The 113,296-nt window shown below is 71.5% G+C and carries 100 protein-coding genes and 6 tRNA genes (2 of these 106 running past the window's edge); 56 read left to right on the plus strand and 50 right to left on the minus strand.

Annotation, left to right across the window (positions count from 1 at the left end; genetic code table 11):
• From J2S41_RS01770 to J2S41_RS01795, 6 genes are all read left to right on the plus strand, one after another.
• Positions 1-488, plus strand: partial view of a carbohydrate ABC transporter permease gene (locus J2S41_RS01770; protein ID WP_310376242.1) — the 3' portion only. 337 nt of this gene lie to the left of the window's left edge; 488 of the gene's 825 nt are visible here — the last part of the coding sequence; the start codon falls outside the window, past its left edge; it ends in the stop codon at positions 486-488.
• The gene (locus tag J2S41_RS01775; RefSeq protein WP_310362113.1) at positions 485-1,861 is read left to right on the plus strand and encodes a GH1 family beta-glucosidase; all 1,377 of its coding nucleotides are present in this window, start codon (positions 485-487) and stop codon (positions 1,859-1,861) included. The genes J2S41_RS01770 and J2S41_RS01775 overlap by 4 nt, the downstream gene beginning before the upstream one ends.
• Before the next feature lie 62 nt (positions 1,862-1,923).
• The gene (locus J2S41_RS01780) at positions 1,924-2,970 is read left to right on the plus strand and encodes a LacI family DNA-binding transcriptional regulator (RefSeq protein ID WP_310362116.1); all 1,047 of its coding nucleotides are present in this window, start codon (positions 1,924-1,926) and stop codon (positions 2,968-2,970) included.
• Positions 2,971-3,094: 124 nt separating this feature from the next.
• Positions 3,095-3,826: an ACT domain-containing protein gene (locus tag J2S41_RS01785; protein WP_310362119.1), complete on the plus strand. Its 732-nt coding sequence runs from the start codon at positions 3,095-3,097 to the stop codon at positions 3,824-3,826.
• A 418-nt stretch (positions 3,827-4,244) separates the two neighbouring features.
• The gene (locus J2S41_RS01790) at positions 4,245-5,243 is read left to right on the plus strand and encodes a GNAT family N-acetyltransferase (protein ID WP_310362121.1); all 999 of its coding nucleotides are present in this window, start codon (positions 4,245-4,247) and stop codon (positions 5,241-5,243) included.
• Between the two features lie 401 nt (positions 5,244-5,644).
• Positions 5,645-5,845, plus strand: coding sequence for a DUF3072 domain-containing protein (locus J2S41_RS01795; RefSeq protein WP_310362124.1), 201 nt, complete (start codon positions 5,645-5,647; stop codon positions 5,843-5,845).
• On the opposite strand, the gene J2S41_RS01800 is transcribed toward J2S41_RS01795, so the two are convergent.
• The 3 genes from J2S41_RS01800 to bioB all read right to left on the minus strand — a co-directional run bounded on the left by J2S41_RS01800 (position 5,838) and on the right by bioB (position 7,716).
• A complete protein-coding gene (locus J2S41_RS01800) occupies positions 5,838-6,341 on the minus strand; it encodes a GNAT family N-acetyltransferase (RefSeq protein WP_374728238.1) in 504 nt (167 codons plus the stop codon). The genes J2S41_RS01795 and J2S41_RS01800 overlap by 8 nt on opposite strands.
• Before the next feature lie 66 nt (positions 6,342-6,407).
• Entirely contained in the window at positions 6,408-6,596 is a 189-nt protein-coding gene (gene bsaP / locus J2S41_RS01805) for a biotin synthase auxiliary protein BsaP (protein ID WP_310362128.1), read from the minus strand.
• Positions 6,597-6,720: 124 nt separating this feature from the next.
• The gene (gene bioB / locus J2S41_RS01810; protein WP_310362130.1) at positions 6,721-7,716 is read right to left on the minus strand and encodes a biotin synthase BioB; all 996 of its coding nucleotides are present in this window, start codon (positions 7,714-7,716) and stop codon (positions 6,721-6,723) included.
• Between the two features lie 77 nt (positions 7,717-7,793).
• Between bioB and J2S41_RS01815 the strand changes: the two genes are divergently transcribed.
• Positions 7,794-9,182 (plus strand): aminotransferase class I/II-fold pyridoxal phosphate-dependent enzyme, encoded by a 1,389-nt coding sequence (locus J2S41_RS01815; RefSeq protein ID WP_374728239.1) that lies wholly within the window; start codon positions 7,794-7,796, stop codon positions 9,180-9,182.
• A 290-nt stretch (positions 9,183-9,472) separates the two neighbouring features.
• Entirely contained in the window at positions 9,473-10,207 is a 735-nt protein-coding gene (bioD, locus tag J2S41_RS01820; protein ID WP_310376243.1) for a dethiobiotin synthase, read from the plus strand.
• A 52-nt stretch (positions 10,208-10,259) separates the two neighbouring features.
• On the opposite strand, the gene J2S41_RS01825 is transcribed toward bioD, so the two are convergent.
• A complete protein-coding gene (locus tag J2S41_RS01825) occupies positions 10,260-11,405 on the minus strand; it encodes a cytochrome P450 (RefSeq protein ID WP_310362136.1) in 1,146 nt (381 codons plus the stop codon).
• 103 nt (positions 11,406-11,508) lie between these two features.
• Here J2S41_RS01825 and J2S41_RS01830 point away from each other — a divergent pair, with 103 nt between their 5' ends.
• Positions 11,509-14,559 carry a putative bifunctional diguanylate cyclase/phosphodiesterase gene (locus J2S41_RS01830; RefSeq protein ID WP_310362138.1) on the plus strand — a complete coding sequence of 1,017 codons (3,051 nt, stop codon included), beginning with the start codon at positions 11,509-11,511 and terminating at the stop codon, positions 14,557-14,559.
• 295 nt (positions 14,560-14,854) lie between these two features.
• Here J2S41_RS01830 and J2S41_RS01835 read toward each other — a convergent pair whose 3' ends face one another.
• Positions 14,855-15,499 carry a TetR/AcrR family transcriptional regulator gene (locus J2S41_RS01835; protein ID WP_310362142.1) on the minus strand — a complete coding sequence of 215 codons (645 nt, stop codon included), beginning with the start codon at positions 15,497-15,499 and terminating at the stop codon, positions 14,855-14,857.
• A gap of 145 nt (positions 15,500-15,644) precedes the next feature.
• Here J2S41_RS01835 and J2S41_RS01840 point away from each other — a divergent pair, with 145 nt between their 5' ends.
• Together J2S41_RS01840 and J2S41_RS01845 are read left to right on the plus strand one after the other, a co-directional pair.
• Positions 15,645-17,282: an FAD-dependent monooxygenase gene (locus tag J2S41_RS01840; RefSeq protein ID WP_310362145.1), complete on the plus strand. Its 1,638-nt coding sequence runs from the start codon at positions 15,645-15,647 to the stop codon at positions 17,280-17,282.
• A gap of 432 nt (positions 17,283-17,714) precedes the next feature.
• Positions 17,715-19,106 carry an MFS transporter gene (locus J2S41_RS01845; RefSeq protein WP_310362148.1) on the plus strand — a complete coding sequence of 464 codons (1,392 nt, stop codon included), beginning with the start codon at positions 17,715-17,717 and terminating at the stop codon, positions 19,104-19,106.
• A 189-nt stretch (positions 19,107-19,295) separates the two neighbouring features.
• Here the strand turns inward: J2S41_RS01845 and J2S41_RS01850 are convergent, their stop codons facing one another.
• The 3 genes from J2S41_RS01850 to J2S41_RS01860 form a co-directional block, all read right to left on the minus strand.
• Entirely contained in the window at positions 19,296-22,046 is a 2,751-nt protein-coding gene (locus J2S41_RS01850) for a helix-turn-helix transcriptional regulator (RefSeq protein WP_310362151.1), read from the minus strand.
• A 309-nt stretch (positions 22,047-22,355) separates the two neighbouring features.
• On the minus strand, positions 22,356-23,402 hold the full coding sequence (locus J2S41_RS01855) for a LacI family DNA-binding transcriptional regulator (protein WP_310362154.1): 1,047 nt from the start codon (positions 23,400-23,402) through the stop codon (positions 22,356-22,358).
• Between the two features lie 39 nt (positions 23,403-23,441).
• On the minus strand, positions 23,442-24,335 hold the full coding sequence (locus J2S41_RS01860) for an FAD-dependent oxidoreductase (RefSeq protein ID WP_310362157.1): 894 nt from the start codon (positions 24,333-24,335) through the stop codon (positions 23,442-23,444).
• Between the two features lie 69 nt (positions 24,336-24,404).
• Between J2S41_RS01860 and J2S41_RS01865 the strand changes: the two genes are divergently transcribed.
• Positions 24,405-25,316: a LysR family transcriptional regulator gene (locus J2S41_RS01865; protein WP_310362160.1), complete on the plus strand. Its 912-nt coding sequence runs from the start codon at positions 24,405-24,407 to the stop codon at positions 25,314-25,316.
• Positions 25,317-25,320: 4 nt separating this feature from the next.
• On the opposite strand, the gene J2S41_RS01870 is transcribed toward J2S41_RS01865, so the two are convergent.
• From J2S41_RS01870 to J2S41_RS01880, 3 genes are all read right to left on the minus strand, one after another.
• Positions 25,321-25,821 carry a hypothetical protein gene (locus J2S41_RS01870; RefSeq protein WP_310362163.1) on the minus strand — a complete coding sequence of 167 codons (501 nt, stop codon included), beginning with the start codon at positions 25,819-25,821 and terminating at the stop codon, positions 25,321-25,323.
• A gap of 21 nt (positions 25,822-25,842) precedes the next feature.
• Positions 25,843-26,706: a nucleotidyltransferase-like protein gene (locus J2S41_RS01875; RefSeq protein WP_310362166.1), complete on the minus strand. Its 864-nt coding sequence runs from the start codon at positions 26,704-26,706 to the stop codon at positions 25,843-25,845.
• A 1,244-nt stretch (positions 26,707-27,950) separates the two neighbouring features.
• Positions 27,951-29,195: an NsdA family TPR-like regulatory protein gene (locus J2S41_RS01880; RefSeq protein ID WP_310362168.1), complete on the minus strand. Its 1,245-nt coding sequence runs from the start codon at positions 29,193-29,195 to the stop codon at positions 27,951-27,953.
• 221 nt (positions 29,196-29,416) lie between these two features.
• On the opposite strand from J2S41_RS01880, the gene J2S41_RS01885 reads away from it, so the two are divergent.
• From J2S41_RS01885 to J2S41_RS01955, 15 genes are all read left to right on the plus strand, one after another.
• Positions 29,417-30,259, plus strand: coding sequence for a hypothetical protein (locus J2S41_RS01885; protein ID WP_310362170.1), 843 nt, complete (start codon positions 29,417-29,419; stop codon positions 30,257-30,259).
• An 88-nt stretch (positions 30,260-30,347) separates the two neighbouring features.
• Positions 30,348-30,794 carry a single-stranded DNA-binding protein gene (locus tag J2S41_RS01890; protein ID WP_310362173.1) on the plus strand — a complete coding sequence of 149 codons (447 nt, stop codon included), beginning with the start codon at positions 30,348-30,350 and terminating at the stop codon, positions 30,792-30,794.
• An 11-nt stretch (positions 30,795-30,805) separates the two neighbouring features.
• Positions 30,806-31,000 carry a hypothetical protein gene (locus J2S41_RS01895; protein ID WP_310362175.1) on the plus strand — a complete coding sequence of 65 codons (195 nt, stop codon included), beginning with the start codon at positions 30,806-30,808 and terminating at the stop codon, positions 30,998-31,000.
• On the plus strand, positions 31,000-31,374 hold the full coding sequence (locus tag J2S41_RS01900) for a hypothetical protein (RefSeq protein ID WP_310362178.1): 375 nt from the start codon (positions 31,000-31,002) through the stop codon (positions 31,372-31,374). Before J2S41_RS01895 ends, J2S41_RS01900 begins: the two co-directional genes overlap by 1 nt.
• Before the next feature lie 47 nt (positions 31,375-31,421).
• A complete protein-coding gene (locus tag J2S41_RS01905) occupies positions 31,422-32,225 on the plus strand; it encodes an FtsK/SpoIIIE domain-containing protein (protein WP_374728103.1) in 804 nt (267 codons plus the stop codon).
• 23 nt (positions 32,226-32,248) lie between these two features.
• Positions 32,249-32,623 (plus strand): hypothetical protein, encoded by a 375-nt coding sequence (locus J2S41_RS01910; RefSeq protein WP_310362181.1) that lies wholly within the window; start codon positions 32,249-32,251, stop codon positions 32,621-32,623.
• A 123-nt stretch (positions 32,624-32,746) separates the two neighbouring features.
• Positions 32,747-33,361 carry a DUF6197 family protein gene (locus J2S41_RS01915; protein WP_310362184.1) on the plus strand — a complete coding sequence of 205 codons (615 nt, stop codon included), beginning with the start codon at positions 32,747-32,749 and terminating at the stop codon, positions 33,359-33,361.
• Entirely contained in the window at positions 33,358-33,624 is a 267-nt protein-coding gene (locus tag J2S41_RS01920) for a hypothetical protein (protein WP_310362187.1), read from the plus strand. The genes J2S41_RS01915 and J2S41_RS01920 overlap by 4 nt, the downstream gene beginning before the upstream one ends.
• Positions 33,624-34,286 (plus strand): hypothetical protein, encoded by a 663-nt coding sequence (locus J2S41_RS01925; RefSeq protein ID WP_310362191.1) that lies wholly within the window; start codon positions 33,624-33,626, stop codon positions 34,284-34,286. The genes J2S41_RS01920 and J2S41_RS01925 overlap by 1 nt, the downstream gene beginning before the upstream one ends.
• Positions 34,283-34,777, plus strand: a complete 495-nt coding sequence (locus J2S41_RS01930) for a Pycsar system effector family protein (protein WP_310362194.1) — start codon at positions 34,283-34,285, stop codon at positions 34,775-34,777. The genes J2S41_RS01925 and J2S41_RS01930 overlap by 4 nt, the downstream gene beginning before the upstream one ends.
• A gap of 10 nt (positions 34,778-34,787) precedes the next feature.
• On the plus strand, positions 34,788-35,060 hold the full coding sequence (locus J2S41_RS01935; protein ID WP_310362197.1) for a hypothetical protein: 273 nt from the start codon (positions 34,788-34,790) through the stop codon (positions 35,058-35,060).
• Positions 35,054-36,109, plus strand: a complete 1,056-nt coding sequence (locus J2S41_RS01940) for a hypothetical protein (RefSeq protein ID WP_310362200.1) — start codon at positions 35,054-35,056, stop codon at positions 36,107-36,109. Before J2S41_RS01935 ends, J2S41_RS01940 begins: the two co-directional genes overlap by 7 nt.
• A gap of 82 nt (positions 36,110-36,191) precedes the next feature.
• Complete coding sequence (locus tag J2S41_RS01945) at positions 36,192-37,736, plus strand: replication initiator (protein ID WP_310362201.1); 1,545 nt, start codon at positions 36,192-36,194, stop codon at positions 37,734-37,736.
• Positions 37,737-37,787: 51 nt separating this feature from the next.
• Entirely contained in the window at positions 37,788-38,114 is a 327-nt protein-coding gene (locus J2S41_RS01950) for a DNA-binding protein (protein ID WP_310362204.1), read from the plus strand.
• A gap of 14 nt (positions 38,115-38,128) precedes the next feature.
• Positions 38,129-39,652 (plus strand): LacI family DNA-binding transcriptional regulator, encoded by a 1,524-nt coding sequence (locus tag J2S41_RS01955; protein WP_310362207.1) that lies wholly within the window; start codon positions 38,129-38,131, stop codon positions 39,650-39,652.
• 101 nt (positions 39,653-39,753) lie between these two features.
• On the opposite strand, the gene J2S41_RS01960 is transcribed toward J2S41_RS01955, so the two are convergent.
• From J2S41_RS01960 to J2S41_RS01980, 5 genes are all read right to left on the minus strand, one after another.
• Positions 39,754-39,828, minus strand: a tRNA-Val gene (locus J2S41_RS01960).
• Positions 39,829-39,843: 15 nt separating this feature from the next.
• Positions 39,844-39,914 (minus strand) — tRNA-Cys (locus tag J2S41_RS01965).
• 35 nt (positions 39,915-39,949) lie between these two features.
• Positions 39,950-40,022: transfer RNA gene (locus tag J2S41_RS01970), tRNA-Gly, on the minus strand.
• Between the two features lie 146 nt (positions 40,023-40,168).
• Complete coding sequence (locus J2S41_RS01975; protein WP_310362209.1) at positions 40,169-41,167, minus strand: TAXI family TRAP transporter solute-binding subunit; 999 nt, start codon at positions 41,165-41,167, stop codon at positions 40,169-40,171.
• On the minus strand, positions 41,167-43,263 hold the full coding sequence (locus J2S41_RS01980; protein WP_310362212.1) for a TRAP transporter permease: 2,097 nt from the start codon (positions 43,261-43,263) through the stop codon (positions 41,167-41,169). The genes J2S41_RS01975 and J2S41_RS01980 overlap by 1 nt, the downstream gene beginning before the upstream one ends.
• A 182-nt stretch (positions 43,264-43,445) precedes the next feature.
• Between J2S41_RS01980 and J2S41_RS01985 the strand changes: the two genes are divergently transcribed.
• Positions 43,446-44,048 (plus strand): TetR/AcrR family transcriptional regulator, encoded by a 603-nt coding sequence (locus tag J2S41_RS01985; protein ID WP_310362215.1) that lies wholly within the window; start codon positions 43,446-43,448, stop codon positions 44,046-44,048.
• 38 nt (positions 44,049-44,086) lie between these two features.
• Here J2S41_RS01985 and J2S41_RS01990 read toward each other — a convergent pair whose 3' ends face one another.
• Genes J2S41_RS01990 through J2S41_RS02010 form a run of 5 tightly spaced genes read right to left on the minus strand, consistent with a single transcriptional unit; the run spans position 44,087 to position 49,162 of the window.
• On the minus strand, positions 44,087-44,773 hold the full coding sequence (locus tag J2S41_RS01990) for a methyltransferase (protein WP_310362217.1): 687 nt from the start codon (positions 44,771-44,773) through the stop codon (positions 44,087-44,089).
• Entirely contained in the window at positions 44,766-46,082 is a 1,317-nt protein-coding gene (locus J2S41_RS01995) for a preATP grasp domain-containing protein (protein WP_310362219.1), read from the minus strand. Before J2S41_RS01995 ends, J2S41_RS01990 begins: the two co-directional genes overlap by 8 nt.
• The gene (locus tag J2S41_RS02000; protein WP_310362222.1) at positions 46,079-47,332 is read right to left on the minus strand and encodes a hypothetical protein; all 1,254 of its coding nucleotides are present in this window, start codon (positions 47,330-47,332) and stop codon (positions 46,079-46,081) included. The genes J2S41_RS01995 and J2S41_RS02000 overlap by 4 nt, the downstream gene beginning before the upstream one ends.
• A 4-nt stretch (positions 47,333-47,336) precedes the next feature.
• Positions 47,337-48,029, minus strand: a complete 693-nt coding sequence (locus tag J2S41_RS02005) for an isochorismatase family protein (RefSeq protein ID WP_310362224.1) — start codon at positions 48,027-48,029, stop codon at positions 47,337-47,339.
• Complete coding sequence (locus J2S41_RS02010; RefSeq protein WP_310362226.1) at positions 48,026-49,162, minus strand: 3-deoxy-7-phosphoheptulonate synthase; 1,137 nt, start codon at positions 49,160-49,162, stop codon at positions 48,026-48,028. Before J2S41_RS02010 ends, J2S41_RS02005 begins: the two co-directional genes overlap by 4 nt.
• 181 nt (positions 49,163-49,343) lie before the next feature.
• Between J2S41_RS02010 and J2S41_RS02015 the strand changes: the two genes are divergently transcribed.
• Genes J2S41_RS02015 through J2S41_RS02025 form a run of 3 tightly spaced genes read left to right on the plus strand, consistent with a single transcriptional unit; the run spans position 49,344 to position 53,576 of the window.
• Complete coding sequence (locus tag J2S41_RS02015; protein ID WP_310362229.1) at positions 49,344-51,176, plus strand: anthranilate synthase family protein; 1,833 nt, start codon at positions 49,344-49,346, stop codon at positions 51,174-51,176.
• 34 nt (positions 51,177-51,210) lie between these two features.
• Entirely contained in the window at positions 51,211-52,398 is a 1,188-nt protein-coding gene (locus tag J2S41_RS02020) for an MFS transporter (protein ID WP_310362231.1), read from the plus strand.
• Between the two features lie 5 nt (positions 52,399-52,403).
• Positions 52,404-53,576, plus strand: coding sequence for an aminotransferase class I/II-fold pyridoxal phosphate-dependent enzyme (locus tag J2S41_RS02025; protein WP_310362234.1), 1,173 nt, complete (start codon positions 52,404-52,406; stop codon positions 53,574-53,576).
• Positions 53,577-53,585: 9 nt separating this feature from the next.
• Here the strand turns inward: J2S41_RS02025 and J2S41_RS02030 are convergent, their stop codons facing one another.
• Both J2S41_RS02030 and J2S41_RS02035 read right to left on the minus strand, forming a co-directional pair.
• Positions 53,586-54,782 carry a helix-turn-helix domain-containing protein gene (locus tag J2S41_RS02030; protein ID WP_310362237.1) on the minus strand — a complete coding sequence of 399 codons (1,197 nt, stop codon included), beginning with the start codon at positions 54,780-54,782 and terminating at the stop codon, positions 53,586-53,588.
• 224 nt (positions 54,783-55,006) lie between these two features.
• On the minus strand, positions 55,007-56,023 hold the full coding sequence (locus J2S41_RS02035) for an Ldh family oxidoreductase (RefSeq protein ID WP_310362240.1): 1,017 nt from the start codon (positions 56,021-56,023) through the stop codon (positions 55,007-55,009).
• A gap of 193 nt (positions 56,024-56,216) precedes the next feature.
• Here J2S41_RS02035 and J2S41_RS02040 point away from each other — a divergent pair, with 193 nt between their 5' ends.
• Positions 56,217-57,029 carry a hypothetical protein gene (locus tag J2S41_RS02040; protein WP_310362241.1) on the plus strand — a complete coding sequence of 271 codons (813 nt, stop codon included), beginning with the start codon at positions 56,217-56,219 and terminating at the stop codon, positions 57,027-57,029.
• Positions 57,030-57,243: 214 nt separating this feature from the next.
• On the opposite strand, the gene J2S41_RS02045 is transcribed toward J2S41_RS02040, so the two are convergent.
• On the minus strand, positions 57,244-58,395 hold the full coding sequence (locus J2S41_RS02045; RefSeq protein ID WP_310362244.1) for an LCP family protein: 1,152 nt from the start codon (positions 58,393-58,395) through the stop codon (positions 57,244-57,246).
• A 176-nt stretch (positions 58,396-58,571) separates the two neighbouring features.
• Between J2S41_RS02045 and J2S41_RS02050 the strand changes: the two genes are divergently transcribed.
• On the plus strand, positions 58,572-59,543 hold the full coding sequence (locus J2S41_RS02050; RefSeq protein WP_310362249.1) for a DUF2157 domain-containing protein: 972 nt from the start codon (positions 58,572-58,574) through the stop codon (positions 59,541-59,543).
• Between the two features lie 147 nt (positions 59,544-59,690).
• On the opposite strand, the gene J2S41_RS02055 is transcribed toward J2S41_RS02050, so the two are convergent.
• The 3 genes from J2S41_RS02055 to J2S41_RS02065 form a co-directional block, all read right to left on the minus strand.
• On the minus strand, positions 59,691-60,026 hold the full coding sequence (locus J2S41_RS02055; RefSeq protein ID WP_310362251.1) for a hypothetical protein: 336 nt from the start codon (positions 60,024-60,026) through the stop codon (positions 59,691-59,693).
• Positions 60,027-60,064: 38 nt separating this feature from the next.
• A complete protein-coding gene (locus J2S41_RS02060) occupies positions 60,065-60,919 on the minus strand; it encodes a cyclase family protein (protein ID WP_310362253.1) in 855 nt (284 codons plus the stop codon).
• 123 nt (positions 60,920-61,042) lie between these two features.
• On the minus strand, positions 61,043-64,084 hold the full coding sequence (locus tag J2S41_RS02065) for an FG-GAP-like repeat-containing protein (RefSeq protein WP_310362256.1): 3,042 nt from the start codon (positions 64,082-64,084) through the stop codon (positions 61,043-61,045).
• A 417-nt stretch (positions 64,085-64,501) separates the two neighbouring features.
• Between J2S41_RS02065 and J2S41_RS02070 the strand changes: the two genes are divergently transcribed.
• Both J2S41_RS02070 and J2S41_RS02075 read left to right on the plus strand, forming a co-directional pair.
• Positions 64,502-72,250 carry a ricin-type beta-trefoil lectin domain protein gene (locus J2S41_RS02070; protein WP_374728240.1) on the plus strand — a complete coding sequence of 2,583 codons (7,749 nt, stop codon included), beginning with the start codon at positions 64,502-64,504 and terminating at the stop codon, positions 72,248-72,250.
• A gap of 3 nt (positions 72,251-72,253) precedes the next feature.
• On the plus strand, positions 72,254-72,721 hold the full coding sequence (locus tag J2S41_RS02075) for a hypothetical protein (RefSeq protein WP_310362263.1): 468 nt from the start codon (positions 72,254-72,256) through the stop codon (positions 72,719-72,721).
• Positions 72,722-72,739: 18 nt separating this feature from the next.
• Here J2S41_RS02075 and J2S41_RS02080 read toward each other — a convergent pair whose 3' ends face one another.
• From J2S41_RS02080 to J2S41_RS02100, 5 genes are all read right to left on the minus strand, one after another.
• Positions 72,740-73,246 (minus strand): GNAT family N-acetyltransferase, encoded by a 507-nt coding sequence (locus tag J2S41_RS02080; protein WP_310362266.1) that lies wholly within the window; start codon positions 73,244-73,246, stop codon positions 72,740-72,742.
• An 18-nt stretch (positions 73,247-73,264) separates the two neighbouring features.
• The gene (locus tag J2S41_RS02085) at positions 73,265-73,711 is read right to left on the minus strand and encodes a universal stress protein (protein WP_310362270.1); all 447 of its coding nucleotides are present in this window, start codon (positions 73,709-73,711) and stop codon (positions 73,265-73,267) included.
• A gap of 93 nt (positions 73,712-73,804) precedes the next feature.
• Positions 73,805-75,295, minus strand: coding sequence for an L-arabinose isomerase (gene araA, locus J2S41_RS02090; protein WP_310362274.1), 1,491 nt, complete (start codon positions 75,293-75,295; stop codon positions 73,805-73,807).
• Positions 75,296-75,472: 177 nt separating this feature from the next.
• Positions 75,473-76,108, minus strand: coding sequence for a response regulator transcription factor (locus J2S41_RS02095; RefSeq protein ID WP_310362277.1), 636 nt, complete (start codon positions 76,106-76,108; stop codon positions 75,473-75,475).
• Positions 76,105-77,316: a sensor histidine kinase gene (locus J2S41_RS02100; RefSeq protein ID WP_310362279.1), complete on the minus strand. Its 1,212-nt coding sequence runs from the start codon at positions 77,314-77,316 to the stop codon at positions 76,105-76,107. Before J2S41_RS02100 ends, J2S41_RS02095 begins: the two co-directional genes overlap by 4 nt.
• Positions 77,317-77,406: 90 nt before the next feature.
• Between J2S41_RS02100 and J2S41_RS02105 the strand changes: the two genes are divergently transcribed.
• From J2S41_RS02105 to J2S41_RS02115, 3 genes are all read left to right on the plus strand, one after another.
• Positions 77,407-77,826 (plus strand): hypothetical protein, encoded by a 420-nt coding sequence (locus J2S41_RS02105; RefSeq protein WP_310362282.1) that lies wholly within the window; start codon positions 77,407-77,409, stop codon positions 77,824-77,826.
• An 88-nt stretch (positions 77,827-77,914) separates the two neighbouring features.
• Positions 77,915-78,079 carry a hypothetical protein gene (locus J2S41_RS02110; RefSeq protein WP_310362285.1) on the plus strand — a complete coding sequence of 55 codons (165 nt, stop codon included), beginning with the start codon at positions 77,915-77,917 and terminating at the stop codon, positions 78,077-78,079.
• 2 nt (positions 78,080-78,081) lie between these two features.
• Entirely contained in the window at positions 78,082-78,816 is a 735-nt protein-coding gene (locus J2S41_RS02115; RefSeq protein WP_310362287.1) for a hypothetical protein, read from the plus strand.
• Between the two features lie 27 nt (positions 78,817-78,843).
• On the opposite strand, the gene J2S41_RS02120 is transcribed toward J2S41_RS02115, so the two are convergent.
• Positions 78,844-79,614, minus strand: coding sequence for an SDR family NAD(P)-dependent oxidoreductase (locus J2S41_RS02120; protein WP_310362289.1), 771 nt, complete (start codon positions 79,612-79,614; stop codon positions 78,844-78,846).
• Between the two features lie 49 nt (positions 79,615-79,663).
• Between J2S41_RS02120 and J2S41_RS02125 the strand changes: the two genes are divergently transcribed.
• Entirely contained in the window at positions 79,664-80,032 is a 369-nt protein-coding gene (locus J2S41_RS02125; RefSeq protein WP_310362291.1) for a winged helix-turn-helix transcriptional regulator, read from the plus strand.
• 190 nt (positions 80,033-80,222) lie between these two features.
• On the plus strand, positions 80,223-80,717 hold the full coding sequence (locus J2S41_RS02130) for a hypothetical protein (protein WP_310362293.1): 495 nt from the start codon (positions 80,223-80,225) through the stop codon (positions 80,715-80,717).
• 142 nt (positions 80,718-80,859) lie between these two features.
• On the opposite strand, the gene J2S41_RS02135 is transcribed toward J2S41_RS02130, so the two are convergent.
• Positions 80,860-81,681 carry a DUF6807 domain-containing protein gene (locus J2S41_RS02135; protein WP_310362295.1) on the minus strand — a complete coding sequence of 274 codons (822 nt, stop codon included), beginning with the start codon at positions 81,679-81,681 and terminating at the stop codon, positions 80,860-80,862.
• Between the two features lie 201 nt (positions 81,682-81,882).
• Between J2S41_RS02135 and J2S41_RS02140 the strand changes: the two genes are divergently transcribed.
• The gene (locus J2S41_RS02140) at positions 81,883-82,677 is read left to right on the plus strand and encodes a UbiA prenyltransferase family protein (RefSeq protein WP_310362298.1); all 795 of its coding nucleotides are present in this window, start codon (positions 81,883-81,885) and stop codon (positions 82,675-82,677) included.
• A gap of 141 nt (positions 82,678-82,818) precedes the next feature.
• Here the strand turns inward: J2S41_RS02140 and J2S41_RS02145 are convergent, their stop codons facing one another.
• A complete protein-coding gene (locus tag J2S41_RS02145) occupies positions 82,819-83,850 on the minus strand; it encodes an EamA family transporter (RefSeq protein WP_310362301.1) in 1,032 nt (343 codons plus the stop codon).
• A 68-nt stretch (positions 83,851-83,918) separates the two neighbouring features.
• Here J2S41_RS02145 and J2S41_RS02150 point away from each other — a divergent pair, with 68 nt between their 5' ends.
• Together J2S41_RS02150 and smpB are read left to right on the plus strand one after the other, a co-directional pair.
• Positions 83,919-84,479 (plus strand): CGNR zinc finger domain-containing protein, encoded by a 561-nt coding sequence (locus J2S41_RS02150; protein WP_310362304.1) that lies wholly within the window; start codon positions 83,919-83,921, stop codon positions 84,477-84,479.
• Between the two features lie 95 nt (positions 84,480-84,574).
• Complete coding sequence (gene smpB / locus J2S41_RS02155; RefSeq protein ID WP_310362308.1) at positions 84,575-85,081, plus strand: SsrA-binding protein SmpB; 507 nt, start codon at positions 84,575-84,577, stop codon at positions 85,079-85,081.
• Here smpB and J2S41_RS02160 read toward each other — a convergent pair.
• Together J2S41_RS02160 and J2S41_RS02165 are read right to left on the minus strand one after the other, a co-directional pair.
• The gene (locus tag J2S41_RS02160; RefSeq protein ID WP_310362310.1) at positions 85,047-86,069 is read right to left on the minus strand and encodes a Gfo/Idh/MocA family protein; all 1,023 of its coding nucleotides are present in this window, start codon (positions 86,067-86,069) and stop codon (positions 85,047-85,049) included. The two genes, smpB and J2S41_RS02160, sit on opposite strands and share 35 nt — an antisense overlap.
• Before the next feature lie 39 nt (positions 86,070-86,108).
• Positions 86,109-86,603 carry a hypothetical protein gene (locus J2S41_RS02165; RefSeq protein ID WP_310362313.1) on the minus strand — a complete coding sequence of 165 codons (495 nt, stop codon included), beginning with the start codon at positions 86,601-86,603 and terminating at the stop codon, positions 86,109-86,111.
• Positions 86,604-86,661: 58 nt separating this feature from the next.
• Between J2S41_RS02165 and J2S41_RS02170 the strand changes: the two genes are divergently transcribed.
• A complete protein-coding gene (locus J2S41_RS02170; protein ID WP_310362315.1) occupies positions 86,662-86,985 on the plus strand; it encodes a hypothetical protein in 324 nt (107 codons plus the stop codon).
• On the opposite strand, the gene J2S41_RS02175 is transcribed toward J2S41_RS02170, so the two are convergent.
• Both J2S41_RS02175 and J2S41_RS02180 read right to left on the minus strand, forming a co-directional pair.
• Complete coding sequence (locus tag J2S41_RS02175; protein ID WP_310362318.1) at positions 86,978-88,192, minus strand: RNA polymerase sigma factor; 1,215 nt, start codon at positions 88,190-88,192, stop codon at positions 86,978-86,980. The genes J2S41_RS02170 and J2S41_RS02175 overlap by 8 nt on opposite strands.
• Before the next feature lie 2 nt (positions 88,193-88,194).
• Positions 88,195-88,626: a YciI family protein gene (locus J2S41_RS02180; RefSeq protein ID WP_310362321.1), complete on the minus strand. Its 432-nt coding sequence runs from the start codon at positions 88,624-88,626 to the stop codon at positions 88,195-88,197.
• Between the two features lie 189 nt (positions 88,627-88,815).
• Here J2S41_RS02180 and J2S41_RS02185 point away from each other — a divergent pair, with 189 nt between their 5' ends.
• The 4 genes from J2S41_RS02185 to J2S41_RS02200 are packed head-to-tail and all read left to right on the plus strand — an operon-like array spanning position 88,816 to position 90,948.
• Positions 88,816-89,232: a hypothetical protein gene (locus tag J2S41_RS02185; protein ID WP_310362327.1), complete on the plus strand. Its 417-nt coding sequence runs from the start codon at positions 88,816-88,818 to the stop codon at positions 89,230-89,232.
• An 11-nt stretch (positions 89,233-89,243) separates the two neighbouring features.
• Positions 89,244-89,798, plus strand: coding sequence for a hypothetical protein (locus tag J2S41_RS02190; RefSeq protein WP_310362330.1), 555 nt, complete (start codon positions 89,244-89,246; stop codon positions 89,796-89,798).
• A gap of 24 nt (positions 89,799-89,822) precedes the next feature.
• A complete protein-coding gene (locus tag J2S41_RS02195; protein ID WP_310362333.1) occupies positions 89,823-90,410 on the plus strand; it encodes a hypothetical protein in 588 nt (195 codons plus the stop codon).
• A gap of 4 nt (positions 90,411-90,414) precedes the next feature.
• Positions 90,415-90,948, plus strand: coding sequence for a GNAT family N-acetyltransferase (locus tag J2S41_RS02200; protein ID WP_310362335.1), 534 nt, complete (start codon positions 90,415-90,417; stop codon positions 90,946-90,948).
• Here the strand turns inward: J2S41_RS02200 and rhaI are convergent.
• Genes rhaI through J2S41_RS02230 form a run of 6 tightly spaced genes read right to left on the minus strand, consistent with a single transcriptional unit; the run spans position 90,921 to position 97,177 of the window.
• Positions 90,921-92,120: an L-rhamnose isomerase gene (gene rhaI / locus J2S41_RS02205; protein WP_310362338.1), complete on the minus strand. Its 1,200-nt coding sequence runs from the start codon at positions 92,118-92,120 to the stop codon at positions 90,921-90,923. The two genes, J2S41_RS02200 and rhaI, sit on opposite strands and share 28 nt — an antisense overlap.
• A gap of 5 nt (positions 92,121-92,125) precedes the next feature.
• Positions 92,126-92,473 (minus strand): L-rhamnose mutarotase, encoded by a 348-nt coding sequence (locus J2S41_RS02210; RefSeq protein WP_310362341.1) that lies wholly within the window; start codon positions 92,471-92,473, stop codon positions 92,126-92,128.
• A gap of 18 nt (positions 92,474-92,491) precedes the next feature.
• On the minus strand, positions 92,492-93,562 hold the full coding sequence (gene rhaS, locus J2S41_RS02215; protein ID WP_310362344.1) for a rhamnose ABC transporter substrate-binding protein: 1,071 nt from the start codon (positions 93,560-93,562) through the stop codon (positions 92,492-92,494).
• Positions 93,563-93,599: 37 nt separating this feature from the next.
• Positions 93,600-94,595 carry an ABC transporter permease gene (locus J2S41_RS02220; protein ID WP_310362345.1) on the minus strand — a complete coding sequence of 332 codons (996 nt, stop codon included), beginning with the start codon at positions 94,593-94,595 and terminating at the stop codon, positions 93,600-93,602.
• On the minus strand, positions 94,588-95,616 hold the full coding sequence (locus J2S41_RS02225) for an ABC transporter permease (RefSeq protein WP_310362348.1): 1,029 nt from the start codon (positions 95,614-95,616) through the stop codon (positions 94,588-94,590). The genes J2S41_RS02220 and J2S41_RS02225 overlap by 8 nt, the downstream gene beginning before the upstream one ends.
• Before the next feature lie 37 nt (positions 95,617-95,653).
• Positions 95,654-97,177, minus strand: coding sequence for a sugar ABC transporter ATP-binding protein (locus J2S41_RS02230; protein WP_310362351.1), 1,524 nt, complete (start codon positions 97,175-97,177; stop codon positions 95,654-95,656).
• A 182-nt stretch (positions 97,178-97,359) separates the two neighbouring features.
• Between J2S41_RS02230 and J2S41_RS02235 the strand changes: the two genes are divergently transcribed.
• From J2S41_RS02235 to J2S41_RS02250, 4 genes are all read left to right on the plus strand, one after another.
• Positions 97,360-98,403, plus strand: a complete 1,044-nt coding sequence (locus J2S41_RS02235; protein ID WP_310362354.1) for a LacI family DNA-binding transcriptional regulator — start codon at positions 97,360-97,362, stop codon at positions 98,401-98,403.
• A gap of 206 nt (positions 98,404-98,609) precedes the next feature.
• Positions 98,610-100,667, plus strand: coding sequence for a bifunctional aldolase/short-chain dehydrogenase (locus tag J2S41_RS02240; RefSeq protein ID WP_310362357.1), 2,058 nt, complete (start codon positions 98,610-98,612; stop codon positions 100,665-100,667).
• Entirely contained in the window at positions 100,664-102,094 is a 1,431-nt protein-coding gene (locus J2S41_RS02245) for a rhamnulokinase (protein WP_310362360.1), read from the plus strand. Before J2S41_RS02240 ends, J2S41_RS02245 begins: the two co-directional genes overlap by 4 nt.
• 153 nt (positions 102,095-102,247) lie before the next feature.
• Positions 102,248-104,977, plus strand: a complete 2,730-nt coding sequence (locus J2S41_RS02250; RefSeq protein WP_310362363.1) for an AbfB domain-containing protein — start codon at positions 102,248-102,250, stop codon at positions 104,975-104,977.
• Positions 104,978-105,017: 40 nt separating this feature from the next.
• Here J2S41_RS02250 and J2S41_RS02255 read toward each other — a convergent pair whose 3' ends face one another.
• Both J2S41_RS02255 and J2S41_RS02260 read right to left on the minus strand, forming a co-directional pair.
• On the minus strand, positions 105,018-106,766 hold the full coding sequence (locus tag J2S41_RS02255) for a substrate-binding domain-containing protein (RefSeq protein WP_310362366.1): 1,749 nt from the start codon (positions 106,764-106,766) through the stop codon (positions 105,018-105,020).
• A complete protein-coding gene (locus J2S41_RS02260; protein WP_310362368.1) occupies positions 106,748-106,888 on the minus strand; it encodes a hypothetical protein in 141 nt (46 codons plus the stop codon). The genes J2S41_RS02255 and J2S41_RS02260 overlap by 19 nt, the downstream gene beginning before the upstream one ends.
• Positions 106,889-107,115: 227 nt before the next feature.
• Between J2S41_RS02260 and J2S41_RS02265 the strand changes: the two genes are divergently transcribed.
• The 3 genes from J2S41_RS02265 to J2S41_RS02275 all read left to right on the plus strand — a co-directional run bounded on the left by J2S41_RS02265 (position 107,116) and on the right by J2S41_RS02275 (position 111,642).
• Positions 107,116-107,634 (plus strand): hypothetical protein, encoded by a 519-nt coding sequence (locus J2S41_RS02265; protein WP_310362371.1) that lies wholly within the window; start codon positions 107,116-107,118, stop codon positions 107,632-107,634.
• A gap of 314 nt (positions 107,635-107,948) precedes the next feature.
• On the plus strand, positions 107,949-110,954 hold the full coding sequence (locus J2S41_RS02270; RefSeq protein WP_310362373.1) for a tetratricopeptide repeat-containing protein: 3,006 nt from the start codon (positions 107,949-107,951) through the stop codon (positions 110,952-110,954).
• Positions 110,955-111,066: 112 nt separating this feature from the next.
• Complete coding sequence (locus J2S41_RS02275; RefSeq protein ID WP_310362376.1) at positions 111,067-111,642, plus strand: hypothetical protein; 576 nt, start codon at positions 111,067-111,069, stop codon at positions 111,640-111,642.
• 154 nt (positions 111,643-111,796) lie between these two features.
• Here the strand turns inward: J2S41_RS02275 and J2S41_RS02280 are convergent.
• From J2S41_RS02280 to J2S41_RS02290, 3 genes are all read right to left on the minus strand, one after another.
• Positions 111,797-111,869, minus strand: a tRNA-Ala gene (locus J2S41_RS02280).
• Between the two features lie 3 nt (positions 111,870-111,872).
• Positions 111,873-111,947: transfer RNA gene (locus J2S41_RS02285), tRNA-Leu, on the minus strand.
• Between the two features lie 14 nt (positions 111,948-111,961).
• Positions 111,962-112,035, minus strand: a tRNA-Leu gene (locus J2S41_RS02290).
• 311 nt (positions 112,036-112,346) lie between these two features.
• On the opposite strand from J2S41_RS02290, the gene J2S41_RS02295 reads away from it, so the two are divergent.
• Positions 112,347-113,296, plus strand: the 5' portion of a protein-coding gene (locus J2S41_RS02295; protein ID WP_310362378.1) for an Hsp70 family protein. It continues 805 nt past the right edge of the window; only the first 950 of its 1,755 coding nucleotides appear in the window; it begins with the start codon at positions 112,347-112,349; its stop codon lies off the right edge, out of view.

The raw sequence follows: 113,296 nt of genomic DNA on the forward strand, positions 1-113,296 counted from the left end.
TGATGATCCCGACCCAGCTCGGCTACATCCCGCTCTACATCCTGATGATCCAGCTGGGCTGGCTCGGCTCGCTCCAGGCGGTGATCGTGCCGTTCCTGGTCAAGGGCTTCGGCGTGTTCATGATGCGGCAGTACGCGATGTCCGCGGTCCCGGACGAGCTGATCGAGGCGGCCCGGATGGACGGCTGCTCCACCTGGCGGATCTACTGGAACGTCGTGCTGCCCACGCTGCGACCGGCCGCGGCCGTGCTGGGCCTGCTGACGTTCATGGAGACGTGGAACGAGTTCCTCTGGCCCTACCTGGTTCTCGACGGCGACACTCCGACGATCCAGTACTCGCTTAAGATCCTTGCGACGGGCAACTACACGACCGACTACGTCCAGGTCTTCACCGGCACCGCGCTGGCCATCGTGCCGCTGCTCCTCGTGTTCATCGCGTTCGGCCGTCAGATCATCGGCGGCATCATGGAAGGTTCCGTCAAGGCGTGACCACTCATCAGTTTCCGCCGGGTTTCCTGTGGGGCGCCGCGACCGCGGCGTACCAGATCGAGGGCGCGGCCACCGAGGGCGGCCGCGGCCCGTCGATCTGGGACACGTTCAGCCACACGCCCGGGCGCACGGTCAACGGCGACCACGGCGACGTGGCCTGCGACCACTACCACCGGATCAAGGACGATGTGCGCCTGATGGCCGACCTGGGCCTCACGTCGTACCGCTTCTCGATCGCCTGGCCGCGCATCCAGCCGACCGGCTCCGGCCCGGCGAACCAGGCCGGTCTGGACTTCTACCGCCGGCTCGCGGACGAGCTGCTCGAGGCGGGCATCCTGCCGTGGGCCACGCTCTACCACTGGGACCTGCCGCAGGCGCTGGAGGACGCGGGCGGCTGGCCGGCCCGGGACACCGCGTCCCGGTTCGCCGACTACGCCCAGCTCACCGTGGACGCGCTCGGTGACCGGATCACGCACTGGTCGACGTTCAACGAGCCGTGGTGCAGTTCCTTCCTCGGGTACGGGTCGGGCGTGCACGCGCCCGGCGTGCAGGACGGCGCCGCGTCCGTCCGGGCCGCGCACCACCTGCTGCTCGGTCACGGGCTCGCGCTCCAGGCGGTCCGGGCCACCACGCCGAGCGCGCGCCTCGGCATCACGCTGAACCTCTACTCGATGGGCGCGGCGTCGGACTCGGCGGCGGACGCGGACGCCATGCGGCGCATCGACGGCCTCGCCAACCGGTTCTTCCTGGACCCGGTGCTGCGCGGGGAGTACCCGGCGGACGTGGTGGAGGACCTGGCCCCGGTCACCGACTTCACCCACCTGCACGACGGCGACCTGGCCACGATCGCGCAGCCGCTGGACTTCCTGGGCATCAACTACTACAGCCGGCACGTGGTCGCCGCGCCCGAGCCGGACGCGGTGGCGAAGCCGTCCTGCTGGCCGGGGAGCGAGACCGTGCGGTTCGTGCACCGCCCCGGCGTGCCGGTGACGGACATGGACTGGGAGATCGACGCGCCGGGGCTCGTCGAAACGCTTCGCAAAGTTGCGGAGACGTACCCGGCGGTGCCGCTCTACGTCACGGAGAACGGCTCCGCGTTCGTGGACAAGGTGGTGGACGGCGCGGTGGACGACCCCGAGCGGGTGGACTTCCTCGACCAGCACCTGCGCGCCTGCCACGCCGCGATCGAGGCGGGCGTGCCGCTCAAGGGATACTTTGCCTGGTCGCTCATGGATAATTTTGAGTGGGCCTGGGGATACACCAAGCGCTTCGGCATGGTCTACGTGGACTACGAGACGCAGACGCGCATTCCCAAGACCAGTGCCAGGTGGTACGCCGACGTGATCCGACGTAACGGTCTGGCCGCACAGTAACGCGTGGTCGTACCGTAGCGGGGCGTGCCCTCGGCGGCACGCCCCCGGCCCTTGGAGCAGACATGACAACCCAGCGCACGCGGTCGCTCGGACGGCCCACCCTCGACGCCGTGGCCGCGCGGGCCGGGGTCGGCCGCGGCACGGTGTCCCGCGTGGTGAACGGGTCTCCGCAGGTCAGCCCGGAGGCGCGGGCCGCGGTGCAGGCCGCGATCGACGAGCTGGGTTACGTGCCGAACCGGGCGGCCCGCGCGCTGGTCACCCAGCGGACCGACTCGGTGGCGCTGGTCGTCTCCGAGTCCGAGGAGCGGGTGTTCGGCGAACCGTTCTTCGCCGGCATCGTGCGCGGCATCAGTTCCGGGCTGCTCGACACGCAGATGCAGCTCTGGCTGGCCATGGCGCAGTCCCCGGCCGAGCGCGAGCGCGTCGAGCACCACCTCACCAACCAGCACGTGGACGGCGTGCTGCTGCTCTCGCTGCACGACTCCGACCCGCTGCCGACGCTGCTGGAGCAGCGCAACCTGCCCGCGGTCCTGGGCGGGCGGCCGGCCCGCATGCTCCAGCCGGGCGCGCAGGCCGCCTACTTCGTGGACGTGGACAACGCGGGCGGCGCGCGACTGGCCACGGAATACCTGATCGCGGGCGGCCGGCAGCGGGTGGCCACCATCGCCGGGCCGCAGGACATGGGCGTGGGCGTGGCCCGGCTCGCCGGCTATCGCGAGGCGGTGCGGCTCAGCGGCCGGCCGGCGGCGGAGGACCTGATCGCGTACGGCGACTTCTCCGAGGGCAGCGGCACCGCGGCCATGCACCGGCTGCTGGAGCTGAGCCCGGACCTGGACGCGGTCTTCGTCGCGTCCGACCTGATGGCCTGCGGTGCGCTGCGCGCGCTGCGCGACGCCGGTCGCCGGGTGCCGGACGACGTGGCGGTGGTCGGCTTCGAGGACGCGCCGATCGCGCGGCAGGCCGACCCGCCGCTCACCACGGTGTACCAGCCGGTCGAGGAGATGGGCCGGCAGATGGCCCGGCTGCTGGTGGCGCGCATCCGCCGGGAGCCGATGGAGCGGCCGTACGTGCTGCTCGACACGCACATGGTCACGCGCGCCTCCGCGTAACCGGTCCCATCTGCATTTTTATGCACAGACACGGGTAGGCAACGACGGCGAAACGGACACCCCTCACACTGGGTCCGGAAAGCTTTTGTTCCGCTGTTGTTCGCCAGGCTCGAGGGGGACGTCCATGTTGCTGCGGGTGCGGGTCACGCTTCCGGACCGTCCTGGGGCGCTGGGCCAGGTGGCGCGCACGCTCGGCGTCGCCGGTGCCGACATCGTCCAGGTCGTGGTGCTGGAGCGGCTCGGCGGCCGCGCGGTCGACGACTTCACCGTGGTCTGGCCCGGCGCCGCGCGCGTCGAGCGCCTGATGGCCGGCCTGGCCGCGATTCCCGGCGTGCAGGTCGACGGCGTCTGGCGGGCGATCGGCGCCCCGGTCGCCGGTGGGCACGACGCCGAACTGCTCGCCCAGGTCGCGGCGAACCCGGTGGACGGCCTGGCCACGCTGGTCGACGCGGTCCCCGGTCTGCTGGCCGCGGACTGGGCCGCCGCCGCGATGGTGCCCGCCGACTGGGCGTCCCGCGCCGCCGTGCCGCGGCCGGCCGGCGCGGAGGACGACGGTGGCCGGGAGCCGGACGTCGCCTACGCCAGCTGGCGGGCGCCCGAGCCGCCGCGGCTGCCCGAGGTCACGCCGCTGCGCGCCCGTTCGATGACCGGCCCGGACGGCACCCGGTACGCGGTCGCGCCGTTCGGCCGCGCCGGACTGGTCCTGGTGCTGGCCCGGATGGACGGCGACGGCCTGTCCGCCGCGTCGTTCCACGTCACCGAGGTGGACCGGATCTCCCAGTTGGTCCGCGCGGCCGCCGTGATCCTCGGCGACCGCCTGGACCTGGTCACCCCGCGCGAAGAGGCGACGCTCTAGAAGGTGAAGCACCGGGGGAGCGGCAGGGCGGGACAGCCGTGCCGCTTCGCGCACATGTTGAGCCACCGCTCGACCGGCGGTGCCGCGGGGCCGTGTCCGGGACGCGACCACCGCGGCCAACGACCGCTCCACCGGCACGTTCGCGCCCCCGGCGCGCTGATCCACGGCTCCGCCGCGGCGCGACGGACCTTGGAGCGCGTGCGGGCGCTGCTCACCGGCCCGAACGCCACCTGTCGCGGTCGTGCCCGGCCAGACCCGGTACGACCGGTGGCCGGCCGGACGCGGACGCGCTCGGCCTGACCGTCCACCCCCGGAAGCCGGGCGTGACGAGCGGCACGCGGCGAAGTTCGCGCTGAGCAATAGGTCAGTAACAGCAGCGTGCGACGCTGAGGTCTCGGCGGGAGGGAGCTGGGGCGTCGTGGGACTGTGGCGAATCAGGGCGACGGTGGACGACCGTCCGGGCTACCTGTCCGTGCTCACCGCGAGCCTGGCGCTGAAGTCGGTGAACATCCTGGCGGTCCAGGTGCACACCACCGAGGGCGGTGCCGTGGACGACTTCCTGGTCGACGCGCCCGACGCGATGTCCGAGCGCGACCTGCTCGCCGCCGTGGAGAAGGGGCGCGGCCGGGACCCGTGGGTGGCGCCGGCCGAGCCCCAGGCGCTGGCGGACGCGCCGACCAGCGCGCTCGGCCTCGCCGCCCGCCTGGTGCGCGACCCGGACTCGCTGGGTGACGCGCTCGGCGGCATGCTCGGCGCCACCGAGGTCACCTGGCGGGCCGAGCTGCCGCGCACCACGCCGCCGACCCGGTTCGGCCCGGCCCGGTCCGCGATGCGGCTGGCCGACCCGGCCGGCGGCGTCTACGAGATCGTGCGGCACGCGCCCGCGTTCACGCCCGCGGAGTACGCGCGGGCACAGGCGCTGGTCGAGGTGGCGGCCGCCGCGCTGCGCGCCGCCGAGGAGCCGGTCACGCTGCTGCTCCCGGACGGCGACGAGATCACGGTCCGCCGGGCCCAGCCCGAGGACCTTCCGGCGGTACGCCGCATGCGCGCGTGCCACCTGACCGTCGGCTCGGCCCGGGTGCACCGGCTGATCCCGCACGGCGTGGTGGCGCTCGCCGGCGAGCGGGTGGTCGGGCTGGCCGGGCTGCTGCCGGAGGGCGACCTCGCCGAGGTGGGGCTGACCATCGACGACGCCTGGCGCGGGCGCGGCATCGGCGCCACGCTGGTGCGGCGGCTGATCGCGATGGCCGGGCGCGCCGGGCTGGCCGCGCTGGTGGTGCACGTGCGGGCGGGCGAGGAGGCGATGCTGTCCACACTGGAGCGGCTCGGCCCGGCCTCCGCGCTGGAGCGTGACGCGGGCCTGGTCACGGTCACGCTGCCGATCGCGCCGACCCGGGCGACCTCGCCGGCCTCATAGGCCCTATACAAAGCGGTTACCGCACGGTTAAATCATGAGCGTCTATGGAAGCGCTCCCGTGGGCCGGAATAGGTGAGGGGACGGATGCGCCCACATCCGCCCCCTCGGTGTCCTCCACTACGCGTAGTCGCGCGCGGCTCCACGGACAGGAGCGAGTCTAGTGCGTCCGCGCAAGAAATCGTGCCCGCCGATCGGCCGAACGGCGTGGCGGGCCTCACGACTTCCGTCCGGCCGCCGTCGTTCTCGCGGACGACCCGGCCCCGCGCGACCGGCCGACACCGTCCATCGGCCGTCGCGCACCGGTCGCCGGGGAGGTGCACCCTCCCCGGCGACCGGTTTGACCAGCGGCGGACCGGGTAGGGGTACAGGCGTTCGACAAGCCGTACGGAAGGGGCCCGGCCATGACCGACCAGAACACCACGGCGCGGAAGGACCCGGACGACTGGACCACCGGCGACGAGCCCGCCACCGGAGCCCAGGAGTCCTACCTGAACACGCTCGCCACCGAGGCCGGCGAGGAGGCGCCCGAGGGCCTGACCAAGGCCGAGGCGTCGCGCCGGATCGACGAACTGCAGCAGAAGACCGGCCGCGGGGTCAGCTGAGCTCCTCCGCCAGCAGGTCCATCAGCAGGCCGTCGTGCCAGGTGCCGTCGGGGGACCGCTCGTACCGGCGCATCACGCCGACCGGGCGGAACCCGGCCTTGGTGTAACAGCGGATCGCGGCCTCGTTCTCGGCGGCCGGATCGATCACCAGCCGGTGGTGGCCGTGCGCGTCGATGACGTGCCGGGCCAGCGTGCGGACCGCGTCCGGGCCCAGCCCGCGCCCGCGTACCGCCGGGTTCAGGAAGATGTCGATGCCGGCGTGCCGGTACATCGGATCCGGCTCCTCGTGCCACTGGATCATCCCGGTCACCGCGCCGGCCAGCACGATCGCGAAGGTGGGCGTCTCCGCGTCCAGATGGTCGTCGGTGACCTCGGCGGCCAGGTCGTCGCCCCCGCCCCACCAGCGCCGCACCTCCGGATGCCGGCGGATCGCGGCCAACGCCGGGATGTCCGCGGCCTCGGTCGGCCGCAGCGTGACGGACGCGCCCGTCAGCACGGCCGCGCACGGCCGGCCGCATGCGGCGTCCCGCACCACGATGACGTTCACGACGCCATCATGCCCTCAGCGGGTCGAGAGCGTCCCGTGCTCCACGCAGGTCGCGCTCCAGCCGGCCGGCAGCACCTGCACCTTCATCCGGCGGCGGCACTCCGGGCAGAAGCGCGGCGGCTCCAGCTCGCGAGCCGCCGCGCAGCCGGTGTGGTCGCCGTCGGCCAGCGCCCGGCCGCACCGGTCGCACCAGGTCGCGGTCATCTCGGGCACCTCACTGCGGTCGTGGGCGGGGAGCGGGACGGGTCTTCGGCGGATGGGCACCCGGCGGGCGCGTCCGGTCCGGGCGGGGATTCGGCGGGCGAGGTCTCAGCGTCGTGTTCTCGGGTCAGAGCGTCGCGGAGAGCGCCTTGACCGGCATGCTCAACTCGTTCAGCAGCTCCAGGTCCGCGGTCGCGGGGCGGCCCAGCGTGGTCAGGTAGTTGCCGACGATCACCGCGTTGATGCCGCCCAGCAGACCGTCACGCGTGCCGAGGTCGCCGAGCGTGATCTCGCGGCCCCCGGCGTACCGCAGGATGGTCTTGGGCATCGCCAGCCGGAACGCGGCGATCGCCCGCAGCGCGTCGCGCGGCGCCAGCACCGGCTGGTCGGCAAGCGGCGTGCCGGGCCGCGGGTTCAGGAAGTTGAGCGGCACCTCGTGCGGGTCGAGCGCGGCCAGCTGCGCCGCGAACTCGGCCCGCTGCTCCACGCTCTCGCCGAGCCCGATGATGCCGCCGCAGCAGACCTCCATGCCGGACTCGCGCACCATCCGCAGCGTCTCCCAGCGCTCCTCCCAGGAGTGCGTGGTCACCACGTTCGGGAAGTACGACCGGCACGTCTCCAGGTTGTGGTTGTAGCGGTGCACGCCCATCTCGACCAGCTCGTCCACCTGCTCCTGGGTCAGCATGCCGAGCGACGCCGCCACCTGGATGTCCACCGCCGCCCTGATCGCGGCCACACCCTCGCGCAGCTGCTTCATCAACCGCGCGTCCGGCCCGCGCACCGCCGCCACGATGCAGAACTCGGTCGCGCCGGTCGCGGCCGTCTGCTTCGCGGCCTCCACCAGCTGCGGAATGTCCAGCCAGACCGCGCGCACCGGCGACGTGAACAGCCCCGACTGCGAGCAGAAGTGGCAGTCCTCCGGGCAGCCGCCGGTCTTCAGCGAGACGATGCCCTCGACCTCGACCTCCGGCCCGCACCAGCGCATCCGCACCTCGTGGGCCAGTTGCAACGCCGCGGGAAGGTCCTCGTCCGGAAGGGTCAGAATGCCGAGGATGTCGCTCTCGTCCAGCCCGATGCCGCGCTCGAGCACCTGGGTCCGGGCACGATCGAGGATGTCAGCCATGGTCCGTACCCTACAAGGCGGTTTGGTGGCCACCGACAAGACGCAGGGGGTGCGCGGTGACACGCTGGCTGGACGCCATGGACCGCAAGGCGGGCCTGCGCGCCCGCGCCGGGCTCACCCGGCGGCTGCGGCCGCGCGGCGCGTCCGACGGGATCATCGACCTCGCCGGCAACGACTACCTCGGCCTGTCCCGCCATCCGCGGGTGGTCGCCGCCGCGACCGAGGCCCTCCGCCGGTACGGTGCCGGAGCCACGGGATCGCGCCTGGTCCGGGGCTCGACGGAGCTGCACGCGGCACTGGAGGCGGCGCTGGCGGACTGGCTCGGCGCGGAGTCCGCGCTGGTGTACTCGTCGGGATATCTCGCCAACCTGGGGGCGGTGCGGGCGCTGGTGCAGCCGTCCACGCTGCTGCTCGCGGACGCGCACAACCACGCCTCGCTGGTCGACGGGGTCCGGCTGAGCGGGGCCGCGGCGGTGATCACGGGCCACAACGATCCAGCGGGGGTACGGTCGGCGCTGCTCGCGGAGCCGGGGCGTGCCGCGCTGGTCATCACGGAGTCGGTGTTCTCCGTGGACGGTGATCTGGCGCCGCTGGCCGACCTGCATGCCGCGGTGGGCTCCGGCTCCGGCGGTGGGATGGCCGGATCGCGGGCGGCGTCGGCCGGGTCCTCGGCTGCGCGGGTGCGCCGGCCGGAGCCGCCGGCCGGGTCGCCGGGTGCGTCATCCACCGCGCCGGACCTCGTGTCTCAGGCGGATCTCGCGCGTGAGGTGCCGGGCGCGCGAGATCGTGACCCCGCGGCGTCCGCCGGTGTGCCGGGCGCGCGCGATCGTGAGTCGGCGGCGTCCGCCGGTGGGCCGGGCGCGCGGGATCGTGCGGGTGAGGCGGTGCTGCTGGTCGACGACGCCCATGCGCTCGGTGTGCTCGGCCCGTCCGGTGCCGGCGGCGTCGCGGCCGCGGGCCTGGCCGGCGCGCCGGACGTCGTGGTCACCGCCACGCTCTCCAAGGCACTCGGCGCCGCCGGGGGCGTGATCGCCGGCCCGGCCGCCCTGATCCGCCACCTGATCGACACCGGCCGCACGTTCATCTACGACACCGCACTCCCACCCGCGACCGCCGCCGCCGCCCTGGCCGCCCTCGACCTGGCCCGCACCGACGACGCCGCCCGCACCGAGCTCGGGTACCGCGCCGCACTCGCCCACACCCGCCTCACCGCCGCCGGCCTGGACGCCCCACCCCCCGCCGCCGGCGTCCTCTCGGTCACCGCCCCCGGCCCGTCCGAGGCCGTGGCCTGGGCCGCCGAATGTCTGGAGGCCGGGGTGGCCGTAGGCTGTTTCCGCCCACCGACCACACCGGACCCCCGCTCCCGGCTCCGGCTGACCATCAACGTGGGCGTCCCCCGCCACGACTTCGAGCGAGCCCTAGACGTGATCGTGAAGACCGCCCCCCACCCGGACCCCACCCGATGACCACCGCCCTCCCCACCCCCGGCACCGGCGCCCCGGCCGGGTCCGACGCCACCCCGCGCGACCTGCCCGCCACGGACGACCACATGCCCGCGGCGGCCTCCACCGGCCACGACGCAGGCCCCCGGCATCCTGCGATGCCCTCCAGCGACGGCGACACGGTGCCGAATCCCGGCGACGGTGCCGCTGACGCGGCGGTGGAGTCCGGCGCCGGGGAGGCTTCCGTCGAGCGCGACCGGCCGGTTGCGGCGACGGCCGTGAGTGAGCCCGAGCCGCCCGCCGCCCCACAGTCGCTGCCGGGCGAGCCGGGGGAGTGGCGTGGTGCGGTGCTGGTGACCGGCACCGACACCGGGGTCGGGAAGACCATCGCGACCGCCGCGATCGCCGCCGCCGCGCAGGGCGCCGGGCTGCGGGTGGCGGTGATCAAGCCGGGCCAGACCGGCACCGCGACCGGCGATCCGGCCGACGCGGAGGTGATCGCGCGGCTCGCCGGCCCGGACACGGTGCGGACGCTCGCGTCGTTCCCCGATCCGCTGGCACCGCTGGCCGCCGCGCGCGTCGCCGGGCTGGAGCCGATCGAGCTGTACTCGGTCGTCGACGAGATCCGCGCCGAGGCGGACAAGCACGACCTCGTCCTCATCGAGGGCGCCGGTGGCCTGCTGGTCCCGATGGGCCTGCGCCCGTCCGGCGAGCCGTGGACCGTCGCCGACCTCGCGGTCACGCTCGACGCCAAGGCCGTGGTCGTCGCCCGCGCCGGCCTCGGCACGCTCAACCACACCGCCCTCACGCTGGAGGCCCTGGACCGCCGCGGCGTACCCGCCCGGATCGTCATCGGCTCCTGGCCCGCCGCCCCGGAACTGGTCCACTGGACCAACCTCACCGACCTCGTCCCCCACCTGGCCGGAGCCATCCCCGACGGCGCCGGCGCCATCGACCCAGGTGTCTTCCGCCGCTCCGCCTCCGGCTGGTTGACCCCCACCCTCTACGGCGTCCTCGACGACTGGCGCACCTGGGCCGAAGAACTCTGAGCCGATTCCCCACCGGCATCACCGCGGCGGTCGCGACTACGTCAAAGTGCTGCTAAGCGGATATATCCGCCACCACGAACGCGTCCGGCATCCGGAACGTGAGGTTGTCCGGGGTCCACGGCGCCCGTAGCACCGTCACCGATCGCAGCAGCGGCAGCGTCTCCGACGCGACCACCTCCGCCTCCATCCGCGCCAGGCTCGCCCCCACGCAGCGATGCGCCCCCGCGCCGAACGCGAGATGCCGGCGCGAGCCCCGCTGCCCCGGAGCGAAGACCTCCGGTTCGGCGACGACCGAGGGATCCCGGCCGGCCGCCGCCAGCCAGAGCAGCAGACTCGTGCCGGCCGGTACGGCGACGCCCCCCAGCGTGGTGTCGCGGGCCGCGACGCGGCGCCAGGTGACGATCGGGGTGTCCAGCCGCAGGGACTCCTCGACCAGGTCGGCCGTACGGACCCCCGGCGGTACGGTCGTGGTCGCGAGCCGGTGCATGAGCAGCGTCAGGAACTGCGACGTGGTCTCCTGACCGGCCACCAGAAGGAAGAACAGCGCGCCGACCACGATGTCGGGGGAGTGCCCGGCGGCGCGGAGGCGGGCGGCGAGGCCGTCGCCGTGGGTGGCGAAGTCGCGCAGGACCGCGTGGAACTCGCCGACCACCCGCGCGAGGTGTCCCTGCCGGTCGGCGGAGAGCGGCGCCCAGAACAGCTCGAGCGCGGCCCGGGCGAACGTCGTGACGGCACCGGCTTCCGCGGCGGGCAGGTCCACCAGCCGGGCCAGGACCAGCAGCGGCAGGTCGGCGGCGATGGCGGCGTGGAGGTCGACCGGCTCGCCGGAGCGGAGCGCGGCAGCGGCGGACGCGACCCGGGAGCGGACCACGGAGGTGAGCCACGGGCGGTGGCGCTCGACCGAGTGCGGATGCAGCAGCTCGGCGACCTCGGCGCGGATGGCGGGGTGGCTGGCGCCGCCGTTGTTGGCCAGCGTGGGCGGCAGCCGGAAGCCGTGCCGGACGAGGATGCGCAGCGCGCTGACCGGCATCGGCGTGACCGCGTCGAGCGCGTTGTCCGGGCGGTACGTGTCCGGGTCGGCCAGCACGGCCCGCACCTCGGCGTGCCGGGTGACCAGCAGGTGCTCGCCGCCGACGCCGTCGGCCACCAGGCGGGCCGGCGCGGGCGCGGGCACGGAGTCCCAGAGTCGAAACAGCACGGGATCACGCTACTCAGGCGCCGCTGGTGCGGTTTCCCTCATCCGAGTCGGAAGCGCGCCGATTGTCCGATAGGCGGGAGAGGCAGTGCTGGGGGGATCGCGGATGTCGGCACGACGGGTGAGCGTCGGGTTCACCGTCTGGTTGGCCGTGCTCACCGTGCTGTTCTACGCGTTTCCGCAGCAGAAGCTGGTGATCTGGACGCTGATCGGGCTGTCCGGCGCGGCCGCGGTCGTGGCCGGCACGCGCCTGCACCGCCCCCGCCGCCGCCTGCCCTGGTACCTGCTGGCCGCCTCGCTGGTGGCGTTGAACACGGGTGACGCGTACTACAACTGGCTCGTCGAGGTGGCGCACGACCCCGACCCGTTCCCGTCGTACGCCGATCTGATCTACATGTCGGTGCCGGTGCTGCTGGCCGCCGCGCTGCTCGGCTTCATGGCCGCGCGCACCGTGGGCCGCGACCGGAACGCTCTGCTCGAAGCGCTGATGGTGACGGCCGCGCTGGCGCTGCTGGCCTGGGTGTACCTGGTCGCGCCGTTCGTCCGGGACTCGGGCATGACGATCAACGAGCGGGTCGCCTCGATCAGCGGCCCGATCGGCGACCTGGTGTGCGTGGCCGCGCTCGCCCGGCTGCTGTCCACCGGCGGGCGCCGTCCCGTCGCCGCGAACCTGCTGGTCCTGGGCGTCCTGTCGCTGCTGATCACGGACTGCGTGTACGCGATCGACCTGGTCGCCGGCGGCTGGCAGGTGGGCGGCCCGGTGGACGTCGGCTGGGTGGTCTTCTACGGCGCACCGGGCCTGGCCGCGCTCCAGCCGTCGATGCGGTGGCTGACCGAGCCGATGCCGCGGCTGCCCGGGTACGCGTCCCGCGCGAACACGTTGCAGGGCGCGATGCTGCTGGCCGTGAGCCTGGTCGGCCCGCTGGTGCTGCTGGAGGAGGCGATCCGCGGCGACCTGCGGGACGTGCCGCTGATCGCCTGCGTGACGCTGCTGATCTCGATGCTCGGCGTGCTCTGGTCGACCGGCTCGCGCACGCAGTTCGTGGCGACGCTGGACCGGGAGTTCGCGCTGCGCGAAGCGGGCGCCCGGCTGGTCTCCGCGACCACGGCGGCGGAGGTCGGCGAGGTGGTCCGCTCCACGGTCGCCCGGCTGCTGCCCGCGGAGGCGCCGCACGCGGTGGTGCTCACCGAGCAGGCGGTGGCCGCACACGACGAGGCCGGCGAGGTCGGTGACCTGGACCGGGAGGTGTCGCCGCCGGGCCGGCGCCCCTGGCTGACGGCCGGGCGGGAGGTACCGGAGCTGTCCCGGTTCGAGCACGTGCTGTGCTGCCCGCTCGGCGCGGAGTCGCGGATGCTCTACCTCGGCGCGGCGGAGGACCGGCTGCGGCTGCTGGCCGGGTCGATGGAGGTGCTGGCCTCGCAGACCGGGCTGGCGCTGGCCCGGATCACGCTGACCGAGGAGGTGCACCGCGCGCAGAGCGAGGCGTACTTCCGCACCCTGGTCCTGCACGCCTCGGACGTCATCATGATCGTGAACTCGGACGACACCATCCGGTACGCCAGCCCGTCCGCGCACACCGTGCTGGACGCGCCGGACCTGGTCGGAGCGTCCCTGGAGACCGTGATCGACCTGGCCGACCGCACCCGGTTCCGGCACATGCTGGCCCAGGCTCGCGCCGGAGTGGGCCGCCACGACGGCATGGACTTCACCGCGGTACGCGGTGACGGCGACCGCCTGCAGATCGAGGTCGACTGCCGGGACATGCGGGACGAGCCCACGGTCGGCGGCGTGGTGCTGACGCTGCGGGACGTCACCGAGCGGCGCAAGCTGGAGCGCGAGCTGACCCACCAGGCGCTGCACGACTCGCTCACCGGCCTGGCGAACCGCGTGCTCTTCACCGACCGGGCGCAGCACGCGGCCGCGCGCGCCGGGCGGGACGGCACGCTGGTCGGCGTGCTGCTGATCGACCTGAACGGCTTCCGCATGATCAATGAGGCGCTCGGCCACACGGTCGGCGACCGGCTGCTGGTCGGCGTGGCGGAGCGGCTGACCGACGTGCTGCGCCCCGGCGACACCGTGGCCCGGCTGGGCGCGGACGAGTTCGCCGCGCTGATCGAGGACGTCAGCCACCTCTCCGAGCTGGAGGAGATCGCCGGGCGGGTTACCACCGCGCTGACCGCGCCGTTCACCATCGAGGGCGAGCAGGTCGGCGGCGTGGCCAGCGTGGGGGTGGCCACCACCGCGGAGGCCCGGGACGCGAACGAACTGCTCCGCCAGGCCGACCTCGCGCTCAACGTGGCGAAGGCGGCCGGGCGCGGGCAGTGGCGGCGGTACCAGGCCGAGGTGCACTCCGCGCTGGTCGCCCGGCTGGAGCTGCGTGCCGCGCTGGAGCAGGCGGTCAGCGGCGGTCACTTCGTGCTCCAGTACCAGCCGATCGTGGATCTGCTCACCGACGAGGCGGCCGGGTTCGAGGCGCTGGTCCGGTGGCGGCATCCGACGCGCGGCGTCATCCCGCCGGACCAGTTCATCAACCTGGCCGAGGAGACCGGGCTGATCGTGCAGATCGGGCACTGGGTGCTGGAGGAGGCGCTGCGTTCGGCCGAACGCTGGAACCGGCTGGTGCCCTCGGACCGCCCGCGATACGTCAGCGTGAACGTGTCGGCCCGCCAGTTCCGCAACCCCGGTTTCATGGACTCGGTGCGGCAGGTCCTGGCGGAGTCCGGCGTACCGCCGCGGGCCCTGCTGCTGGAGATCACGGAGAGCCTGCTGCTGCGCGACGACGAGCAGGTGTGGGCGGACCTCGCGGCGCTGCGCCAGACCGGCGTACGCATCGCGATCGACGACTTCGGCACCGGCTACTCGTCGCTGAGCTACCTGCGGCACATGCCGATCGACGTGCTCAAAATCGACAAGTCGTTCATCGACGACATGGTGCACAGCCGCAAACAACGCGCGCTCGTCTCCGCGATCGTGCAGTTGGCCGACACGCTCGACCTGCGCGTGATCGCCGAGGGCATCGAGGAGCCGGTGCACCGCGAGATGCTGGCGAGCATGGGCTGCCCGTACGGCCAGGGCTATCTCTTCTCACGCCCGGTCAACGCGGCCGACATCTACGGCTGGCTGGCATCCCGCACCAAGGCGGCGCGACCGGCGTAAACCAGCACACGCCCGGCTGCCCGCGGGGGGTGCGGTCGGAGCCGGGCGGTGCGGAATATGGGGGTGCCGAGGATCTGGGGCCAGGTCCCCTCGCGGGGCAATCCTCCCGGTCCGTACTCGGGGTGTCGGTCGGACACGCGGGCGGATCCGACCGCTGGTCGCGGACGGTTCCGGTGACCGCGGGGCGGCACCTCATGTCGTGCTGCCCACCACGTTATGTACGGCAGCCTCTGTGCCGAAACGGGGGAAACCCTTGCGCCAGGCGCGGCGGCGCGTGGTCCGCAGTACAAGAGGATCAAGTTTTCGGCGACGCGCGCTGCGCCGAGTTCCCCGCCGCGGTGTTGTACCGCATGACGAGCGGCCGGAAGATGTCGTCGACGATCGACTGGATCCGTTCGGAGGAAGCCGGCTGCAAGGTCATGAGAATGTCGTGACGCAGAAGCTGGAACGGCAGCGCGAGCACGTCCTCCGGGATCTGCGTGAGGTCTATCTCGCCGCGCTCGTGCGCCCGGTGGAACACCGCGTCGGTCCGTCGTGGGCCGTCGCCGAGCACGCTGAGCACGATGTCCTCCGGGGTGAGTCCGGCGCTGTCATGGAGGCCGGCGAATGTCGCGCCGACGAGCGTCGCGATGTCTTCGCGTCTGGTGTTGATGTCTCCGAGCAGCGCGAGCATGTCCTCGCGCAGATCGCCGGTGTCCGGGATCACCACCGGGTTGAGGTCGCGGTAATGGCGGATGGCGGCGAGCACGAGGTCGCTCTTGTCCGTCCAGCGGCGGTATAGCACCGCGACCCCGGTCTTCGCGCGGTCCGCGACGGACTCCATCGTCAGCTTCGCGAAGCCGGCTTCAGTCAGCTCGTCCCAAGCTGCGGTGAGCAGAGCGCGCTCCAGGTCGGCGCCTCGGCGACGACGTTTGACCGTTCCAGGTTCGACGGAAGTCATGGTTAGCAGTGTAAGAGACGTTTGCCTCTCTTGGCAGAGTGTCGTACCGTGGGGTCAAGGAATGAATCCAACTCTTATTGCGGGTGCGGGTCTGCGGCCATCGGCCCGGCCGTGCTCCGATGCACGACCGAGCGTGAGAGGACTCATGATGTTCGACGTCGTCATCGTCGGTGGGGGGCCCGTCGGGCTCTTTCTCGCCTGCGAACTCAAACTGGCCGGGGTCGACCCGGTGGTGCTGGAACGGCTGCCGAGAGCCAGCCAAGCCGACAAGGCGCACGGGCTCGCCGGGCAGGTGGTGCGCCTGCTCGACCATCGCGGCCTGTTCGAGCGGAGTGGCGGCGGGAGAGCGCCGACGCCTATACCCACTTTCTACTTCGGAGCGATGCCGTTGCCGTTGCACGTACTCGGGCCGGACAACCCGATGTACTTCCTTCGGATCAACCAGCGTGATCTCGAGCGTGTTCTCGGGGAACGGGCCGCCGAGCTCGGCGTCGAGGTGCGTCGGGGATATGAGGTCAGCTCACTCGCGCAGTCGGAGGACCATGTCGATCTCGTCGCCGTCGGCCCCGACGGCGGGCCGGCCGAGCTGAGTGCCCGTTTCGTCGTCGGCTGCGACGGTGGACACAGTCTGGTCCGGAAGCAGGCCGGGATCGCGTTTCCGGGGATCGTCAACGGAGAGGTCGTGTCCCGTACGGCCTTGATCGCGCCGACCGCGCAGTTCACGAGGCCGGCGGCCGGAGGGTCCGGGTACACGCTCGGTCAGCGGGTACGGATTGAGGGGTTCGGCGAGATCGACAGCACCTTCCATCGCACGGAACGAGGAGTCATATCGATCGGGCTGTTCGATCCGGAACACCCGATCATCAACACGATCGAGTGGGAGGAGCGCCCCGCCGGTGACTCCCCCGGCGCCGGCACTCCCATGACGTTGGCCGAGATGGAGGCCAGCATCGAGCGAATCCTCGGCGCGCGGGTTTCCCTTGCTCCGCCGCCGGACGGCTCGCCGACCCTGCTGCGCCGTCTCTGCGGACGGAACACCCGCCTGGCGCAGCGGTATCGCGATCACCGGGTGTTCCTCGCCGGTGACGCCGCCCACGTGCACGCAGCCTCGGGTGGTCCCGGCCTCAACCTCGGGCTACAGGACGCCGCGAACCTCGCGTGGAAGCTCGCGGCCGAGCTGCGCGGTTGGGCTCCAGACCGGCTGCTCGACAGCTACGAGAGCGAACGCAGGGCTCTCGGGCAGCGAGTGTTCATGCAGTCACAGGCTCAGACGGCGCTCATGGCGCCGGGCAGCGCCGTGACCGCCCTGCGGGAGCTGCTCGCCGAGATGTTGTCCGAGCGGGGGAACCTGCGGCTGATCGCCGATCTGCTGGCCGGCAGCGATATCCGATATGACATGGGTGAATCGGATCCGGCCGCGACGACCGGGCGGTTCGCGCCGAGCCTGGACCTGGTGACCGAAGACGGAAGGCCGCGCCGTCTCGCCGAACTCTGCCGGGAAGCGCGCCCGCTGCTCCTGGACCTCTCCGGCGGCACGGAACTCGTAGCGGCGGTGTCGCCCTGGTCCGATCGCGTCGTCCGGGTGGCCGCCCGTACCTCGGCCTCTCCACTCCCCGCGCTGCTCATCCGCCCCGACGGCTATGTCGCCTGGACCGGAACCGATCCCGACGGCCTCCAGGCGGCGCTGGGGCGCTGGTTCGGCGTGCCTTCCGGTGCACCCGAAGCGCCCGAACGAGTCGCGGATGGACGTGCGCCGCACCTGCGCCTCGGCGTACCACGGTGAAGGAACCCCGTGCGGGCGTTGTCGAGTAGCTGGGCAGAACTGAGCACGGTGTAGTGCGGCCGCATCCGGTCTCCGCCGCCGTCCCAGTGTCTCTTCCCCGACGGATACGGAACGCGGCCCATTAAGAGGTGGATGAGCGTCGGGGCGTCACTTCGACGCACCTGTGCGGGGCGCCCCGCGCTCGGCTGAACAATACAGCGTTCGTCAGCGAAACAAGCCAGCCCCGGCTCGAGGGAAGAACTCGGGCGTCGATGAGGGGCCGGGGATCGATCGCATCCCACCGTCTTCGCTCCAGTCCCATTCGATAGCGCGCCGGGCCGTGCCAGGCCGTTCTCGAGCCTTCACAGTAAGGAGTCCTCAATGCCGCGGAACAGAATCGGAAGCACAGACACCGAGCTGCGGACGAGATGGAACGGTCGGCTCATCGGCCTGGTGGTCGTGGTGACCCTGGTGAATTTCGTGGTGGATTCGGCCGTCACCGCTCCTCTGCTCGTCCTCCCGGAGATGCTCGACCATTTCGACACCGACCAGCCTGCGTGGCTCAATGCCACCGCGATGCTGGCGGGAGTGATGTGGGCACCTCTGCTCGGAAAGGGTGCCGACAGCTACGGCACGCGCAGGGTATTGATGCTGACATTGTTGCTCAGCGGCGTGGGCTCGCTCATCTGTGCGGTAGCCCCCGACATCTGGTTCTTCGTGACAGGGCGTGTTCTTCAGGGGGCGTCTCTTGCCGCCGTGTTCCTCTCGGTCGCGGTCGTTCGAGGTGTCTGTGCACCGCATATCGCGATGATCGTCGTGGGGGTGGTGACCTCCAGCTCCGCGGTGCTCAGCATCGCGTCCCGCTTCCTCATCGAGCACCTGGCCACGAAGTTCGGTTTCCAGGTCCTGTTCTTCATCTCGGCCTTCGTCGCGGCCGCGATGGTCGTCATCGTCCGCGCCTTCATTCCCGAATCCCTGAGCAGGACGCCACGCAGGATCGACATCGGCGGTGCTCTCCTCCTCGGCGGCGGTCTCGCCGGGGTGCTCGGCTACGTCAGTCTGGGCTCCGGTCTCGGCTGGCTGGCCGCCGGGCCGTTGGCTCTCCTCGTCGGTGGCGTCACGGCATTGGCGAGATGGTTCCTGGTCTCGAGCCGAAAGCCTGAGCCCTTGATCGATATCCGGAACCTCAGCGGACCCCTCAAACTCACGCTCCTCGTCGTCTTCCTCGGAGCGGGCTCATACCAGAGCATGCTTCAGCTCATTCCTCTCATCGGTGACGTTTCGGCGGATCAGGAACTGGGTTATGGACTGGCCGACCAGGGGTCGGTGGCGCTGCTGCTCGCGGCGCCGGCACTCGGAGTCGTCCTCGGAGGACCGGTGGCCGGATGGTTGGCCGTGCGCATCGGGCCGGCGTCAACGCTGGCGGGAGGAGTGGTGCTCGGGTTGGTGGCGACTCTCGGCATGTTCCTCGGGGCCGCCCAGCTTCCCGTGGCGCTGTGCTCCGCGTTCCTGCTGGGTGTCAGCGTGGGAGCGCTCGGGGCGTCTGGCTTCAACATGGCGGGTGCGTTGGCGTCGGCCGGGCGGCAGGGCATCGTGTCCAGCTTGGTGGTGGTCATGGTCTCGATCGGGTCGGTGGTGTTCGACTTCGTGGGCTCTGCCGTGCTCGACTCGACCGTCGTGGTCGTTGACGGCGAGACAACGAATTCGGCCGTGGGTGTGTTCAGCTATATCGCGATCGCTTCCGCGACGTTCGCGATCGCCGCGATGCTGGCCGTCATGCTCGTGCGAAGCGCGGGCGTGAGCCTCGGTCCGCCGTCGACCGGCCTCAAGTCGCTCGCGGAATGACGAGCCCGCGAAAGATGCCAGAACCCGGCGCTCGATGCCGTCGGGCGCGGACCACGCGGCGCCGGCTCACACGGTGTTCCAGCCGCTGACGGACACCGGGTGCGGGACGAAACCCGCCGTGCGGTGGCATCGTGCCGCGGGTGCCCGCCGCGCGCGTGCGGACCGCCACCACGCCGGAGGCGGGAGCAGCTAGCCCTCCGTCAGGCGGGACGCGAGCTGGGTGCGGGAGCGGACCCCGACCTTGCGGTAGATCCGGGTCAGCGTGGCCTCGACCGTCTTGACGCTCAGGTACAGCTGGGTGGCGATCTCGCGGTTGCTGGCGCCCTGCTGGACCAGCGCGGCGATGCGTGCCTCGGTGGAGGTGAGGCCGGCCTCGGACTCGGCCACCGTCTCGGGGGAGCGGCGCTGTGCGCCGACGGTGAGTGTGGCCAGTGCGCGCTGTGCCCGCTGTGTCCACGGGGTGGCGTGGGCGCGGGCGAAGATGTCGCGGGCGGACTCGATGGCGGCGCGGGCGGCGGCGTAGCGGCGGCGGCGGCGTTCGGCGCGGCCGAGGACCAGCAGCGCGTTGCCCTGGGCGATCGGCTGGCCCAGGTCGGCGAAGGTCTTCGCGGCGGCGGTGGCGAGCGTGGCCGCGGCGGCGGCCTCGCCCTGGTGGACCAGGATCAAGGCCTCGGCGCGGTCGAGTTCGGCGAGCACGCCGCGGGAGCGTTTGAGGCGCTGGGCGGCCTCGCGGGCCTCCGTGACCACCTCGAGCGCGGTCGTCGCCTCGCCGGCGTTGAGCAGCGCGGCGACCAGGTCTCCGTGCCAGCGCAGCGTGGACGGGTCGGTGTAGCCGCGGTCGGCCTCCAGGCGCTGGAGCCGGCGCAGCGTGGCCAGCGCGGCGTCGTTGTCGCCGGTGGCCAGCTGGGCCTGGCCGAGCACGTGCAGGTTGCGGGTCAGGTAGATCATGTCGGAGTCGGCCTCGGAGGAGAGCGCGCCTCGCTCCGCGTAGGACAGTGCCCGGGTGGGAGTGCCGCCGGCCAGTTCCGCCATGGCGAGGGTGTACCAGCTCGGGCCGAGGGGCAGGTCGTACTCCTGGAACAGGCGGGCGGCGCGGGCGGCGTAGTCCAGCGCCTCCCGGGTGTGGCCGTCCCGGCTCGCCACCTCGGCCAGGTTGCGCAGGATGTCGAGCAGCTCCTCCAGCCCGCTGCGCTCGGCCTCGGGCAGCATGCGCAGCAGCTCGGCGCGGGCCTCGGTGAGCCGGTCGTCGAAGAGCGCGAACCGGACGGCCAGGAAGCGCGGCGTCAGGTGCAGCATGCCGCGGCCCGGCTCGGTCGGCACGTCCAGCGCCTCAGCCAGCACCTGCAGGTAGTCGGGGCGGCCGGAGGCGCGCGCCACCTGGGCGACGATCGCCCCGGCCATGCTCTCCACCCAGGTGTCGCCGACCAGCCGGGCCAGCCGGACCGCGGTCTTCGCCTCCCGCTCGGCCAGTTCGGTCTTGCCCTGGTGGTGCCGCTGCCAGGCGAGGCGCAGCCGCAGCGGCGCGAGCAGCGCGGGGTCGTCGCCCGCGTCCGCGAGGGCGGCGGACAGCACCTCCTCCATCACGCCGAGCGACTGGCCGGACGCGTCCAGCACCGCGATGCGCGCGCGGACGCGCTGGGCCGGCGACGCGTCGGCCGCGAACACCGAGTCGGCCGCCTGCACGCACAGCTCCCGGCGGCCCGCGGACGCGGCCGCCTCCGCGGCGGCGACCAGCCACTCCACCCGTTCGGGCTGCATGTCCCCGCCGGTACGGTCCGCGGCGAGCAGGTAGAGGTCGGCGACCAGCCCGGTCGCGCCGCGCTGCAACGCGGTCTCCGCGGCGGACACCAGCGACCGGGCGGTCTCCGCGTCCGGATGGTCGTTGGCGAGCGCGCGGTGCCGGACCCGCTCCACCGGGTCGGACGTGGCCGCGGCGAGCTGCCGGTGCATGGCGGCCCGGCGGTCGGCCGGCGCCTCCTCGGCCAGAACGGTCGCCACCGCGGGCGGCGTGAAGTGCACGACGCCGTGCTCGACGGAGACCAGCCCGGCGGACTCCGCGGCGCGCAGCTCGCGGTCCGCGTCCGGCCGGCCGGCCATCCGCAGCTGGGCCGCGGTCGGCCGGGTGGCGAGCGCGGCCGCGAACAGCGTCTCCCGGACCGCGGCCGGCAGCGCGTCGAGCCGGTCGACCAGCGCGGCGCGGACCTGCTCCGGCAGCCGCCAGGGGCGCCACGGCCGCACCTCGCCGGCCGGCGCGTCGTCGAACGCGAACGCGCCGGCCAGCGCCAGTGCGAGGTACGGATTGCCGCCGCTGTCCGCGTGCAGCCGGGCCGCCGCCCAGTAGGAGAGGCCGTGCGCGTCGAGCAGCGCGCTCAGGTCGTCCGCGGCCAGCGGTGGCACGGTCAGCTCCTGCACCGGCGGCGGGCTCAGGTGCATCACCCGGGTACGCACGGCCGGGCTCTCCGGCGAGCGCTGCGCGATCACGGCGCGGATCGGCCGGTCCGCGAGCCGGCGGCTGGCGTACCCGATCACGTCCGCGGACGCGCCGTCCAGCCACTGCGCGTCGTCGATGATCAGCAGGACCGGCTCCTCGCTGAGCGCCTCCAGGCAGCTCTGCCAGGCGAGCCGGCGGGCCAGTTCGGCGCGCCCGCCCCGGCCGCGGGAGTCGCCGCGCCGGACCAGCATGGTGTCGAACGCGGCGCGCTGCGGCCCGGGCAGCCGCTCCACCACGTCCTGGGGGACCTGGGCCAGCAGCTCGGCCATGCCCGCGTACGGCAAGAACCGTTCGGCCGCGGTGGCGGCGAGCCGCAGCACGCGCCGGCCGCCCTGGGCGACCGCGTCCAGGATCGCGGTCTTGCCGATGCCGCTCGGCCCGGTCAGCACCACGCCACCGCCGGAGCGCAGCCGGCTCTCGATCGCGGCGAGCAGCGCCGCACGCCCCACCAGGGGTACGCCATGGGCCGAGACGTCGGTAGTCAGCGTGATCTCCGAACTGTCGGCGCCCGTCCCCACCAGGCGGGCGCCCTCAACCTTGATCGGCGGGGGCCGCCGATGCGTTGCTGTCGGCGGGCCGGCACCGATGCGTCGCTGCCGGCGATGGCAGCGCGGTCAGCAGCCTGCCGCCGATGGCGCTACAGCTCACACGCAGGCGTCCGGCGGAGCCGATGTCACGGCGGTGCCGGCCGACCGTGGCCTTATGGGCGTACCGGCGCCGGCTGCGGGCTGACCACAGCTTACTCGTCGATCGTGACATTACGTCGTCCCGGCACCGCGCGTGAACTGGCTCGACTCGCGCACGACCAGCTCCGGCTCGAAGATCACCTGCCGGTGGACGTGCGTTTCCGGCTCCGCGGCCTCGTCCAGCAGCAGCTCGGCCGCGGTCCGCCCGAGGCGTTGACGCGGCTGGCGCACCGAGGAGATCGGCACGGCCGCCGCGGCCGCGAAGTCAATATCGTCATATCCGACAAGGGCAATTTCCTCCGGTACGCGTACCCGTTGCCGGGTGAGGCCCTGCAGCACGCCCAGCGCCAGGAGGTCGTTGGCGCAGAACACCGCGGTCGCGCGCGTCCCCTTGGGCGTGCCGAGGATGCGCGCCGCCGCGTCCCGGCCCGCCGCCACGGTCGGGCTCGGCGTCTCACACCGCCGCAGCGCGCCCTCCGGCAGCCCCGCCTCGGCCAGCGCCCGCACACCACCGCGGAACCGGTCCTGCACCTGCGGCAGCGCCCACGGCCCGCCGACGAACGCGATCCGCTCGTGCCCCATCTCGATCAGGTGGCGCAGCGCCTGCTCACCGCCGTGCACGTCGTTCACCGAGACCGAGCAGATCTCCGCGCGCGGCGACACCCGGTCCAGCAGCACCACCAGCACGCCGCGCTCGCGCAGCCGCAGCAGCCGCGCGTTCGCGTCGTCGACCGGGGTGATCAGCACGCCCTGCACCCGCTGCTCCTCCAGCAGGTCCAGGTAGGCCGACTCCTTCGCCGCGTCACCGTCGGAGTTGCAGAAGATCACCGGCAGCCCGGCCGGCCCGGTCGCGTCCTCCACGCCCTTCGCCACGTCGGTGAAGAACGGGTTCGCCACGTCCAGCACCACCAGGCCCAGCGAGCGGCCCCGGCCGCGGCGCAGCTGGCGGGCCGACTCGTTCGGCACGAAGCCCAGCTCGGTGATCGCGTCCAGCACCCGGAGGCGGGTGCTCGGTGCGACGATGTCCGGGCGATTGAGCACATTGGAGACCGTGCCCACCGACACGCCCGCATGCGTCGCCACGTCCCGGATGCTGATCGTCGGACCCGCCACCTGCATCGACCACCCTGGCTTCGCTCACCCCTGCTGGGGAAAGCGTCAGGATACTCTGAGAGCCGCCTCGGTGACCTCCTGTGCGCACCCCCAGGACATCGTCATCCCGGCACCCCCGTGGCCGTAGCAGTGCACCACGTTCCCGGCCCGTTCCAGCCGCGGGCCACCGCGCCGGGTGGGCCGCAGCCCGATCCGCTCGCCGAGCACGCGGGCGCCGCGGAGCGCCGGCTCCACCTCGGCGCACCGGGCCAGGATCGCCGCCGCCCCGGCCGGGTCCGGCGTCAGGTCGCCGCGGCCCTGCTCGAACGTGCCGCCGAGCACCACGTCCCGGCTGCGCGGGTGAATGTAGAGCGACCTCGACTCGTCGCGGACCGACACGGTGAGCCCCGGGTTCTCCACCAGCACGACGTGGCCGCGCGCCGGCTCGACCGCGTCGTCGCCGGCCAGGTCGCGGGCGGCCAGCCCGGTGGCGTTGACCACGGTGCCGGCCACCTCGTCCAGCGACGCCACCCGGCGGCGCTCGATCCGCAGCCCCTGCGCCAACCACGCCAGATAGACCGGCATCTCCACCAGCGGGGCGGTGAAGTGCAGCACCTGAAGGCCGTCCTCCTCGGTCAGCCGCGCGTCGCCGGCCGCCTCGGCCCACCACGGCAGCGCGTCGACCGGCGTGCGCAGCAGCATCCTCGTCCGCCGCAGCAGCACGCCCGGCACGTGGTTGCGCGCTTGCCGGGTGAACTCGTCGTAGGCGACCGCGGACCAGCGCAGCACGCGCGCGTCCGGCTCCTGGTGCGTCGGGTACCACACCGCCGCCGCCACCGTCGACACCGTCTCCTCCACCGGGTCCGCCGCGACCACCGTCACCCGCGCGCCCGCCTCCCGCAGCCGCCACGCCGCCGTCAGCCCGATGATCCCGCCACCCACCACCGTCACATCCGTCATGAGGTCATCGTGTGGGCTGCCGGCCGTACCGTCGAATAGCTTCTGGAACAGCGGCGATAAGTTGGGCTTATGGGGGATCGGCTGTCCGGCGCGGACCTGGACCGGCTGCGGTCGTTCGGCGTGCTCGCCGAGGAACTGCACTTCACCCGCGCCGCGCGGCGCCTGCACCTCACGCAGCCCGCGCTCAGCCAGCGGATCGGCGCGCTGGAGCGGCAGCTCGGGGCGCGGCTGGTCCGGCGCGACCCGCACGGCTGCACGCTCACCGAGGTCGGCGCGCAGGTCGCGGAGGAGGCGCGCCGGCTGATCGCGGAGGCGGACGCGACCGCCGCGCGCATCCGGGACGCGGCCCGCGGCCAGGACGGACGGCTGCGGCTGGCCTACACCCGGTCCGCGCGCGGCGGCCGGGTGGATGCGCTGATCCGCGCGTTCCGCCGGGCATATCCGCAGGTCGAGGTGGTGCCGGAGACCGGCTGGACCGCGCCCAACGTGGCCGGGCTGCTGGCCGGGCGCTTCGACGCCGCGTTCGTGCGCCCGCCGCTGGACGAGCCGGCGCTCATCTGCGTACACGTCGACGACGAGGAACTGCTCTGCGCGGTACCCGACGGCCACCGGCTCGCGCGGCGCCGCCGGGTCAGCCGCGCCGACGTGGCCGGCGAGCCCGCCGTGATGTGGCCCCGGGAGAACGGTCCCGGCATGTTCGACCGGACGATCGCGCAGGTCTGGCCGGACGGCGGCCTCCACCTGGTGCGCCACGAACCGGACGACGAGCAACTGCTGCGCGCGGTCGCGGAGGGCAGCGTGATCGCGGCGGTGCCGGCCGGCCGGGCACGGGCCTTGAAGGTCCCCGGGGTACGCCTGCGCCGGTTCACCACCCCGGTCCCGACCGTGGAGATCGGCCTGGCGTTCCCGCGCGACCACGCCACTCCGGCCGCCGACCGGCTGCGCGAACTGCTGGTCCACCACCCGCCGTGGCCGGCCTGAGCCCTCAGCCGGATCGGCGCCGCTGCCCGAGCGCCGCGCGCATGGTCGTCACACACGCCGCCCGCGCCGCGTCCACCCGCTCGCGCGTGTAGTGCAGCCCGAGGTTCATCTCCTCGTCCGTGCTGCGCACCGGCTTCCGCCACGCCGCGCTCATCTGCCGGCCGATCTCCTCCCTGGCCTCCTCCGTGAGATGCCGGTACGCCGCGGCGACCTCGGGCGCCTCGATGTCGAGCAGCGCCTGGTGGAACGCGAGCCGCGAGTAGATCCGGCTCACCTCCTCGGTGAGCTGCTGACGCCCCTCCAGCGTGCCCGGCCGCCGCCGGATCCGGTACGGCATCTCCGCGAAGTCCTCGACCACGCTCAGCGCCTCACCGAACGCCAGCGCACGTCGCTCCCGGCGGGCGGCGCGCTGGTTCAGCCCGTACGTCAGCAGCGCGATCAACGCCGCGCCGAGGATCGCGATGACCGGTGCCAGCACCGCCGTCTGCGCGGCCGTCCACGTCATGCTGCGGTCTACAGTCCGGATTCAGCTCTCGTGCAGGACGTCGATGATTCTTCCAGCCCCGGCGGGATCCCACTGATCCGGCCCCGCGCCGAACAACCGGTTCATCCCGTTCTGACACCGCAACTCGGCGAAGGTCTCCCGGTCGCATCGCCGCAGCCAGCCCAGCGCGCCACGATAGGCGTCCGGGAACGAGGCCGCCGCGCGGTAGACGTGGTCGGGCACGGCGTACAGCAGGCATTCCAGCAGGTACGACGGAGCGGCGGCGTGGTCGAGCCCGGCCAGCGCCCGCACCCGCTTGATCGTCCGGACGGCCGCCTTGAAACGCCCACCGGTGCGCACGTCCTTGGCATCCCCGTTGCGCCGGTGCTGCTTCGGAAAGTTGACGATCGGCCGGCCGTCGTGGTCGCGGAAGAAAACCCCCTGCTGGTACGCGCCCGCGCCGCGAACCGGATACCGACGGTGCTCCGTGGCCACCAGCACGTCGACCATCTCGCCGAGCAGCGTGCCCGGCTCATCGACGTTGAGGCAGCGGCGCCCCATGTGCACGGGGAAAGACTCACCCAGCGTGGCCAGCACGTGATCGCGGAAACCCGCCCAGCTCGCGTCCGGGTTCTTGAGCATGAGGACGAGGTCGATGTCGCTCGCGGCCCCCACGGAGGTGTCGTTCACCCGCGAGCCCTGCCCGAAAACCTCGTAGTCGCACCCGTCCAGCAGCGGGGACCGGCCCAATGCCGCGCGCAACTGGGCCTTCGCCTGCTCGACCAGGAAGGCGTCGTCCTGCGCGCCCCGGACGGCCGCAAGCTCGTCGGCGATCGCGCGATTCGTCCGCCACCGCCCGGCCGGACGCCCACACCCCACCGGCGCCCGCACCACCACGGCCGTCATCGGCCGGCGCACCCGCGCGAAGTCCTGCTCATGACGTCGATTATGCCCCCGCCGACCCAGGCACCCGGACCGACGCACACCGATGAACGCGCCCGAGCCCGCCGTACCGTACCGCCGGCTTCAGCACATCGACCGGCCGGCACCGCCGGCAATCCTGGATGGTGCCACGGCAGGCCCGGCGCCGGTGACTCGGTATCGATAGTCACCCACGTGGTGACCCAGACGTCAAAAGGCCCCATCTTCATCGATTGAAGATGGGGCCTGAGCTGGTGGGCGATACTGGGTTTGAACCAGTGACCTCTTCCGTGTCAACTAGGTACAGATCTTGGCGGGAACTTGGCGTATTGCTATACGTCCTGGTCACCACGCTGGTCGCCGTAGGTCTGAGGTGGTCCGCCGGGGCGGACTTCGCAAGACCGTCTCCCGGGATTCTCCCAGACGCGGCGCAACCGGCGTCCCCACGCGGGACCCACCCGTCTCTGAGGGCTTCCCGTCGTGCAGGCTCTGCCATACCGGGGCCGTGCCCGCGACCGAACAGTTTTGTGTGCCTCTGCGGGCGGGGGCGCTCTTTGCTCCCGCCCGCAGAGGCACGTTTCACCGTTTGGTTGGGGGTACGGGTCTGGTATCCCATCGGGTGCGCGTCGGGCAGCTCTCCGGGTGGGCATCCCAGAGTGCCGGGGTCCAGGGGCAGCGCCCCGGCCGCCGGAGGCGTGCTCCGGGTCGTAGGGCCGGAGGCCCTGCCCGCCGGAGGCAAGGTTCTTCGGGTGGCCGGCTGCTCGTACTTCCAGGCGGGCCGACCACCGACTATCTCGTGTCTGGCCCGAAGCCCGGTCATGTCCTCCGCGACGGTGGCCGGGCTTCGTTGCGTCCCGCGCGGGTCGCGCGTCCCGGCTGCCGCCCGCCGAAGCCGTAGGCGAGAGGCGGGCGGCGTTGCCAGGAGTCACGCGTGCGGCCCGCTCGCGGGCCGCCTTGAAGACGTACAGAAAGTTCTCACCGTATGCTGACGGCTGTGCCTGCCGACCCGGACGCTGAGTGGTGGACCACGAGTGACGTGGCCGCTTACCTCGGCGTGCGGGTTGCGACGGTGGCTAGCTACCGGAAGCGCGAGCAGATGCCCGCCCCAGATATGACCGTGGGCCGGACGCACGTGTGGCGCCCAGCCCGGGTGATTGCCTGGCATGAGAACCGGCCTCGACCGGGGGTCGGTGGTCGGCCGGCCAACGTTGCGTCCGACGTGTCCAGCTCTACGCAGCCAGCGCCTTAAGCTCGTCCAGGTACTCTGCGGTGGCCTTCTCGTCGGGGTATCGCTCCCTCAGCGTGGCGGCCAGGTCCTGGGAGACCATGAGAAGTGACGGGATCGACCGCCGCTCTCCCTGTAGGGCTTGACGGCCCAGAAGGACGGCTCCCTCCAGGTCCCCCGATCGGGCGGTGGTTACTCCGAGCGTGATGCGGGCTTCGGCGATCCGCATGGGCTTGTGCTCAGTGCCGTTAGGGGCAGTTGACGACCGGATTACCTCATGGGCGTAGAGGGAAGCCAAGTCGTCTTCTCCGAGCGTGCGGTAACAGTCCATGGCGTAGAAGTCGAACTTCGCAGGGTCAACCACGAAGTGGTGGTCCAGGTCTTCGGGGAGCGGCAGGCCTTCTAGCAGCTTTCGCCCGCTTTCGAGCGCAAGCTCCACCTGACGGCGATCCTTCAGTCTTGCCCATGCCTTCGCCCGCTGTCCGGCAAGTTGAACGGCTACGCCTTGGTGCGGTGCAGCGGCAGCGCCTGCCTCAGCAGCGGCCACGACGCCGGGGTAGTTGCCCTGGGTGAGGTTGTACCAGGCCCGCATCTCATGCGCCCAGCCGATGATGCCAGCGTGTTCCGCTTCGCCGCCGAGGGAGAGTGCGGCCTGGCGGGTCGCCTCAGAGTCCCGGCGCTGACCCATGTCGTACTCAACGCACCCGATCAGCAGTGCGACAGTTCCCGCGAGCGAAAGAACCTCGCGGTGCTGCTTGAGGGTCAGCCGCTGGTCGAGAAGTCCAGTGATCCGCTGAAGCCATGCTTTGCCTTCGATGTGAAGCTGTTCCGGCGCCGCGTACGGGTACTCGCAGCAGAGTCGGTCCGCCGTGATCTTCAGCGCGTCGAGAGTTGCCGGTGACACGTCGGATCGCCGAACCCGGGCAAGCAGTTCCACAGTATCGAGGCCGCTGCCGTTGAGCAGTTCCCCCTCGACGTCCCGCTGACTCTGCCGAGGAAACATTGCAGCCGTGACGGTCCCGAAGGTCTGGGCGATGAGCGGCTTGTAGAACTCGTCGGGCTCCGAATCGCCACTTTCCCAGCGCTTCCAGCTTCGGAGGAGGCTGGCGTCGCTGGGCAGCTCCCTCGCTGAGTGCAAGCGCAGGGCCTTCACCGCTTCTGGCTGAGACCAGCGGCGGGCGAGACGCTCGTTGCGGATGCGACGCGCCCACGGCGGTCGCTGCTGCTCGCGTACTGCCTCGTCGGCCATGGGGCCAGTATCGCTCGGATCGGACGCGGGTGGCGATGGGGACAAGGTCCCGTCCCCACGCTGACACCTGTTTTTCATCGACGCACTCCTAGATCGTTGGATTTAGATCAGTCGAGCTAAAGCACACCCGGATGGGTGGGCTCCCTACGTATTGCCGAGTACTAACTGAGTTAGTACTTTGAAGCTATCGAGACAACTGGGATCGAGGAAGGAGTGAGTCGATGAGAGGACTGTTCGGAGGTGCGAAACCCGCGTCGATCGCTGTTGTGGAGCCTCCGGTGTCGCAGTCGTATACGCGGCGTGCGCGGATCACGTTCCTCGTGGCCGTGCCGGTCCTGTTCGTGGCAGCGCTGGCGGTGTCGTCGCCGTCGATGTCGCTGCCGTGGGCGCTGCTCGTGTCTGCGGCGTTCGGTCTGCTACTCGGCGGGGCCGGGGCGGTGTTGGTCGCGGTCTGGCCGGTGCTGCGGGTGCTGTGGTGGTGGTCGTTGGAGATCGCCACCGGCGGTGTTCTGCTCGGGGCCTTTTCGGCTTTGGCGCACGTGAGTCATCTGCTGGTCGCGTGCGGTGTGTTCGGCGCTGCTGCGGTCGGGGTGGTTCTTGTACGGCCGGCGCGGCGGTGGTTGTCGCGGTGGGCGTGGTGCGTGATCGACCGGCATCGGCTGCGGGTGTTCTTCACCGCGTTGGTGAAGGCGACCGGGACGCAGAACGCAGGTCTGCTGCCGCTGGTGTTGTGGGCGTGCCCGACTCCGGCGGGTGAGCGTGTGTGGGTGTGGCTGCGGCCGGGCCTGGACATCGCGGCGCTGGAGGCCAAAGCAGGCCGTCTCGCGGTGACGTGTTGGGCGCGTGAGGCCCGGTTCGTGAAGGCGTCACGGAGGTACGCGGCGCTGATCCGGGTGGACATCACCCAGCGTGATCCGCTGCGGTTCACGGTGCCGTCTCCGCTGACGGGTCTGATCCCGGCGACATTCGAGCGGCCTGAAAGTCCGGTTCTCGGCCCGGTGGTGGGCCTGGACCTGGACGACATTCCCGAGCCGGTCGACGAGGGCTCGTCGCGTCGCCGCTGACACAGATGTGAGGCCCGGCAACGGTGCCGCGCCTATCGGGAGCCCGTCCGGATGACGGCTTCCACCTATCGATCAAGGAGTAAAGGGCATGGCAAACGAAACCACGATCACGGTCGTCGGGAACTTGACCGCCGATCCGGAGCTGCGCTTCAGCGCGCAGGGCACGGCGTACGTGAAGTTCTCGGTGGCGTCGACTCCGCGCATGTTCGACCGTCGGTCGGGCGAGTACAAGGACGGCGAGCCGCTGTTCCTGAACTGCACGGGCTGGCGTGAGATGGCCGAGCACATTGCCGAGTCTTTGACTCGCGGCGCCCGTGTGGTGCTGGTCGGCCGGCTGCGGCTGTCGCGGTGGGACACGCCGGAGGGCGAGAAGCGCTCCGCGTATGGCCTGGAGGTCGACGAGATCGGCCCGTCGCTGCGGTTCGCCACGGCGAAGGTCCAGAAGCTGTCCCGTAGCCGTACCAACGGTGGCGGTGACGGGTTCGCGCCGGAGCGGGTGTCGGAGGAGCTTGCCTCCGCCGAGCCGCCGTTCTGAGGTGGTGTGCCGTGAGGACTTCACCTGCGCAGCCCGTGCCAGGCAGTAGCAACCCGGTATCGCTGATTGAGCGGTTCGCGTTGCTCGGTGGCGAGTCGATCACCTGGGTGATTGATGAGATGGCGGCGTTTTCTACCACCGCCGGTGACAAGGAGACCCAGGAGCTGTTCTCCGAACTGCTGCGGGATCTGCGGACGGTGACGTAATGACGGTAGAGAACAGCGCGCGTCTCGATCCGCGGGTGATGCTCGCGCATATCGCGCTGGCCACGGACCTGCCGACGCCTCGGCAGATCATTTTCTACGGTGACATCGGCCCTGGTGTGCTGGCGCTGACCTGCGACCGGCTCGCTGATGGTCAGGCGTGGGCCTCCTACCTCGGTGCCCCCACGGATTCCCGAATCACGAACGGTGTTCGCTACCTCAAGACCGGCCAACTCACCTGGGGTGGCTGGGACCTGCATCTCCACGCCAGCGAGCCGGTCACCGTCGACCGTCCGCTCGACCAGGCAACCACCGGTCAGTTACACCGGATCGCGCAGTCGGGCGGCGAAGGCATTGCGGTGGGTGATCCGCTGTGACATCTCCGCTGAGGCTTGTCCCGGACGGTGAGCTGGCGTGGCCGGGCTTGTCGGTGTTCGACCCGGTGTACATCGGGGTGGACGAGTTCGGCCTGCCGACGTCGGTGTCGCTGATCGAACGGAACATGCTGATCGGCGGTGAGCCGGGCGCGGGCAAGTCGAGCCTGGTCAACACGATCGTCGCGCACCTGGTGCTGTCGCATGACTGCGATCTGGTCCTGATGGACCCGAAGCAGGTCGAGATGTGGCAGTGGCAGAAGTCGGCGAAAGTGTTCGTCGGCCCGGACATCGTCAAGGCGATCTCGGTGTTGCGGCGGCTGCAAATCCTGATGGACAAGCTGTACGAGCAGCTTCGCCGCTGGGACCGTCGCAAGATCGAGCGCGGTGACGCGTTCCGGCCGATCGCCCTGGTGATCGATGAGCTGGCGTACTTCTCCGCCACGGTGGGTGACAAGAAGCTGCGGGAGCTGTTTTCCGAGCTGCTGCGGGATCTCGTCGCCCGGGGCCGCGCGGTGGGCATCATCGTCATCGCCGCGACCCAGCGCCCGTCGTCGGACATCATCCCGACGTCGCTGCGCGACCTGTTCGCCTGGCGGTTCGCGGGACGGTGCACGACCGACGCGTCGTCGGACATCGTGCTCGGCCGTGGCTGGGCGGACAAGGGCTACACCACCACAAGCGTCGACCCGAACAACCGTGGCCTCGGGCTGCTGCTGGCCGAGGACGGTGTTCCGGCTCTGGTCAAGCCCGCCTATCTCGATGACTTCGAATGCGCCCGTATCGCTGCGTACGCCGCGATGCTGCGCGCCTCGGATATCCCGGTCTCCGTCCGGATGCCGGTAGCCGCTTAATCCTGAGAGGGAGGGATTCCTCCATGTCCAAGCCCCGACCGATTCCCACCACTGGTGTCCCGGCGCCTCGGGTCATCCACTACGTCACCCCGGCCGTTCCGGCGGACGTGGCGCACCTGACCCCGGCGCAGATCGAGGACTACCAGGCCCGGTACGTCCAGTGGCGTTTCCGGCAGGCCGCGATCGCCGAGCGGGACCGCAGGGCGCGCATGGCCTACCTCGGGTTCGGCGTCACGGCCGGCCTCGGTGTGCTCGGCGCGCTCAGCTTCGCCGTCTGGCAGATCGTTCACGCCGTGAGCTTCCTCGGCGTGCTGGCGATTCCGGCCGTGCTGCTGCTCGCTGGTGGCGCGCTGTGGGGCGGTCACCGCTGCATCACGGTGATTCAGCACTGGCACTGACTGCTTCGGCGAGAGCACCCAACTCCATCTGGATCGACGGCACCGGCTGAAGGCCTAGGAAACCGGACCGGCACCGCCGACCACTAGCAACCGATTCCCGTCTCAAGGAAAGGAGCCGGCACGATGCAGGCTACCCCGAAACAGACCCACGTCCCTGCGCGCTGGCCCGTCGATCAGCTCCGGAAGCTCTGGGGACAGAGCCCGGCGGACGCGGCCAACCACTACGGCGAGCTTCTGCTGGCCCGAGGCCGCGCGGAGAACGAGCGGCTCGCCGCCACGGCGACCACGGTCGAGGATGACGGTCCGTGTGGGGACCCGATCGACGCGTACCTGTCGTGGCATCAGGAGCGGGAGGAGAAGAAGCTCTCCGCTGAGGTCATGCGCAGCGCGGCGCTGTACCTGGTCCGGCATGGCTGGATTCAGGGCGCCTACTACGATGCCACGTCCGGGGTGTTCACTCCTGCGGCGTGCATGGTCGGCGCGATCGCGATGGTCTGCTACGGCGGCCCGTGTGAGCAGCCGACGGAGATGTTCGACGAGCCCGGCTTCGCCGCGTTCGAGACGTCTCTTCTCTACCTCGACCGGTACCTGATGGACCGGTTCGAGCTGGATTCGTTCACCTTCAACGACACCAAGGGCCGTACCGCCTCGGAGGCGATCGGCGCTCTCCTCGTGGCTGCGGAGCACTACGCCCCGCAGACGACGCACCCTACCGGGACTACCGGCGGTGCGGCATGAGGACGAACAGTGTCAAGCGCCGTTTGACGCCCCGGCGCCGTACCGCCCGGCTAGTCCTGCGGTTCGTGGCAGGGCTTTCCCTGGATGGTCGCCGTCACAGCAACGCGACGTTCTGGCGTCGTGGCACCCGCCGTGTCGGCGTCCCCGCCTACCTCGTCACCTGGCGCTGGTGGGCTCTGGCCGCCGGTTGGCAGCGGGCATTGATCCGTCTGTCCGCCGTGGCCGTAACGGTGCTGCTGCTCGCGCTGGTGGTGGTCTTCTGATGGCTGCCAACGCGACACCGCGCAAGCGGAGCAAGCGCAACCGTGAGAACAGCGAGTTCGACGCGTTCACCCGCCGCATCATCCGGGCGTTCGCCCGTCGTGTGGCCGGCGGCGACATCGAGGCCCTTCCGGCCTTGCTGCGCTTGCAAAACGCCGTCGACTCCGCCGTCGAGGAGGCCGTCAAGGGACTTCGGTCCGGCGACCGGCCGTACTCGTGGCAGGACATCGCGTCCCGGCTGGGTGTGTCCCGGCAGGCGGCGCAGATGCGTTTCGGCAAGCGCTCGGAGCGCATCGCCCTGGACGAGCGGCTCGTCCGCGAAGGCCTGGGCGTGTCCGTGGCGACGCTCGTTGCGGTGTTCGCCGATCACTTCCCTGGTAGCCCGATGCCGTCTCGGTGTCCGGGCTGCGGCTACCGCTACCCCGACGGGGTGACGGACTGCCCAACCATGATCACTATCCGTCCGGTCTTGTACCGCCGACGTGGGGAGGACCCGACAGCAGTCAAGACCCTGACCGCAGATCAGCACGCAAGCCTGCACGACCCGAAAGCGGCCCGGAAGTCCAGGGCAGCAGCGGCTCGGCAGGCCAAGGCGCCGTGTCCGAACCGCGAACCAGAACTAACCCTGTTCGACAACCTCGGCGGAGAGGACACCACGCCATGACCACGCACGAGTTCGACTACCGCAATTTCCAGTTCGAGGACGCCGTCAACTACGGGCTCGCGTGCGTAGACGTGCAGCTTGCCCGGGTGGACACGAAAGCGTCGATCCTGTTCGGTCTCGCGCTTGCCGCGCTGACCGGTGGCGCAGCCATCGTGGTACAGGCCCGCTTGTCGGGTCCGGCCCTCGCCGTGGCCGTCCTGGTCGCGTTCGAGATCTGCGTCGCGTTGCTACTTCTGGGAGCGGCCATCCGGCCCGACCTGCGCGGTAACTTCGGGTTCGTTCGCTGGGCGTCCGCACGGTCGGTCGATGACCTCCGTCAGGACATGTTCGACACGGCCCCGAACCGGGACTGCACCGAACAGCTCTGGCTGCGGGCGCGAAGCGTTCAGCGCAAGTACCGGCGTGTCCGCCTGGCCGTCGACATCCTCGGCCTGGCCCTGGCGACCACTGTCGTCGCTGCCCCTGTCGCAGTCCTCAACGGCGCGAGCTGAAGGGGCTGTCATGACTGAGTACACCAACAGTAAGCACCGTAAGCCCGGAATTTCCAAGACTGGGGTTCCGCAGTTCTCCTATCACTACTTCGTCTCTTTCAAGCACGACGTGCCGGACGGGATCGGCTTCACCAACATGGAGCTGACCATGGCGAGGCCGATCCGTGATCTCGACCTCGTTCGACAGATCGAGACACGGCTTCGCCGTGACGGGTACGTCAACCCGCTGGTGCTGGGCTTCGCCCTGATGCGGGACGGCTCCGCTACGCGGGGTGAGTGCTGATGAAGCCTCAATCTGGTGAGCCTCGGCTCGCTCTGTACGCCTCCTGGGCGGTGCTCGCGGCGAGCTTCGGCTTGTCGGCCTCGTCCTGGATCGCTTTGGCACGGGTGGCCGGCTTCAACGATGAGCTGACCATTCCCGGTGCGGGTGTCACCCTCGCTTCGGCGTGGCTGATGCCGGTCGCCGCTGACGGCTATGTCGTCGTGGCCCTGGTGCTGTGGATGGCGCCGGTACCCGAGCGGGTAGCTGCTTTCGCCCGCTGGAACACCTACGCCGCTGCCGGTGTAGGCATCGTCGCCCAATCCGCATACCACTTCCTGTCCACCCTCTCTACCAACCAAGAAGCCTGGCGTGTGGGCCTGGCCGCGTTCGTCGGTGCTCTACCGCCGATTTTCGCGGGCCTTGCCGTCCACATGCGGGCTCTCCTGCGCCGGGAAAGCGGCACCAGCACCATTGCTGCTGACTCCGGGCCCACGCCGAAGTCCACGGCGACTCACGCCGCGATGGACTCCACCGAACCTGTACATCCCGCCGCCGCGCCTGCCGAACCCGGCAGCCGCCCGGCCACCGATAGCCCACCCGCTGCCCCGGCACGCCCGAGCAGCCCAGTAGAACTCGCTCCGATTCCGGCCCCCGGCCCGGCTGACTCTGCACCTGATAGCACCACCGCAGCGCCAGCTACGCCCCACACGGTAACCGTCCCGGCCCCTACCGTCACGCCTGCGCTTCTCGCGACCCGCAAGCCGAGCCCGCGCCCGGCTGGGCCGCTGGCACCGTCCCCCGCCGACACTTCTGTCACCGAGCGGGACGCTGCACAGCCGCCGACACCGGATGTCGACCCGGCGTTGCTGGCGCAGGGAACGCGTTTCGCCCAGCGGTATCGAGCCGAGCACGGCGAACCGATCAACGCGGCGAAGCTGGCCGCCCGCCTTCAAGTCAATTCTCGTGAGGCGGCGCGTGTCCTCCGCGCGCTGGAGTCCGTGAATCCGAGCGCAGTCCGACCGGCTGTCAACGGCCGACCCGTCGCACCAGGTGATCTGTCTCGACGCTGAGCGTCACGCCCGAAGCCTCACCGCTTCGGGCGTGGCCCCGAACGCCGAGCCCACACTGACCGACCACTCAAGAGGAGCGCCGATGACCGCGACAGCCGACCTCGGGTCGGAGCAGACGCTCCGGCTTGAGTGGCTGTCCCGTTTCACCGACATCCGCAACCAAGCGATCGCCCGCGCCGCCCGCCCGGACTACGAGGACTGGCTGGAGCACGTACGGCCGGCCGCCGGATGCACCCGCCCGATCCGCCTGTCCGGCTCCATGGCCACGATCGACGCGGGCACCGGCCGTCTGCTGCACGAGACCTCCACGGCCGGCATGCCCGACGGGATGCTCTACAAGCCCTGCGGCAACCGGCGTGAGCGGGTGTGCCCGCACTGCTCGGCCCGGTACAAGCGCGACGCCTACCAGGTCGTCAAGACTCTCATGGTCGGCGGTAAGGGCGTCTCCGAACAGGTCGCTACGCACCCAGCGGTCTTCCCGACCTTCACCGCACCGAGCTTCGGCGAGGTCCACACCCGCTACGTCGAGCGGCACACCTGCCGCGACCGGCGCCTGTGCGACTGCCGCCCGGAACCGTGCCATGCCCGCCGCAACCCGACCGTGTGCCCGCACGGCGTGCCGATCGTCTGCTTCGCCCGCCACGAGTCCGCCGACCGGCGGCTCGGCACCCCACTGTGTGTTGGCTGCTACGACTATGACGGTCAAGCGGTCTGGAACGTGATGTCCGGGGAGCTGTGGCGGCGCACCACCATCACGATCCGCCGCCGTCTGCGCCAGCTCGCCCAGGCTCGCGGCCTCACCGGCGTCACCACGACCACGATCGGGCAGGACGGCCAGGTCCGCACCCGGCGTGTCTCCCCGGTCCGCGTCACGTACGGCAAGGCCTCGGAGATGCAGCGCCGCGCAGTCATCCACTTCCACGTCATCTGCCGCCTCGACGGCATCGACCCCGCCGACCCCACCGCCGTCGTCCCGCCCCCTGCGGAACTGGACGCACAGGATCTCAAGCAGGTCATCGAGGACGCGGCCCGGTCGGTGGAGTTCACCACGCCCCCGCACCCGGCCAACCCTGACGGCTGGCTCATCCGCTGGGGCGACCAACTCGACGTCAAGCTCATCACGGTCGCCGCGAACGGCGAGATCACCGACGAACAGGTCGCCCGGTACCTGGCCAAGTACGCCACGAAATCCACCGAGGCCACCGGCTACACCAGCGCCCGCCTCGACCGCACCGACCTCGGCACCCTCGACCTGTATGCCACTCACCCGGAGCGGCTGGCCTACGCCTCCTGGATGCTCGGCCGCTACGCCGACTGGCGACGGCTACGCCGCTGGGCGCACCAGTTCGGCTACGGCGGCCACCCCTTCACCAAATCCCGCACTCACCGTGTCACCTTCAGCCTTCTTCGCCAGGCACGCCGCGACTACGTCCGCGCGCTCACCACCGGCCCCGAATCCTCCGGCCGGCTACCGGAGCCCCCGACGACCCTGGTCGTGAGCTTCCTCGAATTCGTCGGCTCCGGCTGGCTCACACCCGCAGACGCCATGCTCGCCAACACCTCCGCAGCGCTCGCCAGAGAGCACCAGCAAGCCGCCCGGCAGCATCTGGCGGCCCTGGCCGCGTAGCGCGAAACACCGTCAATTCCAGCTTGACGCTTGACGTAGGAGGACTGGCTTATGGGTGGCGCGGAATCCGCCCGCCTGACGTTTTATCTGGCCGCAGAGGTGGCGGAGCAGCTTCGCTGCTCGAAGTGGTGGGTCGAGGAGCAGGCGCGCAAGCAGCGTATTCCTTACTGCCGAATCGCTGGCGGCTTCCGTTTTACGGACGATCACATCGCGGAGATCGCCCGGCTTCTGGAGGTGCGGCCGACCCGGGAGGCTGAGCCGCTGCCGCGTTCGGTTCCTCGCGCGGTGGGCGAACTGCGGTCGTCGGCTTCGACTCGGCTCGCCGCCCGTGCGCCTCAGCGTGCCCGGCGGACGTCACCGCGACCGGCCGCCGCGTAGGGGGTTGGTGGGACATGGGATACGCGGAAAAACGCGGTGACTACTGGCGTGGCCGGTACAAGGTCGGTCCCGGCAAGTACGACACCGTGAAGCACCCGGACGGGTCGGCCGTCCGCTTCCGCACGCGCAGGGAGGCGGAGACAGCCGCGAACGACGCTGAGGCCGCGTTGCGTGCGGGGCGGCGGCGCGCGGGAGCGTCGGGCAGGATTCCGTTCATCGACTGGTCGAACGATTGGTACGACAGCCAGGATCTGGCGGATTCGACCATGCAGAACTACCGGCGCCGGTTGGAAGAACACCTGCTGCCTACGTTCGGTGAGATGCTGCTCGTGGATATCACGGCTGCGGATGTGGCCCGGTGGGAGAAGGCAGAGAGGGCGGCAGGCTACGCGGCGGCGAGCATCCGCTCCTGGCGGGCACTGCTACATCTGTTACTGGCCGATGCTCTCGATGAGGGCCGTATCGCGGTGAACCCGGCGGCACGGCGGAAGGGGCGGGGCCGTCGCACGGGCCGTTCTCGCGGTCCCGGCTCGGCGCGGGCGATCACGTCCGCCCTGGGCGTGCTGCTCATCGCCGAGCGTGCGGCGCTGCTGTCCGGCCGCGACGCCGAGTTCGTCCGGGTGGTGACGTTGGGCTTCACCGGGCTGCGCTGGGGCGAGTCGGTCGGCCTGGAGCCGGAGTACGTGACCCGGGAGGGCATCGACGTGCAGTGGCAGCTCTACGAACTCGACGACGGGTCGTTCACCAGGGTGCGGCCCAAGAACGAGTCGACGCGGCTGGTCTACGCCCCGGAGTGGCTACTCCTTCTGCTGCGGGAGCATCTCGCGGATACCGCACCTCGGGCGTGCTCGTGCCACGGGCGCCGGTACGTGTTCAGTGGGCACCGTCCGACGAACAACGCTGCCCGGCAGACGGGGCCGACGCTGGCGGAGGTGGCTCGGCTCGCCGGGGTGTCCGTCGGCACCGTCTCCGGCGTGCTGAACGGCCGTACCTCGGTGGCCGAGCAGACACGCGACCGCGTGAAGCGGGTGATCGATGAGTTGGGTTACGTCCGTGGTGCGGTCACCGGTGAGCTGGCACCGCACTCCCGCCGCAACGGTTTCGCTACGTGGGTCTTCCGCCCGGCGGCGAGCGGCCGGTACCCCGCGAAGGCGCCACGGCCGGCCCGCCCGGTGCCGCTTCTCGCCGAGCCGTGGCCAGGCGCACCGGTGCATGGTCGCAACGCGGCAGAGCGGGCCGAACTGTGCTGGTTGCCGATCGCGGAGGACCTGACCCCGCACGGTCTCCGCCACACCTACAAGACCCTGATGGACGAGCTGGGTATCCCGCCCGTGCTGAAAGATCACCAGATGGGCCACCTGGACGGCTCGGTGCAGGCGCTCTACTCCCACGTCACGGAGGGAATGATCGCGCGGCTTCTCGACGGCCTGACCGACCTTTGGAATCAGGCGCTGCGAGAGCGCCGTCGGATACATCCCCACTCGCCGGTGCGTGCGCTGGATCGCCTGCTGGCGGAGGTGCCCGATGCCGACGTGTGACCGGGGGAGATCATCTCCCAGAATTCTCCCAAGCGGCCGCAGAAACGAGTTAAGGCCGATTCCCCGTTTCCGGGAAACCGGCCCTGACCTGCGGTTCTTGCTGGTGGGCGATACTGGGTTTGAACCAGTGACCTCTTCCGTGTCAAGGAAGCGCGCTCCCACTGCGCCAATCGCCCTAGGCAATACTGCCGAGGTGGAGACGGGATTTGAACCCGTGTACACGGCTTTGCAGGCCGTTGCCTCGCCTCTCGGCCACTCCACCGAGGTGACCCCCGCGTGCTGTGGCGGCCTTCTCCGAGCGGACGACGGGACTCGAACCCGCGACCCTCACCTTGGCAAGGTGATGCGCTACCAACTGCGCTACGTCCGCCTGCTATGTAGTTTGTCCTGCTGTGTCCGCTGGTTCCCGTTTCCGTTCCCCGGCGACGAAGAGAACTTTAGCGGACCCCCGGGCCCACCTCCAAATCAGGGGTCCCCCCGCGCGTCGCAGCGGAAGCGCGGGGGGGAAGGCGGGGGCTAGCCGCCGAGTTGGGTGAGGGCCTCGGCGGCGCCGCGGTGGAGGGGGACGGGGTCGGTCTTGCGGGCGTTGGTGACGGCGAGTTCGGCGGCGGCGGGGGCGGCCTGGGCGATCTGGTCCTTGCGGTCGAAGAGGGCCTTGGTGAGGGCGCAGGCCACGTTCGCGTCGAGGTCGTTCTTCACCAGGAGCAGGTTGGGGACGACGATGGTGGGGACGTCGGCGGGGAGCTTGTAGGCCGCCGCCGGGACGGTGCCCTGCTCGTAGACCGGGTTGACCTGCTTCATCGCGGGGAGCAGCGGGGTGATGTCGATGAACCGGACGGTGTCGCCGGCGGTGGTGAACAGGTCGGTGAGGTTGGGGGTGGGCAGGCCGCCGGACCAGAAGAAGCCGTCGATGCTGCCGTCCTTGATGCCGTCGACGGTCTTGGTGAGGTCGAGGCGCTGGGCCTGGATGTCCGCCTCGGGGTTGAGGCCGGCGGCGGTGAGCAGGCGGTTCGCGATGACCTCGGTGCCGGAGCGGGGCGAGCCGGTGGAGATGCGCTTGCCGCGCATGGAGGCCACGTCGGTGATGCCGGACGAGGTGCGCACCACGACCTGGGTGTAGTTGGTGTGGATGCGGGACAGCGCGGCGACCGGCTGGGCGGAGGTGAAGGCGCCGGTGCCGTTCACGGCGTCGGCGGCGGTGTCGGCCAGCGAGAACGCCACGCCGTACGTACCGGCGACGAGTTGTTGGATGTTCTGCACCGAGGCGCCGGTCTCGGCGGCGGTCGCCTTGACGGTGCCACCGGTGGCGGTCGCGACCTGCTCGGCGAACGCGTTGCCCATCGTGTAGTAGACGCCGCCGACGTTGCCGGTGGCGATGCCGATCCGGGTCTCCCCGGTCACCTGGCACGTCACCTCGCCGCCGGTGTCGGTGGCGGCGGTGTCCTGCCGGCCTCCGCAGCCGGCCGCGGCCGCCAGCACCAGAACACAACCCACAACAGCCCTGACGGTACGCATCAGGCCTCTCCTCCCCGTTCGGACGGCCCGTCGGAGGTCCCGACGGTCGACTCGGCCCCGGCGGGTGGGCCGCCGGGCGCGGCACCGGGCACGACCGCCGCGCCGGGCGACACCGCGGTGATCGCTACGGCGGCCACGGTCAGCGCCAGGCCGGCCAGGATGCCCACCGGGTTCAGGTAGAGCAGCAGCAGGCCGCCCACCGTGGCGCACGCGCGGGCCGGTGCGCCGGCCGGGCCGACGCCGGGCACCCAGCCGCCGGTGGCCACCGCGAGCGCGGCCACGCCGGCCATCGCGGCGGCGGTGGCCCACAGCACGTCGAGTGCGGGACCGCGGCCCAGCAGGTACGACCCGGCGGGCGTGAGCACGAACGCGATCGGGGCCAGGAACGCGGGCAGCGCGTACCGCAGCGCCTGCCACATGGTGGGCACGATGCGCCCGCCGGTGATCGAGGCGGCGCCGACGGCGGCCAGCGCGGTCGGCGGCGTCACCTCGGAGAGCACCGAGTAGTAGAAGACGAACATGGCGGCGGCCGGCCCGGGCACGCCGAGCTGGAGCAGCGCGGGGCCGACGATGACCCAGCCGATGATGAACGACGCGGTCACCGGTACGGCCAGGCCGAGCAGGCTGAGCGCGATCGCGGCGGCGAGCACGGTCAGCGCCAGCACCGCGCCGGGATGGTCGGTGAGCGCCTGCGCGCCCTGGATGAGCAGCGACGCCAGCTGCGTACCCAGGCCGGTCTTGGTGGTCGTGGCGGTGATCACGCCGGCGGCGGCGCAGACCGCGGCGACCGGCAGCACGCCACGGGTGCCGGCGACGAGCGCGGCGGCGACGTCGCGGACGCCGGGCCGGGTGCGGCGGTCGAGGAACGCCAGCGCGAAGGCGGCGAGCGTGGCGAAGACGACGGCGCGGGTGGCGGTCACGCCGGCCGCGAGCAGCACCACGATCAGGATCAGCGACGAGAAGTGGTAGCCGAACCGGGCCAGCAGCCGCCACGGCGAGTCCGCGGCCACCTCGACCGGCCGGGTGCCGAGCCGCCGGGCGTCGATCTCGACCGCGAGCAGGATGCCCAGGTAGTACAGGATTGTCGGGATGGTGGCCCAGCCGAGCACGGTCAGATAGGAGACCTCGAGGTACTCCGCGACGATGAACGCGGCGGCGCCGAGCGTGGGCGGGGAGAGGATCGCGCCGACGCCGGCGGCGGCGAGCATGCCGCCCGCGCGTTCCGCGGGATATCCGGCGCGGCGAAGAATCGGCCAGGTGACCGCGCCGACGCTGACCGCGGTGGCGGTGCCGGAGCCGGAGACCGTGCCGAGCAGGAAGCCGGCGCTGACCGCGGTGCGCCCGGCCGCGCTGCGCGACCGGCGGAACGCGGCGACCGAGAGGTCGACGAAGAAGCGGCCGGCGCCGGAGAGGTCGAGCACCGCGCCGTACAGCGTGAACAGCACGATGTACGTGGCGGCGACGTCCAGCGGCGTGCCGTAGAACCCGCTGCCGGAGTTGTAGAGCGCGTCCACGATCTGCGAGAAGTCCAGCCCGGCGTGCGCGACCGACCAGTCCTGCGGGAGCAGGCCGCCGTAGTAGCCGTACGCCAGGAAGATCAGGCAGACCACGGGCAGGGCCCATCCGGTGGTACGGCGTGCGGCCTCCAGCACGAGCAGCAGCAGGATCGCGCCGAGCAGCACGTCGACCGGGTCGAGCAGGCCCTGGCGGTTGAGGAAGCCGTCGTACCCGCCGCGGAACGGCAGCACCGGGTAGAGGCAGACCACGGCCGCGATCGCGGCGAGCAGCCAGTCGGTGATCGCGGGCCGGTCGCCGCCGCCCAGCACGGCGAGGCGCGCGCCGGACCGGTAGGCGACGAAGACCAGCGGCAGCGCGCCGGCCAGGAAGACGATCAGGTAGAACTGGCTGCCCTGCGGCAGCGGGCGGAAGACCTGCCAGAGGGCGAGCACGGAGACCGCGAGGGCGACGCCACCGACGACGCGCGCGGTGCCGCCGGTCAGCTCGCGGGATGGGCGTTCCTCGTCGTCGTACGCGGGTTCCGGAGCGGGGTCGCGCACGGTGACGGGACGCGTGGCCGGGCCTCCACCGTCCAACATGATCGGACTTTACCGCGCCATTTCTCGTTTGTGACCGTCAATCCCGGACCTCATTTCCCTGCCGTGGTAATCCCATGGTGGGAATTTGCGACCAGACCGTCGTCCGAAAGCGACACGATGCCCATATGAGTGATGCGACCAGGGCATCCGTGAACTGGTATTCATCGGCTACGGTGTGTTTCGTGACCAGACGCCTTGCCGAGGTACGGCTCGACGCATTGCTGCGTACGGCCTGCGACGTCATCGCCGAACGCGGTCTCGCGAACACGCGAACCGCCGATGTCGCGCGCGCGGCGGGCGTGAGTCAGGCACTGGTCTTCTACCATTTCGCGACGAAAGAGCGATTGCTCGCCCAGGCATTCGCCTATGCCACCGAGCAGGACCTGCAAAAACTCGACGCCGTCCTCCGATCGGGAACGGCGCCGCTGGACCGGCTGCGCCGGCTGGTGCGCCTCTACGCGCCCGGTTCCCGCCCCAAGACGTGGACGATGTGGATCGACGGCTGGAGCGAGTCCCCCCGGGCGCCCGAGCTCGAGAAGATATCCCGCCGCCGCGTGCTCCGCTGGCGCGAGGCGCTCCGCGAGGTCATCACGGACGGGGTCCGCGACGGCTCCTTCACCTGCGAGGACGCCCAGGGTGCGGCGTGGCGCATCGCCTCCCTGATCGACGGCCTGGCCGTCCAGTCCTCCGCCCACCCCCGCATCGTCCCCCGCGCCGCCATCGGCGGCTGGGTCAACGAGGCCGTCGCACGCGAGCTGACGCTCAAGCCCGAGCAACTCGCCTAGGCGGGCGGGAGAATCGCCCGCCCAGGCGGTGCCGGCCGTCAGGCGGCGGTCACCTCGAAGAGGGTGAACTCGACGGGGATGTCGCCGGCCAGGCTGCGCGTGGACGTGAACGGGGTGAGGGCGAGGCCGCGATCGGCGGCCAGGGCGTGGAGCTTGGCCTGGTTGCCCAGGGTGTTCGAGCCCATCAGGAGCCGGCCGTCCGGTGTCAGCCGGCCGGGAGCCTCGTCGAGGAAGCGGGCGTTCGCCGAGTAGCCCTGGTCGAAGAACGAGTAGTCCAGTTCCCGCGTGTACGCGTAGTCCTCGGGTGCCTCGATGACGACGGCGTTCCAGAACACGAGGTCGAACCGCTCGTTCGGCGGGACGGCCGCGAAGAGGTCACCGCGCACGACCAGGACGCGGTCGTCGACGCCGTGCAGGGTGACGTTGCGCCGGGTGTTCTCCGCCGCTGCCGCCGCGATGTCGGTCGCCACGACACGGGCGCATCCCGCGAGCGCGGCCCAGACCGCGGTGACGCCGGCGCCGCAGCCCATCTCCAGGAAGGACCCGCCGATCGGGTACGGCAGCGCCCGGCTGAAGAACTCGGTGGACGAGGTCATCGTGGGCGCGAACACGCCGGGGAGCAGGACCCACGAGCGGTCCAGCAGCGTGAATCGGGCCGGCGCCGGCACCGCGCCCGCGTGCTGGTCGGCGAGGCGCAGCCCGGCCCGGAACGCGTCGTCACGCATCGGGATCGACTCCCAGCTCGGTGATCATGGCGCGCTCCAGCTCGAGCGCGTGGTCGAGGCTCTTGCCGACCATCAGGCACTGCCCGTCGTCGCCCGCGATGAGCACGCCGGCCCGGTCGGTGACGTCGTAGGCGAGGCCGCGGTCGCGCAGCGTGCCGAGTGCCTCCCCGACCGAGTTCCAGCCGCACCGGTTCCGTCCGATCAGGACGCGCTCCCGCAGGTAGTCGGGGCCGACCAGGCGTTCGCCGATGAGGTGCAGGTGGGTGGAGCCACCGACCCGCCCGTTGAACTCGGTGAGCAGGATGTCCTCGCCGGGGGTGACGATCGCGTCGATGCTCATCCGGCCGCGGTAGCCGAGCACCCGTACCGTCTCGCCGACGCGCGTGGCGTCGCCGAGGAAGTCGTCGAACCGGGGGAGCGCGGCGGACGGCGCCGGGACCACCAGACCGTTGTTCACCGGCTTCATCCGGACCTCGCCGTGCCCGACGATCGCGATGCCGTCGTCCGTCACGTCGATCTCGGCGTAGATCGGGATGCAGTCGTGGATGTAGTGCTCGATCACGACGCGGTGCCGTCCGTCCTGGCTGTAGCGGTGCCAGGACGCGGCCAGGTGCTCGGCGACGGCCGCCCGCCCGTCGACGGCCAGCGTGCGGTTCGCGCCGATGCCGTTGAGGCCCTCGGTGCCGGTGTAGATCTCGTTGCCGAAGCCGCCGCCGTGCACGTCCTGCTTCACGATCGCGGATCGGCCGGTCTCGAGCAGCTCGGTGATGTAGTCCTCGGCCGCCGCGACCGTGCGGACCGCGCGGCCGTCCGCGACCGGCACCCCGATGCCGGCGGCCAGCGTACGGAAGAACGACTTGCAGTTGACGAGTTCGTTGCCGCTCTCGGCGAGGAAGCGGAACGCGGGGGCCGCGCCGGTCAGCCCGAGGTCGGCGGCGAGCCGGACCACCGCCTCGTCGAAGTAGAACGGCAGGATCCGGTCGACGCCGTGCGCGTCCACCCGGTGCCGGAGGTCGGCCAGGAGACCGGGATCGCGGTACCGGTCGTCGTAGAGCAGCGCGGTGCCCTGCTCCCCGGTGGGCGGTACCAGCACGGCCGGTGGGCGCTCCGCGATACCGAGGATGCGCCACACCTGCGCGGCGAAGTCGGGGTCGGGCGCGGACGGCAGGACGATGACGTCGCCCTCCTCGGCCAGCCAGATGAGCCGGTGTGAGACCCGGCCGAGGATGGCGCGGTAGTCGTCCGGCAGCGCGTTGTCCCCCTCGACGGTCTCCTCGGTGAGCTGGTTGCCGATGATCAGTTTGGTCATGCTGCGCTCCCAGGAAGGATGTACGGGTCGCCGAGTTCCCAGGCGCGGATCGCCTCGTAGTCGCGTTCGATCGCGGCCATGGTGTCGGCGCTGAGGTAGACGAAGCCCGGTGACGTGATCAGGTCGCAGGTCGCCGGCAGGGGAACGCCCTCGGTCAGCGGCGTGGCCATCGCCAGGACCGTGGGCAGTGAGTTGATCCACTCCGTCCAGTCCGGCCGGCGGGCCAGCCCGCCGGTGTGGTTGATCAACGACAGGTACCGGATCGGCCGGTCCCAGGCGCGGGGCAGGTCGCCGGCCAGCGCGCGGACCGCGGCCGGCCGCACGATGCTCTCGGCCATCAGGCCCGCGTGCGAGTACGCGAGGAACTTCGCGGTGACCCAGGGCAGCACGCCGCCGCCCAGCCGGGCACCGGGATCGAGCAACACCGGGCCGCGCGCGGTCAGCATGATCTCGCTGTGCCCGGCCGCGTTCCGCACGCCCAGCGCGGTCAGCGCCGCCCGGGCGTACTCGTGCACCCGTAGGGTGTCCGGCGAGGTGAGGTCGGCCGGCTCCTCGTAGTCGAAGAGCGGCGCGCCACCGGGCGTGACGCGCTTCCGGTAGACCCAGGTCTCGGCGATCACGTGCACGCCGTCGACGGAGACGGTGTTGGTGTAGAACTCGCGGCCGGTCAGGTGCTCCTGGATGAGCACGGCCCGGTGGACGTCCCCGAAGTGGTTGCGAGCGGTGAGGATGTCGGTGGCACGCGCCGCCACCTCGTCGGCGGTCCGGCAGAACCGGACCTGATCGGAGCCGGCGCCGTGGATCGGCTTGACCGTCACGGTGGCGCCGCCGCCGGCCTCGAACCAGGCGACCGCCTCCGCGGCGGACTCGACCCGGGCGCCCCGGGGAGCGTCCAGTCCGGCCGCGCGCAGCGTCTCCGCCATCAGGTGCTTGCTCTGCCGGGCCCCGACCACCGCGAGGTCGTTGCCGGGCAGGCCGAGCGCGTCGGCCAGCCGGTCGGCCAGCTGCACGCCCGGCTCGTTGCCGGTCACGACCCGGTCCACCCGCAGCTCCCGCAGCCTGCGTACCAGCGTGCCCAGGTCCGGTTCGTAGCCGAGATCGGCGACGTAGTCCTGTGGACGTAACGTCGACTCCAGGTAGGGGTGCAGGCGGGGCCGGCTGCGGACGTGCACGCACTCCGCGCCCCGGTCGATCAGCTCCTGGACCAGGAACCGCCCGCTGGAGACCCCGTCGACGACGGCGACCCGCACGACATCACTTCCTCCCCGTATCGGCGGCGGCCGCCGTGGCCGCCGCGCTCGATGTGCCGGTGCGACCCAGGTGCGTGGCGATCTCCGCGGTGTTCAGCACCACGGCGCAGCTCGCGGCGGCGGTGCGCAGTGCGGTGCGGTGGTGGTCGCCGCTGAAGTCGCCGAGCGCGTCGGCGACCAGGAACGTCTCCAGGTCGCGGCTGAACGCGTCGTACGCGGTGATCAGGCAGCCGAGGTGGGCGTACACGCCGCAGACGATGAGCTGGTCGCGGCCGGCGGCGGCGAGGAGCTCGGCCAGGTCGGTGCGGTGGAACGCCGAGTAGCGCCATTTCACGACGGTGCGGTGATGGGGGCGGGGCGCGGCCTCCGGCACGATGTCGCGGTGTTCCGGCACGGCGCGCATGCCCTGTCGCCAGAAGTCGCGGAGCAGGCCGCGTTCCTCGGTGGTCATGTCGCCGGGCTGCATGGAGTAGAAGACCGGTACGCCGGTGGCGTCGGCGGTGTCGCGCAGGCGGGCGAGGTTGCGCCGCAGCTCGCGGCCGGGTGAGGCGTCGGGCGGGAACGGCGCCAGGAAGTAGCGCTGGGCGTCGTGCACGAGCAGCGCGGCCCGGGCCGGGTCCGGCCGCCAGGGGGCCACGGCGGGACCGGCCGCGGTGGCGTCGGGCATCGCGTACGGTCCGATCGGCGGGATGCTCATCGCCAGGCCGCCACCACGCGTAGCGCCTGGTCGACGGTGAGGCGGGGGTCGCAGGCGGTCAGGTAGCCCGCGCCGTCCGGCCAGTCGCCGTCGCCGTCCACGCACTCGCGGACCGGTAGCGGCGTCACCTCGAGGTGCAGTCCACCCGCGGTCGCGGCGCCCGCGCGCAGGATTCGCCGGAACGCGCGGACCTCGGCGGCGATGATCGGCACCCGCCGGGTCTTGCGGCCGTCCGGCGACACGACCGTGTTGCCGTGCATCGGATCGCACATCCAGGTCACCGGATGCCCGGCCGCGCGGGTCGCGGCCACCAGGGGCGGAAGTGCCCGGTCGATCGCGCCGAGGCCCATCCGGGCGATGAACGTGAGCCGGCCCGGGAGGCGGTCCGGGTCGATCAGCGCGCACAGCGCGGTGAGTTCGTCCGGCGTGGTGCCGGGGCCCACCTTGCAGGCGACCGGGTTGACGACCCCGGCCAGCAGCGCCGCGTGCGCACCGGCCGGGTCGCCGGTGCGGTATCCGAGCCAGGGCCAGTGCGCCGATCCGAGGTAGCAGCCGGTCCGGCCGTCGCGAACCTGTGGCACCTCGAAGTCCAGCACCAGCGCCTCGTGGCTCAGCCATATCCCGCGAGGGTGCAGCTCGCCCGCGAGCCGCCGGGCCGCGTCGTGACAGGTCAGCATCCGCAGCGGGTCGGGACGGCGGGACCCCGGGTCCGGGTGCGGCGAGTTCACCAGATGCCCGCGGTACACGGGCAGTCGCCGGCCGTCCACGACCTCCTCGTCCTGGGAGCGGGGCTTCGCGTACTGCCCGGCCAGCCGGCCGACCCGGGTCACGGGCGAGCCACCGGCCTCCTCGAGCGCGCCGGCCAGGACGTCCAGCATGCGCGCCTTGCGCGCGGCCCACTCCGGGGTCGACTCGGCCGGTTCCTCGGCGCAGTCACCGGCCTGAAGGACGAGCGGTCGCCCGGCCAGCAGGGCGCGCAGCCGGAGCACCTCGGCCTCGGTGACCGGCACCGGCCGGGATCGGAGCTCGGCACGGACCAGCGCGGCGCGATCCGGGTCCGGCCACGCCGGCTGCTGCCGGGCCGGACGCGTGGATACCGCCTCCGACAGGGAGACTCCGGGTGGCGCTGTCATTTGCGACATCTGTGTGTACGCCCCTCTGTGTGGGATGCGGAACGATGCTCGCACCGGCTCGGTAATAGCGACAAGAACTACTCATTCGCGCCTACTCGGTTGAGTAGCTGCAATTCCGGAATTGCACCTGGAATGCTCGTCGTCGGCCTGATTCGGCCGTCCTGACGGCGGACGGAGCACGATGGACAACGCATGGGGCGCGCCGTTCGCGCTGCTGTGCCGCGGCGGTGCGGTGGAGTTCCTCACGGGACAGCGGCTCGACGTGGCCGAGATCAACGACCTGCCCGCGGACCGGGACATCCTGACGGTGCTGCCCTACCGGCAGCTCTCGGAACGCGGGTTCGCCTGCCATGACGACGGCATGCCGCTGCTCGCCTTCGCGGTGGAGAGCCGGGACGCCGTACCGGTGGACACGTTCCTGTCCGGCGCGCCGGACCGGCCGGTGACGCTCACCGGCGGACACTTCGACGTCGCCGACGACGACTACGCCGCGATCGTGCGCGCGGTCGTCCGTGACGAGATCGGCACCGGCCAGGGCTCGAACTTCGTCGTCAAACGATCATTCCGGGCCCGCGTCGACGGCTTCTCGCGGGAAGCGGCCATTGCGCTGTTCGCGCGCCTGCTCGGCCGGGAGACCGGTGCCTATTGGACCTTTCTGGTACACCTGGACGGGCGTACGTTGATCGGTGCCAGTCCCGAGCGGCACGTCTCCCTGCACGGCGGCGTCGCGACCATGAACCCGATCAGCGGTACGTACCGATATCCACCGGGCGGCGCGGAGCGCGACGGCCTGCTGGCCTTCCTCCGCGACGCGAAGGAGACCGACGAACTGTCGATGGTGGTCGACGAGGAGCTGAAGATGATGGCCGCGGTCTGCGAGCGCGGTGGCCACGTGATCGGGCCGGAGCTGCGCGAGATGGCGCACCTGGCACACACCGAGTACCTCGTCGCGGGCACCACCACGCTGGACGCGCGGGACGTGCTGCGGCTGACCATGTTCGCACCGACCGTCACCGGCAGCCCGCTGGAGAACGCCTGCCGGGCGATCCGGCGGCACGAGCCGGTCGGCCGCGGCTACTACGGCGGCGTGCTGGCGCTGCTGACCCGGGACGGAAAGCGGTCCGAGATGGACTCCGCGATCCTGATCCGCACCGCGGAGATCACCGGCGACGAGCTGAGCATCGGCGTCGGCGCCACGCTGGTGCGCGGCTCCGACCCGGACTCCGAGGCGGCGGAGACCCGGGCGAAGGCCGCGGCGCTGCTGGACGCGCTGACCGCCCCGCCCCGGCGGCGGACCGGGACCCGGCGGCGGTTCGCCGGTGATCCCGAGGTGCGCGCCGCGCTCGCCGCCCGCAACGAGGCACTCGCCCCCTACTGGCTCGATCCGCGGCGGCCGGGCACCACCGGCACCGGCTCGCTCGCGTCGGATCAGCGGATCGCCGTCGTGGACGGGGAGGACACGTTCACCGAGATGCTGGCCACGCAGGTACGCAGCCTCGGTCCCAAGGTCGAGGTGATCCGGTACGACGAGCCGTTCAATCCGGACGCGTTCGACCTCACCGTCATCGGCCCGGGTCCGGGCGACCCCGGCGACACGGACGACCCCAAGATCAGCACGCTGCGCCGGCTGACGCACGGGCTGCTGAACGCCGGCCGTCCGTTCCTCGCGGTGTGCCTCGGTCACCAGGTGCTCAGCACCGTGCTCGGCCTGCCGCTGGTCCGCAAGGACGTGCCCTACCAGGGCACCCAGCTGCGCATCGACCTGTTCGGCGAGCCCGCGAGGGTGGGCTTCTACAACACGTTCACCGCCCGGGAGGCCCGCGAGGTGATCCACAGCCCGCTGACGCCGGATCCGGTGCGGGTGTGCCGCGACCCGGTCACCCACGACGTGTACGCACTGCGCGGCCGGCGCTTCCGGTCCTTCCAGTTCCACCCGGAGTCGGTGCTCAGCCCGGACGGCCTGCCGGCGGTGCGTGCGGCGCTGTCGCGGCTGCTGCTGTCCCGGACCCGCTAGCGCCCCCGCATCTCGATCGGAAGGAACGGTCCTCGTGGGCTACCGACAACTGGCGACCGGCCCGGTCCTGCTCTGGGCGATCGTCGCGCTGCTGGCCCGGGTGCCCATCGCCGCGGCCTCGCTCGCGATGGTCTTCCTGACCCGGGACCTCCCCGGCGGGTACGCGTTCGGCGGCACACTCGCGGCCGTCTACGTGATCGGCGAGGTGGCCGGGTCCGCGGTGCTCGGCACCATGCTGCGCCCGCACACCATGCGGCTCCAACTGGCGGCCGGTATGGCGGCCGGCGCGCTCGCGTTCGGCGCGCTCGCCGCCCGGCCGTCCGCCGCGCTGCTGGTACCGCTGGCGTTCCTGGCCGGGGCCGCACCGGCGGCGAATCCGGGCGGCATGCGCAGCATGCTCGCGGCCGCGGCCGGTGACAAGCACGTCTCCTCGGCGTTCAGCGCGGACGCGATCCTGACCGAGATCGTGTGGATGAGCGCACCGGCGCTGGTCACGATCCTGGCACTGCAGGTGTCCCCGTCGGCGCCGCTGGCCGTCGCCGCGGTCTGCATGGGGCTGGCCGCGGCCGGGGTGCTGTTCCTGCGGCTCACCCCGGCGGACGAGGAGACCGCGCCGGCCGCGCCGATCGGGCGCCGGGAGAAGGCGGTACGGCTGTTCAGCGGCTGGCCGGTGTACCTCACCAGCGCGGCGACCATGTCCCTGCTGGCGGTGAGCGAGCTGGTCCTTCCCGCGCTGCTGGAGTTCCGCGACATCCCGGTCGGCTACGCGGGCGTGCTGCTGTCCGGCCTGGCCGCGCTCTCCGCGGTCGGCGCGTTCGTCTACGGCCTGCGCCGCTGGCCGGGCACGCCGCGCATGCAGAGCCTGATCCTGCTGTCCGTGACCACCGCCGCGATCACGCTGGTGGCACTGGCGCCGCCGCTGCCGTTGATCGCTGCCGGGTTCGCGGTGGCCGGGCTGACACAGTCCGTGGTGCTGGTGACGCGCAGCCTGTCCCTGCGTGAGCAGCTGCCGGAGCCGCTGCACGCGGCCGGCTACTCGCTGATGTACGCGGTACAGGGCGTCGGCTACTCGATCTCGGCGGTGGTGGCCGCCTTCGTCCTGTCCCGCGGGAACCCCGTGCTGGCCATCCTGGCCGGTGTCGCGCTGACCGTCGTCCTGATCGTGCTGAGCACCGTCCGTGAGACCCGCCGTGTCGCCGTTCTGGTCGGCGAGAAAAGGTGACCGTGGTGATTCCCACTCAGGCGGCGCACCGCGTCGCGCTGCCCGACGCGCCGCACAACCTCACGCAGCACGAGCTGGAGGCGATGCGGGCCCGGTTCAACCTGGCCGCCGCGCACTCCCGGGTGCCGGCGCCGCCCGCGGTCGTGGACCGGCTGCCCGAGCTGTGGCGGGCCGCCGAGCGGAATCCGCAGCAGGAGATGGAGGAGCGCTTCCTGGCGGCGTTCTTCCGCCTGCACCGGCAGCCGACCGCGGCGGCGCTCGGCCGCACGCTGCTGTCCTACTCGGCATCGGTGGCGGTCCAGGTCGCCGCCACCCTGCTGATGCAGCGCGGCGCGTCGGTCGCGCTGATCGAGCCCTGCGTGGACAACGTCGCCGACATCCTGCGGCATCAGCGGGTACGGACGCAGCCGCTGGACGAGTCGCTGCTGCGCGACGCGTCGTCGATCTACGGGCGGCTGGCCACGCAGCCGGCGACCGATGCCGTCTTTCTCGTCGACCCGAACAACCCCACCGGCACCAGCCTGCTCAGTCACGGCCGGGCCGGTTTCGAGGAGGTCGTGCGGTTCTGCGCCGACCACGGCCGCATCCTGGTGCTGGACCTGTCGTTCGCGGTGTTCGCGCTGGGCGGCGGCGGACCGGAGCGGTTCGACCTGTACCAGTTGCTGGAGGATTCCGGCGTCAGCTACCTCGCGATCGAGGACACCGGGAAGACGTGGCCGATCCGGGACGCGAAGTGCGCGATGCTGACCGTCAGCCGCGATCTGTGGCCCGACGTGCTCGACATCCACACCAGCGTGCTGCTGAGCGTGTCCCCGTTCGTCCTCGGCCTGCTCACCGCGCACGCGGATGCGTCCGCCGAGGACGGCTACGCCGCGGGCCGCGAACTCATCCGGGGCAACCGGGAGGTGGCCGTCCGTACCCTCGAAGGCTCGGTCCTGATCCACCAGCCGCCCTCGGTGCCGGTCAGCGTGGGCTGGTTCCGCATCGCCGACCCGCGGCTGGCCGCGACACCGCTGCACGAGCGGCTGGCCGCGGCCGACGTGTACGCGCTGCCGGGCACCTACTTCTACTGGGCGAGCCCGGCCCGAGGTGAGCGCTTCCTGCGCATCGCGCTCGCCCGGGACCCCGGCGTGTTCGCGGAGGGTCTGCATCGGCTGCGCGCGGTGCTCGACCGGTAGCCGGGCTGCTCAGTGGAAGCGGGCCAGTTCGATCCGCGACCGGAGCCCCAGCTTGCGGAACACGTTGCGCAGATGGAAGTTGACCGTGTGCGTCGACTTGTCGATGCGCCGGGCGATCTGGATGTTGGTGAGCCCGTCGGCGGCGAGCGCGGCGATTATCCGTTCGCTCTCGGTCAGCTTCGCGAGCCTGGCGTCCGGTTCGCGGCGGGAGTCGGCCGGCTCGGCGGACGCGCCCCGTAGCGCCGCGATCAGCGGACGCGGCGTGGCCGCCAGGACCGCCCCGCGCATCAGCGGCGCCGCGTAGCGCAGCCGGTCGCCGTCCGGCGTGAGGATGCCGGAGGCGAGCAACTCGTCGACGATCGGGAGCAGCGCCGGGACCGGCTCGGCGCGCACCCGGGCGAGCTGTTCGATGTCCACGTGCGGGCCGTGGGCGGCGGCGAAGCGCAGCACCTCGCGCGCCGCCGGGGAGAACTCCTGCACCAGGCTGGTCACCAGCCGCAGGACGCGCTGCGGCAGCGGCGGGGCGCCGGCGAGCGTCGCGTACCCGCCGACCCGGGCGATCGCACGTTCCTCCCGGAGACCCTTGATCAGCTCGGTGAGCAACAGCGGGTTGCCGGCCGCCTGCGCCAGCAGCCGGCTCAGCGCGTCCCCGGGCGGCAGTTCGAGGAGGTCGCAGGCCACCTCGACGACGGCGTCGGGGCCGAGCGGGCCGAGCCGTACCCGGACCACGCCGTCGGCGGAGGCGAGATGCCGCTCGAACTCGGGCACCGGGCTGGGCTGCTCCCGGCGGCTGAGCGCGAGCACGATCGGCAGCCGCTGGCGGTACCAGACGATCCCGAACAGCTCGCGGATCAGGTCGATGTGCGCGGCGTGGACGTCGTCCGCCGCCAGCAGGAGCGGTCCGTCGTCCTCCTCCGCGGCGAGGACGGCCGCGACGGCGTCGGCGAACGCGGAGGACTCCCGCCACCACTTCGCGGTCACCGGATAGGTGCGCGACCCGGCCGGAAGGAACCCGAAACCGCAATGCGTGGCGGCCTCGGCCACGTCGCGCAGGAACCTCGTCTTGCCGGTGCCCATCGCGCCCTCGACCAGCAAGATCGTCAGGCGCTGCGGTGGCTTGACGATCACCTCGATCGCCGTGCTCCACTCGTGCCGCCGGCCGCGTGCCCGGGTCGTCGCGGTCGCGTCACAGGTCCGGGTCGTCACCGAAGCCTCCCATCCCGGGGTGGTGACGGCGCCGAACTCCGCGCATCCCTGCCCCGGGTGGGCGCGTGCCGGCGCCCGCGGCGAGATGAGAGACACCCTGTCGACGGACGGCAAGCTCCCCCCGCAAAGATCTATGCCGTCAGCAACCGTTGCGCTACTCCAAGCTAGCAGAACGGATGCCTCGGAAAGTCGGAGAAGAACGACAATCCCCGATGGGTACGCCGTCAGGTGTACCGCGGATCGCCGGCCATCCGGTGATCGTCCACCCCATCGGCACGCGCGGTGAGCAGGCCGATCGTCGCGTCCGGCACCTCCACCGGCTCGTCCTGGCGGCCGGCCACGTCGATCCGGCCGGGCGCACGGTCGCCGGGCGCCCGGACCGGGGCCGCGCCCGCCGGCCGGGCCGCACGCACGTCGTCGAGCAGCGCGGCCAGCCCGTGCGCGAACGACCCGCCCGCACCCAGCCACTCCGGATCCAGTACCGCCATGAACGCGCCGCAGTCGAACTCGGTGTGGATCCGGGTGCCGGCGGCGGCGCCGATCGCCGGTCCGGCCAGGATCTCCACCGCCAGGTTCAGCGCGAACCCGCGCGCGTCGCCGAACGCCCGGACCGACTCGACCCGCTCCGGGCTGGTGGTGACCGCGCCGGTGCCGTCCAGGAACGGCCCGGCCGGTAGGTCCCGGCCCTCCAGCGCCGCCTGCCGGATCTCGCCCCAGACCGCCGCCGCGGTCGCGAAGTCGGCCGTGTGCGGGCCGTCCGCCGCCGGGAACGAGAAGCAGATCGGATTCGTGCCGGTCACCGCGCTGGCGGCGCCGAACGGTGCGACCACCGGTGGGCCCGCGGTGTTGCAGAGGACCGCGATCAGGCCGTGCCGTGCCACCCGCTCGGTGTACGGGCTCAACGCGCCGTACCGGCTGAAGTTGCGGACCGCCGCCACGGCCGCGCCGTTCGCGCGCGCCATCCGGACCAGCCGGTCGGCGACGCGCGGCATGACCCGCAGCCCGCTGCCGCCGCTGCCGTCCACCCGCAGGACCGCACCGCGCTCGTCGAACACGGGCTCCGCGAGCGGGTCACCCAGGTTCAGCAGCGCCAGCTTCCCGAGCCCGTGCGAGCGCACCCCGGCGAGCTCCGCCGCCACGAACTCCTCGGCCGACCGGGCCGCCTCCCCGGGGGAGAATCCGTGCCGCACGAGCACGCCGACCGCCAGCCGTGTCAGTTCCCGTACCGTCAGCGTCGCCACTCCGGCGACGCTACGTCCCTGACCGCCGCCGGGAAACCGCACGAACGCGTAGTGTGCCGGACCGGCGGGCCGCCAGTCGCTCCGGCGCAGCGGATCGGCAGTGGACGGCAGCGGGACGGCAGGTGCATGGCAGTGGCGCCGGCCAGGGTTTCCGGGCAATGTCCACGACATCCCTGGGGGAATCATGACCAGAATGCGTACCCTCGGCGCGCTCGTCGTCCTCGCCACCGCGGCGCTGCTCGCGCCCGGCACGTCCGCGTCGGCGGCGGCCACGCCGCTGACCGTGAGCGTCACCTGTGACGCGCGGACCGGTGCGATCGCGACCTCCGTCGGCGGGCGGCTGCTGCTGCCGGGCAGCCCGGTGCCGGTCCGGGCCGAGTTCCAGCGGCGTGTCGCCTACCGGGTCACGGCGGCCGGCCTGACGTACATGCCGACGCTCGCGCCGTTCGTCGTCGACACGACCACGAACAACGTGGGCGAGGTGGCGGCGAACGGTTACACCGCTACGTTCGATCCGGCCGGGGCGGTGTTCTACCGCGAGGAGGTCAGGGTGACGTTCCGCAACGCCGTGACCGGGGCGAACTACGGCTGGTACGAGGGGAACTGCTCCCACGACCCGCGGACCACGGTCACGCTCACCTGCAATCAGGAAACGGGCGTCGTCCGGGCCACGGTCACCGGCATCGACGGCCTCGTGGGTGGCGCCGACGGGTCCGGCTGGGCGTCGCGGGTCGGCTACCACCGGGTCCGGACCAGCCAGCCGAACGCGAACGAGCCCGGCTTCCGTACCGAACTGGACAACGGCGCCTACGACGTGGTGCACCGGATCACCCGGGGCGCGGACGGCACCTGGTCGGACGCGGGATACGAGCTGACCGTCCCGGCCGGCGCGTACTACTACGCCGAGGAGCTCACCGTCGGCGTGCTCGACCCGTACGGCAGGCTGGTCGGCAGCGGCACCGCCAGCTGCGCGGTCCGCAATGTCGGCGGCGCACCGGCCGCGTAGCCGGAGGCGGCACCGCCGGGATCACCGAGCCGACCGGACGGTGATCCCGGTGGTGTTCAGCGACGGTGCGGCCTCCGGCACGATGTCGCGGTGTTCCGGCACGGCGCGCATCCCGTCCCGCCGGAAGTCGCGGAGCAGGCCGCGTTCCTCGGTGTCGCCATGCCGGCGAACCGCGACCGGAGTGCGCGCCGGCCCGATCGAGCAGCGATCGCGTTCAGCGGGAGTTGGCGATGAACTGAGGGTTCTCGATCAGGAACGTGCTGAGCGTGCCCTCGTCCGCGGCCTTCAGCATCTCCAGGGAGAGCGCGTCGAGCGCCTCGTACGCCTCGCCGCTCGCGGTCTGGGCGGAGTTGAAGGCTCCGGCATTCGTCTTGATCAGTGTCAGGTCGTTGGCGGCCACGCCCTTGAGCGTGAAGAAGAAGTCGGCCACCGGGGTGCCGCGGGTGTCCAGGATGAACGCCTCGCCCGCGGCCTTGACCAACTCGTTGAGCTTGCCGAGATCGGTCAGTACGCCGGACGACGTCGCCTTCTTGACGATCGCCTTGATCAGCTGTTGCTGGTGCTGCTGCCGGCCGTAGTCGCCGTTGTCCAGGTCCTTGCGGATGCGCGCGTAGTCGAGCGCGCGGGTGGCGTCCATCGCGCGGCACCCGGGCTCGTGGACCAGCGGCTTGCTGCCCGGCGGCAGACCCTCCATCCGGGGCGGGTAGACCTGGTCGTTGTACCAGCCCTTGACCAGCTTGCCGTCCGGGTCGACGCCGATGTGGACGGACTCGGCCCGCTCGGTGATGCACAGGTCGACGCCGCCGAGCGCGTGGACGATGCTGTGGAAGCCGCCGAAGTCGATGACCGCGGCGCCGTTGAACTCGATGCCGGTGTTCCGCGTCAGCGTGGCGGCGAGCACCTCGGTGCCGCGGCCGCGCTTCTCCAGCGGGCTGCCGGGGAACTTGGAACCCTCGAAGAAGGCCGAGTTGATCTTCGCCGTGGTGCCGGGGAAGCCGAGCTCGTCGTGCGGCGGGATGTCCACCATCCAGTCGCGCGGGATCGAGATCAGATACGCCTGGTCGTGCGTCTCCGGGATGTGCAGGATGATGATCGTGTCGGCGCGGTAATCCGTGTCGTTCTCACGCGCGTCGATGCCGACCAGCAGCATGTTGACCGCGCCGTCGATGTTATTGCCCTCCGGGGCCGCCGCGGCGCCGGTGCCACCGCCGATCAGCTCCGTCTGCGTGATCGAGTCGGTCGCCTTGTCGACCAGCGTCCGCGCGGCGACCAGCGTGCCGCCGCTGGAGACCGCCAGCACCGCGCCGAAGATCAGCAGGAGCCGGGCCCACAGCGGATCCCTGCGGCGGCGGCGTTTCGACGTCATCGGGCCTCCTCACGGTCGTCGGGTCACCCGACGGCAAGACGGTTGGGGCGGCGGCGAGGAGACCGGCTGAGACCCGGGTCACAGACTCTGATCGGCTGAGTACCCGCGCTCAGGACCCGGTGCGGCCGTGGTGGCGAGACTGGGCGCGTCCGCCGATCCACCCATGGAGGCACACCGTGGAGCACGTTCCCGACCAGCACCAGAACGGGCGGCTGCGGGCCGCGCTCGACGCGCTCGTGGAGCGCGGCGTGCTCGACCGTACCCAGGCCGGCGCGGTCGTCGCCGAACTCGCGGCCCGGCCGGCGCGGCGGCCGGAGGGACTGCGCCGGCGGCTGGGCGAGGCGGCCGGCTACCTGGGCGCGTCGCTGGTGCTCGGCGCGACCGTGCTGATCGTGGGGGAGCACTGGGAGGAACTCGGCCGGACCGGCAGGGTCGCGGTGCCGGCCGGGCTGGCGGTCGTGCTGTCGCTGGCCGGGCTGCTGGTGCGGCGGCGCGGTGCCGCGTCCGCCGGCGAGGCCGTGCACCGCCGGCTGGCGAGCACGCTGCTGACCGGCGCCGCGATCACGGCCGGGTTCGCCGCCGAGGTGGGCCTGGACGACCTGTCCGCGGTCGCGTGGGGCGCGACGCTCGGGCTGACCGTCCTGGGGTACGCGCTGGCGCGCAGCGCGGTCGGCCTGCTCGTCGCGGCCGGCGCCGCCTGCGGCCTCTACGGCGACCTGCTGGACCGCTTCAACCTCGACGCGGACGGCGTGTTCGGCGGCGGGCTGGTGGCGATGGGCATGCTGTGGGCCGTGCTCGCGTACGCGTCCGTGGTCGCCGAGCGACGGTTCGCCCTCGCCATCGCGGTCATCCTCGGCCTGACCGGCTCCCAGGTGGTCATCGTGACCGCCGACGGCCCGCTCACCTATGTGTTCGGCGCCCTGGTCGCCGCGGTCTGCTTCGCCGCCTACCTGCGCGGCCGCGACTGGATCGCCCTGGCCGGCGGCGTCATCGGCGTCACCCTGGTGGTCCCCGAGTTCCTCTACGACATCACCGACGGCTCCCTCGGCCCCAGCGGCGTCATGCTGATCGCCGGCCTCACCCTCCTCGCCGGCGGCCTCACCGGCCTCCACCTCCGCACCGGCCGCCCGGGCCCGATCGCGGCCTGATCACGGCTCGGGAAATAGCAGTCCCGGCAGACACCAGACCGCCGGTAGCTCGTTTATCCAGCGCACGGCATCGCGTATCGAGCCGGCAGTCCAAGGCTCACTCCGGTCAACCGCCGGCCCGTCCGAGCCGCTATGGTGACGCGGGTTTCAGCGATGTGACGGCGCGCACGCGGAGGAGAGACAAGTCTCATGACGCGTTCGGGCAGCCTGGTGGTGGCCTTCGACCATGCGCCGCTCGGGCTGTTCGAGGGACTGCGAAGACTCCCGGAAACCGTCGTCGACCTGGCGAAAGTCGGGCCCGACGGAATGATTCTCAACTTCGGGCCGATGAAAAGCCTCGGCGCCGGGCTCCTCGACGCTGGAGTGAATACCATTCTTCGCCTCGATAACCTCTACGGTGCGGTCGACCCGGACGTGATCGGGGAGGTCGTCTCGTGGTGTGGCGACGGGATCGTGCTGGCACAGCCGGTGCACGTGCAGCACCGCCGCCGGTCGGGCCGGCGGCGGAGAGTGACAGCGGGTCAGGCGAGGGCGAGGATGCGGGCCGGGCCGCCGGAGCCCTGTTCCCACGGGACGAGGCCGACCACGAGGGTGGCGCCGCGGGCGGGGACGGTTTCCAGGCGGGTCAGGTTCTCGATGCCGTAGCGGTCGGCGCCGAGCAGCGTGAAGTGCACCGGGTACGCGGTGGAGTCGCCGGGGTCGAGGCTGAGTGTGTCGATGCCGAGGCAGCGGGCGCCGCGCGCGCTGAGCAGCCACTCGCAGGCGTCGGGGCCGAAGCCGGGGAAGTGCATGACGCCGCCGGCGTCGGCGTTGCGGTAGCGCTGGGCGGAGCCGGCACGGCGGTCCCAGCCGGTGTGCAGCAGCACGGCGGCGCCGGTGGGGATGCGGCCCCACTCGCGTTCCCAGGCGCGCAGGTCCGCGACCGTGAGCACGGTGTCGGGGTCGTGCGCGGCGCGCCGCCGGATGCTGATCGTGACGGCGGGCAGTACCAGTTCGTCGGGGGTGAGCTGGGTGGCGGTGCGGCCGTTCGGTACGAAGTGGACCGGCGCGTCGACGTGCGTGCCGGTGTGCTCGACGATCCGCCACTCCTGCATGTAGTAGCCGTCGTCGGGGATGGTCTTGTACGGGCCGCGGCGCGCCTCCTCGCCGGGCGCGAACGTGGGGAACGCCGTGGTGAACGGGTGCGTCAGGTCCCGTACCGTGGACGATCCGTGTGCGGCGGCCGGCGTGGCCGGGCCGAGCGCGCCGCCGGCCACCGCGGCGAGGCCGGCGAGCCCGGTGAGCCCGGTGAGCGCGGCGCGGCGGGAGACCGGGGGCGGGGCCGCCGGCGACGCGGTGATCTCGGCGGCGTGACGCAGGCATTCCTCGGTGCACATCGTGACGCTCCCCTCATCGGCTGACCAACCCACAGTGACCCAGCCGGGGAGCAGAGCCGGTACGACACGCCAGTTCCCGACAGGGGAAACGGGCCCGGCGCCGAGGCGCCGGGCCCGTACCGATCAGGAGAGTGCCTTGAACGTGCTCACGTTCACCGGTAGGACGATCTTGACCTGGCCGCCGGTGTCCACCTTGCTGGGGAAGTAGACGCGCACCTGCCCGTCGCTGACCCGCCGGACCCAGAGGTCCGGGATGGCGTCGCCGTTGAGGTCGGGGACCGCGACGACCGCGGAGATCGCCGCCTCGGACCAGCCGGTGCCGTACGCCACGTCGCCCTGCCGGGACGCGGCGGCGGACTTCAGCGACGCCAGGTCGACGCTCTTCGCGACCGTGCCGGGCTTGCCGTGCCGCAGGTACATGGTGCCGCCGTCGAGGTCGCGGAAGACCAGGTCGGGCGTGCCGTCCAGGTCGATGTCCGCGACGTTGACGATCTCCCGCCGGGCCCAGCCGCTCGCCTCCATCTGCACGGCCTCGCCGAAGCTCGCGCCGGTGTACCCGGTGAGCGCCCAGAACCCGGACCCGGATCGGACGAACAGGTCGGGCCGGCCGTCCCCGGTCACGTCGCCGACCGCCTTGAGCTGCGTCCAGGTGGACGGCGCCGGCGTGCCGGCCGGCAGCATGACCGCGATCCGGTCGTCGACGTCGAAGCTGCCGTACCCGTCGCCGGGGTAGAGCCAGAAGCCGCCGTCCGGGGTACGGGCGAACAGGTCCGTGACGCCGTCGCCCGGGTACGCGTCGCTGAACTTGGTGATCAGCGCGGTCTTGCCGGCGGCGTCGGTCCAGTGGCCGGCCGGGTTGAGCTGGGTGCCGTTGCGGTAGCCCGCGGCCAGCGACAGGTCGAGTTCGCCGCCCACGCCGCCCGGGTAGCCGCGCAGGTTGCCGCTGCCGTCGATGGCGAGCAGGTCGGGCTTGCCGTCGCCGGTGACGTCACCCGGCCCGTCCGCCTCCGGGCGCGGCGGCACGTAGAACGAGTAGACCGTGGGCTGGCTGACGTTGCCGACCGAGTCGTACGCCTTGACCGTCATGTTGATCGGGCCGGCGTGCGGCGGCTTCAGGTCGGTGATCGTGACCGCGTTCGCCGAGGTCTTGGAGACCTCGGTGACGCCCTCGAACGCGTACGTGAAGCGTGCCGCGCCCTGCGAGGTGAACGTCATCGTGCCGGTCTGCCCGAACGGCTTGGTGGCCCAGGTGGTGCCGTCGTCCGTGGCCTCCGGGAAGTCGATGCTGGTGACCTCGGGCGCGGGCGGGCCGGACGCGTCGATGGTCACCTTGCAGGGCGTGGTGGTGGCCGGGTTGTCCGCGGAGAGCAGCCCGTCGGCGTCCGCGGCGTACACGGTCCACAGGTAGGTGGTCTTGTCCGCCAGCTGCGTGGAGGCGATCGTGACCGAGCCCTTGCCGCTGGTCAGCGCGGTGGTCGCGGTGCCGGTGGTGGGCATGGTGGTGCCGGACTTCCAGAACCGGAAGTGCAGCGACTTGAGGTTCCCGTCCGGGTCGCTCGCGGTCGCGGAGAGCACCAGGTTGGTACGCGCGACCGTGATGCCGGCCGTGGAGCAGGCGCCGCCCGGTGTGCTGGTGAGCGAGCCGGGCGCGTTCGGCTTGCGGTTGTAGACCGCGGACAGCGACGCGGATTTGGCGGTGAACTTGCGCCAGGTCTGCGTGTCGCCCTCGGAGCTGGCCCGCATGCCCATGGTCAGGTTGTTCGCGCCCGCGTCCGCGGCCTTCTGCGCGAAGGCGCGCGCGTCGAACGAGGCGTAGTCGTCCTTGCAGTCGGTCCGGCCGTGCGCGAAGACGCGCTTGTTCGAGCCGGGGCTGGTGTTCCAGGTCGGCTGCTTGTTCCAGGTGGTGGCCGTGGAGATCGGGCCGGTCCAGAACAGCTCGAACTGCCGGGTGGTGCACGACCAGGAGTGGATGTTGAGCACCTTGAACGTGGCGGACTCGATGGTCGCGCCCTTCATCGCGGTGTCGAAGCCCATCCGCCAGAACGAGCGGGCGGTCATGCCGGTCTCGTCCTCGTGGCCGACGCGCGCCTCGGACGTGCCGTTGTTGAAGTTCGTGCCGTTGTTGAAGTTGCTGTTCGGGTGCTGCTTGGAGACGAGCGTCCAGGCCAGCACGCCGGTGTTCATGGTCGGGTCGAGGAAGACCGGGAAGCGCACGTCCGGGTCGGTGAGCAGGCCGGACGCGCCGGCGTCGAGCCGCAGCGTGGCGTCGCCGGTGTTCTGGCCGCCGAGCGTGACCGGCAGCCGCGCGGACTTCGCGCCCGGCTCGATGCCGCTGAGGCCGGACAGGCGCAGCACGTCGGCGCTGGTGGCGACGGAGGTCCGGGCCGTGGTGCCGGGCGGCAGCTCGGGGTCGAGCCCGGCCGAGTCCCAGCCGAACGGCGTGGGGATGGCGGTGATCTCCTTGCCGGCCCGGTCCAGCACCTGAACGCCGCCGGTGACCGGGTCGGCGCGGAACACCGCGGTGGCCGAGCGCAGCCCGTAGGTGATGGTCCTGAGGTCCTTGTTCGTCGCGGCCGCGCGCGACTTGACGATCAGGAGGTTGGCGAAGCCGCCCTCCTCGCGCGCCACCAGCAGCAGGTCCGCGCCGGGCAGCACCTCCGGGTAGAGCGCGCGCGACCCGTCGAGCACGGCCTTCGGCAGCGGGCCGGGCCAGGTGTACGTGATGGTGTGCTCGCCGACCTCCGCCTCGGCGAGCACACTCTCCCTGCCGCTGGTGCCACCCTCCGCGAAGCGGACCGGGGCCGGCGCGTTGGCCGGGCGCACGACGCCGCCGCCGGCGGACAGCGCGGTGTCGATCGCGGCCCACTCGCCGGTGGCGGTCTTCGCGCGGACCGGCAGCGCGCTGATGTCGGTGCGCAGCTTGCCGCTGGGCAGCGCCCAGGTCTGCGAGGTCTGCGTGGTCGCGGTCTCGACCAGCACCTCGGTGCCGGTGCCGGCGGCCTCGGCCATCGCGGCCTGTTCGTCACGCGGCGCGGGCACCGGCGGTGCCGGGGGCGGCCCGGCCGCGGGTGTCGCGTCTCGATGGATCCACAGTGGTGACAGGGCGGCGACGAGCACTGCGGCGAGCGCGCCCGCGGTGAGGGCTCGCCGCGTGCGCGTGCGCACGAAAGGGACGGTCACAGCGTTTTACTCCCCAGGAGCCAGGCGACTAGATGGACAGCCCGTGCGGTCCCGGCCGGGTTCCGCGGGGCAGAGAGCGCGCACACGATCGCATACGCTCGGTGTTCCCAGGGAGTTATCAGGCTGTTATATAGCTCCATGAATCGATTGCGTGACGTCCGGTTATGTCCACATCGGTCGTTATGCACCCCGGAATTGAGGTCAACAACGTTGAGTGTCTGATTTATCTGCCTCGGTGGGATCGCCCGGTTTTGCTGCTAAAGATCGTGTGGCGTAGATCTCACTCGACTACATCCGGTGACCCTCCGTGCACTTGTCCGGATGATCGATCTCCCGCACAGTGCCCAGGCACGCGCCGTGAGTGGCGCGTCGTTTGTGGTGCCTACACGGGGAGTCGCACCGATGCACGGTGGTACAGGTCCATGGTCGCGGCCTAGACGCGGCCGCCGATGGTCACGACCGATCCGCGCGACGCTGATCGCGCTGCTGTCGACCACTCTGGTGGTCAGCGGGACGGGCACGCAGGGCCTCGCGGTGCCGCCGTCCGGCGCCGACCGGAACCAGCAGGTGGATCTTCCGCCGCTGCCGGAGACCCGGCCGGTCACGCAGGACGAGTCCGCGGACCAGACGCTGGAGCCCGCGCCCGAGGTGCCGGTCGACCCGTACGCGCCGACCGCGGTCGCGCCGTGGAGCGAGGGCACCGGCACCGTCGACCTGACCGGCGCCGAGCCCGGTGAGCTGGTCAAGGTCGCCGACCTGCCGGTCTCGCTCGGCGTCCCGGAGGGTGCCGACCCGGCGACGGTGGACGGCGAGTGGACCGTCGACCTGGCCGCGCCCGAGGCGTCGCAGGACGCCGGTGTACCCGGTCTGATCATGAAGCTTTCGCCGCCGGCCACGGCGGAACCGGAGGCGTCCGTCGCGCTGAGCGTGGACTACACCACCTTCGCCGACCTGTACGGACCGCAGGCCGCGGACCGGTTCGGCCTGATGCTGCTGCCCGACTGCGTCTACGACGCGCTCGGCACCGGCGACTGCGCGCCCAGCGACGAGGAGGAGACCGCTCCGGCCGCGTCCTCCCAGCTGCTCTCCAGCGAGGTCGAGGTGGTCCCGGCCGCCGCCGGCGCCGGCGCGCGCGCCGCGTCCGCCACCGGTGAGCGCCGCGTCGTGACCGGCACCGTCCCGGTCTCGGCCCTGCGTGACGCCGCGCCCGCGGCCGCGAACGCCCGGGCCGCCGCCGCTGCCGACGCCGGTGGCGTGGTCGGCGCGCTGGACACCGGCGCCTCCGTCTCCGGCGACTTCACCGCGACGCCGCTGCTCTCCTCCGGCTCCTGGGCGGCGGGCTCCTCGTCCGGCGCGTTCACCTACTCGTACCAGGTCACGGTTCCGCAGACCGGTGGCGGCATGGCGCCGCAGATCAACCTCGGCTACTCGTCGCAGTCCGTGGACGGGCGCACCTCGTCCACGAACAACCAGGCGTCCTGGATCGGCGACGGCTGGGACTACAGCGCCGGGCAGATCACCCGCACGTACGCGGGCTGCCGCCAGGACTCCAAGAAGGCCGGCTCCAACAACGCCAAGCACAAGACCGGCGACATGTGCTGGGGCTCGCAGAACGCCACGCTCTCGCTCGGCGGCACCACCACCGAGCTGGTGTACGCGAACGGCACCTGGACCACCGCGAACGGCGACGGCTCCAGGATCGAGCGGAAGCTGGACACCACCCGCGGCAACGGCGACAGGGACGGCGAGTACTGGATCGTCACCACCCGGGACGGCACCAGGTACCACTTCGGCCTGAACAAGCTGCCCGGCTGGACCGACGGCAAGCCGGTCACCAACTCCGTGCTCACCATGCCGGTCTACGGCAACCACGCCGGCGAGCCCTGCTACAACAGCGACTGGACCAAGTCGTACTGCACGCAGGCCTGGCGCTGGTCGCTCGACTACGTCGAGGACCTCCAGGGCAACGCGATGAGCTTCTGGTGGACCAAGGAGGACAAGGGCTACTACGCCCGTAACTTCAACTGGAAGGCGCCGGTCTCCTACGACCGGGCCGGCTACCTCTCGCGCATCGACTACGGCCAGCGGGCGGACTCGATCTTCACCGCGACCGCGCCGGCCAGCGTCGCGTTCTCCGTCGCCGAGCGGTGTTACGCCGAGGGCAGCCTCACCTGCTCGGCGGAGAACTTCAAGAGCAAGGACCCCGGCAAATACCGCATCTGGTACGACACCCCGGCCGACCTTCGCTGCGAGGCGAAGAAGATGTGCTGGAACGCCGCGCCCACCTTCTGGTCCACCAAGCGCCTCGACAAGATCACCACGTCCGCGCTGCGCGTGCCCGGCAGCGGCACCCGCCAGGTCGTCGACGAGTACCAGCTCGACCAGACGTTCCCGGTGCTCAAGACCGGCCCGAACACCGCGCTGTGGCTCAAGTCGATCACCCGTACCGGCTACGGCCTGAACACCGCCGCCAACGAGCGGATCACGCTCAACGCGGTCAAGTTCGAGTCGAACACCGAGGACATGCCGAACCGCGTCAAGAAGGACAACCGGCCCGGCTTCTCCCGCCTCCGCATCGGCCGCGTGATCAACGAGTACGGCGGCGAGACGGTCGTCAACTACCGCAAGCCGGTCGGTGACTGCTCGACCGGCACCGGGCTGCCCGGCAAGGGCGACACGGCCGCGCTGAAGAACAACGACCGGCTCTGCTATCCCGCGTACTGGCATCCGGACCCGGAGGCCGAGGAGATCGACTGGTTCCACAAGTACGTGGTCGAGTCGGTCGAGGAACTGCCGAACGTGGACGGCGCCGCCAACACGGTCACCCGCTACGAGTACGACAGGGCCGGCTGGAAGCTGGCCGAGCAGGAGTTCACGAAGAAGGCGACACGGACGTACTCGCAGTTCGCCGGCTTCGAGAAGGTCACCGTGCTGACCGGCTCGGAGGTGCCGGAGTTCGCCGGCAGGACCACGAAGTCGGTCACCCGGTTCTTCCGCGGCATGGGCGACACCGTGTCCGTGAAGGACGCGGCGGGCGTGGAGATCGCCAAGGACGAGGAGCCGTTCGCGGGGCGGATCGCGGAGGAGCTCACCTACGCGTCCCACACGGACGCGGACGACCGGTGGCTGACCCGGTCCGTCACCGTGCCGGCCGCGCAGGAACTGGCCCGGCGCGCCCGTGATGACGGGCTGAGCCCACTGATCGCGTGGCGGGTCACGGAACCACGCGCGTACTCGGTGACGCGCTCCTCCGGCACCGGCGACGACAAGCGGACGCTGCGCACCCTCGAGACGAAGACCACGTTCGAGACGACGTACGGGCTCCCGACCCGGGTCGAGTTCCTCGGCGACACCGGGGTGACCGGGGACGAGTCCTGCCAGCAGCTGGAATACCTGCACCGGGCGGACAAGAACCTGATCGGCCTCTCCAAGGAGGTCCGGACCCTTCCCGCCGCGTGCGGCGCGGCTCCCGACTTCACCGATCTGAAGAAGCTCAGCTCGGCGGTTCGCACGGCGTACGACGGTGCCGCGTTCGGCGCCGCGCTCGCCGCGAACACCCGCGGACTGGCCACGGAGACCTGGTCGCTGAAGGCGGACGGCTCCGGCTTCCAATCCGACGGCACCACCGGATTCGACGCGGTCGGCCGCGTCACGTCGCGCACCGACGTGGACGGCAAGGCGTCGACGGTCACCTATGAGCCGGCCCTCGGCCAGGCGTTCAAGGTGATCGAGAAGAATTCGCTCGGGCACACCCAGACGCAGGAACTGGAGCCGGGCCGCGCGGTCACCGTGCGGACCACGGACGCCAACGACCGGGTCAGCGTCGCGGAGTACGACGCACTCGGCCGGCTCCGCAAGGCCTGGGCGCCGGGCCGCACCCCGAACGCGACGACGGTTCCCGACTTCGAGGCCGTGTACAACACGCAGCCCAAGCAGGTGCCGAACGTCATCACGTACACCAGGGGACACGACAACAAGCTGCAGACCGCGGTCACGTTCTTCGACGGGCTCGGCCGCGAGCGGCAGAGCCAGGAGGAGGCGGTCGGCGGCGGCCGGCTGATCACCGACACGCTCTACAACGGCTCCGGCGAGGTGTGGCAGACCAACAACGCCTACTACTCGACCAAGGCGCCGGAGCCGACGCTGTTCAGCCCGGAGTCCGACACGCTGGTGCCGAACGCCACCCGGTACACGTACGACGGACTGGGCCGAGTGCTCACCGAGACGCCGCTGTTCCACGGCACTCCGGCCACGGATCGGATCACCCGGTACGAGTACGGTCCCGACTACTCCACCGTGATCAACCCGGCCGGGGCGGCGTCCTACCGCGTCTTCAGTGACGCGAACGGCCGCACGACTCGCGTCGACACATTCACGGACGGCAACCGCGTCGCGTTCACCAGCCTGCGGTACGAGTACGACGCGCGCGGCCAGATGGCCAAGGCCGTGCACGGCAGCAACGCCGCCAAGCAGTGGTCCTGGGTTTACGACGGCCGCGGGCGGGTGATCAGCGCCACCGACCCGGACGCCGGCACCACGACCACCACGTACGACCACCGTGACCGCACGCTGACCACCACGAACGCCCGTGGCGTGACGCTGTGGAACGGCTACGACGAACTGTCGCGCCCGACCCAGCAGCGGCTCAACGGCCCGAGCGGCACCCAGGTGTCGTCGTTCACCTATGACACCGCACCCGGTGGCAAGGGCCTTCCGGCGACGGCGACCCGGTACACCGACGGGCTGGCGTACACCCAGTCGGTCGGCGGCTACACCTACGACTATCAGCCGACCTCCACCACGCTGACGCTGCCGCAGAGCATCGCCACGGAGTGGGGATTTCAGAACTCATACACCTACGGCTACACCTACACCGACACCGGGCTGCCGGAGACGATGCAGCTCCCGTCCGTCGGCAACTTCCCCTCCGAGCGGCTGCTGGTCCGCTACACCAAGGACGGCCTGCCGCTGACCGTGTCGGGCAAGGACTGGTACGGCTCGGAGACCGCGTACTCGCCGTACGGCCAGGTGCTCCGCTCGACGCTGGGCACCCACCCGTACCGGGTCTGGTCGCAGTCGACCTTCGACGAGGCCAGCGGCGCGCTGACCACGCAGCAGGTCTACCGGGAGAACGCGGGCAACACCGCGCTGGTCACCGGGCACCTGGTCAGCAACCGCAACTACACCTACGACGCGGCGGGCAACGTGCTCGCCATTCGGGAGCGCGCCGACGGTATCGCCGAGCGGCAGTGCTTCATCTACGACGCGATCGGGCAGCTCACGAAGGCGTGGACCGCCAAGAATCAGGAGGCGTGCAACGCCGGCCCGGCCAACGCCGACGGCACGACGAACGTCGCGGCCGGTAAGGACAACTCCGGATACTGGCAGGAGTACGGCTACGACGACCTGGGCAATCGTCAATGGGTCGCCAACAAGGACATCAACGGCGACAAGACCAAGGACGTGGCCACCGAGTACGACTACGGCAGGGCCAACGGCAGCCAGCCCGGCACGCTGACCAAGGTCCGGAAGAAGTTCACCACTCCGGAGGGCGCCGCGGTCACCGCGGAGGCGGAGCGGCTCTACGAGCTGACCGGCGAGACCAAGGCGGTCACGTCGCTGACCACCGGCGACAAGCAGGAGCTGACCTGGACCTACGACGGCCAGGTCGAGCGGGTCACCGGCCAGGGTGAGAACGGCAAGACCGCCTATTACGGCCTCGGTGACAAGTGCCTCGACCTCAAGTCGGGCCTCGCTCAGCCAGGTACGGTGGTCCAGCTCTACACCTGCAACGCCACGATCGCGCAGAAGTGGACCTTCACGGCCGTACCGAACCAGGCCGACCCGAACCTGGGCACGCTGGCCGCGTACGACTCCTGGTGCCTGCAGCCGGCCGCGAACACCGCCGGCTCCGCGCTGGCGATCCAGAAGTGCGACGGCTCGGCAGCGCAGCGGCTGAAGCGCAACAGTTCCGGCCAGTACACGCACGTCGCCTCAGGGCTGTGCGTAGCGGTCAAGGACGCGGCGAACCTCAGCGGCACCGCGGTCGTGCTCGCCACCTGCGACGCGTCGTCCGCCGCCCAGAAGTGGGAGGCGCAGAACCAGACCCGCTACATCTACGGGCCCAGCGGCACGCCGCTGCTGAGCATCCAGGGTAAGCAGGCCACCCTCGACCTGGGCGATGCTCAGGTCACCACCAACAAGGGCGGCGTGCTCGTCAAGACCCATCGGTCGTACGGCACGCCGGGCGGCACGATCCTGCGGTACGCCTACGGGACCGCCGCGCCGAACATGGTGGCGATCGCGGCCGACCCGCAGGGCAGCCCGGCCGCCGAGATCGCGCTCCAGAACGGCATGGAGACCCGGATTCGTAAGCAGGACCCGTTCGGCAACGTGCGCGGTACCAGCGTCAACCTGCAGACGGACACCGGGTTCCTCGGTGCCGGCCGCGACGACGCCTCCGGCTACACCCGGCTCGGTGCACGTCTCTACGACCCGTCCGTCGGACGATTCCTGTCCGCCGACCCGGTCGTGGACCTCCAGGACCCGATGCAGTCCAACGGGTACTCCTACGCCCACAACAACCCGGTGACCCACACGGACCCGACCGGCCTGTCGATCTCGCTCACCCCGTCGGAGATGGCGGCGGCCCTGGCCGGTGCCGGACTGACGACCGCTCAGGTCGCTCAGGCTCAGGCGACGATGAACCAGTCGCTCATGTCGGTGATCATGTCCGCCGCGTGGGGGATCCTGGCGGAGTTCATCGGCATCAACGACGCGATCGGCTGCTTCGGCGGCGACATGTGGGCCTGCGGCAGCCTGATCCTCGGTGCCATCCCGTGGGGCAAGGTCGCCAAGATCCCGAGCGTGGCGAAGGCGATCAATCGCACCATCAACGCCATCCAGGCCTGGCAGTCCGCCCGCAAGGCGGCTCAGACGGTGCTGGCCGCGGCCAAGGCCGCGGAACGCCAGGCGATCGCCGCGAAGAAGGCGGCGATCGAACGGGCCAAGAAGGCGGCCGAGGCGGCGCGGAAGAAGGCCGCGGAGAAGGCCAACACCACCAGCAACAGGGCCGTCAACGAAGCCAAGAAGACCGGGAACACGGTCCAGAAGGACGCTCAGGCCAAGGCCGCTCCTCGGTCGTCGTCGGCGTCGGCCACCAGGGGCGGCGGCGGTAAGCCGCAGTCGGCGAAACCGAGCGGCAACGCCGGCGGAGGAACCCGCGCCAAGGGAGGAAGCAGTGGCGGCGGAGGCGCCGGCAAGGCGGACTCCGGTGGTGGGTCCTGCAAGCTGAACAACAGCTTCGTGCCCGGCACCCGGGTCCACATGGCGGACGGTTCGACCAAGGCGATCGAGGACGTCGCACCGGGCGACAAGGTGAAGGCCACCGACCCGGAGACCGGTGAGACGACCGTCCAGACGGTGACGGCCACGATCGAGGGTGAGGGAGTCAAGCGGCTCGTCAAGGTCGTCATCGATACGGACGGCGCGACCGCCGAACTCACCGCCACCGACGGCCACCCGTTCTGGGTGCCCGAACTGGGGCGGTGGGTCGAGGCCACCGAGTTGCGGCCCGGGCAGTGGTTGCGGACCGGTGCCGGTTCCTGGGTGCAGGTCTCGTCGGTCGAGCGCTGGACGGTCACCCACGCCGTCGTCCACAACCTCAGCGTCAGTGGCGTCCACACGTACTACGTGGTCGCCGGTGGCCAGCCGGTTCTCGTCCACAACTGTGGGCCGACCGAGACCGACGCCTCGCTGGCCCGCGACCGTGCCGAGGAACTCCAGAGCGGTCGCGACGACTACTGGAACGCGGCGAACCACGGAACGACCGCGGTGATCGGCGTCTTCAACACGAAGACGAAGCAGTGGACGAATCACATCGCCATCAACGGCGATGGCGAGATGCCGAGCGGCTGGACCCTCGGTGCGAACGAGAAATTCGTGCAGGGGCGAGGCCATGCCGAGGAGGCGATCCTCAACAACCTCGGTCCCGACGAGGTCGTCGGTTTCGGTGGCACCTCGCGCAACATCTGCCGTGACATCTGCTATCCATTGCTCAACGGTGCCGGCATGCGGTTCGGTGGCGCGGGGTACTTTGGTGGCCGGGCGGACAAGACGGAATTCTCGTTGTTCTGGCAGGAGGACTGGTAGGTCATGAACAGTGTCAAGCTGACGGAAGCATCGGGTTACACCGTCGGCGACCTGCTCCTGATCTCCGCGGAAGCGTTCGACGCACGTGTCGCGGGGACCACCCCGCGGCGCGTGCGCGTCGACTGGCCATGGCGCGAGGTCGATCCGGAGTCGAGGAACTCGTGGGACGGCACGGTGGCCTTTCCACGGGACCCCGGCGCGTACGAGTGGTGCAACACACCGTGGCGGCTCGAGCCCGATCCGTCCGAACTGACGACCGGTGACGCCTGCTTCGTCGGCATTCCTCCCACGGAGGTGAGAGTCACGGGTATCGAGAGGTTCGAGCCGCCCGCGGACTACGGCTTCCTGCCGCGGCCGGACTACGTTCTCGAACTGGTTCCGGTGGACATGGTGGATGACGAGGACGCCGGTTTCGTCCTCTATCTCAACGGCGGGGAACCGATCGAGATCGAGGTTCTCGAACGCGCGTAACCGGTGCCGGCCGGGGCCTCACAGCTTCATCTCGAAGAAGCGCCAGTACTGCCGCATGTGCGCGGGAATCTCCGTCTCCTCGTAGGGTTCCCGCTCCACGAACCCGCGGGACTGGTACAGGCGCTGGGCGTCGGTCATGAAACGGCAGCTGTCCAGGCGGACGGTGTCGGCCTCGAACGTGTCGCGGGCCTCGGTCAGCAGCCGGTCGATCAGGGCCGAACCGACCCCCAGGCCGCGGCCCCGCGGGTCGACGTACATCCGCTTCACCTCGACCACCCGCGGGGCGATGGTGCGCAGCGCGGCGACGCCGACCGGGTCGCCGTCGTGGTCGGCGAGGAGGAGCAGGCCCTCCGGCGGTACGAAGTGGGGGAGCGACTCGCGGATCGCGCCGAGGTCGGTGGGGGAGTCCGCCACCCCGTACTCCTCGCGGAGCCGGCCGACGGCCCAGGTGAGGTAGTCGCCCATCAGGCTGACGAGCACGTCGGAGTCGGTGGCCAGGTCGGCCTGGCGGAGGGTGACGCTCATGATCCTGAGCCTACGGCGTCACGGGACCACGGTGACCGGCCAGCGGGCCGCGCGGACCAGGCGGGTGGCGAGGGAGCCGGCGATCTTGTGGCCGAGCCCGGCGGAGGCGCCGACGATGATGCCGCTGGCCTTGACCTCCTCGGCGACGTCGCCGAGCACGCGCAGCGGGTCGCCGGGGCGGACGACCAGCCGGGCGTCGACGGACCAGTCGCGCGCCTGCTGGTCGAGCATCTCCAGCAGCTCGGACTCGATCTCGCTCTGCGCCTCGACGAGGGCCTGCACGGCCGTACCGCCGAAGGTCAGGAACGCCCCTGGCTCCCGGCGGGCGTAGACGGCGAAGAGGCGGGCGCGCTGCCGGCGGGCGAGGCCGAGCGCGTACGCGGCGGCGCGCAGCGAGCCCTCGGAGCCGTCGACGCCGACGACCAGGGCCGAGGGGCCGTCGGTGCCGAGTTCAAAAGCGCCCACGTTCGCGGCCTCCTGGCTGTGCCGTGCCGTACGTGGGCGCGATTCTATGGTGACGGCCCGGACCCGCGGAAGGCGCGGGCCCGGGCCGGGGCGTCACAGCGACCGGGCCAGCCGATAGTAGGCGCTGTTCCACCGGACGCGGTCGGCGAAGTCGTGCGTGGTGGTGTTCGCGTCGATGAGCAGCAACTCGGTCTGCAGGATGGTGGCGAAGTCGCGCAGCGTCTCCGTACCGATGGCCTGGGTCAGCACGGTGTGGTGCGGGCCGCCCGCGGTCAGCCAGCACTCGGCGGACGTGGACAGCGACGGTGCCGGCTTCCAGACCGCGCGCGCGACCGGCAGGTTCGGCAGCGGCTCGTCCGGCGCGGTCACCTCGATCTCGTTCGCGACCAGGCGGAACCGGTCGCCGAGGTCCGCCAGGCCGACCACGATGCCGGCGCCGGGGGCGGCGTCGAAGACCATCCGGACCGGGTCCTCGCGACCGCCGATGCCGAGCGGGTGGATCTCCAGGCGCGGCTTGGCGGACGCGATGGTCGGGCAGACCTCCAGCATGTGCGCACCGAGGATCTTCGGCTCGCCCGGGCCGAAGTGGTACGTGTAGTCCTCCATGAACGAGGTGCCGCGCCCGGTGCCGGTGCCCATCGCCTTGAACGTGGCGACCAGCACGGACGTCTTCCAGTCACCCTCGCCGCCGAAGCCGTACCCGTCCGCCATCAGCCGCTGCACCGCGAGGCCGGGGAGCTGGCGCAGCCCGCCGAGGTCCTCGAAGTTCGTGGTGAACGCGCCGAAGTCACCCTCGGTGAGGAACGTGCGCAGGCCGGCCTCGATCCGGGCCGCGTAGCGCAGCGACTCGTGCCGCTCGCCGCCCACGGCCAGCTCCGGCGCGATCTCGTAGGTGTCCGCGTACTCGCCGATCAGCGTGTCGATCTCCTTGTCCGAGGCGGCGTCGACCACCTCGACCAGGTCGTTCACGCCGTACGTGTTGACCGAGACGCCGAACTGCAGCTCCGCCTCGACCTTGTCGCCCTCGGTCACCGCCACGTTGCGCATGTTGTCGCCGAACCGGGCCAGCCGCAGGCTGCGCAGCCTCGTGACGCCGGCCGCCGCGCGGATCCACTCGTCGACCCGGCGCACCACGGTGGGGTCGGACGCGTGGCCGGCGATGGTCTTGCGCGGCACCCCGAGCCGGGCCTGGATGAACCCGAACTCCCGGTCGCCGTGCGCGGCCTGGTTCAGGTTCATGAAGTCCATGTCGATGGTCGACCACGGCAGCGACACGTTGTGCTGCGTGTGCAGGTGCAGCAGCGGCTTGCGCAGCGTGTCCAGGCCGGTGATCCACATCTTGGCCGGCGAGAACGTGTGCATCCAGGCGATGACGCCGACGCAGTTCTTGTCCGCGTTCGCGTCGAGCATCACCTGGCGGATCGCGCCGGAGTCGGTCAGGACCGGCTTGCCGACGATCTCGGCGCTCAGGCCACCGGCCGTGAGCTGGTCCTGGATCTCCCGGCTCTGGGCGGCCACCTGCTCCAGCGTCTCGGGTCCGTAGAGATGCTGGCTGCCGGTGAGAAACCAGATCTGGTGCGTCATCGCAGGTTCCTGTCTGCCGTGATCGCGGGGTCGCGCTCGGTGTGGGTGGGGGACTTTCCGCGGAACGATACGCACTCACGGCCGTCGTGCGCAGGACCGCCGGCGGAGGACGCGCCGGCCTGCCCGCGACGAAAGTGAGCGCTCACATCCTGGATCATGGCACAGCCCGGCCCGGCGTCACAGGCGTGCCCGATGGGCGATGACCGCCAGCTGGGTACGGTCCCGGGCGCGCAGCTTCGCCATCAGCCGGCTCACGTAGGTGCGGGCCGTCGCCGGGCTGATGACCAGCGCGGACGCGATCTCCTGGTTCGTCTCGCCGAGCCCCACCCGGGCCAGCACCTGCCGCTCCCGCTCGGTCAGCGAGGCCAGCCGGGGGTCCCGCTCCGGCGGCGGCTCCGCGGCGAGCCGGTCCATCACGTGCCGGGCCACGGCCGGGGACAGCAGGTTCCCGCCCTCGGCCACGGTCCGTACCGCGCGGCGCAGCTCGTCCGCGCCGGTGTCCTTGAGCAGGTACCCGGCGGCGCCGGCGCGGACCGCGGCGTCGATCTCGCCCGGCTCGGAGAACGTGGTCAGCACCAGCACCCGGGTGCCGGGCAGCTCCGCGGTGATCGCGGCGGTCGCGTCCAGCCCGCCGCCGCCCGGCATCCGCAGGTCCATCAGCACCACGTCCGGGCGCAGCCGGCGCGCCTCCGCGAGCCCGCGCACGCCGCCGGACGCCTCGCCGGCGATCTCGATGCCCGGGTCGTTGCCGAGCAGGCTGCGCAGCCCGGCGCGCACCAGATCCTGGTCGTCGACGATCAAAACCCTGATCATGCGGTACGCACCAGGGGCAGCTCGGCCTCCACCGTGAATCCCTCGGCGCCGTGCCGGGTGCGCAGCGCCCCGCCGAGCGCCCGCGCCCGCTCCGCCATCCCGGCCAGCCCGTGCCCGGTCCCACCCATGCCGCTCCCGGCGGCGGTCGCGCCGTTGTCGGCGCCGGTCGTGTTGCTCCCGGCGGTGGCCATGCCGCTCCCGGGGGCGGGCGCGCCGTTGTCGGCCGGTTCGTGGCCCGAATACCGTTCCCGCGGCGGGTTCCGGTCGGGCGGGCCGTCGTCGCTGATCGTCAGGTGGAGGAGACCGGCGGAGACCGTGGCGGACACCGACACGCGGCTGGCGGACGAGGCGTGGCGCAGGACGTTCGTCACCGCCTCCTGGACGATCCGGTACGCGGCCGCGTCCACCAACTCGGGCAACTCACGGGCCTCCGGCGCGACCCGGACGGACACGTCGAAGCCGGCGGTCCGGGCCGGGTCCAGCACCGGGGACAGGTCGTCCAGCGAGACCGCGCCGCGCAGCACGCCGACCGCGCCGCGCAGGTCGCTCATGGTGCGGTCGGCCGCCTGCCGGATTCGCAGCAGCGCCTCGTCCAGCGCCTCGTTGCCGGGCGGCACCGCCTCCCGGGCCACGTCCACGTGCAGCGAGATCACCGAGACGCCGTGGCCGACGGAGTCGTGCAGGTCGCGCGCGATGGCGAGCCGCTCCTCCCGTACCCGCGACAGGTTCTCCCGCAGTTGCAGCTCGCGCTGGGCGCGGCGGCTGCGCAGGCCGTCGCCGAGCGCGATCGCCGCGGCCATCAGCGTGACGTGCGTGATCAGGTCGTAGCCGACCACGAAGGCCGCGCTCTGGCCCTCCAGCAGCCGGAACATCAGCGAGAGGCCGAGCACGCCGGCCGCGGTGAGCACCGACCAGCGCAGGAAGCCGGCCTCGGCCGCGGAGAACAGCGCCGCGGCCAGCGGCACGCCCACTCCCACCGCCGGGTATCCCACCGCGTAGTAGGCGCACAGCCCGAACGCGCTGGTCAGCAGCACCGCGCGCGGATGGTGGCGGCGGGCGAGCATCAGCGCGCCCAGGCCCACCGCCCACGCGTAGGCGATCGGGCCCGGCGCGACGTCACCACCCTGCCGCGCGGAGATCACCGCGGCGAGCGTGCCGGTCACGGCGATCCCGAGCAGCGCGTCGGCCGACCACGGCGGAATCCTCATTCGCATCAGCGTAGGACGTAGGCGGCGGGCGATCCGGGTGTCGCCTCCGGGCGGATGGCACCGGCCGCCGCGCTGCCTACCGTCGTGCCCATGCGCTCCACGACGCTCGGACTCCCGCCGCTCGCGCTGCTGGCCCTCGCCCTGGTCGCCGTCCCCCGGCCGGTGCTGCACGACCTTGAGATCATCCAGGAGGGTACGGCCGTGAACGCGCTGTTCGTGGCCGTACCGCTGCTGATCTGGATCGTGGTGGTGGTCCTCGCCCGCGTGCCGAAACCGTTTCTCACGCTGCTCGCGGTCGGTGCCGTCCACGGCGTCCTGCTCGCCGTCGTGCACCAGGTGCTGTGGGACGCGGACGTGCACCTCGCCGGAAGCCTGCCACCCGCTGCCGAACAGGTGCTGATCCGCGGGTTGGCGGCCATCAGCAGCGTCTTCACCGGCCTGCTCACCGGTGCGGTCACCGGCCTGGTCGCCTGGCCGATCTCGGTCCTGGCCGGCCGCGCACGCGACTGAGCGTCCACTGTGTTCGCCAGTCGCCGGAGTGGGTATGTGCGGGGACGTGACACTACGCCGGAGGCTGGTGACGATGGCCGGTTGCGGCGTGAGCACGTTGCTGTTCCTACTGGCCACCGACGATCTGCCTCCCGGTTGTCGTGCGCGTGTCGCGCTCGTGGTGCTGGTCCTGGTCCTGCTCGTCACCTCGGCGGCGCTCGGGTTCGACATCCTGAGGCAGCACCGGAGCGGTGCCGGAACCGGGGACTCGTAGGCATGCTCTATCGGTCGGAGAACGTTCCCCGCCGGCTGGACGCGGCGTTTCTCGTTGCGGCGGTGGGTGCCCTCGCCTGCGCACCGCTCATCGGCCTCGACCGCCCGTGGACCGTCGCCGTGTCGGTCGCCGCCGGCGTGCTCGCGCTCGACTCGGCGGTGGCACTCGTCCGGTCGAGAACCGGTCACGCCGATGAACGACGGCCGGATCCGGCCGCCGGGAAGCGCCGGAACGCGATCGTGGCGGCGGTGGGCTTCGGCGCGTACCTCGTCCTCCTGTTCGCGGGCGACTCGCTGCCGTTGGCGCGGTGGGCACCCGTCCCGGCCGGCCTGCTCCTGGCGTTCGTCGTGGGGCCGGGCCTGCGCGGGATGGTGATGCATGTGGTGAACAGGTCCAGGGCGGCCCGCGGGAGACGCCTCCTCGAGGACGGGCGCGCGGATGGCGGGGGCACGCTCGTGCTGCGGCGGGGCGGCGCCGGCGAAGTCGGCTTCCTGAGACGGATGGCGGTGACGGTGGACGGGAGGCTGGTGGCGATGCTTCCGTACCGCGGCGACGTGTCCGTGGGTCTCGCGCCGGGGGAGTACGAGATCGCCGCCCGGCTCGACCGGGTCCACGGCGGGCCGTTGCGGGTCGCGCTGGACGAGGGGCGGACGGTCGTCGTGCGCCTGTCGGCCGAGGTGCCCGCGGACCTCGGGTTCGGCGCGCGTCGCGATGGCATCCGGGTGGAGCTGGAGTAGACCGGCCGCCTGGGCGGCCGGCCGATCTCAGGCCCGGCCGGCCGCGCGCGCGACCGCGGCCTCGGTGTAGGCGCGCAGTCGGGCCGCGTCGCCGGGATTCAGCGTGCGCAGCGAGAGCGGTACCGGCCGGCCGCGGTCGATCGCGGTCAGCTTCGCGGCCGGCGGCGCGTCGATCCAGGCGGCGATCGGGCGGGCCGACTCGTCGACCGGCCGGGCGGCGACCCGGGCCAGGCCGCTGATCACGCCGCTGACCAGCGGGTTCGGGTGGCTGCCGGGCCGGGTGAAGCCGGGGTGGTAGAGCACGTAGCGGGCCCGGCCGGTGTGCGCGACGCCGAGCAGATCGTTCGCGCGGCCGGCCTGCACCTGTGCGCGGATCGCGCCGTAGCCGCGGGTGAACTGCGGGTCCTCCCAGCGCACCCGGCCCGCGGTGATGCCGGTGCCGGACACGTTGACGATGACGGGATTCCCGGCCGCGTCGAGCTGCGGCGCCAGCAGCTCACCGAGCAGGTACCGGCTCAGGTAGTAGAGCGCGAACGTCGCCTCCAGGCCGTCCGGCGTCTCGGTGCGGCGCGGGAAGATCCGGTTCGCGCACAGCACCAGCGCGTCCACCACCGGATGGTCGCGCGCGATCTCGGCCGCCACCCGCCGCACCTCCGCGATCGTGGTCAGGTCGGCGCGGTAGGGCGCGTCCGGCCGGCTCCCGATCACGATCACCCGGTCGCCGCGCGCGGCCCGGGCCAGCGCGGTGGCCCGCCCGATGCCGCTCGTGCCCCCACTGATCACCACGGTCTTCGACATGATGGGAATCGTCCGGCGCCGGCCCCGCACCGCGAAAGAAGGCACATCAATGTCCGTACCCTCGGTCCTCGCCACGCGCCTGCCGAACCCGGTCCCGCTGGCCGAGTTCGACACGTGCCCGGTCTCGGACGTCTTCCGCCGGGTCGGCGACCGGTGGAGCATGCTGGTGGTGATCCTGCTCGGCACGCGGTCGTACCGCTACAACGACCTGCACCGCTCGATCGAGGGCATCAGCCAGCGCATGCTGACCCGCACGCTGCGCTCCCTCGAGGAGGACGGCCTGGTCAGCCGCACGGTCCACCCGACCGTGCCGCCGGGCGTGGAGTACGCGCTCACGCCGCTGGGCCGCACGCTGCTGGAGCCGCTGTCCGCCCTCGCCGACTGGGCGGTCACCCACGCGGCGGAGATGCGACGCTGACCCCGTGCCGCGCCGACCATCGCGCGGCCCGACCGCAACATCACGGCGTACGTGGTGGGAGGCGTCATCCTCGTCCGCGCGCTGTACCTCGTCGCCGGCGCGGTGCGGTGAGAGGGTTGGTGCTCAGCCGGTCCAGGACCGGCCGCGCCGACCGAGAAAGGCTGGACCGGTTGTGAGGAATCGTCGAAGCGTGATTCTGGCATCAGTGGGTCTCGGCGCATATCTCGTTCTCCTGTCCGCCGCCGACTCCGTCTCAGCGCCCCGGTGGGCACCGGTCGCGGCCGGCCTGTTCATCGTGGGGCTGCTTGTCGGGTGGACGGTGATGCACTTCGTCAACACGTCCAGGGCGGCACGCGGGCGGCGCCTCCTCGAGGACGGGCGCGGAGATGTCGCGGGCACCCTCGTGCTGCGGCGGGGCGGGCTCGCCGAAGTTGGCTTCCTGCGGCGGATGAAGGTGAGGGTCGACGGAGATCTGGTGGCCATGCTCCCGCACAACGGTGAGGTCTCTGTGGATCTCGCGCCGGGGGAGTATGAGATCTCCGCCCGGATCGGTTCGTTCGGCGGCGAACCGTTGCGGGTCCCGATCAACGAGGGCGCGACCGTCGCCGTGCGTCTGTCGGCCGAGATTCCCGCGGACCTCGCGCTCGGCGTGCCGCGCGCCTCGATCCGCGCCGAACTGATCTAGAACGACGCAAGCGGCGGTGTGACGGCCTCCGCGCGGCAGCACCGACGAGGCCGTTACGGACCGTGGTTGACGAGGGCGAGACCGCCGCCGTGCGCCCGCGCCGCGTCGTGACCTGAGCCGGGTGGAGCGGGAGCAGGGCGGCTCAGGCGGCCAGCGCGGTGGCCTCCTCCGGGGTCAGGGTGCCGTCGGCGACGATGACGGTGTGGCGGCGCGAGATGGTGCCGCCGGCCGGGATGACGAGCGGCTTCTCCCAGGCCAGGGCCACGCAGACGCCGGGGTAGATGCCGGTGCGGGCGAACCAGTGGTCGCCGTCGCCGAGGCCGGAGAAGATCAGGGTGTGGTCGGTGGCGGCGAACGCGACCCACGCGGCGGTGCCGCCGTTGACCGTGGACTCGCCGGTCGCGCCGGAGGCGTCGAAGACGTCGGCGGGGCCGGGCGCGCACCGCCAGAAGAAGCCGCCGTAACCCGCGGCGTCCGGCCGGCCGTTCGTGGCGGGGCTGCCGAGCGGGACGTCCCGGGACGGCGGCGCGGCCAGCGTGTACGCCGCCTCCAGCGCCCACGCGCGCGCCGACACCGGGCGGGCGGAGAACGTGCGGTCCTCGGTGATCAGCAGCGTGCCGTCGGGATCCAGCCAGTGCAGCGTGGCGGTGAACGCGTCCTCGGCGGCGGTGGGGGAGAGGCGGGTGATGACGATCCGGCCGTGGTCGTCGAGCCAGGTGTAGCCCCGGTCGCGGACGTAGGTGCGGCCGCCCCACAGGTTGGTGCCGGCCACGTCCTGCAGGGCGACGGAGACGCCGAGGTGCCAGCGGTGGTCCTCCGGGAACGCGTCGGTGACCGGGGTTCCGGAGAACGTGGTGACGGGGTGCAGGTAGGGGCGGGGGCCGAGTGTCAGATCCGCGTCGGTGCCGTCCTGGAGACGGGCGACCACGGTGCCGCCGACGGTGAGCCGGGCTGATTCGGGCATGCGGGGCCACCTCCGGAAACGGTCTGGAAAGCGCTTGCCACAGGGTAGCGTTCGTCGATCGGTGCCGTCACGCCCGCGGTGGTTCTCTCAGGTTCGTCACAGCGGTGGGTGGCGAGGATCGGTCGCATGTTGCAGCGGTCTCGCGTGCGTACACATCGGGCGGTCGTTCTCGCGGCCGTGTCCCGGCCATGGTTCTGGCCGGTGTCGTGGGTGCCGGCCTACCTGGGACTGGTCCTGGCCACCGGGTCGCTGACGCCGCACGACCGGTGGCGGGCCGGGCTGACGTTGCTGGTGATCGGGCCGCTCATCTGGGCCGCGGTGCTCGCCCACAACGACCTGCACGACCTGCCGACCGACCGGATCAACCCGCGCAAGACGGGCGCCGGTGCGGTGTCGCCGCGCACCCTCCAGGCGTACGCCCTGGTCGCGGCGATCGCCGCGCTCGGCGCGGCGGCGCTGCTCGGCCCGCTGTTCGAGCTGGGCGTGGCGGCGGTGCTGGCGCTCGGCTGGGCGTACAGCGCGCCACCGCTGCGGCTCAAGGCCCGCCCGGGCGCGGACGTGCTGGTCAACGCGCTGGTGGTGGGCGTGGTCGCGCCGCTCGGCGGCTGGTCGATCGCGCGCGACCCGTGGACGTTCCCGTGGCCTTTCGCGCTGCTCGGGCTGCTGTTCGCCGCGGCGTTCTACCTTCCGACCACGGTCATGGACCGGCCCGCGGACCTGCGGGCCGGATACACCACGATCGCGGTGCGGTACGGGGTGAACGGCGCCTACCGGCTCGGGCTCTCGCTGTGGTCGCTGGCGCTGGGCGTGTCGCTCGCGTGCGCCAGCATGAACGTGGTCATCCCCGTCTCGACGCTGCCCTATCAGCTCCTGCTGGTGCCGGTGCTGCTCGGCGCCTACGCCTGGCTGACCAGGTCGCCGTCCATCCCGAAGCTGGCCGTGCTCGCCCTGATCTTCGCCCTCCCCTCGGCCGGCTTCGTCCTGTCACTCACCTGAGCCACGCCGCCCTCGCGGGATCGGCGGCCACGGCGCCGTCGCGTGACCGGCAGCCGTGGCGCCGGTCACGGCAGCGGGAGCCGATCGGCTCGGCGCTGTCCGCGGCCCCGGCGGCGCCGACGGCTGGAGCAGACCGGTCGGCTACGCGCCGCCGGCGGTCGGAGCGGCGACGATCGGCTCGGCGGTGCCGGTGCCGGTGCCGGTGCCCGGAGCGGAAGCGCCCGGCTCGGCGCCGGCCACGCCGGTCTCGTCGGTGACCGGAGCGACGTCGCTGATCTGTGGCGGTGCCGCGTGGACGGAGGCGATGCCGGCCAGGATGAGCACGCCGCCGGCCAGCTGGGTGATCGTCAGGTTCTCGCCGAGCAGCAGCCAGGCGAAGACGGAGGCGAACACGACCTCCAGCAGCCCGATGAACGATGCCAGCCGCGAGCCGAGCCGGCCCGCGCCGAAGATGCCGGTGGCGTACGCGATGGCGGTTCCGAAGATCGCGACCACGGAGAGCGGCACGAACCACGGCACCGCGGAGCCGAGCAGCGTCACGTCGCCGAAGTCCGCGGTGAACGGCAGTAGCCCCACCGTCCCGACCAGGGCGAGCAGCAGGCCGCCGAGCAGCAGCCCGGAGCCGGCCAGCGCGACCGGCGGCAGTCCGTCGGCCGGTCGCGCGCCGACCGCGAAGTAGACCGCGCAGCCCACCGCGGCCGCGAACGCGAGCCCCAGCCCGGCCGGGTCGACCGCCCGCACGGCGCCGGGGCCGATCACCAGGACCAGGCCGCCGATGGCGAGCACGGAGCCGAGCAGCACGACCGCGTGGGGCGCGCGCCGGGTGCTCACCCAGGCCCAGAGCACGAGCAGCAGCGGCGCCAGGTATTCCACCAGCAGCGCCGTGGAGACCGGGATGCGCGAGATCGCGGCGAAGTAGGTGACCTGGGTGAACGCGACCGCGATCAGGCCCATGCCGAGCACCCGCCAGCGGGCCCGCCACAGCGTGGCCCAGCGGCCGCGCAGTGACCAGAGCACGAGCGGCAGGAGCAGCAGACCCGCCGAGAGGGTGCGGGCGGAGACGGCGGCCGCCGGCGACCAGCCGGCCTCCAGCAGTGGCTTGACGAAGGCGCCGGACGTCGCGAAGGACGCGGCCGACGCGAGCGCGGCGACCAGTCCGATGGGCTGTCTCACGGTGCCTCCTGTCATGGGTTAACGTTTTTACACCCCTGACGCTAGGGCCGCGTACGTGAGGAGTCAAATTGCTCTTTGCCCCTGACACCGAGGAGGCGCTGGACTTCGCGGTCGCGCTGATGAACACCGAGGCCGGCGCCTCCCGCTCCGGCACGGACGAGCTGGCCACGGTGGCGCAGCTGCGCGCGCTGATCGGGCGGTACACGTACTCCGGGCGGATCGACTACGACGAGGCGGAGCTGCGCGCGGTCCGGCGCGCCCGCGAGCTGCTGCGCGAGGTGTGGACGCTGGACCGGGACGACGCGGTCGAGGCGGTCAACCGGATGCTGCGCGAGGGGAGGGCGCTGCCCTACCTGGCCCGCCACGACGGCCTGGACTGGCACCTGCACGCCACCGACCCGGACGCGCCGCTGGCCGTGCGCATGCGGGTGGAGGCCGCGCTCGCGCTGATCGACGTGATCCGGATGGACGAGACGCACCGGCTGCGGGTCTGCGCGGCGAGCGACTGCACCGGCGTCTTCGTCGACCTCTCCAAGAACGGCTCCAAGCGCTTCTGCACCGTGCGCTGCGGCAACCGGATGAACATGATCGCCCACCGGAGCCGCAAGCAGGTCAACGGCAACCCGTAGCGGCCCTCGCCCGCTCCGCGCGGCCGGCGGAACGTGTCCGCGCGCGGTGAATAACCGGCGGCGACCCGGTCGCCCGACCGCGTAACCTGGCGCGCATGGCGAAGCGGGAGGGCGGCGACGGGCGGACGCTCATCGCGTCGAACAAGAAGGCCCGGCACGAGTACACGGTCCTGAAGACCTACGAGGCCGGGCTGGTGCTGGCCGGCACCGAGGTCAAGTCGCTGCGCGCCGGGCACGTGTCGCTGAACGAGGCGTTCGCGCAGGAGCTGGACGGCGAGATCATGCTGCACGGCCTGCACATCGCGGACTGGGGCTTCGGCGACTGGACCCGTCACTCGCCGCGGCGCACCCGCAAGCTGCTGCTGAACCGCGTGGAGATCAACCGGATTCTGACCAAGCTGCGCGACGGCGGCGGCCTGACGCTGGTGCCGCTGTCGCTCTACTTCGCCAACGGCTGGGCCAAGGTCGAGCTGGCGCTGGTGAAGGGCCGCCGCGCGTACGACAAGCGGCAGGCGCTCGCGGAACGCGACGCGAACCGCGAGATCGCCCGCAACCTGGGCCGGCACCTCAAAGGCCGGCAGCCCGCCCGGCGGCCTCGATGATCTCCAGCCCCGCCAGCGAGCCGGCCGGGTCGACCGGCATCGGCGTGCCGTCCCGCAGCGCCGCCGCCACGCCCGCGTAGAAGCTGAGGTACGCGCCCGGCTCGGTGGGCACCGGCGACAGCGCGTCCCCGGCGCCGAGCACACCCCAGCGCTCCGCCGGCTCGGCACCCCAGCCGGGCGCGGCCGGGTCGCCGCCGGCCGCGAGCGCCGGCTCCTGCCCGTCCAGCCCGTGCTTGACGAACGCGGCGTCCGCGCCGAGCACCCGGAAGCGCGGGCCCGGCTGCGCGGCCAGGCGGCTCATCCACAGGTGCGAGCGCACGCCGGTGAGGTGCCGCAGCGCCACGAACGCGTCGTCCGGCACGGCCGAGCCGGAGCGCACCACGCCCAGCTCCGCGTGCTCCACCTCGGCCGGGCCGAACAGCAGCAGCGCCTGGTCGACGACGTGCGCGCCGAGGTCGTAGAGGACGCCGGCGCCGGGCGCGGACTCCTCCTTCCAGGAGCCCTCCTTCAGCGCGGGCTTCCACACCTCGAACCGCGACTCGAAGCGGTGCACTTGGCCCAGCGCGCCGGAGTCCAGCAGCCGCCGGACGGTGAGCAGGTCGCCGTCCCAGCGCCGGTTCTGGAACACGGTCAGCGCCACGCCCGCGGCCTCGGCGGCCGCGATCAGGTCCCGGCCCTCCGCCGCGGACGGCGCGAACGGCTTGTCCACCACCACCGGCAGCCCGGCGTCGATCACGGCGCGCGCCTGCGGCACGTGCTGCGCGTTCGGCGTGGCCACCACGACCAGGTCCACGCCGCCGGCCGCGAGCAGCGACGGCAGGTCCGGCACGATCGAGGCGCCCGGGTACGTGGCACGCGCCCGCGCCGCCCGGTCCGGGTCGCGGGTCACGATCGCGGCCAGCTCCAGGCCCGGGGTGGCGGCGATCAGCGGGGCGTGGAACACCCGCCCGCCGAGCCCGAAACCGAGCAGACCCACGCGAATGGTCATGATGCCGCCTCTCGTCCGTACCGCCGGATGATCTTGATCTTAGAGAGGGAACTCCTGGGGCGTGCCGGAACCACCCGCGGCCGAGTGCGGCGGCGGCGGACGGTCGGCGCCGCGCGCGAACACGCCCGGGCGCGGCCGGGTGACCGCGAGCGGGACCAGGTGGACCGGCGGACCGGGGTCCCGGATCTGGCCGGCCGACCAGCGCACCCAGAGCGCCACCCGCCCGGCCGCGGCCTCGGCGAGCAGCTTGTCGACGGTACGGCGGCGATCCGTGTGGTCCACCTCGATCGCGATCGGGAGCGCGCCACCCGGGCGCGCGCACGCCACGTCCAGCACCGACCTCTGCCGGTCCAGCGGCGGCGGCAGCGACATCACGCTCGGCGCCCGCCGGTAGACCCGCCAGCCCCGGGCGCCGGCCCAGCCCGCGATCTCGTCGATGACCAGCGCGGTCACCTGGTCCGCGCCCAGCCCGGTGAAGGTCAGCGCGTCCAGGTGCGCGCCGAGCGCGGCGGCCAGCTCGGGCCCGTCGTCCATGGCGCCCAAGCCTAGAGCCTCCAGTTTCCTGACCGGCCGGCCGAGCGTTCACCCATACGTGAGCGAGACCTACACGGTACGGGTGGGGCAGTTCGGGCATCCGGCGCACGCGCTGCACCTGGCGCTGACGTTCCTCACGCTCGGGTGGTGGGTGGGCGTCTACGCGGTGCACGGGCTGGTCTGGTCGCACCGCCGGGACACCGTCACGATCACCGTGCCGGCCGGGTGCCGGGTGGAGTGGCGCGGCGGCTACCCGGAGGTGCTGGCGCCGGACGAGTGGCTGGAGCCGCCGTCCGCCGCCGAGCGCCGCCGGGTGCTCCGCCCCTACCTGGTGCCGGTCGCGGTGGCGGCCGTGGTGATCGCCGTGCTGCTGATCAGGTGAGCGCCCGGGCGGCGCGCTCCCGCAGCAGCCGGCTCTCCCGCTGGTTGGGGGCCAGGTCGGCGGCGCGTTCCCACTCCTCGGCCGCCTCCGCGGCGCGGCCCAGCCGCAGCAGGACGTCGCCGCGCACCGCGCCGACCAGGTGGTGGCGGGCCATCCGCGGGTCCGCGCGCACCTCGTCGATCGCGGCCAGCGCCGCGGCCGGCCCGTCCGCGTGCAGCACCGCGACCGCGCGGTTCAGCGCCACCACCGGCGACGGCGCGATCTGGCCGAGCGCGTCGTAGAGCGCCACGATCGCCTCCCAGTCCGTCTCCTCGAAACGCGGCGCCCGCGCGTGCACGGCCGCGATCGCGGCCTGCACCGAGTACGGCCCGAGCGGCCGGGCCAGCGCGGTGGCCCGGTCCAGCGCGGCGAGTCCGTGCTGGATCAGCGTCCGGTCCCAGCGCGACCGGTCCTGGTCCTGGAGCAGCACCGGCGAGCCGTCCGGCGCGATCCGGGCGCGGAACCGGGACGCCTGCAGCTCCATCAGCGCGACCAGGCCGTACGGCTCCGGCTCGCGCGGCAGCAGCCCGGTCAGCATGCGCCCGAGCCGCATCGCCTCCTCGGCCAGGTCGCGGCGGATCCACGCGTCGCCGCTGGTCGCGGCGTACCCCTCGGTGAAGATCAGGTAGATGACCTCCAGCACCGCGGGCAGCCGTTCCCGCAGTTCGTCGCCGTGCGGCGGCGCGAACGGCACCTTCGCCTCGGCGAGCGTGCGCTTGGCCCGGGAGATCCGCTGCCCGATCGTGGGCGACGGCGCCAGGAACGCGTGCGCGATCTCGTCGGTGCTGAGCCCGCCGAGCAGGCGCAGCGTGAGCGCGGTACGCGCCTCCCGGGTCAGCACCGGGTGGCAGGCCGTGAAGATCAGCGCCAGCAGGTCGTCGTCGGACCCATCCGGCACGGTCGGGTCCAGCGCGGCGCTGAGCTGGCGCTCGTCGCGCATCCGGTCCCGCCGGATCCGGTCGATCGCCTTGTGCCGGCCGGTGGTGTGCAGCCAGCCGGCCGGGTTCGGCGGCACGCCGCCGGACGGCCACTGCTCCAGCGCGGCGACGAACACGTCCTGCGCGATCTCCTCGGCCGTCCCGACGTCGCGGGTCAGCCGGGAGAGCGAGGCGATCAGGCGGGCGGCCTCCATCCGCCAGATCGCCTCGATCCTCCGGTGCGGGTCCACGGTCACTCAGCGGCCTGGATCCGGCGCATCTCCGCCTCCCGCTCCCGCAGCTCCGGCGTGAGCGCGTCGCCGAAGTCCTCGTCGCCGGCGTACGGCCGGATCTCCAGCACCGTCGCCGCGCCGTGGAAGCCGTCCCGCGGGCAGCGCTTCGCCCACTCGACCGCCTCCTCCAGCGAGGAGACCTGCCAGATCCAGTAGCCGCCGATGATCTCCTTCGACTCCGTGAACGGGCCGTCCACCACCGAGGTGTCGCCGCTCGCCGCGAAGACCACCTTGACGCCGGCCGCGGTCGGCTTGAGGCCGTCGCCGTCCAGCAGGATGCCGGCCTTGACCAGCTCCTCGTTGTAGCGGGTCATGCGCTCCAGCATGTCGGTGCTCGGGGCGACCCGGCCCTCGTCCGCGCCGTCGCCCTTGATCATGACCATGACCTTCATCGTCGTGCTCCCTGTGCTCGGTTGTCGTGTCGACCCTAAGCGGGCCGCCTACACCCCCTCCTCGATCGGGCGAGGCCGGTTTTCGACAGCGGGCGGGACGTTTCGGCGGGCAGACGGACGGAAAGCTTCGGACAGCGTTCGTCTGTTGGCTCTGGAGGAGGCGTGTGGCGGTCGGCGTACGCTGCCCGGGTGACCGAACAAACCTGGGCGGATCAGCGGAAACGGGCGATCTTGGCACACGCGGCGGCCGGCGAGGCGCGGCGCGCGGCCGAGGTGGCGCGGGCGCGTGAGCTGCTGGCCGGGTTCGTGCGGGAGGCCGGCGAGCGGGGGATCGCGCCGGAGGAGCTGACGGCCGCGCCGCACCGGGGCGGTGGACGGCTGCGGACCGGGCTGCGCGGGTGGTACCTGCGGGCGGACCGGTCGGTGGCGGTGGGCACGGACGGTGAGTTCTACGCGCTCAGCGCGCCGGGCGGCCTGCGGGCGCGGCTGACCGGCGTGACGATCGAGCCCTCCGACCCGCGGCTGATCGTGGGCGAGGGCGGCCGGGACGGGGAGTCGATGCCGCTGGCGGAGCTGCTGCGCCGGCGGCTGGGGACGGAATCGTAGGGGTGGGGCGGATGCCCGAGATGATCGAGCTCGACGTCACCTCCGGGGCGCAGTCGCGGCGGCGGGGACGGCCGTCCGCGTACCCCCGGCAGGTCGTGGTCCTGGGTGTCGTGCTCGTGCTGGTCGCGTCGGGCGGTGCGGGCTATCTCGGGCTGCGCGACGGCGGCGTGCCGACCGGCACCGACCTGACCGCGCACGTCGCGGTGGGCGACGACGAGCTGGCGATAACCGGCGACGAGGCGCGGCTGCGCGGCATCGCGACCGTGACGAACGTGGACGACGAGCCCGCCGTGGTGCACGCGGTGCGCGCGGACTGGCCGGGCATCCGGATCGCCATGAACGAGGAGCAGGCGCACCGGGTGCCGCCGGGCGGGACCGCGCCGATGGGCGTGACCATCACGTTCACCTGCGTGTACGACTCGCTGCGCGGCCTGCGCGGGCGGGCGCTGATCGACACGCCGGACGGCGGGCGCGGCGAGGTGGACGTGCCGATGACGGCCGGGCGCCCCTGGCAGACGATCCGCCGGGGCGCGTGCGAGACGATCCAGAGCCGCCCCGCCGACTGACCCCGGTGGGAGTAGGGTGGCCCGGTGATCGAGCTGGACGTCACCCCGGGGCGACCCGAGGAGCAACCGGGCTGGCTGGCATACCAGCGGCGCCGGCTGGGGGCGTACCCGCTGGTCGTCCTGCTCGTGGGTTTCACGCTCGGCCTGCTCGTGGGCGGCGCCGGCGTCTACTACGCCGGGGTGCTGCGGCCCGAGCTCGCGGCGGCGCGGGCGGCCGAGGCCGCCCGGGTGGCCGCGCCGCAGCTGCTGATCTCGCGCGACCCGAGCTACTTCGAGCCCACGGTGACCGGCGACGCGGTGCGCGCCAGCGGCCGGATCATCGTGTCCAACGCGGGCGAGGACGAGGTCGTGGTGCACGCGGTGTCCGCGGAGGCGACCGGCATCCGGATGACCACGGACGTGGAGGAGCCGCGCCGGCTCCAGCCCGGCGGCACGGCCACGATCGACGTGACGATCCTGTTCGACTGCCGGTCCGGGGCGCCGGTGCCCGCGTCCACCCGCGTGCTGGTGGAGACGGCGGACGGCGCCCGCGACGAGGTCACCTCCGCGATGGATCTCGCGTCCGCGGGCTGGCCGCCGGCCCACCGCACCTCCTGCCGGCTGACGAAGTGACCGGATGTTCTCGCTGACCGTGGACGACGGGCTGCGGCTGACGCTGGCCGAGGAGCGGCACGCGGAGCCGATCACCGAGCTGATGGCGCGCAACCGGGAGCGGCTCGCACGCTGGCAGCCGTGGGCGATGTACCGGCCGACCGTGGAGAGCACCCGGTCGTACATCCGGGGTGGGCTGAGCCGGTTCGCGGAGGGCCGCGAGCTGTACCTGATGATCGAGCACGAGGGCGTGCCGGTCGGCGCGTGCGGCATGCGGCGCGACCCGCAGACGCTGATCGCGGACGTCGGCTACTGGCTGGACGCGGCCGCGGAGGGGAAGGGCCTGGTCACCCGCTCGGTGACCGCGCTGACCGGCGCGGCGTTCACGGTGTACGGCATGCGGCGCGTGGAGATCCGCACGATGGTCGCGAACCATCGGGCCCGGGCGGTCGCGGAGCGCTGCGGGTACGAGTTCGAGGGCGTGCTGCGGCGGGCGATGCGCTGGGCCGACCGCAACGAGGACGTGGCGCTCTACGGTGCCGTAGAGCGCCACGGGTGACTGCTCAGGCGCCCCAGCCGGCCTGCTGCCCGCCGACCCGCTCGGCCACGATCTTCTCCTGGTAGCCGCTGCGCCGGTACGCCGCGATCGGGTCCGGGTCGAGCCCGTTCTCCTCGCGGACCTCCGCGCAGCAGCGGCCGCACGTCCGTGTTGTAGGCGTCCATCAGAATCCCGTTCGCCTCCAGCACGTCGCCGGCGGCCTGCGCGGCGAACAGCGCGTCGCGGTCCACCAGCAGCGCCTTGGCGGTCGCCTCCTGGACGTTCATCACGGACCGGATGATCGCCGGGATCTTCGCCTCGATGTTGTGGCACTGATCGAGCATGAAGTTGATCCCGTACTCCGGCGTCAGCGCGTCCGCCCGGACGATCTCGTACATGATCCGGAACAGCTGGAACGGGTCCGCCGCACCGGCCATCAGGTCGTCGTCCGCGTAGAACCGGCTGTTGAAGTCGAACGCGCCGAGCTTCCCCTGCCGGAGCAGGAACGACACGATGAACTCGATGTTCGTACCGGGCGCGTGGTGGCCGGTGTCGATGCAGACCGTGGCCTTCGGGCCGAGCTCGACGCAGTGCGCGTACGAGGTGCCCCAGTCCGGCACGTCGGTGGCGTAGAACGCGGGCTCGAACAGCTTGTACTCCAGCAGGATGCGCTGGTCGCCGCTCAGCCGGTCGTAGGCCTCGCGCAGCGCGGCGGCGAGCCGGTCCTGCCGCAGCCGCAGGTCGTCCTGGCCCGGGTAGTTGAGCCCGTCGGAGAACCACAGCTTCAGGTCCCGCGACCCGGTCTGGTCCATGATGTCCACGGCCTCCAGCAGGTGGTCCGTGGCCTTGCGGCGGACCGCGGGGTCCGGGTTCGTGACGGAGCCGAGCTTGTAGTCGTCGTCCTGGAAGACGTTCGTGTTGATCGCGCCCAGCCTGATGCCGTTCTCCGCGGCGAAATCGGACAACTTCGAGTAATCGCCGACCTTGTCCCACGGGATGTGCAGGGCCACGCTCGGCGCCACGCCGGTGAACCGGTGCACCGTGGCCGCGTCGGCGATCTTCTCCTCCGGCGTACGCGGCACCCCGGCCTGTGCGAACACCTTGAACCGGGTGCCCGAGTTGCCGAACGCCCAGGACGGCGTCTCGATCCGCTGCTCGCGCAGCGCCTGCTTGACGGCGTTCAGGTCAGCCATGTCACTCACTTCTCCGTGATGGACGCCAGCTGGTCGTCCAGGTTGAACACCTCGGTCAGCAGCACGAACCCCTCGTCCGGCGGGCGCCCGTCGATGCCGGCGAAGAACTCCGACATCTCCGACTGCCAGCGCGCGTTGACCTCGGTCCGTGCCATCGCGGCCTGCGCCGCGCCCAGGTCGTCCGCCTCGACGTATCCGATGAGGAGCCCGTCCGGGCGCAGGAACAGGGAGTAGTTGCGCCAGCCGGTGTCCCGCAGCGCGGCCAGCATGTCCGGCCAGACGGCCCGGTGGCGCGACACGTACTCGTCGATGCGGTCCGGCTTGACGTGCAGCTCGAAGCAGTACCGTGGCACAACTACCCCCCGATGGACTCAGAAGTCGAACTGGTCGATGTTCTGCGCGGTGAACTCGGTCGGCGGGCCGAGCACGATCTCGCCGTTCGCGGCGATCGTGTACTCGCCGAGCCTGCCGGCCGTGAACGTCTCGCCCTCCTTGCCGGTGATCTGGCCGGACGCGAGCGCGGCACCGGCGTACGCGGCCAGGTACCCGATGTCGGCCGGCACCCAGAGCGCGAACTTCGTGACGGTGCCGTCCTTGACGTACTCCCGCATCTGGTTCGGCAGGCCCAGGCCGGTGATCGCGACCTTGCCCTTGTAGCTGGAGGAGGAGACGTACCGCGCGGCCGCGGCGATGCCCACCGTGGTCGGCGAGACGATCACCTTCAGGTTCGGGAACGACTGGAGCAGGCCCTGCGCCTCCTGGAACGACTTCTGGTCCTCGTCGTTGCCGTAGACCGTCTTGACCAGCTTCAGCTTGCTGTACTCCGGCTTCTTCAGCTCCTCCTCGACGACCTTGATCCACGCGTTCTGGTTGGTCGCGTTCGGCGTCGCGGAGAGGATCGCGATCTCGCCCTCGCCGCCGGCCAGCTCGTTCGCCATCTTCGCCAGGCTCTCGCCGATGCCCTGCGTGGTGGCCTGGTTGATGAAGACGTCGCGGCAGTCCTTGGACGCGTCCGAGTCGAACGAGACGACCTTGATGCCGGCCTGGCGCGCCTGGTTCAGCGACGGGCAGACCGCGTTCGGGTCGTTCGCCGCGATGCCGATCACGTCCTGCTGCTGCTGGATCAGCGTGTTGATGTAGCTGACCTGGCTGGACGCGGCCGCGTCGTTCGGGCCGACCAGCTTGTACTCGCCCTTCAGCTCGCCGACCGCGACCTCGCCGCCACCGGCCAGCACGTCCGAGTAGGGGTTGTTCAGCTGCTTGGGCAGGAAGGCGATCTTCAGGCCCTCCCTGGTCGCGGCGTTCGGGTCGGCGCTCGCGGTGGCGGCGGGACCGGCCGCGCCGTTGTCGTCGCCCTTGCTGGTGCCGCCGCACGCGGCGACGCCGAGCGTGAGCAGCGACGCGGTGGCCACGGCCAGCGCGCGCGTCGTGTGAATCCTCATGGGTGCCCTTCCTCTGATGCCACGGTGAGTGTGAAGATCAAAGACTTTTCGCGGGTACGGCCCGGAGCCGCCGCCGGTGCAGCGAGTTCCGCACGCCGGCGATGATGTTGGGCAGCAGCACGGACGCGATCAGCAGCAGGCCGGTGACGATGTTCAGCGCCTGGCCGGAGACGTCCTGGAGGCGCAGCGCGTTCTGCAGCACGGCCAGCAGCAGCACGCCGGAGAGCACCCCCCACAGGCTGCCCCGGCCGCCGAAGATGGAGACGCCGCCGAGCAGCACGGCCGCCACCACCGCCAGCTCCAGCCCGGCGCCGTTGTCCGCCCGCGCGCTGGAGTAGCGCAGCGTCCACAGCACGCCGGCCAGCCCGGCGATCGCGCCGCTCACCACGTACAGCCAGAACTTGGTCCGCGCGACGTCGATGCCGGAGAAGCGCGCGGCCTGGTCGTTCGCGCCGATCGCGAACAGCGAGCGGCCGAACGGCGTGGCGTGCAGCACCACCCCGAAGATCACTGCGAGCACGACCAGCAGGATCAGCACGTTCGGGATCGGGCCGCCGCCGATCGTGCCGGTGACCCAGCCGGTGAACGTCCACGGGAAGTCCGCCACCGCGGCGTCGCCCAGCACCACGAACGCGAGGCCGCGGTAGAGCGCCAGCGTGCCGATCGTGACCGCCAGCGACGGCAGGCCGAGCCGGGTGATCAGCACACCGTTCACGGCGCCGAGCAGCGCGCCGATCAGCACGCAGAGCGGGATGATCGTCTCGATGGTCAGCCCGCGGTTCCACAGGTCGCCCATGATCGCGCTGGTCAGGCCCAGCGTGCTGGCCACGCTCAGGTCGATCTCGCCGGTGATCACGATCATCGTCATCGGCAGCGCGATCAGCGCGATCGGCAGCAGATCCAGGATCAGGAACGTGAAGTTCGTGCTGTTGCCGAAGTTCTCCACGCCGATTGACGCGCCGGCCAGCACCGCGACGGTGATCAGGATGATCACGCTGTCCCAGCTCGCGAGCCGGCCCCTCAGCTCAGACATGCGAGTCCCTCTTCCTCAGCGAGCGGGCGATCCGGACGGCGACCAGCCGATCCGCGCCGATGGCCAGCACGATCAGCGCGCCGACGATGGCCTGCTGCCAGAACTGGTTGATGTCCAGCACCGCGAGCGCGCTGCCGATCACGGTCAGCAGCAGCGCGCCGAGGCCCGCGCCCCAGATCGTGCCGCTGCCGCCGAACACCGCCACGCCGCCGACCACCACGGCCGCCACCACCTGCAGCTCGTAGCCGTTGCCGGAGGACGCGTCGACGGTGCCGAACCGGGACGCGTAGAGCACGCCGCCGAGCCCGGCCAGCGAGCCGCTGATCACGAACGCGACCAGCGTGTTGCGGGCGATCCCGATGCCGGCCAGGCCGGCCGCCTGCGGGCTGGAGCCCATCGCGTACAGCTCGCGGCCGATCCGGTAGTTGCGCATCATCAGGCCGACGCCGGCGATCACCACCAGGGCGATCAGGACCAGCCACGGTACGCCGAGCAGGTCCGCGTTCGCGAAGCGCAGGAAGTGGCGCGGCACCTCGTCCGCGGTGACCTGCTGCCCACCGGCCCAGGAGTAGGTGATGCCGCGGTAGGCGTACATGGTGCCGAGCGTGACCACCAGCGCCGGCACGTTGCCGAAGTGCACCAGCGCGCCGTTGACCACGCCGGCCACCGCGCCGATCGCCAGGCCCAGCCCGATCGCCGCGACCATCGGCAGGCCCTGGTTGTGCTGCATGACCGTGGCCACGGTGAACGCGCTGAGGCCGAGCACCGAGCCGACGCTCAGGTCGATGTGCCGGGTGATCACCACGACCGCCATGCCGGCGGCGACCACGGCCAGGATCGCGGTGTTGAGCAGGATGTCCCGGACGCTCTGCGAGGACAGGAACCGGGGCTGGTTGATCGCGGTGAACGCGACCAGGGCCAGCAGCGCGAGCACGATGCCCAGCTCGCGCTGCTTCAGGATGTCTCCGGGCCGGAACCGCGGCGCCTTGGGTGCCTCGGTCACGGGCGCTGCCACGGTCATGCCGGCTTCCCCTCGACGCTGCGGTGCCGCCTCCTGGTCATGCGGCCACCTGCTGTCCCATCGCGGCGTACATCACGGACTCCTCGGTGGCGTCCTCGCGGGAGATCTCCGCGACCAGGTGGCCCTCGCGGAGCACCAGCACGCGGTCGGCCATGCCCAGCACCTCGGGCAGCTCGGACGACACCATCACCACGGCCATGCCGTCCGCCGCGAGCTGCGACATCAGGCGGTGCACCTCGGCCTTGGTGCCGACGTCGATGCCGCGCGTGGGCTCGTCCACGATCAGCAGCCTCGGCCCGGTGGCCAGCCACTTCGCGAGCACGACCTTCTGCTGATTGCCGCCGGAGAGCGTGCCGACCGCGTCGGATAGCCGGCCGAACTTCGTCCGCAGCCGCTCGGTCCAGTCGGTCGCCTCGCGCCGCTCGGCGCCGCCGAACAGCAGGCCCAGCCGCGCCAGCGCGCCGGAGCGGGGGAGCGTCACGTTCCGCTCGATCGACAGCTCCATCACCAGGCCCTGCTGGCGGCGGTCCTCCGGCACCAGCGCCATGCCCGCGGCCATCGCGGCGCGCGGGTTGCCCGGCTTGAGGCGCTTGCCGCCGAACGTGACGGTGCCCCGGTCGTACGGATCGACGCCGAACACGGCCTGCATGACCTCGGAGCGGCCGGAGCCGACCAGCCCGGCGAGCGCCACGATCTCACCGGCGCGCACCGTGAAGCTGATGTCCCGGAACACGCCCTCCCGGCTCAGCCCCTCGACGCGCAGCACCTCCTCGCCGGGCGTGACGTCCTGCTTGGGGAAGAGCGCGGAGAGGTCGCGGCCGACCATCCGCCGGATCATGTCGTCGACCGTGAGGTCCTCGACCCGCTCCGTGCAGACGTGCCGGCCGTCCCGCATGATCGTGACGCGCTGGCAGAGCGCGGTGATCTCCTCGAACCGGTGCGAGATGAACATGATCGCGGCGCCCTCGTCGCGCAGCGACCGCACCACGGAGAACAGCCGTTCGACCTCCACGCCGGAGAGCGCGGCGGTCGGCTCGTCCATGATCAGCACCCGGGCCCGCATGGAGAGAGCCTTGGCGATCTCGACGATCTGCTGATCCGCGATGGAGAGGCCGCGCGCCGGCCGGTCCGGGTCGACGCGCACGCCGAGCCGCGCGAACAGCCGCTCCGCCGTGGCTCGCATGGTCTTCCGGTCGATCTGGCGCAGCCGGGTCAGCGGCGCGTTGCCCATCGCGATGTTCTCCGCGACGGACAGGTCCGGGAAGAGCGTGGGCTCCTGGTAGATGACCGCGATGCCGGCGGCCTTGGCGTCCGCGGGGGAGTGGAACACCACGTCCCGGCCGTCTGCCCGGAGCGTGCCGGTGTCGGGCCGGTGCACGCCGGCCAGCATCTTGACGATCGTGGACTTGCCCGCACCGTTCTCACCGACCAGCGCGTGCGCCTCGCCGGCGTACAGCGGGAAGCCGACGCCCTGCACGGCGGCCACGGCGCCGAAGGACTTCGTGACGTCGATGACCTCAAGTAACGCCGGGCCTGACGACGCGCTTCGATCTGTCGTCACGGGCCACCTCCGCGTCTCGTCGTGTCGTTTGAAACATTTCAAGGTGTGTACGGCGACGCTAGGTGTCGCCGGTCACAGGTGTCAAGCCTGCGCGGGAAATCGTTAGGAAACATGACGTTCGCACGGATGTGCGTACCGTAAGGTGTCTCTACAACGTTTCAAAGCGTCAGGAGTGCGCCTTGGTGAGCCAGCAACGTGCCCGGCCGGGTTCCCGCACGCCCTCGGTCAAGGACGTGGCCGCCGCCGCGGACGTCTCGCTCGGCACCGTCTCGAACGTGCTCAACCGGCCCGAGCGGGTCAGCCCGGCCACCCGCGAGCGCGTCGAACGGGCCATGTCCGAGCTGGGTTTCGTGCGCAACGAGTCCGCGCGGCAGCTGCGCGCCGGGACCAGCCGCACGCTCGCCTACGTGATGCTGGACGCCACCAACCCGTTCTTCAACGACGTGGCGCAGGGCATCGAGCTGGCCGCGGAGGACGCGGACCTGTCGCTGTTCATCTGCAACAGCAACGGCCGTGCCGAGCGCGAGGAGGCGCACCTCGACCGCCTGCTCCAGCAGCGCGTGCAGGGCATCCTGATCACGCCGGTGAACGCGGACGCGCCGTACCTGGACGAGATATCCCGGCGCGGCATCCCGGTCGTGATCGTGGACCGGCATCGGGACGCCGGCACGTTCTGCTCGGTCGGCGTGGACGACGTGCTCGGCGGGCGCATCGCGGTGGAGCACCTGATCGAGCAGGGTCACTCCCGGGTCGCGTTCGTCGGCGGCCCCGACTCGATCGGCCAGGTCCGCGAGCGCCTCGAGGGCGCGCGCCAGATCTGGGCCGAGTTCGGCCGCAACCCCGATGACCTGGTGTGGCTGCCCACGGACGCGGTCACGGTCAGCGAGGGCCGGTCCGCCGGAGAGCGCCTGGCCGGCATCGCGGCGCGCCGCCGTCCCACCGCCGCGTTCTGCGCCAACGACCTGCTCGCGCTCGGGCTGTTGCAGCAGGCGGTCGGCGCGGGTGCGCGGGTGCCGGAGGACCTGGCGATCGTCGGCTTCGACGACATCGAGTTCGCCGCCGCGGCCGCGGTGCCGCTGACCTCGGTGCGGCAGCCGCGCCAGGAGCTGGGCCGCGCGGCCGCGAAACTGCTGCTGGACGAGGCGACCAATCCGCAGCACCGGCACGAGCAGGCCACGTTCATCCCGGAGCTGGTGGCGCGCGCGTCCACGGCCAACCGCTCATGACCGGTGTTGCCTTCGCCATGGGTAGCTCGACCCGCGCCTGCCGCTGACCACGCCCTGGCGGGTGTGTCGCGGCCGGACTTCTTGAACGTTTCATACGCCGGGCCGGGGGTTGACCGGGCCGCAGCGCGGGCCGTAACCTGTCCGAAATTCATGAAACGTTTCATGGCGTATTCGAGAGTCCCGGCCACCTCCGCGAGAAGGACACCATGACGAACCCCGCAGTGCGCGACCTGCTGACCCGCAGCAACCGGCTGGGCGCGGACCCGCGCAACACCAACTACGCCGGCGGCAACACCTCCGCGAAGGCGACCGACACCGACCCGGTGACCGGCGCGCCGACGGAGCTCGTCTGGGTGAAGGGCTCGGGTGGTGACCTCGGCACGCTGACCGAGGGGGGCCTCGCGGTGCTGCGGCTGGACCGGTTGCGGGCGCTCGTGGACGTGTACCCGGGTGACGCCGGCACCGCCGGCCCCGTCGACTCGGCGCGCGAGGACGAGATGGTGTCCTTGTTCGACTACTGCCTGCACGGGCGCGGGGGTGCGGCGCCGTCGATCGACACGGCCATGCACGGGCTGGTGGAGGCCGCGCACGTCGACCACCTGCACCCGGACGCGGGCATCGCGATCGCCACCGCGGCGGACGGGCCGGCGCTGACCAAGGAGATCTTCGGCGACCGCGTGGTCTGGGTGCCGTGGCGGCGGCCCGGCTTCCAGCTCGGCCTGGACATCGCGGCCGTGCAGAAGGCGAATCCGCAGGCGATCGGCTGCGTCCTCGGCGGGCACGGCATCACGGCCTGGGGCGCGACCAGCGAGGAGTGCGAGCGCAATTCGCTGACCATCATCGAGACCGCGGCGGCATACATCGAGGCGAACGGGCGGCCGGACCCGTTCGGCGCGACCGTGGTCGAGCCGCTCCCCGAGGCGGAGCGCCACGCCCGCGCGGCGGCGCTGTTCCCGGTGGTCCGTGGCCTGGCGTCCACCGACCGGCCGCAGGTCGGGCACTACACGGACGTGCCGGAGGTGCTCGACTTCGTGGGCCGGGAGCGGCTGGCGGAGTTGGCCGAGAAGGGCACCTCCTGCCCGGACCACTTCCTGCGTACCAAGGTGAAGCCCCTGGTGTTGGATCTGGGTCCGGACGCGTCCATCGAGGACACCGTCGCGCGGCTGAAGGAGCTGCACGAGGCGTACCGGGAGGACTACCGCGCCTACTACGAGCGGCACGCCGCGCCGGACAGCCCGGCCATGCGCGGCGCGGACCCGGCGATCGTGCTGGTGCCGGGCGTGGGCATGTTCTCCTTCGGGGCGAACAAGCAGACCGCGCGGGTGGCCGGCGAGTTCTACGTCAACGCGATCAACGTGATGCGCGGCGCCGAGGCGCTGTCCACCTACACGCCGATCGACGAGGCGGAGAAGTTCCGGATCGAGTACTGGGCGCTGGAGGAGGCGAAGCTGCGGCGCATGCCGAAGCCGAAGCCGCTGGCCACCCGGGTCGCGTTCGTGACCGGCGGCGGCTCCGGCATCGGGCGCGCGATCGCGCTGCGCCTCGCGGCCGAGGGCGCCTGCGTGGTGGTCGCGGACCGCAACCTGGACACCGCGCGGACGGTGGCGGGCGAGATCGGCGGCACCGACGCGGCGATCGCGGTCGAGGCGGACGTGACGGACGGCGACGCGGTCGCCAGGGCGCTGGCCACGGCGACGCGCGCGTTCGGCGGCGTCGACCTGGTCGTCAACAACGCCGGGCTCTCCGTCTCCAAGCCGCTGCTGGAGACCACGGAGGCGGACTGGGACCTGCAGCACGACGTGATGGCGAAGGGCTCCTTCCTGGTCTCCCGCGAGGCCGCGAAGATCCTGATCGCGCAGGGCATGGGCGGCGACATCGTCTACATCTCCTCGAAGAACTCGCTGTTCGCCGGTCCGAACAACGTGGCGTACGGCGCGGCCAAGGCCGACCAGGCGCACCAGGTGCGGCTGCTCGCGGCGGAGCTGGGCGGCCACGGCATCCGGGTCAACGGCATCAACCCGGACGGCGTGGTCCGCGGCTCGGGCATCTTCGCCGGCGGCTGGGGCGCGAAGCGGGCCGCGGTCTACGGCGTGCCGGAGGAGGAACTGGGCGCCTATTACGCGCAGCGCACGCTGCTCAAGCGCGAGGTGCTGCCGGAGCACGTGGCGAACGCCGTGTTCGTGCTGACCGCGGGCGAGCTGTCGCACACCACCGGCCTGCACGTCCCGGTCGACGCCGGCGTGGCCGCGGCCTTCCTCCGATGACCGCGCGATCGTTCGCCGCCGTCGACCTGGGCGCCTCGTCCGGCCGGGTGATCAGGGCGCGCCTGGACGGCGGCACGCTCACGCTGGACGAGGTGCACCGCTTCCCGAACGAGCCGGTCCCGGTCGGCGGCACGCTGCACTGGGACATCCTGGCGCTGTACCGAGGCGTGCTGGACGGACTGCGCGCGGCCGGGCCGGTGGACAGCATCGGCATCGACTCGTGGGCGGTCGACTACGGCCTGCTGGACTCCACCGGTGCGCTGCTCGGCAACCCGGTGCACTACCGGGACGCGCGCACCACCGGCGTCTGGCGGGACGTGGCCGCGCGGATCGGCGAGGAGCGGCTGTACGCGGTCACCGGCCTGCAACAGCTGCCCTTCAACACCCTGTACCAGTTGTCCGCCGCGATCGGCACCCCGCAGCTGGCCGCCGCGCACCGGTTCCTGATGATCCCCGACCTGATCGCCTACTGGCTGACCGGCGAGATCGGCGCGGAGATCACCAACGCGTCCACCACCCAGCTCTACGACCTGCGGAAACGTGCCTGGTCCAGCGAGCTGATCGCACAGGCCGGGCTGGACGAGCGGCTGTTCCCGCCGCTGCGCGAGCCGGGCACCGTGATCGGGCGGGCACGGGACCTCGACGGCGGGCCGGCCGTGGTCGCGGTCGGCTCGCACGACACCGCCTCCGCGGTGGTGGCGGTGCCGGCGGCGGACGCGCACTTCGCGTACATCTCCTGCGGCACCTGGTCGCTGGTCGGCGTGGAGCTCGACGAGCCGGTGCTCACCGAGGCCGGCCGCGCCGCCAACTTCACCAACGAGGGCGGCGTCGACGGCACCATCCGCTACCTGCGCAACGTGATGGGCCTCTGGCTGCTCCAGGAGTCCTGCCGCGTCTGGGGCGGGCCCGACCTGCCGGGCCTGCTGGCCGAGGCCGCGGTGCGCGAGCCGTTCGCCTCCGTGGTCGACCCGGATCACCCGGACTTCCTGGCGCCCGGCGACATGCCGGCCCGGATCGCGGAGTTCTGCCGCCGTACCGGCCAGCCGGTCCCGGCCGACCCGCCCGCGGTGGTCCGGACCGTCGTGGACAGCCTGGCGCTCGCCCACCGCCGCACGGTCCGCGAGGCCGCCGCGCTCTCCGGCCGGCGCGTCGACGTGGTCCACGTGGTCGGCGGCGGCGCCCGCAACGCGCTGCTCTGCCAGCTCACCGCGGACGCCTGCGGGCTCCCGGTGCTGGCCGGGCCGGTCGAGGCGACCGCGCTCGGCAACGTGCTGGTGCAGGCGCGCGCGGCGGGCGCGGCCGGTCCCGGCCTGGCCGAGCTGCGCGCGCTGCTGCGCGAGACGCAGCCGCTCACCCGCTACGAGCCGCGCGGCGGTCAGGACGCGTGGTCCGCCGCAGCCTCCCGGCTGGGCTGGGACGAGCCCTAGAAGCACCACACGGTACGGACGGCGGCGCGGCCCGCTCGGCACGGGAGTCCGAGGGGGCCGCGGTCGCCTCATCGACGTCCACCATTGCGTACGCAGCGAGCGCGCTCTATAAACAGTCCTAATTGAAAGCGCTCTCTCCGTAGGAGCAGGCCGATGAAGAAGGTCCTGACCTGGCTGGCGGCAGCCGTCCTCGCCGCCGGTTCCGCGATCCTCGTGCACCCGGGCGCCGCGAACGCCGCCTACGTCCCCAAGACGCCGCCGCTGTCCACGCCGTGGACCTCGCAGGTGTCGCTGACCAACCCGCTGCCGGAGTACCCGCGGCCGCAGCTGACCCGGCCGGACTGGCAGAGTCTCAACGGGCAGTGGCAGTTCACCGCGTCGTCGCAGATCACCACGCCGCCGGTCGGGCAGACGCTGCCGGAGACCGTGCTGGTGCCGTACCCGATCGAGTCGGCGCTGTCCGGCATCATGCGGCACGAGAACCTCATGTTCTACAAGCGCACGTTCACCGTGCCCGCGTCCTGGTCCGGCCGGCGCGTGCAGCTCAACTTCGGCGCGGTCACCTGGCGGGCGAACGTGTGGGTCAACGGCGTCAGCGCCGGCTCGCACACCGGCGGGTACGACGCGTGGTCGCTGGACGTCACGCCCCACCTCAACGGCGGCACGAACGAGCTGATCGTCGGCGTGCACTCGCCGGTGGACGCGGCCGGCATCCCGCTCGGCAAGCAGCGGCTCAACCCGAGCGGCATCTTCTACACGGCCGCGTCCGGGATCTGGCAGAGCGTCTGGCTGGAGCCGACCGCGCCGGGACGGATCACCCGGTTGGACACCACTCCGGACGTACCCGGGCAGGCCCTCGACCTGGATGTGCGGACTGCCGGCGCGTCCGGCCAGACCGTCACCGCGACCGTCTCCACCGGCGGCACCACGGTGGCCACCGCGTCCGCGCCGGTCGGCACGCGACTGCGCATCCCGCTGCCGAACGCGCGCCTGTGGAGCCCGGACGACCCGTTCCTCTACGACCTGCGCGTCACGCTCTCCGGCGGCGACAGCGTGGGCGGATATTTCGGCATGCGGTCCATCTCGACCGCGGTCGTCAACGGCTTCCTGCGCCCGGTGGTGAACGGCCGGTTCTACTTCCAGATGGGCACGCTGGACCAGGGCTACTGGCCGGACGGCATCTACACCGCGCCCACGGACGAGGCGCTGCGCTTCGACCTGGAGCGGCAGAAGGCGCTCGGCTACAACACCGTCCGCAAGCACATCAAGGTGGAGCCGGCGCGCTGGTTCTACCACGCGGACCGGCTCGGGCTGCTGGTCATGCAGGACATGCCGTCCATGCGCACCGGCGTCAACCCGTCCGCCGCCGACCGCACCACCTTCGAGGACGAGCTGCGGCGCATGATCGACCAGCTGCGCGGCATCACGTCGATCGTGCAGTGGATCCCGTTCAACGAGGGCTGGGGCGAGTACGACGAGGCCCGGATCACCGACCTGGTCAAGGCGTACGACCCGACCCGGCTGGTGAACGGCAACTCCGGCTCCAACTGCTGCGGGCGCGACCCGGGCAACGGCGACGTGGTCGACGACCACATCTACGTCGGCCCCGGCGTCACCGCGCTGCCCAGCGCCACCCGGATCGCGCAGCTCGGCGAGTTCGGCGGCCTCGGCCTGCGCGTGGCCGGGCACGAGTGGCAGCCGGGCGCCGGCTTCAGCTACGAGATGACCGCGGACCCGGCCGCGCTGACCCGGCGGTACGTGGAGGTCACCGACACGCTGCAGGGGCTGATCCGGTCGCGCGGGCTGTCCGGATCGATCTACACCGAGCCGACGGACGTGGAGAACGAGCTCAACGGCCTCTACACGTACGACCGGCAGGTCTTCAAGATGAACGAGGCCCAGGTCCGGGCCGCCCACCAGGCCGTGCAGGGCGCCGCCGCCTGGCTGCGGCCCGGCGAGTCGATCTCGCTCGGCGTGACCACGCCCGGCTTCACCGACCGCTACCTGCGCCACTCCGCGTCGCTCGGCGTCACCGCGCCGATCTCGGACCCGCTGTCCCGCCAGGACACCACGTTCCGGGTACGGCCGGGCCTGGCCGGCTCCGGCTGCTGGTCGTTCGAGTCGCGCAACCTGCCGGGCCGCTACCTGCGGCACGCGAACTCCCGGCTGCGCCTGGACGCCTCCGACGGCAGCGCGCTGTTCGCCGCGGACGCCACGTTCTGCGCGCGGACCGGCAAGACCGCCGCGGGCATCTCGTTCGAGGCCTACAACCAGCCGGGCCGGTTCCTGCGCCACTACAACGGCGAGGTCTGGATCGCGGCGTCCGGCGGCGGTAACCCGTGGGACGGCGCCGCCTCGTTCGCCGCGGACACCACCTGGCAGGTGGCCTCCCCGTGGTGGCGCAGCGGCGCGGACCTGGCCGCGGGCGCGCGCGTGTCGCTCGGCGTGACCACGCCCGGCTTCACCGACCGCTACCTGCGCCACCAGGACTCGCTCGGCGTGACGTCCGTGGTCACCGCGTCCTCGGACGCCACCAGCCGGGCGGACGCCACGTTCACGGTCCGGCCCGGCCTGGCGGACCCGTCCTGCTACTCGCTCGAATCGGTCAACTATCCGGGCCGCTACCTGCGCCACTCCAACTTCCGCCTGCGCCTGGACGCCTCCGACGGCGGCACGGTCTTCCCGTGGGACGCCACGTTCTGCGCGGAGCCGGGCACGGGCGGCGGCGTGACGCTGTGGTCCTACAACATGGCCGGCCACGCGGTCCGGCACTACTCGGCGCAGGTGTGGATCGCCGCGTCCGGCGGCCCGCACACGCCGCAGGACTCCGCGGCCGGCTACGCCGCCGACACCTCCTGGCGGGTCGCCGCGCCGCTCGGGTGATGACGCTCCGGGCCGGCGGGTCCGCCCGCCGGCCCGGGCCTCAGAAGTTCGACAGGACGTCCCGCATGACGGCCTCGATGGTGATCGGGTCGGTCGCGTCGTAGGACAGCGCCCGCGTGGCCGCGGAGATCTTGCCGAGCGTGACCGCGTCGGCCTCCTCGCCGTACGCGATGGTGAAGACGCGGACCGCGCGGTCCGGGTCCTGCTCGCTCAGGCCGGTGAGCAGCGTCTCCAGGTTGTCGTCCGCCGGGTACTCGTTCTCCCCGTCGGAGATCAGGATGACCGCGCTGATCCGGTCCGGGTCGGCGCGTGCGGTCATCTCCCGCACCGCGGCGCGGGTGGTGGCGTAGAGCGCGGTCGGCCCGGCGGCCCGCAACGCCTGCACCTCGCTCCCGAACTCGCCGGAGACGTCCGCGACCGGCCCCGGCGCCAGCAGCGGGCGCCACGGCGTGGGCCCGGCCCCCAACTCGCCGCTGAACTCCCACAGCCCGACCCGGTCGTCCGCGGTGAGGTGGCGAGGCACCTGCGCGGCCGCGGACCGGGCCAGCGCCAGCTTCGACCGGCCGGCCGCCTCGACCATCGTGTTCATCGAGGCCGAGGTGTCCATCACCACCAGCACGTCGGCGCGCCGGCGGGTCTGCTCCCACAGCTCCGTCACGCCGTCGATCACCCCGATGTCCGGCGTACGCACCGGCTGGTAGACCGGCGTGGGCACGGTCCCGGCCTCGGTGGTGTGCGGCGTGCCGGGCTTGCCCTCCGCGTCCCGGAACCCGGCGTCCGTGAACATCTCCGCGTTCTCCCCGGCGAAGGCGAGGAAGTCCTCCGCGGCCAGCCGGCGCTCGGGCGTCACCCACGCGGCGTCCAGCACCAGCGCGGGATGGTCCTGGACGATCGTGCCGTCGCTCGGGAAGACGGCCGCGAGCGGCTGCCGCGGCGCGGTCTCCTGGCGCGGCGGGTCGTCGAGGATGGTGCCCTGGTTGTAGTCGAGCACCACCTTCTCCTCCAGCGCGACGGCGCTGATGTACCCGAGGCCGTCGTCCTCCTGAGCGGCGTTGTACAGGTTGCCGAGGAACGCGTGCGGCTGGCTGCCGTAGTGCACCGTGGCAAGCTCCAGGTCGCGCAGGTCGCCGGCGACGCCGGGCAGCGTGTCCGTGGTGAGCGACGGTGCGCCGCTGAGCGCGGAGGCGCTCGCGACCGTGGCGAGCAGGCCGGTCGTGGACTCCAGCGGATTCGTCTTGCCGAACCGGAATCGGCCCCACTCCGGGTGCCCCTTCGCACCCCAGCCGTTCGGGTCGCGGGCCAGTGCCAGCAGGTCGCGCCAGCCGATCGGGGTCTCCGGCCAGCCGAGCGCGCGGGCCATCGGCTGCGGCATCGCGATCACCACCGGCGTGGTGGCGAGGCTGCGGGCGGCGCCGACGCCGGTGACCCGGCCGGGCCGCTCCGCGACCGAGGCGCGCAGCCGCTCGACCCACACGCTGGACGACGGGCTCCAGATGTCCGGCCGTTCCGCGTCGCTCCAGGTGGCACCCGGCTGGCCGGCCAGCGCCTGGTACGCACCACGCGAGTCGTTGATCGTGAGCTGGACGGAGACGCACCGGTCCGCGACCCGCCGGCCGGATCGGCCGTAGCCGTCGGTCAGGTCCTTGAGCTGCACGAACTTCTCTTCGGAGGTCCACATCCGCAGCTCGATGCACTTCTCCTGCCGCATCACCGCGGTGATCATCAAGCTCACCACGACGATCACCGCGACCGCGGCCGCCAGCAGTGGGATCAGGCGCCGTGCCCGCATCGCCGCTCCTCGTCCTCGGTGGGCGCGTCCGTCCCGGGAAGCCACCGCGAGGTGCTTGTGACGCTGCTGACCACCGACATCGCCCCCCGCGCCCGGACCACCCGCTCCGTCTCGGCCTGCACCCGCTCGACCATAGCCGCGGTGCGCGCCCGGGTCGCCCGGGTTTCCACGAGGACGAGCCCCGCGACCGCCCGGCACAGCGTACCGGCGATCACTCCGGGCCACCCGCGGTCCCCACCCGGGTTCGTTCCGGCACGGCGCGAAGCGTAGCCCAGACGGATCGGTGGCGGGCGTCCCCCGCACCTCGGCCTCCACAGTGTCCGTTTCGGCCACACCCTACGATCAACCGGTGCGAATCGAGTTCACGTACGCGCGTCCCCGCGAGTACTTCCGCGACCAGCAGGCGCAGGCGGCCCGCGCCGCCGCGATGCCGAGCCTGCTCGGTGCCGTGGCGCTGATCGCGGTCGGGCCCTCCTGGGCCGCGTTCGCCCTGCTGTCGCCGGACGTCACGGACGAGCTGGCGCTGGCCGGGCTCGCGCTGATGCTGATCGCGGTGGGGCTCGCCATCCGGGCGCACGACCAGTGGCAGGAGGGCATGACCGTGCCCGCGTCCTGGTGCCTGCCGCGCGAGTGGCTGATCACGGAGGAGGCGCTGGAGTCCACCACGCCGATCGGCAGCACCACGTGGAACTGGGCGGGCATCCGCTACGCGGTGCGCATCCCGAACGCGTACTTCTTCCGCGCGGAGGTCGGCGGACGCTCCTTCGACGTGCCGCGCGAGCCGCTCACCGAGGAGCAGGAACAGGCGCTGGAGGACTTCATGGTCGAGCGCGGCCTGGTCATCGACGAGCCGGTCCGGGCGCGCTGACCGGTGTCATGAACCTGGCGGGTGTCAGGATCCTGCTTCACTCAGGCGGCGTGGCCGGACCACCGCTGGTGCTTGTCTCGCCCAGGTCGGGCGGCCCGAGAGTCCATCTCTAGGTGTTCATTAGGTGACTGCTACGGCACGATCGATGCTGGTCGTGCTGCGATGCCTGGCCAGCAGACGCAACAATCTTCAAGACGCTGGAGGCTTGAGGGCCCGGAAGAGCTCGCATCATCCTGCCGAGAACAACTGTGCACTGATGACTTCCGAATCCGGCTCGCCTACCGTAGGTCTCAGGGCGACGATTGGAGGGACGGGTGGGCGGCCAAGAGGCGATACGCGGGTTCGAGTATCAGTTTCTACGCACTCTCGAATACGCTTTCGAAGCGATGCTGGACACGTCCTCCGCGGTTACCGGCATCTACGTCGAAAGTCCACCGCCGAGCGGTCCGGATGACGATAGTGAAGCGGTTGACTTCGCCGTCTATCGTAATGCCGAGTGCCTCATCAAGGCGCAGGTGAAGACCACTGGCGCCGCGCAATTTACAGCGTCGGCCGCAGTAGCGGTTCTGTTGCGACTCATAAGCGGGCCAGCGGACACTTACCTTCTTCTCGTCACTAGGCCTGCTACGGGCGAGTTCGGGAATTTGTGTGCCGCCCTAGAGGGTTCCGGCGGGTCGGATAAACACTTCAAAGATTCGTTGTTGTCGCTGGTGCGTCGATCGAACTCTGTGGCCGAGAAGCTTCGCCAGCTCGACGAGGAAGGCTGGCGTAGACTACGGCGATGCCGTATCGCGATCGATAATCGCTCGGTATTCGAGATAAGACGTCAGATGCGCGAGACTGTCCGGCACTTGCGCCGAAAGTATCGCACCGGCTCGCCTGGCTGGGATGCCGCAGGACTTCTTCTCGGGCATCTCCTTTGGGACGTGCTGTCTGCTGCGGCCGATCCCGGCGTGCCGCTGATTCCGCTGGATTCAATTCGAAATGCGTTGGCGATGGACGATGCGTCGCTCGCGGCCGCCGTGGCCGGACGCAAGTGGGCGCTCAACGTGGGGGCCCCACCACGTCTCACCGATGTCGCTCGTCCGGAGCTCATCGACCGAATCGCCGAAACGCTCGTTGTGCCTAATCCCACCCCGCAGGTTCCCGTATGCGTTCTTCATGGACTGTCAGGAATTGGCAAAACTAGCCTGGCAGCGGCATGGGCGAATGACCGTAGCGACGATTACGCCGTGATTTTCTGGATTGATTCAGCAACTGCAGAATCCATCGACGGTTCATTCCGGAATGTCGACAGATGGATTCAAGCGAACGTGCAGCCACAACCTGTAGAACAGCGACTGCATGCTCGTATTCAGGCTGGGCTGGCAAGGATTACTGTCCCATGGTTGATCGTATTCGACAATGCGCCCGACTCGCGTCATATCAAGCGTTGGCTGCCGAGTGCTGGAGTGGGCCACGGAATAGTGACTACGACGGACCCATCCTCATGGAATGGCGCCCACATTTTCAAACTTGAGGTGCCGACGATGACTGAGAGTCAAGCCATAACGCTGCTCTTGCGGCGGATGAGGATGGGCTTGGAATCAATGCCGCCGAAAGCTCAGGTGATCAAGCTCGCTGACCACTTGCTACGGTGGCCGCTGGCGCTCGAACTGGCTTCCGCATATCTGGTCGACACCCATGAAGGGCTTGCCGGGATGGCGGATTACGAACGCTTGGTGCGGCGAGCGCTCGACGATGACGATTCGATACCGCCGGGGTATCCCAGCACCTTGGTTGGCGCCGTGCTGCTCGCCATGCGTCGCATGGAGCGACGCGGTGAGACCGACGACGCGGCAAGCGTCGCGCGCATGGCTTTACGCTTTGCTGCCTTTATGCAGCCACGACATATACCCTTTCACTTGCTTATGGCAAATGTATTTGTCCATCCCGAGGAGGATGTTCGCGAAGTTGCACACTCATTTGCGGCCTACAGTGGTGCCGACCCGCCTGCCGGCGAGATTCTGCGAGAGATGCTCAGAGGTTCACTGGTTGCCATCGACGCGCCCATATTCGGTGGTGTGGACGAGCGTGTGACGGTGCAGTCGTTCGACTTCTCGGTCGGCATGAACGAGATCGTGCAAGAGGTAATCCGCAATGATGTTTCCAGAGAGAACGCGGTCGCATTCGTCGTCACTCAAGCCGGCTACCACTCGCAGCGCTGGCTGCAGCATCTGATCGATGCAGATCGACATGACTTGGCCCTGGTTTTCAAAGGCCACTGTGTCTATCTAGCGAGGGCTGCACTTCGGCATGACATCAGCAACTACGCTACTGCGCTGCTATGGGGGAATGCGGCAACTGCGTTGGGGCTCGCCGAAGAATGGCGTGAGGCGGAAGTTTACCTGCGTGCGGAGCTGGCGTACCTCAGATCCACCAACGACAGGCTATCGCCGACGATGGCGGTCGGTACATACGCTCAGCTCGCACTGGCGATCATGCGTCAAGCTGCTCGTGCAATCGACATCGTAGATGAAGTGTGCGATCTACTGGACGAGGTGGTTGCCTGGCACGCGAGGGCGACACCGGCGGATGGCGCCAGCGCGAGGACTCCCACGTTCGGTGCCTTTCAGGTGGCATACAACCTCGGGGTCGATCTTCCGGATCATCGGCGAGTCAAGGATTTGGCGGGCGTCTTGCTTGCCCTAGTGTCGAGGGACGACTCTGCGGATCCGAAGGCTTCTGTCGCGATGGATGTTCACAGCCTGGGCGAAAGACTGCGGGCGAATGATAACCTGAATCAATTGATCACTGACATCGAGCTCCGCCTGCAAGATTCTGCGTATATGTTGCACTGGACGACTTTGCGGCGATTTAGTGTCGAGGCGCGCATGTACAAGAATCAGTATGGCGCGGCTGCTGCGATAGTGCGTGATATGAGTCGATATGCCGCCCTGGAAACGTTCCAATATAGCGATGTAGAGACGCTGCTCTCCAATGTGGCGCATCATTGCTTGAGCTTCGCTGCTGAAGGATCCGCCGATGCGCTGGAAGTACTCGTTGAGACCTGCAATCTCGCAGAGAGGTATTTGGCTGGAGGTAGGGCCTTGCGGCCGGGCGACCAAGCCAGGCTGGACATCGTTCGAGCCTACCTGGCTCTATACCAGACCGATTTTCTGGCGATGATAGAACGTCTAGAAGGTGTGAACCGACGAGACGTCGAGGCGATCGAGTCCGGGCGAAAAGTCGGCGTGGCTGATGTGCACTGGCTCATGTGTCGATGGGTAGAGACATTGCCGGAACCCGTTGCTCGAGCAGTGGGACGGTCTCGTGACTAAGCGGCGGAAGGCTCCGATCCGCCGGCCGATTACCCGAAACGCTGCTGTGGTTCGGACTCTCACATATCCGACCCTGCCGAAATCGGCGCTTACCGGATGGTTGTCACCCGAGATGGCCGCCGACGTCCGGCCGCTGTTTGTTACTGTGCTCGCGCATCGACGAGTGGTGAGCGGAAGGCGATATCATTCACCTCTGGTCACCTGCTATGAGGTGCTACGTGCGTTTTCCCTACTCGGATACCGAGCCGGTCTCCTCGAGGTTGATGTCACCGTTGTTGACCTGGACCGCGGTGGAAAGCGAATCGCATCGGTGGGTGGCCACGTCGTTGTCGATGCGACGTCATTCAACCGGATCGTCGACCCGGCCCTCTTTCTTCGACGCGAGATCAGGCGTGCGGTCGGCCCGGCGACGCCCACGACCCCTGTTGTGTTCCCGAGGACGGAAGCCCTGAGGAGGCCTGGCAATGCGGTCGCGCGACCGCCTCACGCGATGCTGTACGACTTCGCGCCGGGCTCATTGAGCGCGGATATGATCGAGCGCGGTGACGCTCTTCTGGAGGCGGAGCGCAACGCACTTCTCACTGCTTCCCAGGCCCTCTCCATCATCTTGGCGCTGTGGAATCTCGACTCTAGTCGAATTGGGCTCAATCCTTTGCTGCAAGGATATGCAGACCGTGGGCCCGAATAGAATTTTCCCCTATCAGTCTATCTATCTATTTAGACCTATCCGCGCGCTCGAAGGGCCGCTTGAGTAATCCGGAGGACGCGCCCCCTCCCTTGTGGCGTCCGCGTGTCGGCCCGAGAGTCGACTCGCTGCAGTAATCAATTAATGTCAGGCTTCGTGGAGTCGGCGGGGCTCGAACCCGCCACCTCTGCCGTGCGAAGACAGCGCTCTTCCCGATGAGCTACGACCCCTCGTACCCGGAGTGCGATTTGAACGCACACTGTCGCCGCGCTGAACGGCGTGCCTCCTGCCAGTTGGGCTACCCGGGCTTGAAATGATTGCGTGCCTCCGGCGCGACTCGAACGCGCAACCACGGCGTCCTCAACGCCGTTCCTCTGCCAATTGGGATACGAAGGCATGGCGAATGAAGAATTGTCGGGAAGGCAAAGAAAAACCGCCCGATCCCGATGCGGGGAGGGCGGCGTGGTCTCGCGCTGACGCTGGTCAGTGCGGACGACCGCCCGATGCGGCAAGGAGGGCCGGATAGAGACAGTCCAGGCCCAGCGGTGCGGCGAGAAGCGCCTGACCCGACATGACCGTCACCCCCTCCTGATCATCGCCCCCGGACCTCCCGGAGCCGATTCATACGTTAATCCTTCGCCGTCGCCAATCGCAACCATTTATTCGTGGCATTCTCCGGGTGGCGCGGCGGCCGTATCGTGGCCCGCGTGACCGCAGCCCGGCTCGGAATCGACTTCGGCACCTCCAGCACCGTCGCGCTCATCTCGATCGACGGCCGTGCTCCGGTGCCGCTCCTCTTCGACGGCTCGCCGCTGCTGCCGTCCGCGGTCTGGGCCGATCCGCACGGCCGGCTGGTCGTCGGCCGCGACGCGCTGCAGGCCGCGCAGGCCGATCCGGCCGCGTTCGAGCCGTCGCCGAAGCGGCACATCGACGACGACACGCTGTTCCTCGGCGTCGCGCAGCCGTCCATCGTGGATGTCATCACGGCCGTGTTCGCACGCGTGGCGGCGGAGGCGCACCAGGTCGCGGGCGCGCCGGTAGCCAGTGCGGCGATCACGTACCCGGCCGCCTGGGCCGCGCCGCGCCGGGCCCGGCTGGAGGCGGCCGCGCGCCGCGTCTTCCCGTACGTGACGCTGGTCAGCGAGCCGATCGCGGCCGCCAGCTACGTGGTGCGCCGCGCCGCCGCGAAGATCCCGCCGGGCGGCACCGTGCTGGTCTACGACTTCGGCGCCGGCACGTTCGACGCGTCCCTGGTCCGGGCGGACGCGCACGGGCTGACCGTCGCCGCGACCGAGGGCCTGGACGACACCGGCGGGCTGGACGTGGACGCGGCGATCGTGGCGCACCTGGAGTCGGTGTACGGGCCGGGGGACCCGGCGGCCTGGGCGCGGCTGTCCATGCCGGCGACGCGCGCGGACCGGCGGGCCCGGCGCGCGCTGTGGGACGCCGCGCGGGACGCCAAGGAGGTGCTGAGCCGCGCGCCGTCCACCGTGATCGCGCTGCCGGGCGACCGCGAGGCGCCGCTGGGCCGGGAGCAACTGGACGAGCTGGCCCGGCCGGTGCTGGCCCGGACGGTGAGCACCGCGGCGCGGGTGACCGCGGCCGTGGGACGGCCCGGCGGTGTGTTCCTGGTCGGCGGCGCCAGCCGGATGCCGCT

Origin of the sequence: Catenuloplanes atrovinosus (assembly GCF_031458235.1) — a bacterium.
GTDB classification, from domain to species: Bacteria; Actinomycetota; Actinomycetes; order Mycobacteriales; family Micromonosporaceae; genus Catenuloplanes; species Catenuloplanes atrovinosus.

Excerpts from the sequence above, each read along its gene's own strand:
- J2S41_RS01780 (WP_310362116.1), top strand. The coding sequence starts at position 1,924 with ATGACAACCCAGCGCACGCGGTCGCTCGGACGGCCCACCCTCGACGCC.
- J2S41_RS01785 (WP_310362119.1), top strand. The coding sequence starts at position 3,095 with ATGTTGCTGCGGGTGCGGGTCACGCTTCCGGACCGTCCTGGGGCGCTG.
- J2S41_RS01795 (WP_310362124.1), top strand. The coding sequence starts at position 5,645 with ATGACCGACCAGAACACCACGGCGCGGAAGGACCCGGACGACTGGACC.
- bsaP (WP_310362128.1), bottom strand. The coding sequence starts at position 6,596 with ATGACCGCGACCTGGTGCGACCGGTGCGGCCGGGCGCTGGCCGACGGC.
- bioB (WP_310362130.1), bottom strand. The coding sequence starts at position 7,716 with ATGGCTGACATCCTCGATCGTGCCCGGACCCAGGTGCTCGAGCGCGGC.
- J2S41_RS01815 (WP_374728239.1), top strand. The coding sequence starts at position 7,794 with ATGGACCGCAAGGCGGGCCTGCGCGCCCGCGCCGGGCTCACCCGGCGG.
- J2S41_RS01830 (WP_310362138.1), top strand. The coding sequence starts at position 11,509 with ATGTCGGCACGACGGGTGAGCGTCGGGTTCACCGTCTGGTTGGCCGTG.
- J2S41_RS01835 (WP_310362142.1), bottom strand. The coding sequence starts at position 15,499 with ATGACTTCCGTCGAACCTGGAACGGTCAAACGTCGTCGCCGAGGCGCC.
- J2S41_RS01840 (WP_310362145.1), top strand. The coding sequence starts at position 15,645 with ATGATGTTCGACGTCGTCATCGTCGGTGGGGGGCCCGTCGGGCTCTTT.
- J2S41_RS01855 (WP_310362154.1), bottom strand. The coding sequence starts at position 23,402 with ATGCAGGTGGCGGGTCCGACGATCAGCATCCGGGACGTGGCGACGCAT.
- J2S41_RS01860 (WP_310362157.1), bottom strand. The coding sequence starts at position 24,335 with ATGACGGATGTGACGGTGGTGGGTGGCGGGATCATCGGGCTGACGGCG.
- J2S41_RS01865 (WP_310362160.1), top strand. The coding sequence starts at position 24,405 with ATGGGGGATCGGCTGTCCGGCGCGGACCTGGACCGGCTGCGGTCGTTC.
- J2S41_RS01870 (WP_310362163.1), bottom strand. The coding sequence starts at position 25,821 with ATGACGTGGACGGCCGCGCAGACGGCGGTGCTGGCACCGGTCATCGCG.
- J2S41_RS01875 (WP_310362166.1), bottom strand. The coding sequence starts at position 26,706 with ATGACGGCCGTGGTGGTGCGGGCGCCGGTGGGGTGTGGGCGTCCGGCC.
- J2S41_RS01880 (WP_310362168.1), bottom strand. The coding sequence starts at position 29,195 with ATGGCCGACGAGGCAGTACGCGAGCAGCAGCGACCGCCGTGGGCGCGT.
- J2S41_RS01885 (WP_310362170.1), top strand. The coding sequence starts at position 29,417 with ATGAGAGGACTGTTCGGAGGTGCGAAACCCGCGTCGATCGCTGTTGTG.
- J2S41_RS01890 (WP_310362173.1), top strand. The coding sequence starts at position 30,348 with ATGGCAAACGAAACCACGATCACGGTCGTCGGGAACTTGACCGCCGAT.
- J2S41_RS01900 (WP_310362178.1), top strand. The coding sequence starts at position 31,000 with ATGACGGTAGAGAACAGCGCGCGTCTCGATCCGCGGGTGATGCTCGCG.
- J2S41_RS01910 (WP_310362181.1), top strand. The coding sequence starts at position 32,249 with ATGTCCAAGCCCCGACCGATTCCCACCACTGGTGTCCCGGCGCCTCGG.
- J2S41_RS01915 (WP_310362184.1), top strand. The coding sequence starts at position 32,747 with ATGCAGGCTACCCCGAAACAGACCCACGTCCCTGCGCGCTGGCCCGTC.
- J2S41_RS01920 (WP_310362187.1), top strand. The coding sequence starts at position 33,358 with ATGAGGACGAACAGTGTCAAGCGCCGTTTGACGCCCCGGCGCCGTACC.
- J2S41_RS01925 (WP_310362191.1), top strand. The coding sequence starts at position 33,624 with ATGGCTGCCAACGCGACACCGCGCAAGCGGAGCAAGCGCAACCGTGAG.
- J2S41_RS01930 (WP_310362194.1), top strand. The coding sequence starts at position 34,283 with ATGACCACGCACGAGTTCGACTACCGCAATTTCCAGTTCGAGGACGCC.
- J2S41_RS01935 (WP_310362197.1), top strand. The coding sequence starts at position 34,788 with ATGACTGAGTACACCAACAGTAAGCACCGTAAGCCCGGAATTTCCAAG.
- J2S41_RS01945 (WP_310362201.1), top strand. The coding sequence starts at position 36,192 with ATGACCGCGACAGCCGACCTCGGGTCGGAGCAGACGCTCCGGCTTGAG.
- J2S41_RS01950 (WP_310362204.1), top strand. The coding sequence starts at position 37,788 with ATGGGTGGCGCGGAATCCGCCCGCCTGACGTTTTATCTGGCCGCAGAG.
- J2S41_RS01955 (WP_310362207.1), top strand. The coding sequence starts at position 38,129 with ATGGGATACGCGGAAAAACGCGGTGACTACTGGCGTGGCCGGTACAAG.
- J2S41_RS01975 (WP_310362209.1), bottom strand. The coding sequence starts at position 41,167 with ATGCGTACCGTCAGGGCTGTTGTGGGTTGTGTTCTGGTGCTGGCGGCC.
- J2S41_RS01980 (WP_310362212.1), bottom strand. The coding sequence starts at position 43,263 with ATGTTGGACGGTGGAGGCCCGGCCACGCGTCCCGTCACCGTGCGCGAC.
- J2S41_RS01990 (WP_310362217.1), bottom strand. The coding sequence starts at position 44,773 with ATGCGTGACGACGCGTTCCGGGCCGGGCTGCGCCTCGCCGACCAGCAC.
- J2S41_RS01995 (WP_310362219.1), bottom strand. The coding sequence starts at position 46,082 with ATGACCAAACTGATCATCGGCAACCAGCTCACCGAGGAGACCGTCGAG.
- J2S41_RS02005 (WP_310362224.1), bottom strand. The coding sequence starts at position 48,029 with ATGAGCATCCCGCCGATCGGACCGTACGCGATGCCCGACGCCACCGCG.
- J2S41_RS02010 (WP_310362226.1), bottom strand. The coding sequence starts at position 49,162 with ATGACAGCGCCACCCGGAGTCTCCCTGTCGGAGGCGGTATCCACGCGT.
- J2S41_RS02015 (WP_310362229.1), top strand. The coding sequence starts at position 49,344 with ATGGACAACGCATGGGGCGCGCCGTTCGCGCTGCTGTGCCGCGGCGGT.
- J2S41_RS02040 (WP_310362241.1), top strand. The coding sequence starts at position 56,217 with ATGCGTACCCTCGGCGCGCTCGTCGTCCTCGCCACCGCGGCGCTGCTC.
- J2S41_RS02045 (WP_310362244.1), bottom strand. The coding sequence starts at position 58,395 with ATGACGTCGAAACGCCGCCGCCGCAGGGATCCGCTGTGGGCCCGGCTC.
- J2S41_RS02060 (WP_310362253.1), bottom strand. The coding sequence starts at position 60,919 with ATGTGCACCGAGGAATGCCTGCGTCACGCCGCCGAGATCACCGCGTCG.
- J2S41_RS02070 (WP_374728240.1), top strand. The coding sequence starts at position 64,502 with ATGCACGGTGGTACAGGTCCATGGTCGCGGCCTAGACGCGGCCGCCGA.
- J2S41_RS02075 (WP_310362263.1), top strand. The coding sequence starts at position 72,254 with ATGAACAGTGTCAAGCTGACGGAAGCATCGGGTTACACCGTCGGCGAC.
- J2S41_RS02080 (WP_310362266.1), bottom strand. The coding sequence starts at position 73,246 with ATGAGCGTCACCCTCCGCCAGGCCGACCTGGCCACCGACTCCGACGTG.
- araA (WP_310362274.1), bottom strand. The coding sequence starts at position 75,295 with ATGACGCACCAGATCTGGTTTCTCACCGGCAGCCAGCATCTCTACGGA.
- J2S41_RS02095 (WP_310362277.1), bottom strand. The coding sequence starts at position 76,108 with ATGATCAGGGTTTTGATCGTCGACGACCAGGATCTGGTGCGCGCCGGG.
- J2S41_RS02100 (WP_310362279.1), bottom strand. The coding sequence starts at position 77,316 with ATGAGGATTCCGCCGTGGTCGGCCGACGCGCTGCTCGGGATCGCCGTG.
- J2S41_RS02105 (WP_310362282.1), top strand. The coding sequence starts at position 77,407 with ATGCGCTCCACGACGCTCGGACTCCCGCCGCTCGCGCTGCTGGCCCTC.
- J2S41_RS02115 (WP_310362287.1), top strand. The coding sequence starts at position 78,082 with ATGCTCTATCGGTCGGAGAACGTTCCCCGCCGGCTGGACGCGGCGTTT.
- J2S41_RS02120 (WP_310362289.1), bottom strand. The coding sequence starts at position 79,614 with ATGTCGAAGACCGTGGTGATCAGTGGGGGCACGAGCGGCATCGGGCGG.
- J2S41_RS02125 (WP_310362291.1), top strand. The coding sequence starts at position 79,664 with ATGTCCGTACCCTCGGTCCTCGCCACGCGCCTGCCGAACCCGGTCCCG.
- J2S41_RS02135 (WP_310362295.1), bottom strand. The coding sequence starts at position 81,681 with ATGCCCGAATCAGCCCGGCTCACCGTCGGCGGCACCGTGGTCGCCCGT.
- smpB (WP_310362308.1), top strand. The coding sequence starts at position 84,575 with ATGGCGAAGCGGGAGGGCGGCGACGGGCGGACGCTCATCGCGTCGAAC.
- J2S41_RS02160 (WP_310362310.1), bottom strand. The coding sequence starts at position 86,069 with ATGACCATTCGCGTGGGTCTGCTCGGTTTCGGGCTCGGCGGGCGGGTG.
- J2S41_RS02165 (WP_310362313.1), bottom strand. The coding sequence starts at position 86,603 with ATGGACGACGGGCCCGAGCTGGCCGCCGCGCTCGGCGCGCACCTGGAC.
- J2S41_RS02180 (WP_310362321.1), bottom strand. The coding sequence starts at position 88,626 with ATGAAGGTCATGGTCATGATCAAGGGCGACGGCGCGGACGAGGGCCGG.
- J2S41_RS02190 (WP_310362330.1), top strand. The coding sequence starts at position 89,244 with ATGCCCGAGATGATCGAGCTCGACGTCACCTCCGGGGCGCAGTCGCGG.
- J2S41_RS02200 (WP_310362335.1), top strand. The coding sequence starts at position 90,415 with ATGTTCTCGCTGACCGTGGACGACGGGCTGCGGCTGACGCTGGCCGAG.
- rhaI (WP_310362338.1), bottom strand. The coding sequence starts at position 92,120 with ATGGCTGACCTGAACGCCGTCAAGCAGGCGCTGCGCGAGCAGCGGATC.
- rhaS (WP_310362344.1), bottom strand. The coding sequence starts at position 93,562 with ATGAGGATTCACACGACGCGCGCGCTGGCCGTGGCCACCGCGTCGCTG.
- J2S41_RS02220 (WP_310362345.1), bottom strand. The coding sequence starts at position 94,595 with ATGTCTGAGCTGAGGGGCCGGCTCGCGAGCTGGGACAGCGTGATCATC.
- J2S41_RS02225 (WP_310362348.1), bottom strand. The coding sequence starts at position 95,616 with ATGACCGTGGCAGCGCCCGTGACCGAGGCACCCAAGGCGCCGCGGTTC.
- J2S41_RS02240 (WP_310362357.1), top strand. The coding sequence starts at position 98,610 with ATGACGAACCCCGCAGTGCGCGACCTGCTGACCCGCAGCAACCGGCTG.
- J2S41_RS02245 (WP_310362360.1), top strand. The coding sequence starts at position 100,664 with ATGACCGCGCGATCGTTCGCCGCCGTCGACCTGGGCGCCTCGTCCGGC.
- J2S41_RS02250 (WP_310362363.1), top strand. The coding sequence starts at position 102,248 with ATGAAGAAGGTCCTGACCTGGCTGGCGGCAGCCGTCCTCGCCGCCGGT.
- J2S41_RS02255 (WP_310362366.1), bottom strand. The coding sequence starts at position 106,766 with ATGCGGGCACGGCGCCTGATCCCACTGCTGGCGGCCGCGGTCGCGGTG.
- J2S41_RS02275 (WP_310362376.1), top strand. The coding sequence starts at position 111,067 with ATGGCCGCCGACGTCCGGCCGCTGTTTGTTACTGTGCTCGCGCATCGA.